The sequence below is a fragment of the Sporosarcina sp. NCCP-2331 genome (assembly GCF_023707945.1).
Lineage (GTDB): Bacteria > Bacillota > Bacilli > Bacillales_A > Planococcaceae > Sporosarcina > Sporosarcina cascadiensis.
Genome location: NZ_BRCD01000005.1, coordinates 1 through 115,343, shown reverse-complemented (window position 1 = coordinate 115,343; position 115,343 = coordinate 1). Strand labels below are relative to the sequence as shown.

The following is a 115,343-nucleotide window of genomic DNA, read 5'->3' as shown; positions in this document are numbered from 1 at the left end:
GAAGCTGGTTGATACCACCGCCAATTCAGGAACCGGACGCTGCAGTCTGTATGCAATACAGCGGTCTTTGGTTGCGAACAAAGCGAGCCCATCCCCTGCATGTGCCCAAAACGGCCGCTCTCCCTGCAATTTTTCCAGCGGTGCCAGCAGGCTTTTTATTTCATTGGCTGGATATTCTTTGGTTAATTCCTGTTGCACTTTTTGCAGCAAATTTTTAAAACGTATCGGATCTTGCTGATTTTCAGGTCTGTAGCGGTGGGTCGGCTGATAAATAGAGATGCAGGGTTCTGCCTGCTCCATTAAAAATTCATGTGGAAATTCGTTCACAATTTCTACGTTCATCCTAATCCCTCCAGTATAAATTTCCTGCTATGTAAAATCGCAGGCTCTAGTGTACAGCTTCCCTTTCTAAACAGTTGTAAACTTTCATTAGAAAGATTTGAAAAACAAATTGTTGACAATGTATACTTACAACTGTATACTAAGGAATTGAGATTGATAACTTATCTGGACACAACACATGGCGTTCTGCAGATGTTTTTCGGAACACTTATTCATCACTGGCGCGACTATAGGGTCGCAAGGACGCAAAAGTAGGCAGGGTTTGCGTTGCTTAAGTAAAACAACCAGTAGAACAACAACCGCGGCAAATACGGTTCATTCAGATTCTACATGACATATACTAACCAATATACTATAGTAGTTATCAAAAGTAAGGCCTGCCCGCAACATAGGCAGCCCTTCCACAATTTCACAAAGATTTTACATTAAAACGGACTGCGAATCTAATCGCAGTCCGTTTTTTCAAATTGCTTTAAATGCCTGCTCAAGATCAGCAATGATATCATCCATATGCTCTAACCCGACGGACAGCCGCAGCAGCGAATCAGTTACGCCCATTTTTTCACGCTCTGCTTTAGGCACTCCTGAATGCGTCATTGTCGCCGGATGCTGCATCAGTGTTTCTGCATCCCCGAGACTCACAGCCAGCTTGACGAGAGAAAGGTTATTCAGGAGCGTTTGCGCTTGCTCTTTACCTCCTTTAATCGTAAAGGAGATCAAGCCGCCACCCGTTTTCATCTGCTTCTTCGCAATTTCATATTGTGGATGCTGTTCATCGAAAGGATAGAACACTTCGTCAACTTTCGAATGTTTTTTTAAATAATCAGAGAGAATTTCTGCGTTCGCTGAGTGTCTATCCATCCGCACAGGCAGCGTTTTAATCCCCCGCAGCAGCAGCCATGCATCAAACGGGGAAATGACTCCTCCAAAATCTTTTTGTACGGTGCCGCGGATCTTCTCCATCTCCTCTTTATCTTTTCCTGCCAATAAACCTGCGATGACATCTCCATGTCCATTTAAATACTTAGTTGCGCTGTGCAGAACGAAGTCTGCGCCGAATGATAAAGGGGTCTGATTATAAGGCGAACAAAATGTGTTATCCACGATGACACGCAGCCCATGCCTTTTCGCTACATTGGACACTGCCTGCAAATCGACCAGCTCCATCGTCGGATTGATTGGAGTTTCTACATATATACAAGTCGTTTTATCAGTTACCGCTTTTTCAATCTCTTCTTCCGTTCGCATGGATGTCAGCGTATGCGTAATATTATATTTTTCTTCCATGATTTTCAGCAAACCGAATGTACAGCCATAAATTCCGCGGGAACAAACTACATGATCATTTGCTTTCGTAACATGAACTAGCACTGCACTGACAGCAGCCATCCCAGAAGCAAATGCCAATCCGCCGGCTCCTTCTTCCATTTCGGCAATTCTCGCTTCTAATACATTGACTGTCGGATTACCCAATCTGGAATAAATATTGCCGGATTCTTCCCCCGCAAATCTGCGCTCACCCTGTTCAGCTGAATCAAATACATAAGTTGCAGTTTGATATAAAGGAACCGCAAGACTTCCCTGATGTTCTTTGCTGTCGTACCCTTCATGGATCATCGCCGTCTCTTTATGCCAATTATGTTTTTTCTGCATATCTCTTCCTCCTCTTAATATATTATTCCTCTATCCATGAAAACGCTTTAATATAGCCTATTTTCAGTCTACCTCGATTCTCAGGAAAACGAAAGAATTTTGAAGCTACGGTTTGTCCCGATGATTATGCTTGACCTGAAACCAATAAATTGGTATGCTATTCTTTGTGTAAAATAGTTGCAGCAGTTATGTGTTCTATTTTGTCCAGTCTATTCCTTTACGAAGGTGCATCGCGTAACCTCGGGGCTGCGGAGGCGAAGTTGCAAGATTATAGAATGGCAGATGGATTGAACATATCTGGTCTTATTTTACAACAAAATAAAACCAACAGAGGAGGAGTCTCTCATGGCTCGATATACAGGTCCATCATGGAAACTGTCACGTCGTCTTGGTATCTCACTAAACGGCACAGGTAAAGAAATTGAAAAGCGTCCATACGCTCCAGGCCAACACGGTCCTAACCAACGTAAAAAACTTTCCGAATACGGAATGCAGTTACAGGAAAAACAAAAACTACGTTTCATGTACGGAGTAAACGAACGTCAATTCCGCACGCTTTTCAACAAAGCTGGTAAAATGCAGGGAATTCACGGTGAAAACTTCATGATCCTTCTTGAAGCTCGTTTAGACAACGTTGTCTACCGTATGGGTCTTGCTCGCACTCGTCGTGCAGCTCGCCAATTGGTAAACCACGGTCACGTACTAGTAGACGGCAAGCGCGTAGACATCCCATCTTTCGCTGTTAAGCCAGGTTCTGAAATCTCTCTTCGTGAGAAATCTCAAAACTTAACTGCTGTTGAAGAAGCGCTAGAAGTGAACAGCTTTGTTCCTGACTACGTTACTTTCGACAAAGACTCTAAAAAAGGTACATTCGTACGCCTTCCAGAGCGCGGCGAATTGGCTGCTGAAATCAACGAAGCACTTATCGTTGAATTCTACTCTCGTTAATAAGTACGTTGCATTTTTAAACCCCCGGAATTGCTTAATTGCAAATCCAGGGGTTTTTTATTCCTACAGTTTCTGAAATTAATCGAATGAATTTTATAAAATAATAACAATTACAACTTATACGAAAATACGTTCTATACAATGTTGTAGAAAGATGATATGATGTTGAAAATAGATAAATTATAAACCTGCGTAATATCACCTATTGTAAGTCACCCATAAAACTAAAATGTGTGAAAGGAGATAATTTATGACGGATCGTGAATTACTTCAATTTATTGCAGATAAATTAACAACAGTAGAGAAAGATGTTTCCTCTCTTAAAGATGATGTTTCCACTCTTAAAGATGATGTTTCCTCTCTAAAAGGCAACGTATCTTCACTTACAAAAAACATGACATCAGTCAAAAGTGACATATCCTCACTTAGAAACGAACAACTTTTCATAAAGCAAGCAATACTCGAAATTGATGCACGTACGATTTCCACTGATGAAAATGTTGCTGCATTAACTAAAAATGTCTCACTGAAAACTGAAAAGTTATCAAACATTGTTACAATGCAGCACTTAGTAAACGATCATGATACAGATATTCGCTTAGTCAAAAAAATGTTGATACAATAAACTCAAAAAGCCGTTGTCATTGATCAAACTCAATGACAGCGGCCTTTTTGTACTATGTTCCCTTTTTAAACAAACTTCACCATACTATACTTCTTCTTCCCGCGTCTCACAATCGTAAAGGCATCCTCTAACCGCTGCTCTGCCCCTACTGTGAAATCCGTCTCTGTAATGCGCTCTCCATTAAATGAAATCGCACCGTTTGTGACATCTTCCCGCGCCTGGCGTTTTGACGGTGACACACCCGCCTGTACGATGAAGTCGACGATATTCATGTCTTCTTTCGTCATCTCTACAGTCGGTACGTCTTTAAACGCATCCTTCATTTCAGAAGCTGTCAGTGCTTTCAAATCGCCGCTGAATAATGCAGCGGAGATACGGATCGCCTGTTCTAATGAAGCTTCTCCGTGAATCAGGCGTGTCATTTCTTCTGCCAGCGTTTTTTGTGCTTTGCGCAGATGCGGCTCTTCCTGAACGGAAGTTTCCAGTGCTTCAATTTCTTCACGGCTTAAGAATGTGAAGATCTTCAGGTATTTGACAACATCTGCATCGGCAGCGTTGATCCAGAATTGGTAGAACTCATACGGCGATGTTTTCTTTGCATCGAGCCATACCGCACCGCCTGCAGACTTACCGAATTTGGTGCCGTCTGCTTTTGTCACTAAAGGAATCGTGAAACCGTATGCTTTTACTTCTTCGTCATGCATCTTACGGATGACTTCCAGACCTGTTGTGATATTGCCCCACTGATCCGACCCGCCAATTTGCACACGGCAGTTATGGTGATCAAATAAATGATTGAAATCTGCACCCTGCATCAGCATGTAAGAGAATTCCGTGAAAGAAATCCCCTGATCCAAACGGGATGCGACATTATCTTTTGCCAGCATGTAATTGACGCTCAGCAATTTACCATAGTCACGTAAAAATTCGATCAATGACATGGAACCGATCCAGTCATTGTTGTTGACCAGCTTCGCTCCATTATCTGTTTCGAAATCAAAGATCATTTCCAGTTGTTTTTTGATGCCGCGCACATTATCTTCCACTTGTGCAGTTGTCTGCAGCTGTCGTTCTTCCGAGCGCCCTGAAGGATCCCCGATCATCCCTGTTGCACCGCCGATTAATAATATCGGCTTATGGCCGTGCAGCTGAAAACGGCGCAGTGTCAAGAGCGGCACGATATGTCCGATATGCATACTGTCCGCTGTCGGATCGACTCCGCAGTACAAAGAGATCTTTTCATCCGTCAGAAGTTTCTCCAGACCTTCTTCATTTGTCTGCTGGTACAGCAGGCCTCTCCATCTTAAATCATCCATTAATTCATTCGCCATTTTCCAATTCCTCCTAATTCAACACAAAAAGTCCCCACATAATCATAAAAAATGATCATGCAGGGACGCTAGTTGAATGTAATAAACATAACGCGGTACCACCCGGCTTGAGAGAAGCTAACTCTCCGGCTTTAAGGCACTGATATCGCTGTGCAGAGCGTACACTCCAAAACTGTAATTCATGCATAGCGCACCGAACAGCTTTCACCAACCGCTGTCTCTCTGGGACGGACATTCGCTACCATTACTTCGGTTTCTTCGACATGTAATTTAGTATGTCTTTCATTTTAACCAACTTCCAATGAAAGTCAACATTAAATGATTATTTACTCCGCAATCTATGATATAATGAGAAAGATTTTTAGGGGGAGAATGACTTGACTAAAGACAAAAACCAACGAATCCAGCAACTAGAAAATAAGTTTGAGCAGATGAAAAAAGAAACTTGGGCAAAGAAAGTTCGAATCGGTTCAGGAGTGATCTGGAATTTATTTATACTGCTTTTGATCTTCGGTGTGATCGGTGCCGTTTTTGCCACTTCTGTCGGAGCGGGATACTTTGCATCATTGGTTGCGAAAGAACCCCTTCGGACGAAAGAAGAACTGCGAAATGCGGTCTTTACATACGAAGAGACATCTGAAATGTTTTTTGCAAAAGACGTCTATCTGGGTAAGATCAACTCAGATATTGAACGCAGACAGATCACACTGGACAAAGTGTCACAATATGCACTGGATGCGGTGCTCGCAACAGAAGATGAATATTTCAACACACATACCGGCATCGTGCCAAAAGCAATTTTCCGCGGAGTTTTCCAGGACGTCACGAACTCTGACAGTCAGACAGGCGGTTCAACCCTGACACAGCAGCTCGTGAAAAACCAAATCTTGACGAATGAAGTTTCCTACGAACGAAAAGCGAAAGAAATACTGCTTGCTATGCGTTTGGAGCACTTCATGACAAAAGATGAAATTTTGGAAGCGTATCTGAATATCATTCCTTACGGCCGTGATGTTGTCGGCCAGAATATTGCAGGGATCGAGACTGCGGCAAGAGGCATTTTCGGTATTAAAGCGAGTGAACTGAACTTGGCACAGGCAGCGTATATTGCGGGAATTCCACAAGCTCCTTTCGCCTACACTCCTTTCTACAGTAAAAATCAGGGGTTAAAAGAACCGGAAAAACTTCAGCCGGGAATTAATAGGATGAAAACGGTATTATTTAGAATGCGAGATACCGGCTATATTACAGCTAAGGAATATCAAGAAGCGATTGCGTATGATATCACGAAAGATTTTAGACAGCCTACTCAACGGGCAACTGAACGCTATCCATATGTTACCCAGGAGATTCAAAACCGCACGATTAAAATCCTGGCAAAAGTACTGGCCGAAAAAGACGGTATTGATGCAGACCGTTTCGAAGAGGATTCGAACATGCAGGAAAAGTATACTATTATTGCTGACCGCTCCATGCGTACGGACGGTTACCGCATTTATTCTACAATTGATAAAGAACTTTATGACAAAATGAATGAAGTTGCAAAGAATTTTCAATACTACGGATTCACTTATACTTCTGAAACAACGGATAAAGAATCCGGCAAGAGTACAATTATCGAAAACCCCGTACAAGTCGGTGCAACGATGATTGAAAACCACAGCGGAAAGATTCTTTCATTCGTCGGCGGAAGAGATCATGAATTAGAAGCGACAAATCACTCGACACAGGCTTTCAGACAAAATGGTTCCTCAATGAAACCTCTGCTTGTCTACGCACCGGCAATTGAATATGGCGTTATTGGCGCCGGCAGTCCCGTTGTTGATGTGAAGTTCGTTTTACCTGGATGGAAACCTTCCAACTATTACGACAGAGAATTAGGAATTATTTCTGCACGTGAATCACTGGCTCGTTCTCAAAACTTATCGACAGCACGCCTGTATGATCAGATTATAGACAGACAGCCAATCAACTTCCTAAAAAAAATGAATTTCTCTAAACTAATTGAAGAGGACGGACATAATCGTTCTGCCTCACTTGGCGGATTAAAATATGGAGTTTCTGTTGAAGAGAATACTAATGCTTACGCGACATTTGCGAATGAAGGAAAATTTATTGAATCGTATATGATTGACCGTATTGAAGATATGAAAGGTAATATTGTTTATGAACATAAAGCAGAGCCAGTAGAAGTCTTCAGCCCGGAAACTGCGTACATCGTTACGGATATGATGCGTGATGTGCTGAAAACTGTAGGTACAGGTGCACGAGTGCCCGGATTCATGAACTTCCGTCCGGATCTGGCAGCCAAAACGGGTACATCCCAGCATTATGCAGATGCCTGGCTGATGGGATATACACCGAATGTTTCACTTGGTGTCTGGCTCGGTTATAAAGATCAGACGAAGACTTTGTATAACGGCAGCAGCAGTCAGATGCATCCTTCAGAGCGGACCGCGCGGTTATTCGGTCAGCTGATGAATACTGCAAACAGTATAATACCGGAAACAGTTAAAGCAGGAGATACATTCAAACGGCCGGCAGGTGTCGTGTATCGTTCGTTCTGTTCGATTTCAGGGCTGGCTCCCTCAGCCGCGTGTTCTGCTGCAGGACTGGTGAAATCGGATCTGTTTAATTCTAAAGTGATGGTACCTTCAAAGCCGGATGACAGCATCATTTCATCTGCAGGCGTACTGATCAACGGTAAAATGTATCAGGCACTGCCTTCTACACCGCGTGAATTTGTCACAGCAGGCGGCGTCGGTGTCAATTCAGAATTTATTAAGAGGATGCTTGGACGGCTTGGCGGAGACGGTTCGAAACTGTTTGCAGGAAAAGGCGGCTATTCCGCCAACGTGGTGTCCGGATCTGTATTCCCTGCGGATAACGTTCCTCCTGCTCCTGTGTCAGCGAGCCAGAACGGGTCTGTACTCACCTGGTCAGGATCTGCTTCCAATGACGTAGTTGGATATTATATATATCAAAACGGTGCACGTATTGGTGCTGTAGGATCTGGATCCCGTTCCTATTCAATTGGCGGCGGTTCTTACTATGTACGAGCCGTAGATATTACCGGCTTATTATCTGGTCCTTCTAATACAGTTACCACTGCAGCGGAGCCAGAACCTGAACCACAGCCGGAGCCAGATGCGCCTGCTCCAGAACCAGATACACCTGCTCCAGATGATAATAGCGGAGCAACTGAAGGCGGCACTAAACCAGACAAAGAAAACGGCGGCACAACTACTGATGAACAAAAAGATGAAGCGAAAAAACCGGACCCAGCAAAACCGGAGCCGCCTAAGAAAGATTAATTTTCTAAACCGAATTACAATCTTATGATTGTAGTTCGGTTTTTTGAAATATAATACCGACAATTTCATGATAAACTTGAAACAGCACACATTTTCATTGCAGAACTTGTATACTTAATAGAGAGAAGAACATTCAGAATAATCAACGATTACTCGCTGACAGACAGGGTAAATTAATTAGGAAGGAGTGAACTGTGTGGAACATCATAAAACCTATTTTTCAAAGGCATTTCTTCATGATGAAGGTGAATTAGTTATAGAAGGACCGGTTTCATCCGAGCAATTAGCTGCATTGAATTTCCATGATGGACTGAAAGCATTCCGTCCTCCTAAACAGCAGCAAGAGGCATTAGTGAAAATTTCCGCGTTTCCAGAAGGCAGAATTAATATTGCAAGAATCGGCACAACCATTGTGGGTTATGTAACGTTTCTTTATCCAGATCCTCTCGAGCGATGGTACGAGGCCAAGCTTCCCAATTTAATCGAACTCGGCGCAATTGAAGTAGCAAATGAATATAGAGGCGCGAGGATAGGTAAAAGATTATTAGAACTGTCGATGATTGATAATGCAATGGAAGATTATATCATTATTACTACTGAATATTACTGGCATTGGGATTTAAAGGGGACAGGTTTAACTGTGTGGGATTACCGGAAAGTCATGGAAAAAATGATGCGTGCAGGCGGCATGGAATTTTTCTCTACTGATGACCCCGAAGTTTGTTCTCATCCTGCAAACTGTCTAATGGCCAGAATCGGTAAACGTGTAGATCAAAGCTCCATCCAGCAATTTGACAGCGTACGTTTCAAAAATCGCGTAAACCACTGAAAGTGAGGAATGACGATGCTCGTACAAGATATTATGAAAACAGATGTTATTACATTGAACGCGGCACATACAATTGACAATGCCATTCAATTAATGCAAAAGAAAAAGATCAGACATATACCGATTATTGATAATGGACGCTTGATTGGTCTGGTGACGGACCGTGACGTCAAAGAAGCTTCTCCTTCGAGCATATCCGACCGGCTGGAGCTTTCACTTTATGAAACTCCTCTTTCTAAGATTATGAAAACTGATTTACTAATTGGGCATCCCAGAGATTTTGTAGAAGAGGCGGCCTTGCTCTTCTACGAGTATGAAATTGGTTGTCTGCCGATCGTTTCTAATTATGAACTGGTCGGTATTTTAACGAAAACGGATCTTCTCTATAATTATATTGAATTAACCGGGGCAAACCAGCCCAGTTCTCATATTCAAATTCGTGTTCCAAACAAGCCAGGCATACTTTACGAAGTATCTAAAGTCTTCCATGATCATAATACCAATGTACTCAGTGTCCTCGTACATCCCTATCAAGATGGGGAAGATTATAAAATTCTAGCTGTCCGAATTAAACGAATGAATCCCCTCTCGATTATTGAGGATTTAAAAGCGGAAGGGTTTCAGGTTCTTTGGCCAAGCGAACCGGAGATGGACTCATGAAAAAACAAGCAAGCTTTATATTTTCACCAGACCAATTAAACTATGAATTTTCGGATACGCATCCTTTTAATCAAAAGAGGATCATTTTAACGATAGATTTATTAAAAAATCTGCATGCGATTGACGATGATGATATCGTTACACCGCGTACAGCGACAGATGAAGAATTGCTTTTAGCGCATGATGCGAAGTATATCGAAATCGTGAAAAAGGCAAGCAAAGGCGAAGTAAGTGAAAATATAGGGAGTATTTATGGAATCGGGACGGAAGATACTCCTTTTTTTCCGGGTATGCATGATGCAAGCGCTTTATTAGTTGGAGGAACACTCACTGCAATCGAAGAAGTGATGGAAGGCCGTTCAAGATATGCATTGAATCTCGGCGGCGGTCTGCACCATGGGTTCCAAGGAAAAGCATCAGGCTTCTGTATTTATAATGACAGCTCTGTCGCGATAAAGTATTTACAGAAGAAATATGGGGCACGTGTATTGTATGTGGATACAGATGCCCATCATGGCGACGGAGTACAATGGACGTTTTATGATGATCCTGACGTCTGCACATTTTCCATCCATGAAACGGGGCGCTATTTATTTCCGGGGACAGGAAATGTAACAGAACGAGGCAACGGTAAAGGTTATGGAACATCTTTCAACTTCCCTATTGACGCGTTTACAGAAGATGAATCTTTCCTTCATATCTACCGGACAGCTTTGCGTGAAGTAGCAGAACACTTCAAACCTGATGTGATCTTAACGCAAAACGGTGCAGATGCACATTACTTTGATCCATTGACTCACCTTTACAGCACAATGAAAATTTATGAAGAAATACCGAAACTTGCGAAGGAAATTGCAGAAGATTATTGTGATGGACGATGGATTGCCATCGGCGGCGGCGGATATGATATATGGCGCGTCGTACCTCGCGCATGGTCACATTTATGGCTGACAATGAAATCAATTCCTATACCTGCCGGCCTTCTTCCTCAAGCCTGGCTGGAGAAATGGCAGCCGGAGTCACCGGTTACTCTCATAGATACATGGGAGGACCCTTCTGATTTGTACGAGCCTGTGCCGAGGAAAAATGATATTAATGAGAAGAATGAACAAATGCTGACGAGAGCCCTTCACATCATACGCAGAAATTGATGCGGAGTGCTATATACGAAAACAAGCAGCTTATCTTAATGACAAGATAAGCTGCTTGTTTTTATTTAACAGACTGACGTTCTTCTAAATGATAAGGCAAAACAACTTCTGTTTCTTCTACATCCTCTTCATTGATTAATTTTGTCAGCAAACGCATGGATACCGCACCTAAATCATATAAAGGCACAACAATCGCCGACAGCTGAGGACGGACAATCCGTGCAAGATTTGAATGCTGGAAGCAGATGATCTCCAAATCTTCCGGTATGCGAAGATTTTGATCACGCACGCCATTCATAATACCAACCGCCACTTCATCGCTGCTGGCCATGACTGCAGTAGGACGATTGTCCAAATTCTTCAGGATATTCCAACTTTCATACGCTTCATCGTACGTATTGTCGGTTTCCACGATTAATGACTCATCAATTGTCAAACCCGCTTCCTCTAACGCACGCACATAGCCTACTCGCTTACATACTCTGTTGATGTCACGCGTGAAAGGACCTGAGACAAAAGCAATTCGCTTATGTCCATTATCAATCAGCTTCTTCACTACATCATAAGCAGCCTGCTCATGATCGATATTGACGGAAGGCAAATTGGTTTCGAAATCTAATGTACCGGCTAATACAATCGGCACGTTCGCTGTTTTCATTTCGGTCCGTACTTCAGGAGAAATGGAATCACTCATAAAGATCAGCCCATCTACTTGTTTCCCTAAATGGTCTTCAAACAGCTCCACTTCACGAGATGCGCTCTTATCCGAATTGGAGATAATAATATTGTATTCATACATCGTGGCTACGTCTGCAATCCCTCTTGAGAGTTCCGCGTAGTAGCTCTTCGACATATCAGGTACAATAACACCAATGGTCGTTGTCCGCTTGCTTGCCAGACCCCTTGCCACCGCATTCGGTCTGTAACCTAATCTCTCAATACAATCCAATACTTTTTTGCGTGTAGCGGGTTTCACATTCTGATTACCGTTCACTACCCGTGAAACCGTTGCCATAGATACGTTTGCTTCTCTTGCTACATCGTAAATGGTGATGGCCATTTCTGATCCTCCCAACAATCCTTATTCAATACTAGTATACAGTGTTCCCCCGTTTTATAGGGTATTTTCTTTATTTAAAAAACTTTAATATGTAGAAGGCACCGACCCTCGTAAGTAAGGATCGGTGCCCGATTGTCAGATCGTTTGGTGCGTGTTCATGAAACGCTGCATCTGTTCGTAGAACTCATCGAACTGCTCGATGTTCATTTGCTGGGCTGAATCCGACAAAGCAACCGCCGGGTCCGGATGTACTTCCGCCATAACGCCGTCTGCGCCTACTGCGATCGCTGCTTTAGCAGTTGGAAGCAATAGATCCTTACGGCCTGTGGAGTGTGTTACATCAACAAATACAGGCAGATGAGTCTCCTGCTTCAGAATCGGAACAGCTGAAATATCTAATGTATTTCGTGTAGCTGTTTCATAAGTACGGATTCCGCGCTCACATAGCATGATTTCAGTATTCCCTTTAGAAATAATATATTCAGCTGCATTGACGAATTCGGAAATCGTAGCAGACATTCCGCGTTTCAGAAGCACTGGCTTGTCCACCATTCCTGCTTCTTTCAGCAATTCGAAGTTCTGCATGTTACGTGCACCGATTTGGATTACGTCGATATACTCAAGCGCTTCTTCCAAGTGTGCCGGTGTAATGATTTCCGTAACAATCGACAATCCTGTTTCATCTGCAACTCGTTTAAGAATTTTTAACCCTTCAAGACCTAATCCTTGGAAATCATATGGAGATGTGCGCGGCTTGTAAGCTCCTCCGCGAATCATCGTTAATCCCTTGGCCTTGATGGATTTTGCAACTGCCAATACTTGCTCGTATGATTCTACGGCACATGGTCCGAAAATAAATGTAGGTTCAGAACCTCCAATTTTCTGTCCGTTGACGTCTACGATTGTATCTTCAGCTTTCTTAGTACGCGACACAAGCAGTGCGTTCTTCTGCTCGTCCTGCTGTACCTCCAGCGCCGACATGAATATTGACTTGAATACCTGTTCCAAAATACCGTCAGGCAGCGGGCCGTTATTGGCATTTTTTAGAACATTCAACATCTCCCGTTCGCGGATCGGATCATATCTATTAACACCTTGCTTTTCTTTTACTTTTCCAATTTCCTGGACTATAGAAGTACGATTATTGATCAGTTCTAAAATCTCTACGTTCAACTGATCGATACGACCTCTCAACTCACCTAAATCTTGCTTGCTCATCATTCTGTCTCCTCCCCGCACATATCATCCTTTTCTAACTGTGGAATCTATGTTACATTTTTATATAATAGACCAAGTATAAAGAAACCTCTTTGAAAAGTCACGCAATTTCACTGAATTAAGACATTTACACTATTTTCACATAGAAACGGGGTTGAAAATCCTGGCTAATACTTTATTCGCACTCGACATCGGAACACGTTCTGTTGTCGGTATCGTGCTAAAAGAACAGGAAGATTCATTTCACATTGTTGATCTGATCTCAAAAGAACATAAAGAACGTTCCATGATTGATGGGCAAATACATAATATTTTAAGCGTGGCTTCTATTATTCAAGAAATTAAAATGGAACTCGAAGAGCAGCATGGCAAGTTAGAACGTGTCAGTGTTGCTGCTGCCGGCCGCTCTCTTAAGACAGCTGAAGGCTCCGTAACCATTGATATCTCGGAGCGCTCCTTGATCTCAACTGAAGATATTAACCGATTGGAATTATCAGCAGTGCAAAATGCCCAGCAAACGCTGCTTTCTTCTCAACATTCAAAAGAAGAAGATCATTATTACTGTGTAGGATATTCTGTCTTGCACTATAAATTGAACGGCGAAGACATCGGGAGTCTGATCGACCAGACCGGTACAGAAGCTACGATCGAAGTCATTGCTACGTTCCTGCCTCGTGTTGTAGTTGAATCGCTGCTCGCCGCTTTAAAACGTGCTGATCTGGAGATGGAAGCCCTTACGCTCGAACCGATCGCTGCTATCAACGTACTCATTCCGCCATCCATGAGAAGATTGAACATCGCGCTGGTTGATATCGGTGCGGGTACTTCCGATATTGCGATTGCCAATGAAAATACCGTAACAGCTTACGGGATGGTGCCGGTGGCAGGCGATGAAGTGACAGAAGCGTTAAGCAGTCATTACTTGCTCGACTTCCCGCCTGCCGAGCAAATGAAGCGCCAGATTTCTTCTGAAGATCCGCTGACCGTACAGGACATACTAGGCTTTGAACAGAAGATTCCTTCTGCGGAAGCCGTGAACGTCATTTCTCCTGCAGTAAAACGTCTGGCTGTTTCGATTGCAGACGAGATTAAGAGGCTTAACAATAACTCTTCACCACAGGCCGTCATGATTGTCGGAGGCGGAAGTCTAACGCCTGCTCTGCCAAAGGAATTGAGCGTACAGCTTGAACTGCCCGAAAACCGTGTAGCCATTAGAAGTCTGGACGCTTTAACGGGTGTTACTCTGGACGAGTCAATTGAAGCCTCTCCCGCTCTTGTAACGCCAATAGGTATTGCGATTGCAGCCAAAAGAGCGCCGATTCATTATATGTCGATCACAGTCAATGAACAAACGATCAGGCTCTTTGAACTGAAAGAAATGACAGTAGGAGACGCACTGCTTGCCGCCCATGTATCCGCCCGCCAATTATACGGCAAGCCCGGCCTCGCGTTGACAGTTAAGGTGAATGGCCAATGGGTTACGATTCCGGGCGAGCATGGCTCTTCTACAAGGATTTTATTAAACGGAGCCGAAACGAGCACGAAAGACCTGATTCGTAATCAAGATGTGATTGAGCTGGATTTCGGAAAAGACGGAAGTGATGCAGAAGCTGCTGTCAGCGACCTGGCAGACGGACCTGCGTCCATACACTTCTATCTTGATGGACTGCCCATCACACTTGAGAGCGAAATACTGTTGAACGGTCGTGTAACTTCGTTAGACACACAGCTTGCTGACCGTGATGAATTGACCGTGCGTCTGGCGAATACATTGGCTGCCGCTCTTGAAAGATTTCACGGCGCAGCGTATTTATTGGCTTCCGAACCTGTTACCGTGAAGTGGAACGGCGTAAACCATGTGTTAAAAACGCGCTCCAACAGCTTTCTGATAGACGGAAAAGAAGTTTCTCCGCAGCATATTGTGCAAGATGGAGATCGTATTGAAACAAAACAGCCGCCTTTGCTTCAGATTAAAGATATCGCTGATGAATTAGAGCTTATTTTGGAAGCACGTGCTGATGTGACTTTCAATAGTCAGCCGGTGACCATAAAAAAACAGCGAATCGCCGCGTATGTTAACGGCCAGCCCGCTGAACTTATGGATCAAGTGCATCCGAATGATCAAGTGGAATTTAAGACTATTTCCGATGCGCCTATTATATTTAGTGATATTTTCTCTTTTACCGACTTTTCACTTCCAGCCAATTCGGCTTCCGCTTATCGCTTATTGCGAAATGACGAATCGATTCGATTTAATGAACCTATTTTCGGAGGAGATCGTCTAGAAATCCGTTTTGAATAGAAGAAAGCCGTCATTCCTCGAATGACGGCTTTCTTTATTACGCAATCAGTTATTTTTTGTACTGACCGGCTGATTAGGATTCACGTTTTTATTGGGTTTCTGTTTTTCATTTTCATCCATCGGCTTGTCCGTTTTCTTAAGCTCTCCGGATTTTTCATTATTTTTGTTCATGCTTTTATAGTCCGTTGCTTCCTCGCCTTCAGAAGACGCAGTGCCATCATCCATTGGGATGTTTGTTTTTGAAGCAGCTGATTTCACTTTATCAACTAATTGACCGGACTGTTCCTGGATTGTCTGAGAAAGTTCTGATGTTTTATCTTTTGCTGCAGAAGTAAACGCTGCAGTTTTTTCTTTTGCCGTATCTGTCAGGCCGGCTGTTTTGTCTTTGGCTGCACTGGATAGCTCGACCGCTTTTTCTTTTGCAGTTGAACTTAATTCGATACTTTTATCTTTCAACTGTGAGGCTTGTGTTGTAAAATCCTCACGCATCTCACGTCCGGTTTTAGGCGCAAGAAACAATGCAGTGGCTGCACCGATGATGCCGCCTACAATTGCGCCTGCAAGGAAGCTTCCTGTGCCGCTGCTGTCATCTTCATACAGATCATTCGTAGAACGGTATGTGTAATTGGCAGGATATTGCGGCTGCCCGTACGTATTCGTATAAGTACCCTGGTTTTCATTGAAATTTGGTTTGTTTTCTGTCATTTTTCTTCCTCCTGTGAATTAAGTGTTTGGTATGCTGCTTAGGAAAATGCTTGTACTAGGAACGGGCTTTATACACTGTCCAGCCTGAAGACTTTGCGGGCTGTCGCTCTTTCACCTGATCGTACAGACCGGCTGCAACTGTTCCCCATTGCAGAACCTGCGCGATTTTTTCACTGTTTTGTTCAGCTTTCGAAGTAACAGAGCTGGAGATTTGATGAACGGATCGATTTAAGTTGGTAACCGATTCTCCTACCCCTTTTACAGCATCCACTACAGTGTTCAGCTTTTCCACTTTTCCTTGCAGATCTTCAGCCAGCTGATTGGTTTTATGAAGAAGCTGCGTGCTTTCTGTTGTGACTCCTTCTAGTTGTTTTGTCAAATCATCCATAGTGTGTGAAACACTGCTCAACGTAGTCTTTAAAGACCCGAGCGTCATGGCAAGACTGACACATAGAATAAGGAATGCGATTGCAGCCACAACTGCTGCAATGTAAAGTAAATTAACCACTGACCTTTTCCCCCTACAGCATATTCTATACGAAAACTTTACCCTTCTTACAGAGCTTTTAAACTTTTCGTCTTATTACTCCTCTTCGACATAACTAGGCGATATCCTTTAATAAATTCCAATTGTTTCATGGCTCTTCACCAAAACATGTGCTTGACAGTCTATTTCATGAGCAGTTTAAGATTTGCTGGGATTACGCAGTATAGGATAGTAAGTAGGTAGGAGACCGTTCCCCTGCGTTCCAGGCGGACGCGTGTCTTGCGGGCCCGCGGTGAGCCGACTTGGTCGCAAGCTCCCGCAAGTCGTCTCACCTGTCGGGCTGATCCTCCCAGAGTCGCCGCCTTCCACTCCGGTACACTGGCTGGTGTTTTAATACTTTTTGTTTGAGTGACAGTATGATCATACTATTTGAAATTATTACGATAAGTGTGGTGTTTCATGCAATACGTAATATCCCGCAAAGACTTAGATTCTTATGATCAATGCGTATACAAAGTCGAGAAACGAAAACCATACCAACTAAATTCGTACTCTGCAAAAAACAATATGATATACTTTCTACATACCAGCGAAGGCGCAACTGCGGGGTCGGCCGTTGCGAAGCGAACAGCGAAGGGTTCGCTTTGCCGTATTTCTGCTTTCTTTGCAGAAATTAAGGCAATGATGCACGCCCTTCGCCAGTAGGCTTATCGCGTAAGGCAATCCCCCAGCGCCGAAGCAAGTTTAAACTGCAGCATGATTTTCGCAATACATACATGACTAATTATCAAGAACTGATTTTGGTGCAGACCCTGTTTCATAATAAAAAAGAAGAAACAGCTGACACGATGGTCAGGCTGTTTCTTCTTTTGAAATACTGGACTTGAATTGCTGCAGATATTGTTGAATGTCGCCTGCACCCATAAATAGAATTACGGAGTTTTGATGCTGTGCAAGTTCGGACATGTCGTCCAGTTTCAGATGCTGCGAATTTGGAATTTTATTGACTAAATCAACAATCGTCAAGTTGCCGGCCTGTTCTCTTGCCGAACCAAAAATATCACAAAGATATACTTGATCTGCTTCTGAAAGACTTTCCGCAAATTGATCCATCAGCGCAGCGGTACGCGTAAATGTATGGGGTTGGAAGACAGCCACCACTTCGCGATTAGGATATTTTTGACGTGCCGAATCCATCGTCGCTCGTATTTCTGTAGGATGGTGCGCATAATCATCCACCAAAATTCTTCCTTCATATTCCATGACGGAAAATCTTCTTTTCACTCCGGTAAATGAAGCAAAACGTTCATTGATCACTTCTGCGGGGATATTCTCGTAGTGACACAGAGTAATGACGCCAAGTGCATTTTTAATCGCATGATCCCCTGTCTGCGGAATCGTGAACCGGTAGTAGAATTCATTGCGGATAAAGACATCAAAAGAACAGCCTATTTGGTCTTTCTGAATATTTGCTGCGCAGAAATCATTGGAAGATTCCAGCCCGTAATAGACAATCGGCACCTGCGTTTGCAGACGTTGGAGATTCTCATCATCACCGCACGCAATCAGAGCTTTTTTCACTTGGCCCGCCATCTCACTGAATGCATCCAGAATATCATCTAAACTGGTGAAGTAGTCAGGGTGATCAAAATCAATATTCGTCATGATTGCATAATCCGGATGATAGGCTAAAAAGTGACGTTTATATTCGCATGCTTCAAAAACAAAGTACTCCGTATTCTCGACGCCTTTTCCAGTACCGTCTCCTATAAGGTAGGAAGTCGGCGCATACCCGCCGAGCACATGTGACAGTAATCCGGTAGTAGACGTTTTGCCGTGTGTTCCCGTAACCCCGACTGACGTAAATTGCTCCATATAAGTACCCAGGAAATCATGATAGCGAATTACTTCAAGTCCCAGCTCTTTTGCGCGCATCAATTCTGGATGATCATCTTTAAAGGCATTCCCGGCGATGATTTTCATGCCGGGCTGAATATTATTTTCATCAAAGGGCAGTACTTTTATATTTCTTTCATGTAAAGGATCTTCTGTAAAAAAGTATTTTTCTACGTCTGAACCTTGGATTGTATATGCAGAATCATGCAGAAGCTGGGCAAGTGAACTCATTCCCGAACCTTTGATGCCTGTAAAATGAAACAATGTCATATTGAAACCTCCCGGGAATTCTTTCATCCCACTTTTTATCTTCAGCACAAACATAATGGGCTGAAGAATATATCTTTTCATAGTATAGCATGTGTTTGAACAAAAAATTAGTGACTAACTATGGAATCCATCAGCTAAGAAAGCTTTCTAGCGCCTGGTGAGTCAAAAACACATCCCGCGGCTTGCTTCCCCGCTGTTCCGATATGAATTGGTTCGATTCCATCCGGTCAATTAATTTTGCAGCACGATTATATCCGATGCTGAAATGACGCTGCAGCGAAGAGGTGGATGCACTCCCCTGCTCAATGACAAACGTACAGGCCTGCCGGAATAAAGGGTCAGTTTCCTCTTCTTGAACAGCCGCCGCCAGTAAGTCTTCCTGGCCGAATAAATAATCCGGTTCCGCTTCATTTCGAACATGTTCTATTATACGCTCAATTTCATCGTCCGTGACAAATGTCCCTTGCAGCCGGACGGGTGAGGATTGGCCATTTCCTAAGTAAAGCATATCTCCTTTACCCAGCAATCTTTCTGCGCCTACACCATCCAGTATTGTTCTGGAATCGACCTGTGAAGAAACAGCAAATGCGATGCGTGTCGGGATATTTGCTTTTATCGTGCCGGTAATGACATCTACTGAAGGACGCTGGGTAGCGATAATCAAATGAATACCGCAAGCACGTGCTTTTTGCGTAATCCGGCTGATGGAAATTTCTACATCTGCCGGCGCCATCATCATTAGATCTGCTAACTCATCGATGACAATCAGCATATAGGGCATTTTTAAAGAAAAACGGCGTGACTCCATGACCATTTCATTATAGCGTTCGATATTGCGCACGCCGGAATGGGCAAATAATTCATAGCGCCTTTCCATTTCTTCCACCGCCCATTTAAGAGCAGCGGTAGCAGCCTTGACATCCGTAATAACAGGACTCAGTAAATGCGGAATTCCGTTATACGGCGCAAGCTCCACCATCTTCGGATCAATCAGCAGTAACTTCAAATCATGATAAGACGCCTTATACAGCAGACTAATCAGAATGGAATTGATGCATACAGATTTACCGGAACCTGTAGCCCCGGCAATCATTCCATGCGGCATTTTACGTAAATCCAAAGTTTGCGGCTCTCCCGTCAAACTTAAACCTAAAACGGCTTCTAAAGGCGAGTCGGAAGAATTAAATGACGCACTCTCAATGACTTCTGAAATACGGACCGCTCTCGTCTGGCGATTCGGTATCTCTACTCCGATCATGCTCGTGCCTGGTATCGGTGCTTGAATTCGAATATCTCTCGCTGCCAAAGCCAGTTTCAGATCATCGGTCAGATTTCGTATCTTACTTACTTTTACTCCTTGCTCCACTGTCAATTCGAACATTGTGACAGCAGGTCCCTGCACAGCTGCCATAACGGTAGCCTGGATGGAGAAATAAGACAGAGCTTCTTCTAATTTAGCGGATTGATGTTGCAGCCACTCTTCATCTTTTATTTCTTCTTCCGGAGGCGCCAGATAGCGCATAGAAGGAAAAGCATAAGACGGTGGCGGTGTATCTTCAATTTCTTCAACTTCTTCTGTTTCAACCATTTCTTCAGGCGCTTGCTGTACCATTGGGGCTGTAGTTATTGCCGCCGGCTGAACAGGTACAGCTTCTTCAAACTGTGGCTGCACCGGCGCTTGCTCTATGAATGATGCCTTTGCATTGGCATTCTTCGCGAGCAGTTTTTGTTTATCAGATTGAAGCATCAATACATTAAAAGGCACGATCTTCTCTTTCTTTTCCGGAACATTCTCATCCAGCTGTCCATCATGGAGACTTTCCTGTTCCTCTGCTTCGATTTGTTCAGTAGAAAGAGAGGGCAATCGTTCTATTTCATTTGTTTGCTCTTCCTCTGACAACATTTTTTCTGATACTACCGGTGCTTGCAGCATGTTTCGTTCTTCTGGCTGTAATAAGTCTTCTTCTTGATTTGCTTCTACCGATTCTTCTATTGTCAGCGCTTCTTCAAGTTGTTCTTCCTCGGCAATTTCTTCTTGTTCATCTTCGATCAGTGTAGCGACGCCAGACGAAGACGGGCTGTCAAGAAGTTCTTCAGCTGCGGGAGATGAAGACTGGATATATTTCTGATCTGATGGAATTGCTATTTTTTCCGTTTCCTGCTCTTCTTTTTCTTTTGAGATCACTTCTAAATTATCTTGTTCATGTTCTATAATATTATGGATTTCAGGAAACTCTAAAGCCTCCGGAATAGACTCCGGGCTCGGCTGCTGCTCTTCCAGCTGAACAGTCTTTTCTAGTATTTCATCCTTTTTAAACATCTCAGCTGCGTAAGATTGTGTTATTTCCAGTTGTTCTGCTTCTTCCTGCTGCCTCTTTATTTTTGCTGCTTCCATTGCAGAAAGAATCGGTGAACTTTTACGGTAGCCATAAATAGGTGACGGCACTTCTGTCGGAGAAAACGGGCGGCGTGACGGTTTCGGCCGTTCTGCCAGAGGCGTCGGTGCCAGTGCTGCTTTAACTGCCGGTGAAGCCGGCTGACTGCTTGAATAAGATTGCGGTTTAACAGATTCAGGACGTGCTGCCGCCCTGTGGATCTTCCCCTCTTGTACATGCTGTCCGGGCCAGCGTTCATTTTGATGAAGCGGCACTCTCTCATACTCTTCTTCTGATTCTTGCTGCAGATAGTCTTTTATATATTCATTTTGAACGATTTCTTTCTCCCAGCCATAAATTTCATGATCGGAAACAATGGGAAATCTAAAATTTGTTTTTTTATTATTTTCTATATCGCCTGTTAAAGCATTTTCATATGGATCGATTGTATGTCCATCATCTTCTTTCATTTGCTGAAGACGTCTTTTCATGTTTCGTAACCAACTCAAATGTATCACTCTTTTCATGTCAATCAATCTATTTTAACAGGTTACTTGCATGGAAATCAAACAGATGCATATTCTTATTAATAAAAATGAAGATGAGATACTTATCAAAATACTTAGTTAAGTTTATTGCAGTAGAATTGCATCGCGGAAATCAAAAAAAGCTTTTGCTGCATGCTGAATTCAGCATGCGGCAAAAGCTTTTTGTATGGAATAATCAGATCAAATTACGAAAGCTTCCCCTGCTTCTCTTTGTTCATCAAGCACGAGGATCCCTTTTTCTTCCGGTGCATCTTTAAGTCCCAGCTCTTTAGCTGAACAGATCATGCCTGAAGAGGCTGCACCGCGGAGTTCCGCGTCTTTAATGATCATTCCTGAAGGCATGACAGCCCCCACTTTAGCAACAACCACTTTCTGTCCTGCTTCTACATTTGGTGCACCGCAAACGATTTGCAATGTCCCGTCTCCTACATCCACCTGACAGATATTGAGTTTATCAGCGTTGGGATGTTTTTCTTTCTCAGTCACATATCCTACGACGAATTTCGGACTGAAGTCCAAATCCAGCTTAATATCAGCTTCATTTTTCTGAAGGGCATCTATCAGCTGCTCTCCCAGTTCTTCAGTTAACTCTACCTGTCCAATTGCAGAGACGTCAAAATACGTGGACACGTCAAATAAATTGAAACCGATAACTTTTCCAGTTGTCTCATCTTTTAATATGGCTATATCATTTTTCCGTTCGCAAACCACCTGAGCCGGTGTGTCTGTCGTAAGCTGGACGAATAACACATCGCCTACTCCTTGTGCATTATAAAATACGTTCATTTTTTCTTTTCCCTTCTAGCTAATCTGTTTTTTGCCATAATGAAAATGGGTTCCAGCTTGCCGTCTTCATAAATAAAAGACAGTGATGTAACCGGCACTGCGCCGGTAGTGAAAAACTGCATAGCCATCTGTGCGATGACATCATAGCCAGTATCATTACGTACATCTGCGATAATCAGGACATCCTGATGCGGTACAGAAACAACCATATGTCCTTCTATCTTTTGTTCCATCTCTTTCAAAAACGGCTGATTTAGAATACGGCTGGCATCATAACCATCATTATTGTTGATGAAGTAAAATACATTATCGGAAACGGTATCTGTTTTCCATGCTGTTGGCAGCGTCTTCACTGTAAACATCGCCACCTCCTGCACTTCTTTTTCCGTCATGTTCAGATCTTTTAACATACTTTCATCAATCAGACGATAAGTCGTGCCCAAATCAAGTGCATAATATATCTGTGTCTCCGCTGTATGATCTTTCGTCAAGAACGGTATCCCTGCTGCACTTTCTTTTGGAAATGAAGTGGAGCGGATAACAGGATAAATATTCTTTTGATCAGAAAACCCTTTCGTCTGCTCTTGTTCCATTGCATCAAATGTTTCCTGGATGGTGTAAACGACTTCATCTATTGCACGTTCATTTTTGCTTTCATACTTAGCTAAAATTTCGGGCAATGAAATGTCCATCCCGTGATGAAGAGTGTGGTGAACGATTCGCAGCTTGTCTGCCCTGCGATCAAATTGCCATTCAAACTTCTCCGCGGGCAGCCGGCGTTTCAGTTCTTCCACTAAGTCCTTTGCTTCCATTACAGATTCTCTCCTTTCTTACTCGTTATCTTTCCAGTTTCTTGCTCTTCATGCTGAACTGAACGGGCAATTTGCATCATTTTTTCCAAATACGAGTTGATATTCTCTTCATTTGTCACAGTTTCCACTCTTGCTCCGCCGACACCGGCAATCAATTCGACCAGGTTTTCGCTTTTCTGAATGACTGCTATGAACCCGAATGCTTCATCTTTTGCAAAAGTCTGCGCTCCGATTAAGTTTTCCGGTTCCTCTGTCAGCAGTAAATCATAATAGACGCGGCTGTCTTTCTTTTCATTCGGATTGACTGTCAAATAAAATGAATCATTTCGTTTGGTTAGTACAACCGTTTGAGAAGTGGATTGCTTGTCCGCTTTCATCGTAGCCGGCTTATGAAACTTTATGTCGCCAATTGTCTCGTTTGCTCTTTTATCATTCGCTTCAAAGGCGTTCTTTGCTGCGATAAATGCATTATCTGTACGGCTTTCTACTTTCTGAGAACATCCTGCAAGGAAAACAGCAAGCAATAGCAGCAAGATCATCTTTCCATTTCGTAACATCCAGTTTCCCTCCTTCTCTGCACCCTGCATTTCTATCAGTCCTATTCTAATCGCATGCCGTTATTAATGCAATCTTCGTTTGGAGGCAGCCTGATCATAAAGAAACTGGCCGATCAGCAGCTGCATGATATGTTCAAATAATACATCCCGGGGCACCATCTGGGCAGTCAGCATTCCCATCGCCCCTTCAGACATTCGGATATCCTGCTTTTGAAAATATTGATCGGCGGCATCTCCTAATTCAATGCCTTTTCTAATTTCCGAGGCTAATGTTTCCGGTAAGGGAATCTGGGCGCCTGCAGCAGTAAACGTCTTGCCGTCCGGCGTGGTCAGTGCACCCCAATTGCACAGATACATACTGTCTCCGACCAACCGGACTCCACCTTCCAGTCCGATTCCATAAGCATCTTCATGCAAGCTGCACACTGCCTCCGCACGATTAATCGCACCCTGCCTGGTTTCCATATCACTCATAGGCTGCGCATTCACTCCCGACGGCACGGAAACAGAAGAAATATCACTGCCCGACAAATACTGTTCTACAATATTCGAAACAGCACGCAGTTTTGCTTGATTTTCTGAACCGAGTATAAATTTCATGCGGCGAACTCCCTTCTGCCTATATCAACAGTTCTGCTTAATCGTTTCCACAGTCGTTTTATCACACGCTTTCACTAAATGAACAAGCAGTTCTTTAGCTGCCGCATAGTCATCAGTATGGATAATGGAGGCAGCTGTATGAATATAGCGCGAGCAGATTCCAATGACTGCGCTAGGAACGCCTTCATTGGCAATATGAACCTGACCTGCATCCGTTCCGCCTTGAGAAACGAAATATTGGTATGGTATATGATGAGTTTCTGCAGTATCCAGAATAAATTCTCTCAATCCGCGGTGTGTCACCATTGTGCGGTCCAGAATTCTTAATAAAGTACCTTTTCCAAGCTGTCCGAACTCCGTCTTATTGCCGCTTGCGTCATTTGCAGGACTCGCATCCAGTCCAAAGAATAAATCTGGATCTATCATACGCGCCGCAGTCTGCGCACCGCGAAGACCGACCTCTTCCATTACAGTCGCACCTGAATAAAGCGTGTTGGGAAGCTCCTCATTCTTCACTTCCTGCAATAATTCAACCGCAAGACCGCAGCCATAACGATTATCCCAGGCTTTAGCCATAATTTTTTTAGGGTTGGACATCGGCGTAAACGGACAGACAGGCAGAATTTGTTGCCCCGGTTGAATACCAAAGCTTTCCGCATCGGCTTTATCATCGGCACCGACATCGATCAGCATGTTTTTAATATCCATCGGCTTACTTCTTTCAGCATCACTTAATAAATGTGGAGGGATTGAACCGATAACCCCCTGCACAGTATCTCTTTCCGTTATGATTTCCACTCGCTGTGCCAGAAGGACCTGGTTCCACCAGCCACCCAGCGGCTGAAAACGCAGCATCCCATTGTCTGTGATGCCTGTTACCATAAATCCAACTTCATCCATATGGCCGGCAACCATGATTCTCGGCTGGCCTTCTTTTCCATGACGAATTCCGAATACACCGCCGAGACCATCTTGAATCATTTCATCTGCATTTTTTTCAAGCTGTTCACGCATAAACGCCCGGACACGATACTCGTTCCCCGGTGCACCCGGAAGTTCCGTTAAGGTGCGAAATAATTCCAATGTATCTTTGTTCATACAGATCCCTCACTTTTTTATGTTCGTCTTTCATTATATAGAGACGGTAATCGGATGAAAACTATTTAGGTTCATTTCTAACTTTTACTGTCACGAGTTTGAGGAAAATGAACCGAAATGGCGACCGTATAAATCGCAATGTTCTTTTAATCTATGGTACACTATAAGAAATGATTTGCGAAGGAGGCTGCAATTAGCCATGAGAGTAAAAGAATTTTTAGCCGGAATTTTAACAGGGGTCGCTGCAGGAGTGGTAGTCAACGAAGCATTCAACAAATTAAACGAAGAGGTCCCTGCCGACAATGTACTTAAAAAAGTAAAAGACGCTTTTAAAGAAGAGGGCCCAATTGACGGTTCCTGGATCGTCATGAAACCAGAACCTTACACGAACCACGTCATCTCTATGGATGTATACCGCGGAGGCGTATCCCGCATGAAAGACGGCAAGCTTGAGCAATATGAATTTGCAGCAGATGCAAAAACAGGCACGGTCGTTGAATTAGTTCGTCAATAATTGTATTAAATGCAAAATTAGTAAAAGACACGTCCCGCTAAATTGGGCACGTGTCTTTTTAATTTATCTTGTTCGTGGAACATTTTCTGTGATCTTCTTGCCGTCTTCACTGAATCTGACCATTCGATAGACCGCATCATGATAGAAAATGAATCCATAATTATTTGGAAGCGCTTCCTTCATCAAGCGCTCTTTAGCAAATATAGATTCCATAGGATAGTCATCGTAAGCAAGCACCCACAGTGGATTGGAATGTGCGTGAGTTGGCATAATATCTGCCATATGGATCAGTGTTTCACCCGCCTGCTCAAGCTTAATGACACTGTGTCCATCGCTGTGCCCGCCCGTGTGAATCATTTTGATACCCGGCATAACATCCAGCTCATCTTCAAATGTGTACACTTGATCTTGAATCGGTTCCCAGTTTTCCGGCCAATACGTGTTGCGTGAACGGATATTCGGTTCTCTCATTTCATCCCATTCCACTTTAGAGGTGAAAATCTTGGCATTCGGGAACACCGAAACGAGATAGTCGCCTTTCCGTTGCGTTAAGCCGGCCGCATGATCGTTGTGCAGATGCGTCATGAGTACCATATCAATATCCTCTGGAGTCAGTCCAAGCTCTTTCAAGCTTTCCTCTACGCGTGTTTCAGCGCGTACTCCCAGATTGCGTTTTTTCTTTTCATCCAATTTCCCTTTTCCGATACCGGAGTCAATCAATAGATTCTTTCCCTCGTACTGTATCAAAATGGGATCGGTCCGCAGTTCAATCAAGTTATTTTCATCTGGTTCATACCGTCGTGACCACAATGCTTTCGGCACGACACCAAACATCGCGCCTCCGTCCAAGTAGTTCACGCCGCCGTCAAGCCATGTCAATTTCATATCATGAAAAGTTAATTGATCCAAATTAATTCCTCCCTGCATTCTAATTTGCATGATGTCCGCCAGCTTACTCATAGCCGGCGGACTACTCCGCATCGTCCACATGTTATTACTTTACGTTCTGATACTGGGCTTCCATCCGATAAATCGGCTGGCCCTTGCTTGAGAACTTCTCTTCGTACTCTGTCAACACATTGTCTTCCGGCATGTTTGCGTGCAAGTCCAGCGAAACTGACAGTAATTTCATACCGTAGTCTGTCATCGATACTAATGAATATTCGAAGAGAGAACGATTATCTGTCTTAAAGTGAATTTCTCCGCCAGGCTTCAAAATCCCTTCATATTTCTGTAAAAAGCTCTCATGGGTTAAACGGCGTTTTTCATGGCGTGTTTTCGGCCACGGATCTGAAAAGTTTAAATATACCCGGTCTATCTCTGCCATCTCAAAAATCGATTCCAAGTCTGCCCCATTTGCGCGCAGCAAACGAAGATTCTTCGGCTTGTCTTTTTCAATCGCTTTTTCTAAAGCTGATACAACTACATTATCAAAATGCTCAATGCCGATATAATTAGTTTCTGGATTTGCCAGCGCCATTCCGATGACGAACTGGCCTTTTCCCGTTCCTACTTCAATGTGGATGGGCGAGTCATTGCCAAACACTTCCGCCCATTTCCCTTTACTGCTTTCCGGTTCCATAATAAGCATGTCGGGATGCTCGGCCATAAAGTCTTTTGCCCATGGCTTGTTTCGTAAACGCATAATCAGTACACTCTCTCTTTACCTTTAAATTCTATTGTTCTTCTGAAATTTCATTCGCATCAAACAATCTGCTCAATGCCGTCGTCTGAGCGTGATCTAAAATAGCTTGTGCGGCCTTGAATTGGGTATGTTTCATCGGGCTCGGATTATTACTGAGCCGCTCAATCCACTGTTCATAGTTTTTGCGGTCAATGGTTGTGACTTCATAAGGTGTTCCCGGATAATCAATATAGCCGTTTCTGGATAAAATCAACTTCTTAATCGGTATTTCCACATTCGCTGCTTTAAAGAAGGAAGATGCCACTTTCTCCATCCGGTTCAAAGCGATGGTGGGATTCAGCACTTTAATCTCCTGCTCGCCAATTTTCTTCAGCCAGAACCGGTCACTGCTGCCGATATAAGCGGCCATCCGTTCGTCTTCCAGTACAGTAATACAGTAACAGGCAGTCGGCGTCAGCAAAATGACGTCCAGTTCCATGGGCGCTTTATTGACTTTGACGATTGGATAATAGAAGAGCAGGAAACTGTCCGGCAATCGCAGGGTAAGCTGCTTCAATAACGTGTCCGTAAAATATTTCGGATCCACTCGCGAACGGTCATACAGCGTAGAACTCGCCCATTTTAACTGGAATTGAAAGAGCTGGTCTTTATAAGAATTTTTCAGCTTTTCCATACTGTTGGGACGCTCATCTATGGCTGCTTGAAATGCCAAGTCCGTTTCCGCACCTTCGTCTTCCCCTCTCGTCGTTTCCTCTTCCTCCAGCTCTTCATCACGGTGCTTCCTCCACTTCTTGAACAGCTGGGAATACCATTTATTCTCTTCACGCACATCTTCTTGTTCTTCTGGTTGATTTTCGAATAAATCCACACCATGCTCCCATTGGTTTCTGATCCGATTCCATTGATAGCGTTTCAAACGAATGAACTGCGTAGGATAGCGGGACAAATCATTTTCATAACGGGAAACATAATCCACAAGTTTAACTAGCTGGGCCATTTGCATCTCTTTCTTGAGCCTGTCCAGCTGCAACCAGCACTGGAATTTGTGCTTCAAACATTTCCTGCAGCTGTTTTGTGATCATTCCTGGTACACCTTTTCCAACAGTCCGGCCGTCGATGGTTACCACCGGTGTAATCTCAGCATTTGTTGAGGTAAAAAAGAATTCATCCATCGAGCAGGCTTCTTCTAACGTAAATTCTTTTTCCACTGCCGGTAATGAAAGCTCCGAAGCGAGACGAAGAACGACACGGCGGGTAATCCCATTCAAGATGAAATGGTTTGCCGGGTGCGTGTACAGTACGCCTTCTTTTATCCCAAAAACATTCGATGCGGATCCTTCACGTACGATGCCGTCACGGACAAATAAAGCTTCCTGACATCCAGATTCCACCGCTTCCTGCTTTGCCAATACATTCCCTAGCAAATTTAAACTTTTGATATCGCAGCGGAGCCAGCGCATGTCCTCTACTGACTTCATTGCCGCACCTGCTGCGAGCTGTTCAACCGGTCTCGGATTTTCCACCGTATAACCTGTTACAACCGGCGGCATGTTCTGATCCGGGAACTGATGCGCACGAGGTGCAACTCCGCGAGTTACTTGCAAATAAATATGCCCTGTCGATAATTCATTTTTCTGCTGAAGCTCTTCCGTAATTTCAATTAGCTGTTCCAATGTATAAGGCAGGCTCATTTTAATTTTCGCGGCACTTTCAATCAGCCGCTCCAGATGTTCATTCGCCGTATAGAGCATGCCATCGTATACTTTTATCACTTCATAGACACCGTCACCAAATGCATAGCCGCGATCGTTTATGGAAAGATTCATTTGTTCTTCCTGCAGATATTCTCCGTCTTTAAAAAAGATCATACAACCGTCACCTCTTCTGTTATGAAAGCTCAACAGTAAAAAACTCTGTATTCATTCCGTCGATTGCAGAAGAAGATCCTTCTGCTGAATTCAGATGTACACACTGCCAGTTTCCTCTTTATCTATTTTCACATGTTTAGCTGATAAAATAAAGGAAAACTATCTTAAAATGCTCAGTCGGTAGAAAAGCAAAAATATGTGCGATTTATCCGAAAATACGTTATAATTATATTGTCAGAACATTTAACTTACTATTCTGGCATAACTAATGAAGAGGAGCAGGTCAGGGAGAGTAATCTCAGAGAATCACCCAAGCTTCTTAATTGAAGGATTGGCGTGAAAATATGAAGATGAAGGAGTGGTTTCTTTAATGAACCCAGCTACCGATCGCATGTTAATTCGTATCAAAGATGTCTATTTGTTCATTCGGGATAACGGAAAGGTTACTACAGAAGCCGTCGCGGAGGAATTTAATATTTCTCAGCGCACAGCTCAGCGTGATCTCAACGTTTTGGAGTACAACGAATTGATCAAGAACTCAGTCCGTGGCGAATGGACGACGACTTCCAAGAAAGTGAAATTACCTTCCTGACTCCGCATCCGATAGAAGCTTCAACAAAAGGCTGACGCAATCGCATCAGCCTTTTTGCTTGGAGCTATCCAGTTTCATTAGTTGCTGCAATTCTTCTTCTGTCAACTCCCTGAATTCTCCGAGCTTCAAGTTCTCATCAAGTTCAAGAGGTCCCATTGTCAGCCGTTTCAAATATACGACGGTCTTCCCTACTGCCTCGAACATCCTTTTTACCTGATGAAACTTTCCTTCCGTAATCGTCAGTTCAATTTCAGAAAACTCGTCCGAATGAATGATCTTCAATATTCCCGGCTTCGTTTCATACCCGTCATCCAGTGTGACGCCCTGCAGGAAAGCTTCTGTGTCTTCATCAGTGACCCGCCCGTCTATTTTTGCAAAATACGTTTTCGGCACCCCCTTTTTCGGCGACAATAAACTGTGTGCCAGCTGACCGTCATTTGTCAGCAGCAGCAAGCCTTCTGTATCTTTGTCCAGACGTCCAACCGGGAACGGTTCAAAGTGGCGCTCTTCATTTCCGAGAAGGTCCACTACCGTACGGTCACGATGATCTTCAGTAGCAGACAGCACGCTGGGCGGTTTATGCATCATTAAATAAATATGCTTTTTATAGATGACTTCTTCACCGAGCAATGAAACGGCATCTTTCTCAGGATCTACATGTTGCGCGGGATCTTTCACCGCCTCCCCGTTGACGCGGATCATGCCTTTTTTCAGTATCTGACGCACTTCTTTTCGGGAGCCGTATCCCATATTTGATAATAGTTTATCCAGTCTCATTCGTTACCCTCCCATTCCGAAGCGCTGCGCTATGCGTGTCAATCGTTCTCCGAATAATCTTTGCGCAAGTCCCGACTTGAATGCGAGGAATCCGTAGATTACCATGCCGACACCCGTGCCGATCAGAACATAGAGAAGCGCCTGCCAGCGACCGACCGGTACATGCAGAGCATTCAGTCCTTTGCTTGTCAGCCAGACGCCCGCAAACATAATCGCATTGAAAATCAAAATCAGAATCACACGTCTGATCACCATCTGGGATTTATAGTTCAGCACCTTTTTGATGACCAATAAATTGATGCCGACAGCTGTCGCATAACCAATCGCAGTAGCTAAAATCGCACCGTTCGTCTCGAATACTTTAATTAACGGGATGTTAATAATCATCTTGATAAATAATCCTAGCAATGCAGAGAAGACAATCCATTTATGATAGTCAATTCCCTGTAAAATCGCCGCTGTCACTGTAAACATGGCAAACAGGATCGCGACAGGTGCATAGGCTGCCAGTATATTAGCTCCTGAAACATCGAATTTGTACAAGAACTGATATATTTCCGTATTCAGAACGATGAGTCCTGTAACCATGGGAATCGTCAGGAATAACATAATCTGATAGGTCTGATCGAGCGAACGGGTAATTCCCTGCTGATCATTTTTCGCGTAATAGCTCGTAATAATAGAAATTAATGCCATTGAAAAACCTGTCGCAACCATGACTGGAATCATAACAACCTTATGCGTCAAGAAGTTCAATTTTCCTAAAAGCATGTCACTGACACTGGATAGTCCGATTGATTTCATCGCATCATTGAAAGTCACCATATCGACGAACTGATACAGCGGATTAATCGTACCGACTAAAACGAACGGCAGTGCATAGGTCAGAATTTCCTTATATATCTGTTTCAGCGGAAGTGATCCGGCCGGCGGACTATTCGTCAATAAATAATTGAATTCATCGCGGTATTTCTTCCAATAGTGATATAAGCTCCAGAGCCCTGCAATCGCACCGATGAATGCAGCAAACACGGCAAACTTCACAGCAATGTTCGGAGATAATCCGAGTACATTTACCACGACAAATGTCCCCGCCAAGACGAAGACGATCCGAATAATCTGTTCAATCAATTGCGAGACGGAAGTCGGTTCGAACTTTTGATACCCCTGCATGAATCCGCGGCTGATGCTGAGCAAAGGAACTGCAAGCAAGGCAAAACTGACCCAGCGGATGACCGATGCAATATCTTCCACTGTGAAAATTTGTTCCTCGTCTTTTATGACAAGTCCTGCAATCGGTCCTGCTAAAGCAAACAATGCAAAGAACGTCAGCAAACCGGTCAGAGACATGAGCAGCATGCCCGATTTCATTAATTTCCGTCCGGTCGCATAATCGCCGAGCGCATTATATTTTGAAACGAATTTTGAGATGGCAAGCGGCGCTCCCGAAACAGCGACAGCAAGTGCCAGATTATAAGGTATGTATGCATACTGATAGAGATTGACACTTTCATCCCCGACCATCGCATAAAACGGGATGACATAAAGCAATCCAAGTGCCTTCGACAAAAATAAGCCAATTGTTAATATGGCGGTGCCTTTAAGTAGATTCGATGCCATGTTTGATTCCTTCCATTTCTTAAGAGATACTTATACAGTTTACCCCTCGGCACGTCTTTGTACAATCTTTAACTGACAGCAACTTGGTGTATAATGAAAATCAAAACGAATGAAAGCGTGGTTCTACTATGTATGATGTAATCGTGATCGGCGGCGGGCCGTCCGGCTTAATGGCTTCCATTGCAGCTGCTGAACAGCATAAGCGGGTGCTGCTTCTTGAAAAAGGACGAAAGCTCGGCAATAAATTGGCAATTTCCGGCGGCGGACGATGTAATGTCACCAATCGGCTGTCCCAGGAAGAAATCATTAAGAATATCCCGGGAAACGGCAAATTTTTATTCGGACCATTCTCTGTATTCAATAACCAGGACATTATCCAGTATTTTGAGGGACTCGGTGTTCCGTTAAAAGAAGAAGATCACGGCCGGATGTTTCCTGTCTCCAATAAATCCAAAGATGTGGTCAATGCCTTATTGGATCAAATGGATTCACTCGGTGTGGAAGTCCGTCTGGAAAACCGTGTGCAAAAACTTTTGATGGATGATGAAAAAATTCTCGGCGTGCGATTGGAAAACGGCGAAGACGTGCGCGCCCGTGCAGTTGTGGTGGCAGTCGGCGGCAAAGCAGTACCCCAGACCGGCAGTACAGGTGACGGCTATCCATGGGCTGAGCGTGCCGGCCATACGGTGACGACACTTTATCCGACAGAAGTTCCTTTATTGTCCAGAGAGCCTTTTATCGTTTCGAAAGAACTGCAGGGCCTGGCGCTGCGCGATGTCAGTGTGTCTGTGCTGAATAAAAAAGGCAAAACACTCGTGACGCATCAAATGGACATGCTCTTCACTCATTTCGGCCTAAGCGGTCCGGCAATTCTCCGCTGCAGTCAATATGTCGTCAAGGAACAGATGAAAAATGGCAGACAGCCTGTTCTTCTGCAAATCGACTCTGTACCGGATCAGCATGAAGAGCAGCTTGTCCAGTCTATAGCCAAACTTGTAAAAGAAGAATCTAAAAAACAAGTGAAGACTTCATTAAAAGGACTCGTCCCTGAACGCTGGCTATTATTTTTACTTACTAAATCTGAAATTGGCGAAACGGAAATCGGAGCAGATATTTCTCGCGAAGCGATTCGAGGACTTGCCCGCCTGTTGAAAAACTTCCCTGTTCACATCACAGGCACACAGCCTATTGAAAAAGCATTCGTTACGGGCGGCGGTGTGTCCGTGAAAGAAATCGAGCCGAAAACAATGGCATCACGAAAAAAAACCGGTCTCTTCTTTTGCGGAGAGATTTTGGATATCCACGGCTACACAGGCGGCTACAATATAACAGCCGCACTCGTTACCGGCAGATTAGCCGGGATGAATGCCGGGAAGGCAGAATGAAATTTCGGGACCTATGATCACTTGAATGTGAGTTATGAGCGGCAACAGGGCTGCTATGATCACACAGCCGGCACCAATGATCTCCTGCCGGGACGATATGAGCGGCTGGACACAGAGTATGAGCGCCTGCCCGCAATTCATGATCATCTGCCCGCCATCCGCACAATAAAATAAGCCGTCCGGAGATTTCACATCTCCGGACGGCTATTATTTTATTTATCCAGCGACAATATTGACCAAACGTCCAGGAATCGCAATAATTTTCTTCAATTCCTTGCCGTCCATCCACTGCTTGACATCTTCATTTTCCAACGCAGCTTGTTCCAGCTCTTCCTTCGTGCTGTCTTTCGCTATCGTAATCTTCGCACGGATTTTACCGTTGATCTGAACTGCCACTTCAACTGTGTCATCCGTTAATTTCGTCTCATCATATGTTGGCCACTGTGCATAGACAGCAGTTTCTGTATGGCCAAGCTTCGCCCACAGTTCTTCTGATAAGTGGGGCGTGATTGGTGAAATCAGCAAAATAAATCCTTCGATATAGGATTTCGGCAATTTATCTGCTTTATAGCATTCATTGATGAAGACCATCATCTGAGAGATCGCTGTATTATTGCGCATCGATTCGAAGTCTTCCGTTACCTTCTTGACAGTCTGGTTATACACTTTTTCAAGCGGTCCACCAGTGTCATCTGTTAATTTGTCTGTCATCGTACCGTCTTCGTTAACCAATAAACGCCAGATGCGGTCCAGGAATCGGCGGGATCCGTCCAGACCATTTGTCGACCATTCTTTCGAAGCGTCAAGCGGCCCCATAAACATCTCATATAGGCGCAATGTATCTGCACCATGTGAATGAACGATATCATCCGGATTGATGACATTACCGAGGGACTTCGACATTTTCACATGTCCTTCCCCTAAGATCATTCCCTGGTTGAATAGTTTCTGGAACGGCTCTTTCGTCTGGACCACGCCGATATCATACAATACCTTATGCCAGAAACGTGCATATAATAAATGCAGCACCGCGTGCTCTGCTCCGCCTACATAGATATCGACCGGCAGCCAGCGTTTTGCCAGTTCCGGATCTACCAATGCTTCCTCATTATGAGGATCGATGTAGCGTAAGTAATACCAGCAGCTTCCTGCCCATTGCGGCATCGTATTCGTTTCGCGGCGGCCCTTCATTCCTGTTTTCGGGTCTACTACATTGATCCATTCCGTAATATTCGCAAGCGGTGATTCACCTGTTCCGCTCGGCTTAATATTATCCGTCACCGGCAGCATTAGCGGCAAATCAGATTCCTCTACCGTTGTCATTGTACCGTCTTCCCAATGAATGATTGGAATCGGCTCGCCCCAATAACGCTGGCGGGAGAACAGCCAGTCGCGCAGACGATACGTAATTTTACGTTCTCCGGTGCCCTGTTCTTCAAACCATTCAATTGATTGCTTGATTGCTTCTTCTTTATCCAGCCCGTTCAGGAATTCAGAATTCACATGCTCCCCTTCACCTGCATAAGCTTCCTCTTCAATATTGCCGCCTGAAACGACTTCAATAATTGGCAAGTCAAATGTTTTTGCAAATTCATAATCACGCTCGTCATGCGCAGGAACCGCCATGATTGCCCCAGTACCGTAAGATGCCAATACATAATCTGCAATCCAAATCGGCATTTTCACACCGCTTGCCGGGTTCACCGCATATGCCCCGGTAAATACGCCGGTTTTATTTTTTGCCAAGTCCGTACGTTCCAAATCACTCTTCGATTTCACTTGGTCTATATACTGTTCGACAGCTTCGCGCTGGTCGTCAGTCGTAATCTTCTGTACTAATTTATGCTCTGGCGCCAAAACTGCATACGTCGCGCCGAAAATGGTATCCGGACGTGTCGTGAACGCTTCAAATGAAAGATCAGTATCAGCAATCTCAAATTTGAGCTGTGCACCTTCCGAACGGCCGATCCAGTTGCGCTGCATGTCTTTTAAGCTTTCAGGCCAGTCCAGCTCATCTAAATCTTCGAGTAAACGATCAGCATATTCCGTAATACGCAATACCCACTGACGCATCGGGCGGCGTTCGACAGGATGATTCCCGCGTTCAGACAAACCATCAATTACTTCTTCATTTGCCAGAACCGTCCCTAACGCAGGACACCAGTTGACCGGCACTTCATCCACATACGCAAGTCCCTTATTATACAGCTGAATAAAAATCCACTGAGTCCACTTATAATAGCTTGGATCAGTCGTGTTGATTTCACGGTCCCAATCATAAGAAAAACCTAATTCCTGCATTTGACGCTTGAAAGTTGCAATGTTTTTCGCTGTAAATTCAGCCGGATCATTTCCTGTGTCGATTGCATACTGCTCTGCTGGAAGACCAAAGGCATCCCAGCCCATTGGATGCAGCACGTTATAGCCTTGCTTGCGTTTGAATGCACTTAGAATATCCGTTGCAATATAGCCCAGCGGATGACCCACGTGAAGACCCGCTCCAGACGGATACGGAAACATGTCCAATGCATAAAACTTCGGTTTTGACGGATCATCCGTCATTTTATACGTCTTATTTTCGTTCCAATACTTCTGCCACTTTTCTTCAATCTGTGCATGATTATAGCTCATCTGAAAATTCCTCCAATTCAAATAAAAAAGCCTCCGCCCCTGTCATAAGGGACGAAAGCCATATAGATTCCCGCGGTACCACCCAAATTGACGGTTGAATCCGTCCAACTTGAATCCTTAACGCGGAATACGGTATCAGTTACATCAATTCACCAATACAGGCTCCCAGGCGAGTTCGTTCTTCGTTTATACAGACTTGCACTGACCGTCTGCTCCCTGAAAATAAACGATAGAAGTACTATTCCTGATCCAAACCTTCATTATTTTCTTCAGTTTACCCGAAACATCGTTTGAATACAAGCCTTCCCTGTCGCTTTCTGACGTATACATGCGGATTGTTAAGATTGTCATATGATGCAGATGCTGATTCCATGGTACAATGTTTTTGGTAAAGGAGCTGGAAACAATGAACACATCAACATTTCCGTTCCCTAGTGAAGGGAAACGGTACCATACATGGTCACGTCATTTAAAAGATACATTCGGATGCAAAATTGCGAAAGTCGCGTTGGACGCCGGTTTTGACTGTCCAAACCGTGACGGTACGGTGGCGCATGGCGGCTGCACATTTTGCAGCGTCGCAGGTTCCGGCGATTTTGCTGGAGACCGCGTCGATCCAATCAGCGTACAATTTGCGGAAATCAAGGAACGTTCGCAGCGCAAATGGAAAGACGCGAAGTACATGGCATATTTCCAGGCCTACACTAATACACATGCCCCCCTTCCTGTACTGAAGGAAAAGTTCGAAGCGGCCCTGGCACAGGAAGGCGTCGTTGCACTTTCCATAGCAACCCGTCCGGACTGTCTTCCCGACGACGTTGTCGAATATTTGGCTGAGCTGAATGAACGTACTTATTTATGGGTGGAACTTGGATTGCAGACTGTCCATGAATCTACGGGCAAATTAATTAACCGCGCACATGACTTTGCCTGCTATCAAGAGGGTGTTGATAAGCTGCGAAAGCACGGTATCCGTATATGCAGCCATATCATCAACGGCCTGCCGGGCGAAACGGAAGAAATGATGATGGAAACCGCACAGGCTGTTGCAAAGCTGGACGTGCAGGGAATTAAAATTCATTTGCTTCATTTACTAAAAGGCACGCCAATGGTGAAACAGTATGAAAAAGGCAAGCTGGAATTCTTGACGAAAGAGGCATATATCAATTTGGTCGTTGATCAACTGGAGATCATGCCTCCTGAGATGATTGTGCATCGGATTACCGGAGACGGACCTATCGATATGTTGATCGGACCGATGTGGAGTGTAACGAAGTGGGAAGTTTTGAACGGTATTGATGCGGAGCTGGAAAGACGGAACAGCTGGCAGGGTAAACATTATCTTCAAGAGGTGACAATCGATTGACAGACATTATTTTGCACCGTGTCCTGCCTATTTCAAAGCGGCTCATATCTGAACGGGTGCAGTCAGGAGAAACGGTAGTCGATGCGACTGCGGGTAATGGAAACGATACATTATTTTTGGCCGAACTGGTAGGAGAAAACGGCCATGTGATCGCTTTTGATATTCAACAGAAGGCGCTTGATGCAACAAAGCAGCATCTTGGCGAGTTGGCAGGTCGCACCCGGCTGATTCTGGACAGTCATGCAATTGTCCGGGAATATGTGGATGGAGAAATTGGCGGAGCGATGTTCAATTTGGGATATTTGCCATACAGTGAAGACGAGAGCATCATTACCACTCCTTCTTCCACTATTGCTGCGCTCGATGCTCTGCTTGGCTTGCTGAAAAAATCCGGTATCATTACAATCACCGTGTATGACGGTCATGATGGCGGCAGTGAAGAGCGTGATGCGCTGCTTGCATATATCCGGACGCTGCATCAGGGAGATGTACATGCAATCCGCTATGAATTGCTGAATCAGCGCAGAAACCCTCCGTTTTTGATTGCTATGGAGAAAATGAGGGATTTTACGGAAGTGCGTAAAGTGGCTGATGAATAAATGAAAGCCCGTGAAACTGCTTAATTCAGCAATCACGGGCTTTTTGAGATTATTATGTCTGTCTGATATCTGAAATAGTTTTTGCTTCTAAGAAATTTGTTTCTTTCGTAAAGCGCAGTAATTGTCCGGCCGTTTCCTCAGCCGTACTTAGCTGACCCTGTTCTTTATAATTAACGAATTTCTCAAGATGTGGAAATTGTTCAGCTGATGAGGAACGGATAGTTTCCTGCATCCCCGTGTCAATAATCCCCGGAGCGATAGAGACAATACCCACTGGATTGGCGGCTTGTCTCTGTTCAAGAGCCACAACTGCGGAAAAGTGATCCAGCCCCGCTTTTGTTGCACAATAGATGCTCCAACCCTCATATGCAGATCTTCCGGCACCCGAAGAGATATTCAACACTTTCTTTGTCCCCGTAAACTCTTCCAGAGAAGCAATAAAAGTGTTGATTAATTGAATCGGTGCCGTCAAGTTCACTTGTACAGCCCGTTCGACTTCTTCAGCGGGCAACGCGCCGGTTAAGCTGATCGGATCGATGACTCCTGCGTTATTGATAAGAGTAAACGAATCCGCTTTGTCCAGATGACGCGTCACAATTGATTTCAGCAGTGCGGACGCTTTCTCTGTATCCGTTACATCAACCTCTTTTAGATGTTCAAGCTGATCCGGATTTGAGCGGGCCAAGCCATATACTGCTGCGCCATCGTCACCGAATTGCTTGTACAGTTCCTTGCCGATCCCTTTCGAAGCCCCTGTAATAATCACTATATCCATTTCGAATCACTCCCCTATCATAACAAGCTGCTCATTGCTGCTATGTATTCATCCGCTGTTTTGTCCGGCAGCTCAAAAAAAAGAATCCAGCAATAGATCAAAATAGCGACCACGATAATAATCAGCAGTATCCTCTGACGTCTGTTCAAAAAGTCACGTCCCTTACTAATTCTATACTGTTATAACTATAGCATAACAGGTCTGCAGCATTATGAGGACAAGCAAAAAAACCTGCATGTAAGATGGAATGAATGCAGGCTGGAAGTTTAAACTAGATTTGAGAAGCAAACTTATACGCCCCGCCATTTTTGATTCGAAGCAAATCTGCTAGTGTTTTAATGCCCTGCCGTTCAAGTTTCTTTAACAGCTCCGTAAATACATGTGCAGTAGTCAAAGCGTCCCCCAACGCACGATGCCGCTCAAAAACTTCTGTTCCAAACATTTTCGCGTAGTCTTCAAGATCCTGCTGCTCGCCCGAAGGATCTAAATAGCGTATCAAGTGCATCGTATCAAAAGAAGTCGGCATTTGGAATGTATATTTCTGCCTTCCTAATTCTTTCTTAATGACCATTTCATCAAAATTGACATGATGCCCCACCCAGCCGCCGCTTTTGTTTTTTTCAATAAACGCAAAATACTCTTCTATTGCGGTCAGCGGCATAGGCGCCTCGTCTACTTGTTCCTGCTTTATATTAGTTAATTTTTGGATTAAAGGCGGAATCTCTCTTGAGGGATTTACAAATGTCTGAAATACCCGGTCTGTGACTTGAAACCCTTCCACTTGCACCGCACCGATCTCAATCATACGGTCACTCGCTCCAATGGCGAAGCCTGTTGTTTCCGTATCAAATACAGTAAAACTCATATCTTGCAGCGGGGTATTCAGCTGAAGTGATTGCTGCAGCTCGTAGGTTAATTTTTTCTTCTTCCAAAACATGGTTTTGCTCCCTTTCTCTTTATATAGTACATTACGCACAAGGTGCACAAGGATTTTCATTCAAATTATATGAACTCGATATTTATAATTTAGACAGCAAATGAGATTGCAGCGCTCTGACTGTCTCTAATGTCGACCGCAGTTCATTTAATTCCCAGCGCCGAAGTTTCCGCAAATCGATTTCTGTTGAAATCTTTTCGTTACGCAAATGCTTTTCCCATGACATTGAAATACGTATACTCAAAGATATTTCGTAAGCATGCCGTATTTCTTCTGCAAAGTCTTTTGTGAATTTCTTTTTTTTCTGCAGCGCAGAGATGATCTCTAATGGAGTCGCATTAATTATTCCATTGCTCACACCCAAAATTTGCAGGCAATGATGCAGTGGGAATAGAGCATGCTTCTTTATATCAATGACGTCTGCTTTACTGCGACCACGGAAAATGGTCAAGAAATTCTGCTGCAGCTGCGGTATCGGCTTTTCTCTCTCTTGCTGAGCCATATAATAAATAAATGTTGAAGACTTTCTCAATTGAGTATTCACCATCTGCACAAACCGGTCATTTACTGACGGATCTCCGTAAAGGAACCGGAACGACAAAAAGTTATAGCCGAGCAATATCTGTTCAGGTGTCGACTGCAAAGCCCACTGACGAAGGCGCTGCTGCCATTCTCCCATCGTGCCGCGCCACTGTGATTCACTGGCCATCATGAACCCTTTACATCTAGTATACCCGGCTTGCTCCAAATGAACGACAATTTCATTGCCTAGAAGCTCAAAATACTTTTCAACCAGTTGTGATTTATTTTCCGCTGCGTCTTCATAAACAAGAAAGTGATCCTGATCTGTAAGCATAAATTGTTCACCGCGAGCACCGCTTCCCATTTGATACCAGGCAAACGGTACCGGAGGCGTGCCGGCTCCTTTACTTTCCAGCGATTCTAACGCGAGAAGAACACAGTGCTTCGCCAGACGATCATAAAATTTCGTGATGATTTCCAAAGTGTGAATAGTAGAGATTTCATCTTGAATCAAATTGGAAAGCACATCATAAATTGCTGCTTTGACGACAGGAAGGTTTTCGAACGATGATTCTTCAATCGTCTTTAAGATATTCATTGAATTTCGGTCACGTTTTGTAATAAGTGTGGCAAACGTGACGATCCCGATAGGTTTGCCTGCTTTGATGACCGGCAGATGTTTAATCCCGTGTTTGTAGAACTTGGAAAGTGCCTCATAATAGTAATCTGTCAATCTTACGGTATGCGGATTTTTTGTCATGACGTCTTTTGCCAATAAACCTATTGATGAGCCTCTTCCCGCTATAACCCGTTCCACAAGGTCTTTTTCTGTGACAATGCCGTTCAATTTACCTGCCTGGTCGGTGACAATAATGGAACTGATCGAATGCTTGATCATCAGCTCTGCAATTTCTTGAACTTCTGCTTCTGCATGAATTGTCACCACCGGGCTGCTCATAAAATCCTGCACACGGCGCACATATGGTTCACTTTCTCCGTATTCATCTGCCAGACGGACCTGCTCACCTAAAGATGTATACACGTTTGCGAGACGCATTGACATTTTGCGTAAAACATAATCGCGTACATTCTGGTCGTCCATTCTCTTCTTGATTACTTCATACGGCACCTGAAGGCAGATTGAGTTTTTCGCCACTTCCATATCAATATGATGCTTATCGAGAGGTCGTGCCATTTCGCCCAGGTAATAGGCAAAATTAGAGAATCCAATGATTTCGTTCTCCTGGACTATTTCCAGCATGACAGAGCTTCCATCCTGTCCTTCAATCTGCACTTCTGCAGAACCTTGAAGGATAATTAGCAGACCCTCCTGCGGTGTTTTGAAGTAATTGGACTTCTCAGCACGTTCATACAATTTTAACCTGCAGTCTATCAGCAGCCGGTCGAACTCCTCTTCGTCAGTATCCGCAAATAAAGGATTGTTATGGATCCTTTCATACAATGCACGATCTTTAATTGTCTGCAGCACATCAAAACCCCCTTTTGATCACATACACTTTATTTTACTAGTCGGCTGACAGATTCAGTACATAAAAAAGCTCCTCCCTCTGTGTGACAATCAGAAGGGGGAGCATTTCATGATGATACGACTGTTAATTAATTATCAAGCTCTTTGTATCCAGTTTCAGCTTTGAAACGCACTTCTGCATACGAAATTTCGAGCTCTTCGTGCTTCTTCGCGCTTAGAACTGTTCCAAGCCATGCTCCGAGGAACCCTGCAGGAACAGAGAAAATCGTAGGAAGCGAATACGGGAAAATCGGATTCCCTGTAAACAAGGCAGCTCCTGGAACCGGATTCCATACGCTCGGACTCATTGCTACAAGCACAAGTGCCACAATTAGCCCTGATAGCATCGATACCAACGCGCCTGTTGTATTGAATTTTTTCCAATAGATCGTCAATAGTATAGTTGGCACGTTTGCAGAGGCTGCAACACAGAATGCTAAAGACACTAGGAATGCTACGTTTAATTTTTCAGCGCCTAAGGCAAGAATAATAGAGAACACGCCAATTGCAATAGAAGCCCAGCGTGCAGCGTTAACCTGCTGTTTCTCAGTTACATTACCATTTTTGATAACTTGACCGTAAAGGTCGTGAGCAATTGCAGAAGCTCCAGATAGTACAAGTCCTGCTACGACAGCAAGGATTGTTGCGAATGCAACCGCTGCTACGAAGGATTCAAGTGCATTTCCACCGAGTACTCCTGCTAGCATTGGCGCAGCCATGTTTCCGGCAGCATTTTCCGCAATAATTGCATCTGCTCCAACAAATTTTGCAGCTCCAAAACCAAGGAAGATTGTTAGTACATAGAAAAGACCGATAATCCAAACAGAATAAATTACAGAAGAACGCGCCGTTTTTGCATCTTTCACTGTAAAGAAGCGCATTAAGATATGTGGAAGACCCGCAGTACCCAAAACAAGTGCCAGTAATACGGATATCAGGCCGATGGTATCTTTATACACGACCCCTGAATGAAGGAAAGCTTCTCCATGAGGAGTTGCTGTTCTCATTGCATCGAACATACCAATGAAATTAAAGTTGAACTTCATGAGCACCAAGAATGAGATAATGATTGTACCCGCCATTAAAAGCATAGCCTTAACAATCTGCACCCAACTCGTTGCAGTCATCCCGCCAAATAAAACATAAATCAACATCATCGTTCCTACGATTAAAACTGACATGTTATATGGTATACCAAATAGTAATTTAATTAGCGCGCCTGCACCTACCAGCTGGGCAAGCATATAGAACATAACTATTGTAATAGTGTTTAATGCAGCCGCTCCGCGAACTTTCTTCGCACCAAATCGCGCACCAATCATATCAGCCATTGTAAACTTACCTAAGTTTCGAAGCGGTTCTGCGATTAGGAACAATACCACTAAGTAAGCTGTCAGCCAACCAATACTATAATAGAAGCCATCGAAACCATTTAGTGAAATCGCACCGGCGATACCCAAGAATGAAGCTGCTGATAAATAGTCACCCGCGATGGCCAAACCATTTTGCCAGCCGGTCAATGATCCGCCAGCTGTGTAAAAGTCGCTCGCAGTAGTTGTTTGCTTAGCAGCCCACCATGTAATATAAAGTGTCAGCGCAATAACTGAGAAGAATATAAGTATTGAAATAAAATCCATCTGCATTTGCAGGACCCCCCTTTTTTAAGACATTTATTTTAGAACATTTTTTTCTATAATCTTGTCTACATCATTATCAAAATGCTTTGCTTTATTCATATAGATAGAGGTAAATACCCAAACCATAATAAACATGGAAAATGCATAGACCCAGGTCCATGTCATATAGCCGATCGCCCGAGTTTCAAGAATCTTCGTATATCCTGTTAAAAGTGGAAGTATAAAGTACGCTGCGAAGAAAAAGATTACGTAAGGTCTTGAAAATGTCTGTTTGCGTTTGACTAAGGCTTTAAAGTCCTCTGTTGCAACGATTTTCTCATAGTCTAATGTGGATTTCCCACGAGTCGTTTGATTGCTCATTTGTTAATCCCCTTTCTATTTTATATACTTACTGAAAAAGTTGCCAAATCCCTCCACTTTCTCTGAAAACGCTTTCATCATAAAGCCAACTAGACAATATGTACCAGCGAAACAGTATTTTTATTTGTTATAGTACACATGTAAACAATACCAAATATTTACTTGATTTGCAATACCTTTTTTTGAAGATTTGTAAAATTTGATATACTAAGGTAAAGCAAGATTGGTATAGACATTAATCTAACAAAAGCCCGTGAAAGTTACAAGGACAATTTTAATTTTTCTTATTTTTAATTTTAAAAATGTAATAAAAACTCTATTTGAATTTCCATTTTTTGAACGAAAATAAATTGATACTGTTAAAGCACAGCAAAAAGATGTAGTATATTGTATATCGTTAGCATTTAGAAAATGCTCATTTAATGTACTTATTATAGAGAAAGATGGTGTGAGAAATTGCCTATACCTACTAATCACGCACAGCCGGTCCGTAAAACAGCCAAGGAAAACGCCTTCGGTCAACTGCAGAAATGGATTATTGACGGCACGCTTCAACCTGGCGAGAAATTAAATGATGTGGAACTTGCCGAAGCACTTGGCGTCAGCCGGACACCAATACGTGAATCCCTTCAGCTGTTGGAAGTGCAGGGTTTTGTCCAGATGTTCCCCGGCAAAGCTACTCAAGTAACAGAGGTCCAGCGGGAATCTATCTCTGAACTTCTGCCTCCGCTTGCCGCACTGCAGGCGCTGTCTGCGGAACTCGCCATACCCAATTTAACAGACAGTGTCATTAAAAAATTACGCGATACAAATAAACGATTTGCCTTGGCAGTTGAGAAAGAAGATTATTTTCAGGCGTTGAAGATAGATGAAAAATTCCACCAGATTATTGTCGATACTGCAGCCAACACTTATATATCTTCCATGCTTGTGTCTCTGCAGGCTCATGTCCGCAGATTATTTTTTCATAATTCCATTATACTCACTTCCCAATCCATTTCGGAACACGAACAAATTATTGATTTAATGAGTGAGCGTGATGGAGAGCGAGTAACTAAAGTTATGAGGGAAAATTGGCTGCGTGCAATCGAGGAATTTCATTCAGTCGAGAAATTCAATTCCTAAAAAGAGGATCCGGCGTCAAGCCCGGATCCTCTTTTTATGACTGTTTTTATTGGACAGAACAACTGACAGCCCAAAGACAGCAGTTACAATCAGCACAGGTACCAGCCAGCCGATACCTTCTGCATAATATGGAATATAATCAGTGTACATTTTGTTTATCCAAGAAATCCATGCAGGCAGCTGATGATCGACCAATTTATAAAATTTCACGAGCGCTTCCACTGAACTGATCAAGAAGGCAGCAGCTGTTGCCGTTTGGTATACAAGCTTTGACTGATGAAACAACGGACCGGTGAAAGTCAATATAATCAGCACCATAGCGAGCGGATACAGCAAAACGAGTACCGGAAGTGAGAAATTGATAATATTTGCCAGGCCAAAGTTAGCGACTGTCAGACAAAACGTAGAAAATATCACGACAAACCACTTATAGCTGATTATGGGAATGATTGAATGAAAATATTCACCGCAAGCCGTCAACAGTCCTATAGCTGTCGTGAGGCATGCCAGCATAATGACAATTCCCAGCAGCACAAAACCGATAGAACCGAAGTAATACGAAGCCGTCTCACTTAATACCGCTCCCCCCGAGTTTACGTAGCCAATTGAATCAACTGAGGCTGCTCCGAGATAAGCGATCCCGAGGTAGATAATTGCGAGAAACCCTGCCGCCACAAATCCTGTTTTAGCAGTCGAAGTCAGTATTTGTTTTTTATCTGTGATTCCCATTGCCTGTACAGCTTTGATGACAATTATACCGAATACTAGTGATGCTAACGCATCCATCGTATTATAACCTTCCAGGAAACCTGTAAAGAAGGCGCCTTCAGTATATGGAATTTGCGCCGGCTGAACTATGCCCATCGGTTTGAATACTGTCATAGCGATGAGTCCGATTAACAGGATAATGATCAGCGGAGACAGCAGCTTGCCGACACGGTCCACAATTTTTGCCGGATTTAAAGAAAGCCACATGCTGATTCCAAAAAACAGCAGGGTAAATAAAAACCGGGCAAGAGCGACTGGGAAATCATTCAGAAATGGCGCAATCCCAATGTCAAATGCCACTGCCCCTGTTCTGGGCGCCGCAAAAAACGGGCCGATGGTTAAATAAAGGACAGAGGTAAAAATCAGCGCGTACAGAGGGTGAATCCGGCTCGCCAGTTCTTGAAGATCTCTGCTGCCGGAATATCCGATCGCAAGGATTCCGAGGAACGGCAGTCCGACGCCAGTGAATAAAAACCCGAGCATTGCTTTCCATGTATTTGTTCCCGCGAGCTGACCAAGCTCTGCCGGGAATATCAGGTTACCCGCCCCGAAAAATAATGCGAACAGCATGACCCCGATTACGAGGCTGGACGAGAATGATAATTTTTTCTCCATTTGCTAAAAATCCTCCTGTAGACAACAGTAAATTCGTGTATGCAATATATTACATTTCCCCATCTTACGCTTTGTAAATCGGAAAATCAACTGCCTGCCGAATCATTTAATTTTTGGCTTTATTGCTAACTTACTGATTACTTTTCCGGAAATATTACTGTTGTTTTTTCGGGTATGCACAAATTCAATTCTTGACAAGTTGTTATGACCGTATTGCGAAAACATGCTGCTGTTTGACATGGTGTGAGTTTGCGGTTTAAACCCGCTTCGGCGCTGGGGGATTGCCTTACGCTGTGAGTCTACTGGCGAAAAGGCGTACATCACTGCCCTAATTTCTGAAAAAACGTAGAAATACGGCAAAGCGAACCCTGCGCTGTTCGCTTTGCTCATGATATAAACTGTCAAGCACATATTTTGGTGAGGTGCTATTTGTTCAACGAGAAAAAGTAAAAACCGGCTGCACGTATGCCGCCGGTTCGAATCATTTATTTTATAACAAACTTCGTCTTGCTGTACCCTTCTTTCATTTTAGTTACTTGAAGAGTGGCGGGAATCGCTTCTTTCATTTCATCAATATGCGAAATGATCCCAATCATTCGTCCTGACTGCTGCAGCGCGATCAATGTGTCGATGGCTTTTTGAATCGCTTCCTCGTCTAAAGCGCCGAACCCTTCATCAATAAACATTGTCTCTATGCGGACAGCCCCCTGAAAGCTCTGAATGACGTCCGCCATGCCTAGCGCGAGACAAAGAGAAGCATTGAATTTTTCTCCGCCGGAAAGTGTCTTCACATCACGCGTCTGACCGGTATAAGCATCATGCACATCAATGCCGAGACCGCTCTGCTTGCCTCTTGTTTCCTGACGGTCGCTCCTGATCAGCTCATACTGGCCATTCGATACATCGCGCAGCCGGATATTAGCCGCCTGAATAATCCGCTCTAAATATTCAATTTGTATATATCTTTCAAAAGAAATTTTCAAACGGTTTTGGCCACGGACAATATCGTATAAATTTGTGATCTTGCCATGATTTTTTTCCAATTCTGCCTCTCGTTTTTTGCTCGTTTCCAGATCGACATGCAGTTCCTCTGCAGATTTTTTCCAGCCTTCAAACTGATTGAACAGCGCAAATGCCTGTTCATATTGATTTTTCAGCAACTCCACATGCTGCTTCAGCGTATGCAGATCGATTGGTCGTTTATCTTTCACAGACTCTTTCAATTCATCTAAAGCAGCCTTCAGTGTATGCAGGGTCTGTGTATACGTCTGCAGACGCTGGTAAATATTCTGCCGCTCTTGTATTGGCAGCTTCACCCGAAGATAGCTCTCCTGAGAATCAAAGCCCTCTTCCATGAGACGTTTTTCAAATCCGGCTCGGCTCACCTGAAACTTTATTTTCATTTCTGATGCCGCCTGTTTTTCCATTTGCTCGCGGGAGTCCATTTTCGTTTGTAATGTATGCACATCCTGAAGCTTCTGCTGAATAGCATTCCAGGCATTCTCAAGCGCTGTGCTGACTGCTTCTTTTGTTTGAATCTTCTGCTGCAATGCCGGCAGTTCCTGAATTTCTTCAGGTATTTTTGAAATCGAGTGGTTGTATACGGCCAGTTTAGTTTTCCATTCACTTTTCGTTTCAGTATAGAGCAGTTCTAATTTTTTCATCGCAGCAATCAATTCGTTAATCGCAGTTTCTTCTTTTTCACTTGCTTCTTTCTTCTTCTTTACGGTTTCTCTGTTTTTTCGCAGTTGCCCGACTTTCATTTCAAGAGCCGCTGCATCCGCTTTATAATCGCGGCCCATTACAATTTGCTGCTCTTTCAGCTCATGATCCAAGGCCTCCAGCTGATTCAGAACTTGCTGCAGTTCTGCATGCTTCGAATGAAATTGCTGTTCTTTCGCAAGCCGCATTTGTTTCGCCTGATCCAGCTGCTGCTTTGTTACATGCTCATTTTCTCCGCCGGCAGCTTTATTCGGGTGATGGCTGCTGCCGCATACCGGACAGTCCTCCCCTTCTTGTAGTGAAGCTGCAAGCAACATCGCCTGACTGCCGATCCACTGACTTTCAAGCGCTTGGTAATCTGCTGCAAAATGTTCATTTTCCGCTTTAGCTTCAGTGAATTGCTGCTCTATTTCCTTGACCTTATGACTTTGCTGTTCAAAGATTTGCAGTTGCTTTGCATAGGCTTTCACTGTTGCCAATTCATCTACATACGATTCATAATCTTCCAGCCCGGCTTCCAGCTGTTTAATTTCTTTTTTCTGCAACTCTAATGAAGCCGTGCGCTGTTCAAGCTTTTGCTGCTCCTGATTTATTTGTAAAGATGCTTGATTAGCTTTTTTCTCTAGCTGTTCCAGATAACGGCGCTCATTGGCAAGGCCCGAAACCGCAGGCAGCAAACGGTTCAAGTCAGACAGCTCTTCCTTCAAAGCATTTCGTTCGCCTTCACGCGCTTGCTCTGTATCGTATGATTCTTTGGCAGCAGCCAGTTGCCGGTTGGCATCTGCGAGAAGTGCAGCCGCTTCTTCATAACTCTTATTTTTCTTGAATAACTCAGTTTCATTCGATTTTACTTGCAGCTCTAAATCCTCCAGGCGGGCCGCCCGTTCGGCTGCAAGCCAGCGTCTCTCAAGCTCTGCCATGGTTTCTTTCTGCGCATGTAGCTGCTGTAATTCTGTTTCACGCTTTTTAAGCTTCTCAAATTGTTCATTGACAGAACTGGCCGCATGAAGTTCTTTTTGTTTTTCATCATGCTGGATGTAAAACTTTGTATACTCTTCATGTTTCGCTACAGACTGTTCCAGATAATAGGCTTGTTCTTCCTGCAATCCGGTAATCAGCTGATGGTAATTCGGATATTCTGCTTTCAGCTCTGTAAATAAAAGGGTCTGCCGCTCCGGCAGCTTGGCGGGAATCTGGTGAAGAACTGCGCCGCTCATCTGTTTTTCATGAAGATATTCCGCATTTGCCTCTTCTTTTTTCACTTTCAGCCGATCGGCAAGCTTCTGATAGGGCTCAGTCTTGAAAATTTTCCGCATGATGGCTTCCTTATTGGCTGTATCTGATGTAAGAAATTTTCGGAATTCACCTTGCGGAAGCATCATGATCTGACTGAATTGTGCATGCGTGAAGCCTAACAGCTCTTCTATTTTTTCATTCACTTCAGTAACTATTTGCCGGTCAGTTACCGGTATGGATTGCGTGCCGCTCTCTTCAAATAATTCACAGCAACCGAGTGTCTCTGATTTATTCCCTTTCTTGCGGTAAGGAATCTGTCGCAGAACACGATATCTTCGCTGGTGAATATCAAATGTCAATTCCACAGTCGTCTGCACATCGTCATCTGCAAACTGGCTGCGAAGCGCTCTCGTATCCGTCCGATCTTCTCCGCTTGCCTGTCCGTACAGCGCAAAGCAAATCCCGTCAAAGATCGTTGTCTTGCCTGCACCTGTCTTTCCAGAGATGACAAATAAACGATGCTCTTTCAAATCGTTGAAATCGACCGTTTCCTTATCTTTGTACGGACCGAAAGCTGTCATCGTTAACGTGATCGGCTTCATGCTTTGTCCTCCTCATTCATGACATCCCAAAGCACTTCTGCAAATAACTGTTCTGTTTCAGGATCTGCTGGTTCGCCTTGCAGTTCTTTATAAAAGGATGCAAACAGCGACCTGTCGTCTTCTCGCTTCTCTGTGTTTACAGCAAAACCAAGTCCTTCACCGGAAGCCGGCAGGAGTTTGCGCTCAACATGCATCGCATTCGGATATACTGAGCGAACTTTTTCCATCGGCTGAATAATCGGTACTGTATCAAGCAGCTTAACGAATACATAATCTTCATTCGGCGGCTGCTGCAACAAATCGTCCATCGCCCCTTCTACCGTACGCATGTCATGCAGCGGATCAAGCAGTCTCTTCTCTATCTCCACCTCTCCGTCTTCATGCAGATGGACAATTAGATAGCCTTTTTGATGATTTTCTTCAGATATAGAGTACTTTAAAGGAGATCCCGAGTAGCGGATTGTTTCAGATCCGACCCAGTGCGCTCTATGTAAGTGGCCGAGAGCAGTATAATGAAACGGCGCAAAGAGGTCGGAGGATACATATTCTGCACCCCCGATCGACAGCGGTCTTTCCGCATCGCTTGTGTTCTCTTCTTTTTCTCCGTGCGGTGTGATGAAAGCATGCCCGACAAAGACGTGCCTGGCATCTTCATCCATCGTTTCCTTTATTCTTCCGATGATTTTTTCCATCGCCTGCTGATGGCTTGAGATGGCATCGTCCTGGAATAAATGACGCACTTTGGAAGGATCCGCATAAGGAATCAGATGGAAATGAACTTCACCGAATTCATCTTGTAAAATGACAGGCGGCAGTTCTGCTGACAGCTCACCTGTAATATGCAGCCCCTGCTCTTTCATAAACGTGCTGCCGAAGTGAAGCCGGCTCGGACTATCATGATTTCCTGCAATCGCAATAACGGGAATTTGCAGATCAATGACGATTTCCTGCAGTATATCATTGAGCAAATTGACCGCTTCAGTCGGCGGAATTGCCCGGTCGTACAGGTCGCCTGCAATAATCACCGCATCCGGCTGTTCTATCTTTATTTCTTCAATTAACGCGCTTAGGATATAGCGCTGGTCTTCCGTCATATAGACACCTTGGACTAGTTTTCCAAGATGCCAGTCTGCTGTATGGAATAATTTCAAATAGATTCTCCTCTCTTGGTACAGCTTTCTAAACTTTAATGATGATTACGAAAGTTCCCGGTCTGCTTCGCGTAAAACTTCACCGATCTTGCGTTCATTGATAACGAGATCTGCCAGGTAATCCATGGAAGTCGGTTCCATATTGATTATGACAAGCTTAGCTCCATTTTCTTTTGCCAGCATTGGAAACTGGTTGGCTGGTGATACAGTCAAGGATGAACCAAGCACGATAAACAGGTCGGCCTTTTCACTTTCAAAAACGGATTGCAGAAAAGCTTCTTCCGGCAGCATTTCACCAAATAAAACGACAGACGGACGCAGTTTCCCGCCGCATTCACAATAGAATTCATCTTGTTCATAGCGTTCATTGCCATATACTTTTCCGCAGCTCTCGCAATGAACTTCGCGAAGCGTGCCGTGCAGTTCCATGACATTTTCCGATCCCGTCATTGTATGGAATCCATCAACATTTTGCGTAATGATGCCGGAAATCAATCCTTGTTCTTCCCATTTGGAAAGAATTCGATGCCCTTCATGCGGACCCGCTTCCTTGGCTGCCAGCACGCGCTGTTTATAGAACTGAAAAAATTGTTCGAATTGCTGATTGAGCGCATCAACACTAGCCACCTTCGCAGGATCTTCCATTTCCCACATACCAGTCTTGGCAGATCGAAAATCAGGCAGCCCGCTTTCAGTAGACATTCCCGCTCCTGTGTAAACGATTGTGTGCTTTGATTCCTTCAGTAAATCAGCCAGCATAGACACTCATCCTTTCATAATAGCGAAATTACGTTCTATTCTTATAGTAGCACAAAATCTTTTCAGCAAGATTGACAAAACGTTTACGAAATAAAAAACAGGCATCCAAGTTTGGATACCCGCCGCTGTTTATTTAGATGTGATTGCTTTGATAACTTGAAGATCAATTAGACCGTCGATTTCATTCGTCTTGATGTAATCTGCTTCCAGACTGATGTCTGCCATTTCCTGCAGAACGTCTTCATTCACTTCTGTTGTGACTTCAATTCTGCTGAACGCAGCTTCGAGTTCTTCTTTCCCCAGCTCTTTGCCTGTCAATCCCTTAATATGCTTGACAACTAGAGCCTGTGCTTCTTCCGGCTCATCACGCACGAATTGTACTGCTCTTGCATGCGCTGTTAAATAGGCTTTCACTAACTCATCATGCTGCAGGAATTGATCACTTGTCGCAACTACTGTATTTGTGGATTCCTTGCCCCATGCAAAGTCTTCCCAGTCCAGCAGTAGTTTACCGTCTGCCTGATTCTGCAGAATATAGCCCCATGGTTCTTGTGTCGCTGCTGCGTCCACTGATTTCTGAATGAACAGTGTCGCTGTATCTGCCGGCGCCGCTGCGAAGAAGTCTACCGTACCGCCGTTCGCTTTTGCCTTCAGGTTCACATCTTTCAACGCTTTACGCAACATTACGTCTTGCGTGCTTCCGATAACGGGAATTGCTACTTGTTTACCGTCTAAGTCCGCCAGCTCATTAATACCGCTGTGGCCCGCTGATACCAATACCGCACCGCCATTTACTGCACCGGAAACGATATGGTATTTCGGATCCTTAACAAAGTAGTTGATCACCGGACCCGGCCCGACCGTTCCGATATCGATTGAATTCGTAGCCATCGCTTCCATGAATAACCCGCCGTTGCTGACTGTCTTCGTGGAAATCTTGACATCCTCTCCAAATTCTTCAGCGAAGTAGTTATTTTCCAGCCCGATAATGGTTGCAATATGCGTTAGATTTGGGAAATAACCGATCTTCACTTCATTTTTATCTGATTCAGCTGCATCTTTCTTGCCGCAGCCTGATAAAATCCCCACGATTGCCAGCACTGATAATAATACACCCGTTACTTTTCTGTTCATCTTCTTCTCCCCTTTTCATCATGAGCGCGTTATGCCCTAATTCCCCATTTACGTTCCACATTCCGTTCCAGCCGCAGGAATAAAACATTATCCATAATCGTTCCGATCACACCGATAATGATCATTACCGAAATGACTAAATCCATCTGGCCGAGCGCACGGCCTGCTTCCAAAAGCTGCCCGAGTCCAACTCCGGCACCGAGCAATTCCCCCGCCATGAGAGCCCGCCACGAGAAAGCCCAGGCAATGCGCAGACCAGAAATCAGCTGCGGAACAGATGCAGGAAGAATCACAGTCCGCAAAAAGTGAAACCCTCCTGAACCAAGAGATTTAGCAACTTGCTGATACAGCAGCGGTACATTTTTGAATCCGCTTGTCGCGTTGACGATCATCGTCCAGGTTGCACCCAATGTCACAATGAATAAAATAGCAAAATCGTTCAGGCCAAACCAAATGATTGCCAGTGGAAACCAGACAATACTAGGAATCGACTGCAATGCTGTTACGAGAAAACCGAGTGTATCTTCCACCAGTTTATAGCGCCAAATTAAATAACCAAGTATAAGGCCGAGTATCGATGCAATGGTAAATCCGATAAGCAGCCGGGTAAGGCTTGCGCCGATTGCGATCAAAATTTGACCGGAGATGAGACCCGATACTAATGTCGTCATCACTTGTGTGAAGCTCGGAAACATGAAATCGGGCAATTCCGACAGTCTAGATGTGATTTCCCATATCGCCACTAGTATCCCGAGAAACACTATTCGTCTTAAAGCTGTAGTCATCACCCATCTCCTCCTTCAGCACCTTCTCTATTTCATCCTGCAGCTCTGCCAGAATCTGTTTCTCCAGCTGCAGCGTCACATCGCTTGGCATCACACCGTCTTTTGAATCTTTTGAAGTGAAAACTGCCTTTATTTTTCCCGGGCGTGTAGCAAAGACTATAATCTTCTGCGACAGCAGCACAGCTTCCCGGATATTATGTGTGATAAAGAAAATTGTCACTTTCGTTTTTCTCCAGATATCCAGCAGTTCTTTATGCAAGACCATCCGCGTCTGTTCATCCAGCGCTGCAAAAGGTTCATCCATCAATAAAATATCCGGCTCCATCACTAACGCCCTTGCAATCGAAACCCGCTGTTTCATGCCGCCTGACAGCTGATGCGGATAGGCATTAACGTAATTCCCCAAGTGCACCATTTTCAGCATCTCGATTGCTTTCTCCTCTGCTTCCTTCTTGGGTATCTTTTTCAGCAGCAGGCCGTACGTGACATTATCCAGAACAGTAAGCCACGGAAACAACCCGGCTTCCTGAAACACGACGACACGATCTGATCCTGAACCTTTCACTTCGTTTCCATTAATTTGAATCGACCCGCTATCCGCTTTTTCCAGCCCGGCAATTAAGTAGAGCATCGTCGATTTGCCACAGCCTGAAGGCCCGACGATCGAAACAAATTGTCCTTTTTCAACTTCTAAATTGATATTGTCGAGTACCTTTACAGTCCCTTTTTCTTTATGGGGAAAGCTCTTTTCGATCCCATTAATTGATAAGTACATGCCAACTCCCCCAGTCCTCGTTTTGTGCTTTCTTAATTCCTACTAATTCTATTTGTTTAACATATGTATATAATCTACCATTCATATAGGTTTTGTCAACACTATTTTTAATATTCTTTTTTATTGGCTCCTCACCGAAACATGTGCTTGACAGTCTATTTCATGGATTTGAATGTAATTGCGCAGTATAGGATGGTAAGTGGTGGATATCGTTTCCCTGCGTTCCAGGCGGACGCGTTCCGGAGGGCCCTCGGTGAGCCAAGCGAACAGCGAAGGGTTCGCTTGGCCGTGTTTTTGCGCTCTTTGCAAAAATTAAGGCAAACTGTGCTCATAACGCTACGCTTTTATTCGCAAAAGCCTTTCTTCGTAAAGGCTTTCGCTCCCTTTAGTTGTCTCATCCTATCGGGCTGATCCTCCCGGAGTCGCCTAAAACCAGTGCTCCTAACGCTACGCTTTTACTCGCAAAAGCCGTTCTTTGTGACGGCTTTCACTCCGGTACACTGGCTGGTTTTTCAATACTTCTTATGTGAGTAGGCAGTATGAGCATAATATCTGAGACCATTACGATAGGTAAGGCGTTTCATGCATTACTTAGCATTCTGTGAAGGCTTAGATCCTTATGATCAAAGTGTTTACAAAGTCGAGAAACGAAACCACGCCAACTCAATTCACACTCTGCCAAAAAGCAACATGACATACATCCTCTAGCAAAAGCGAAGGCGCAACTGCGGGGTCGGCCGTTGCTAAGCGAACAGCATAGAGTTCGCTTTGCCGTATTTCTGCGTTTTTTGCAGAAATTAAGGCAGTGATGCATGCTCTTTGCCAGTAGGCTCATAGCGTAAGGCAATCCCCCAGCGCCGAAGCGGGTTTAAACAGCAGCATGATTTTCGCAATTCATACATGACAAGTTGTCAAAAACCGATTTTGGTGCAGACCCTTTTTATTACCTAAAAAAACCTCTCCCGCAGTGCAGGAGAGGTTCGTAAATAAATATTTTATCAGGTGAATAAATCGCTGGATAAATAACGTTCGCCCGAATCAGGCGCGATACAGACAACTGTATCTTCTGTGGTTAAACGCTTGGCTACCTGTAAGGCTGCAAAAAGAGAAGCACCTCCGGACGGGCCGAGAAGCACACCTTCCTGTCTCGCAAAATCCCTAACCGTTTGATACGCTTCGTCGTCTTCAATCCGGAAGATTTCATCATAAACATCTGTATTTAGAACAGGAGGGATAAAGCCGGGACTGGTGCCGACAAGTTTATGCTTACCCGGCTGTCCGCCGGATAATACAGGCGATCCTGCAGGCTCTACAACATGAACAGTAATATCGGGATCATGCTGTCTCAGCGATTCCCCGGTTCCCGTCACTGTTCCTCCTGTCCCTGATGTACAGACGAATGCTGTCAGTTTACGATGAATGGATTGGATTGATTCAATAATTTCTACAGCTGTCGTATGCCGGTGACTGTCGGGATTCGCTTCATTTTCAAACTGCATCGGGATAAAACTATTATCAATTGAAGCTGCGATTTCATTTGCTTTAGCGATGGCACCCGGCATGCGCTCCTTACTTGGCGTTAATACCACTTCTGCACCATATGCTCTCATCAGTCGGATCCGCTCAATCGTTGAATTGTCCGGCATAACGAAAATCGCAGGATAGCCTTTGGCTGCCGCGTTCATTGCGAGTCCAATGCCTGTATTACCTGAAGTGGGCTCTATAATTGTCGCGCCGGGTTTCAGTTCGCCGCTTTTCTCCGCTTCTGCAAGCATTTGATAGGCAGCCCGGTCTTTGACACTGCGGCTCGGATTGAAATATTCTAGTTTCACATAGACTGCCGCCCCGTTTGGATCGCCGAGCGTTCGGACTTTCACTAACGGCGTGTCTCCTATTAATTCTGCCACACTATTTACAACTTTCATGCCGCACACCTTCTTTTTCAGTAATGAAAACAGTATAGCAAAGTCCATCATATAATTCCTGGTTAATCAATCAGCTTTATAAGTTTAAGTAGATGATTTAATTTGCTGATCACGCGGCAGTGCCAGACCGACAAGGCCGATAAACGGCAGGAATGAAGTGATAATCATCGTTTGATAGACACCGATTACATCCATTAACGAACCGATGGCAACTGCCCCGACAGCTCCCATGCCGAACGCCAGGCCTACAGTTAACCCCGCCATCGTGCCAATTTTCGACGGCACCAGTTCCTGAGCGTAAATAACGGTGACAGAGAAACTGAGCATGATGAAAAATCCAATGACAAGCAGCAGCAAAATGATTGCCCATAACGGAGCGTACGGCAGCAGCAGACAAAGCGGAAGCGGCACAATCAATGACAGCACGATGACTTTCTTGCGACCGATTTTATCCGCCATCGGCCCCCCAAAGAATGTACCGGCGGCGCCTAATGCCAGGAATAAGAAAATATACAACTGGCCGTGTTTAATCGAAAGGCCGTAATTCTCCATCAAATGAAAGATATAAAAGCTGGTAATATTCGTGACATAGAATGAACGGGCAAAAATGATGACCATTAATAGAATGAGTGCTGTTACCACTTGATTCTTTGTCAGGTTTTCCATCGTCGTCAACAAAACTTTCTTTCTCTTGCCTGAACGCTCCTCATCGAGCTGTCTTTTATACCATAAGGAAATTCTGGTTAAGAGCGCGATTCCTGCTGCAGCGACTAATACGAAGACAGCGGCACCGATTTGTCCGAGCGGCACAAGTACAAATGCACTAATGAGCGGTGCCAATGCCTGTCCGGAATTTCCGCCTACTTGATAAATAGACTGCGACAGACCACGTTTATTCCCTGCTGCTAAAAATGACACTCGGGAACCTTCAGGATGGAATACGGCGGAACCGAATCCAAGCAGCATCACAGAAATAATAATAAGCCAATAATTCGGTGCTAACGCGAGTCCCGCCATGCCAACCAATGAAAATGTCATACCGATAGGCAAAGCGAATGGTTTCGGCTTGCGGTCACTGAAATAACCGATCACAGGCTGCAGTAAACAAGCCACAATATTTAATGCAAATGCAATGAATCCTAATTGTCTAAAGGAAAAATCATGCGCTTCCTTTAGGATAGGCAGCATTGCCGGGATGACTGCTTGCAGCGTGTCATTAAATAAATGACAGATCCCGATTGCAATCATAATCGGGAATACCGGATTGTCAGCCGCCGCAGACGTTTGAGAGTTTTTCATAAAGATTATTCACACCTTATCTACTTATCAATTTCCGGTGAAAGTGGCAGGCATGACAACCCCAAACACTTCACCGGCCGCACATAATTCCTCGCCTGCATATATTTCTACATCCACTTTCCACTTCTTCGGATGAATTTCTGTGACGCGTCCGACGGCTTTTAACAGTTGTCCCTGCGGAGTCGGTTTGCTATATGTAATCTGAAGAGATGCCGTAACAAACCTTGGCGGAACTGCTTCATCCTCGGGCTCATGGCCATTTTTACGATGCAGTGCCAATGCACAGGAACCGGTACCGTGACAATCCATGAAGGAAGCGAGAAACCCGCCATATACAAATCCCGGAATCGCTGTATACTTTTCAGCGGGCAGTGTATAGGTCACTGTTTGTTCCCCTTCCCAGCCAGTCCGAAATTGATTTCCTTTTTCATTTAAACGTCCGCATCCATAGCACCACGAAAAATCATCCGGATATTTATCCTGAATTGCGTATGTTACCATCTCTTTCATTAAAAGCCCTCCCTTTCACTGAATTATCTCTATTATACATTTCGAAAATTGAAATATCGAGTAGAACAAAGGAATCTTCCTCTTTTCACTAGAAAGCCGTGCGTATTGGGGCACATGCATTCATATACTATGACGAAACACAGAATATGCAAAAGGAGGTATTCCCCATGAAAATTCGCGCTGCTTTACTGACGATATTGGTGGCAGCCGGCTTCTATGTAATGATTCAAACCGTCAACGAATCTAACATCCACCCGATGGATTTGCTTAACTCCGAAACAGACGGAAGTGCTTTTTCTTCCATTACAATTCGCCAGCCGGGACTGCATGATCAGCCGCCGGTTACATGGAAAGTTGATCAAACGCATGAGATCGACAGGCTGCTGCAGTTTTTAGAAGCATATGATTATGAGCGGATCGATCCGGATACTCTGCAGTTATTTGATGACCAGCCGCATTTTACGATTGATCTACATGATGATGCCGGAAACCGCATGACGATTTTAATTGAAGAAGGCATTCTTATCCATAACGACCAGTTGTACTATGAGGTCGTCAACGGACCGCTTCAAGTCGATTGGCTAATGGAATTCATTTTGACTAATAAACCATAATTTTGTACTGCAGGCCGCTTCTGTATTATACTATTTATTAATTCGGCAACCGAATAATCGAACTGTGGGAGTGGTCTTTTTGGTGAAAAGCTTACCTGAACGCGCGCAAGTAAACGAGCAGGAAACATGGAATCTGCAATCATTATTTAAAGATGAACCTGCCTATGAGCTGGCAGTGAAAGAAGCGGAAACAGAAGCGGATGCAATTGCAAAGAACTATAAAGGAACGATTACGGACATTTCTACAGCAGTCAGTGCGCTGGACGCCTATCGAAGTCTGCAAGAAAAATTGGTCAAAATCGGCAGCTATGCTGAATTGGCTGCCAGTGTGGATTTAATGAATGACGATGCACAGATGCGGGAAAGCAAATTCAGTTCAATTGCTGCGAAAATCGGCAGTCAGACTTCGTTCGTCATGAGTGAACTGTCCGGCCTGCCGGTGGAAACACTGCAGCAGGCAAGCGAACAGTCAGCGGAATATGCCGTATTGTTCAAGAAAATTATACAAGAAAAACCGCATCAGCTGCATCCCGAAGTAGAAAAGACACTGGCTGCTTTCTCGTCTGCATTCCAGGCACCGTACGCTTTATATAACACAACCAAGATGGCGGATATTCATTTCCCGAATTTCACAGCCAACGGAAATGAGTACCCCCTCAGCTATGTTTCATTTGAAGGAGTATGGGAATCAGAGCCTGATACGGTAAAGAGACGTGCCGCTTTTCAGGCGTTCTCCAGCAAATTACGCGAGTATCAGCATACGACCGCTAAAACGTACGACATGCATGTGCAGATAGAGAAAACGACAGCTGATCTTCGGGGCCACGATTCTGTCATTGATTATTTATTAATGAATCAAGATGCAGACCGGGCGATGTATAACCGTCAAATCGATGTGATCACGGAAGAACTGGCTCCTCATATGCGCAGATATGCGAAACTTCTTCAGAAGATATATGGTCTTGAAGAAATGACGTTTGCAGATTTGAAAATGCCGGTAGATCCTCTGTATGAACCATCGATTACAGTGGAAGAATCCAAGCAGTATATGAATGATGCGCTCGCGGTGATGGGAGAAGAATATCTTGATATGGTGAACCGCGCCTACTCAGACCGCTGGATTGATTTCGCGCAGAACGAAGGAAAATCCACCGGTGCATTTTGTGCGAGTCCGTACGGCTGTGATTCGTTCATTTTGATTTCATGGACGGGCAGTATGGAAGACGTGTTTGTACTAGCTCACGAACTGGGTCACGCAGGACACTTCTATCATGCCAACCGTGAACAGAATTTATTTAATTCCGAGTCGTCACTGTATTTCATTGAAGCTCCTTCTACAATGAATGAAATGCTGATGGCCAATCATCTGCTGAAAAATTCAGATGATCCTAAATTCAAACGGTGGGTACTGGCATCCATCGTTTCCCGGACGTATTACCATAACTTCGTGACACATTTATTGGAGGCGGCTTTTCAGCGTGAAGTTTATGAGCTCGTGGACACGGGAGGTAATGTCAATGCAACGATTTTGAATCAGCTGAAACGCAAGGTGTTGGAGAAGTTCTGGGGTGACACGGTTACGCTCAATGAAGGGGCAGAACTGACATGGATGCGCCAGCCGCATTATTACATGGGTCTCTATCCTTACACATACAGTGCTGGTTTAACGATTTCAACCGAAATGGCCAAGCGCGTGTTAAATGAAGGGGAGCCAGCCGTAAAGGAATGGCTGAATGTCTTAAAAGCAGGCGGTTCCAAAAAGCCCGCTGAATTAGCAAAAATGGCCGGTATTGATATTACGACTGACAAACCTTTACGCGACACAATTTCCTATATTGGCAGTTTGATTGATCAGATTGAACAGCTGACAGAAGAAATAGACGCACAATAAAAGGAAAACGCATCTGCACAAATTTGGCAGATGCGTTTTTTTATTTCATTAGATTACTGACAATTTCATACGAACGAAGACGATCTTCATGATTGAAGATGCCGGAACTGATGATTAATTCATCAGCTTTTGTCATCTCGACAAATTCCTCCAGTTTGCGTTTCACAGTATCCGGACCACCGATAATGACAGACGGCGCTTCACTTTGCTGCGCGACAGCCGCTTGTTCATACTGAGACCATACCGCATCAATATTTTCAATCGGCGGTGAGAACTGGGCCATTTTATTTTGACGGATATTCAGGAACTGCTGCTGCATCGATGTTGCCAAATATGCGGCTTTTTCGTCAGTCTCAGCCGCAATCAAATTGATTCCCATCATGGCATGCGGTTGTTGCAAATCTTTTGAAGGACGGAAATTTTGGTGATACAGCTGAAGAGCCTGCATCATATAAGCCGGCGCAAAATGACTGGCGAATGAAAATGGCAGACCCAGCTGTGCGGAAAGCTGTGCACTGAAACCACTGGAACCAAGGAGCCAGATTGGAATATTCTGGCCGGCACCCGGGAATGCTCTTACGCGATCAGTTGGATTCCCTGCAAAATAAGTACGCAGTTCTTCCAGCTGCTGAGGGAAATCTTCCCCGTTGCTCTGTAATGTGCGGCGCAGTGCGTAAGCTGTCGCCTGGTCACTGCCCGGTGCACGACCTAATCCAAGGTCAATTCGTCCTGGATACATTGCATCCAGTGTACCGAACTGTTCAGCGATAACGAGCGGTGCGTGGTTTGGCAGCATGATACCGCCTGATCCTACACGAATCTTCTTCGTTGCTCCCGCTACATGTCCGATGATTACGGATGTTGCTGAACTGGCAACCCCCGGCATATTATGATGCTCTGCCAGCCAATAGCGGTTATAACCCCAATCCTCTGCATGCCGGGCAAGATCTGCACTATTTTTAAATGATTGACCTGCATCACTGCCTTCATTGATCATCGCCAGATCCAAAATGGACAGAGGGATGCCGTTGTATTTCTTTGCTTGTTCCCTAATCATTTCCTTCACTCCTCATGACAGCAGCCATTTCATAAAAATGGCTCGATTTTATTTGAATTATTTTTATTGGACTAGATTTTGCAAGACCAGTTTTCTTAAGAACTAATGATCTTCAGCAAACTTACTATTTGTAAGCTTATCAATTTACTTTCTTTAAGTAAAATCTTTTGTTTCAGTGTAAATATAAAAGCACCATCTGCCCCATATCAGGAAAATGGTGCCGACTATCATTCTTCTGTTACTGTCACGCCGGTCTCATCATATTTGCCGTAAGCCGCATGATAAGTCGGTCCGACACCCGCTTTACATGTCAATGAATGCCGGATCCCCGCCGTGATGAACTTCTTCGCCTCCATCACTGCCTCCAAAACAGACTCTCCTTTAGCCAGGCCGGCTGCAATTGCAGCCGAGTAACTGCACCCCGCACCATTTGTATGAATGGTATCGATACGCGGAGCGGCAAGCAAATAATACTTCATTCCGTCATACAGTACATCTACTGCCGGGCCTTCCAGCCGTCCGCCTTTTACCAATACATATTCAGGACCTAATTTTTTCAGTCTGCACGCTGCCTCTTTTAGGTCTTCAACAGAATTCAGTTTCATTCCATCCAGTAAATAAGAGGCTTCCGGCATATTGGGTGTAATGATTGTGGCTAGCGGGATTAAAAGGTTCTTCATCGATTCCATGGCATCTTCCTTCAATAAAGCAGAACCCATCTTGCCGATCATCACAGGATCCACTACTATATTCTCTATCTCCGAATTCCCGATCCATTCAGCCATATGGTCAATGATCTCTTTTGTAAACAGCATTCCGGTCTTCAGGGCATCAGCGCCTATGTCTTCTTCAATAGTTACCAGCTGTGCTTCAATCGCGTCCCAGCCCAGAGGGAAAATCCCTTGGCCTGTCCGGGGATTTCTCGCCACAATAGCAGTCACCGCCGTAGTGCCAAAAACATCGAACTCTTGAAATGTCTTCAGGTCTGCCTGGATGCCCGCTCCTCCGCGGGCAGCAGAACCGGCGATTGTCAATGCACGTTTAATATTCATTTGTACCTCTCCTTAATTTAAAACAGGTACCCCTCTGTAACGGGATACCTGCCTCTCCATTATATTCTGAACTGTTGAATCATTTCTTGCAAATCAATTGCTTTTTTGCTGAGATCATTCGCTACCGCATTTATTTCCTGAACAGTTGCCATTTGTTCTTCCATTGCCGCTGACGTCTGCTCTGTTTGTTCTGATGCAGAAACAGAACGTAAGGCGATGTCTGATACAGAAGCAGATACTTCTTCTGCACTCGCGGAAATTTCTTCTGTCGCTGCTGAAATCTCTTCAATCTCCTCATTCATTTTCCGAATTGCCATGACAATCGTCTGGAAAGCCCGTTCTGCATCATCGATTACATCTACGCCTTGAGATGCATTGCCCAGACTTTCTTGTACGGATACTTCTACCTCCTGTGTATCTTTCTGTATAGCCGATGTTAATCCGACGATCTGACTTGCAGATTTTTTTGATTCCTCGGCAAGCTTACGAACCTCGTCTGCCACTACCGCAAACCCTTTTCCATGTTCTCCGGCACGCGCTGCTTCGATTGCCGCATTCAATGCCAATAAATTGGTCTGTTCTGTAATGCCCGTAATGACATTCGTGATTTTCTCGATTTCTGCAGATTGCCGGCTCAGCCGCTTAATCATTTCATTCGTTTTGGAAGAAGAACTGTGGATGAGCGCCATCTGATTCTTTGCGGTCTGCATCGTTTTTTCGCTTTCGCTGCCTAGCTTCATCGCGTCCTCGGCACTGTCATGCAAATTAACCGTAGATTCTGCGATTCGCTGCAAGCCTTTAGCGGTTCCTTCCATTGCAAGGGAACTTTCACGAGCGGAAACTGATGACACTTGGGCTCCTGTAGAGATAGTTTCCACAGCACGCGAAACTTCTTCAGAAGAATCCGACACTTCATTCGTACTTGCCGAAAGCTCTTCAGCAGAGGCAGTCAAATGGTGTGCATTATCATGAACATCCCCTATTACTGTCCGAAGATTATGCCTCATTCGGTTAAATGACTCAGATAAATCATGTAGCTCATCTTTCGTTTCAACAATGATATCCTGTCCCGTTAAATCACCAGAGGCAATAACTGCCGATGCATCCGTAACGCGTCGCAGCGGTCGGGTAATCATGCGTGTAATGTAAACGGAAATCGCTGCCCCTGCCAGCAATACAATCGTGCTTACCAGGATTAATCCAAGCTTAGCAGAATTTGAAGTTTGAGCTGTCTCCTTCATCTCTTCTTTCAGACTTGTATATTGTAGATTGATCATCTGATCCATTGCGTCAAGGATTTGAGTAGTCAACGGCCGCATAGTTTCTTCCAATACAATCGTTGCCTGTCCAGTCTGTCCCGCTTTTTTTAAATCAATTACTCGAACTGCCGCATCCGTAAAGTCTTTTGATAACAATGCAAGTTCATCAATAAACTCTTTTGACCCGTCCGCTGGCATCAAAGCCTGAAGATCTGTGATAGAACGTTCAACTACTTCGTTATGTTCAATAAAAGAAGTTGCATCTTCTTCTTTCCCTCGCAAAATGAATGAACGGATGTAAGTTCCAGACATCCCGATTTCTGTTTTGACTACTTGAGCCTTCATCGTTTGAGCTACACTGCCATTCATCATCTTATTAAAACTGCTTTCTATTTTACTCAGCTCATAATGACTCCAGCCAGAAGATGCTAAGACTATTAACAGAATGATACCAAAGCCCATATAAAGTTTTTTACCGATCGACATTGCTCTTTCCTCCATTTAATCGAATGAGTTACGCAGTGATTACCTACATAATTCATTCGTGAAATCGTACCGTCCATCTATTCTATTTCCAAGTACATTATCGTCAAAAGAAGCAGATTTATAATAGTAAGGAATAAAGTTCATTTTTTCTAAATTAACAAACAAAACACCTGCCTCCTAATATATCTTATTTTAACGATTAGTCATTTAGGACTAAAATGACTTTCTTTTATTTCAGGTAAATTGCTCATATAAGAGGTCACCCGATTTTTTCCTGAAAATGTTTAGTTTTCTAGAAGAAAGGAAGGAAAAGAGTAGAGTATCAATAGGTAAGGAGGAAGAAATACATGGATAATCTGCAAGGTGAAAATCGGTCTTATTGGAAAGCGAGCACGCATGCTGTGAGTTATTCAAAGCTTGCAAAAGATGAAGTTGCTGACGTGGCAGTGATTGGCGGTGGAATCTCGGGTATTTTGACAGCCTATTACCTGGCAAAAGAGGGACTGTCTGTTGTGCTGCTAGAAGCAAAAGAACTGATAGGAGGGACAACTGGCGGAACAACAGCCAAGCTAACTTCGCAGCACCAAACTATTTACCACGATATGATTCAGCGGGATGGCAAAGATATTGCCAAACAATACTATCAAGCGAATCAGGATGGCAGGAAGCTGATTGAATCAATTGTGAATACACATAATATCAGATGTGACTTCAGAAAAATGGATGCTTATGTTTTTTCTCAGAGCGGCAGCCAAACGAAAAACTTGAAAAATGAAGAAACAGCCTATAAAGAGCTTGATATAGACGGGGAGCTGACTGACAGCACGCCGCTTGATTTAAAAGTAGCATGTGCTCTCGTCATGAGAGATCAAGCGGAATTTCATCCGATAAAGTTTTTGCATGGCGTGTTACGTGAATTCGAGACAATGGGCGGAAAAGTATATCAGCACACACGCTATATGGATGCTGAGCAAAATGGAGAACAATTAACTATAACAACAGATACCCCTTTTACAGTAAGCTGTCAGAAAGTTGTCCTGGCCACACTCTTTCCTGTTGAGGATCCACATTCCTTTTATTCGAATACGTTAAAGCCCTTCACTTCGCATCTTACTGCATTTGAGAGTGAGCACGCTTTTGATAAAGGCATGTATATTAGCGATGATGATCCGAAACGGACGTTCCGAGGAGCCGAAGATAGTGAGAAACATATGTTGATTGTCGGCGGGGAGACCCATCCGACAGGCGATGGAAGTTCGACTTATGAACATTATGAATCTATCCGCCAATTTGCAGAGAATGAATTCGGGCTGACGAAGATGCTTGGGTACTGGTCAGAACATGATCTAGTTTCACCGGACCGCCGCCCTTTCATCGGCAGGATAGAAAAAGATGATGAGCAGATGTACGTCATGACAGGCTACAGCAAATGGGGGCTTGCGATTGCCGCCACTGGAGCCAGGCTGATCACTGATCTGATTTTAGGGAAAGATAACCCGTATGAACAGCTTCTCTGCCCGCAGCGAGAACTGTCTGAAAGCGAAAAAGAAAAGGCTGAACAATCAGCCAGCTCGATCTCTATACAAGCAAAGACCTTAAAGCCCGGGCAGGCAAAACGGTTTGAGCTGGACGGAAATCCTGCAGGAATGTATAAAGACAGAAATGAAACTACCCATTATCTCGATTTAACCTGTACGCATCTCGGCTGTGAAGTAGCTTGGAATGATGGAGATGAAACATGGGACTGTCCATGTCACGGTTCGATTTTTGATGCTAAAGGCAGCGTCCTTGCAGGTCCTGCAAAACTGCCTTTAAACAATGTGAATCCGTACTGAATAAACGGGACTGTATTAGAAATCATGAGAGATGATTTCTTGGTCAGTCCTTTTTGCTTGGAAGAACGAGAAAGGTGCGGTCTGCGGCTGGTATGGCTCGTTTAGAGCACAGTTTGGTGCGGCATAGCATGCATATGGTGCGGTGCCGAGCTTTTTTGGCTCGCTTCTTGCAGACTTTGGTGCGGTGCGACGTCACTTTGGCGGTTTCGTCAAGCTGCCGATTTTATCGCGCACTAAAAGAGGCTGGGACATAACATGAAAAAAGCGTAAAGGAGTTCAATTCCTTACGCTTTTTGTGTCTCTTTTCAGTAAACACTTTGCGAATCATTAGAGTGGACCGGAGCGGAAAAAGGCCGACTCCTGCGGGATTTAGCGCGAATGTTGAGACTCCGCAGGAGCGCCAGCGACGAGGAGGCTCAAGCGCGCCCCGCGGAAAGCGTGCCTTTTGGAGCGCAGGGGAACGGACTTTATTTTTAGTTTTGTCCCAGCCCCTTGCACATTTCATTATTTAAATTTCACGTTCGGACGCTTGTCTTTATGCAGCGCATTCTGAATAAATTCATCGCTCAGCGGCAAATGTTCTTTCAGCAATTCCGGCGGCGTTTGTGACATCCACTGATTCAATGAAACATCCGAGAAATGCTCACTGCGGAACATTTCCAAGAATTTCAAAGTGGTGTCGCCTGTATTTTGAACATAATGTCCCATCGCAAATGGCACATACCCTACGTCGCCGCCTTGGAAATCGTATGTCCTTGATTTGCCTCCTGAAGCAAATACTGTCATGCGTCCCTGACCTTCCAAATAATATTGCCATTCATCTTCGTTCGGATGCCAATGCATTTCCCTAATACCGCCTGGTTCGAGTTCGACCAACGCAGCTGCCACTGTTTTTGAAACGAGGAAGTTAGTTGAGTCGGCAATACGCACAACCCCTCCTGAAGTTTTCACTGGCTCCACGTCAAATAGTTTAAAACTGAAGGGCTGTTCCACAAATTCATTCGTATCTTTAGGCAAGCCTTGAGCGATCGGACCCGGCACCGCTCCTTGATACATATACAATTCACCGTCAGGAATATGATCAAACTCTTCTTCGGATACGCCAAAATTTGCAGCCAGCACATCTTTTGGCGTACTGGAAAACCAATCTGTTATCGAAAATGTACTATTCTCCGAAAATGCACCGTCATCAAAAGCTAAAATAAATTCCGCCCCTTCGCTCAGCCCTTTGATAGAATGTGGGATGCCAGAGGGAAAATACCAAAGATCTCCTTCTTCCACATCATCGACAAATTCCTTGCCATCCGGTGAAATGGCGGTAATACGAGCTTTTCCTTTGATCATATATGACCACTCTGCTTCTTTATGCCAATGGAGTTCTCGCACTCCGCCAGGTTCCAAATGCATATTTACTCCGGCAATCGTTTTGGCTGCCGGCATTTCCCGAATGGTCACTTCGCGCGACCAGCCGCCACGCTCTACTCTCATATGGGATAATGCATAAGGAAATTTCAAGTTAGGCATCGTTCCGCTGTCTGTCTCAGGAGGCACTAGGATATCAGGATTCTGTCTTGCAATCTCTAGATTTTCAGCACCCCAAATTTCCCCTCCTTTATCATCTTTCATCGGCTGCGGATTTGGCCTTTTTTCCATACTCTCATTATTCATTAATAAATTCTCCTTTCTTTTTCATCAGCGAAAAATGATATCTGTGAAAAGTAATCTCCTATTCTCGTTGTCTTCCATTATTCGCAAATATTGTATCTCACTCTATCTTTCATTACCCTGTTATCTGCACACAAAACTAGAATATTCTGTTTCCTAACTTACCAGAAGGGTAAGAGGTAGATAGGAGATTGATCTAAGACCGTTGTAATCAAAGGCCGGAAAGGAGTGCTTGATGTCATGACATCTAAACCGATGAATCCGATCTATCTCAGTACAGGGCTCACTGCCATTGCCACTTTTCTAATGGGCTTTATCGATGCTTATACTTTTTCTCAACATAACGGTTCTTTCGCAAGCGCTCAGACAGGAAATTTAGTCACATTAAGCGCCAAGTTGTTTTCTGGTGACTTCAAGGAAGCTATGAGTCATGTATGGGTATTCGCCGGTTTCGCGATAGGGGCTTTCATTGGAGAAGCCGTAATTGAGCGATCTAAACATAAAGGTTTGAAAAAGTATATGTACTATTTACTGATCCAAGCGATTTTGCTGTTTATCCTGGCGGTTTTCCAAGGTGTATTCAATGGATCTGTTATGCTGCTGATTTTAGGTCTGCTGGCAGGCTATGAACTGACCGTTTTACGAAAATTCCGTCATACGACTATCAATAACGGAATTATGACGGGCAATACAAAAAATCTAATGAATAATCTCTATCAAGCACTATTTAATAAGGATCGCGATGCAAAAAATGATTGCTATCATCTAGCTTCTATTATTATTATTTTCATGTTGGGGGCAGGAGCCGGAACTTTGATTATCCAATATAATGAAACGCTGAATTTGTGGGTTGCATTTAGCATTGTGTTAATTTCATTCGCTTGGACGACAGTGAGTTTGAAAGCAAAGAAATAGCAACAGCAAAAAACAGGCGCCTTTTTTCTGGCGCCTGCAAGTTCACACCATATAGCCAATATCCGATGCAGCAGTGGGATAAGCAAATGGCAGTTCTTTTAACTCTTGAAGAGACAGCTGAAAACGAATTGCCATCGAGAAATAGTTGATAAGTTCATCTGCTTCCCCTCCCAAAAAATGGGCTCCGAGCACGATATCATTCTCTTCATCGATAATTATCTTATACGCAGCAACTCCTTCATTTGTACGTCTATACGTAAACCACTCTGTCATATTGTCATGGTTAATAACTACTTTCTTCCCCGACTTCTTCGCCTCTTGCTCACTCATACCGACTGATGCCAGCTTGGGAACGGTGAAAACGACTGAAGGGACGACAGGATATTCAGCTTTTTCATGGTTGCCATCGACTAGATTGGTGGCAACAGCATGAGCTTCTTTTACGGCAATAGGTGTTAAAGGCGGCCCATCAGTCGATGATGCATCTCCTGCTGCATATACATGCGGATTGCTTATGCTCTGCATATATTCATTTACACAAACTCCTTGTTTGTCTCGTTCTACATTTCCTTTTTCAAGGTTCATATCAAGCGCAGCCGTGCGCCCTGCTCCGTGGACGACTAAATCAGCAAGCCACTGAGATTCCCTGTCATCCTTCTCCCCTTTTACGATATAGGAACCTCCATCTTTCTCGATCCCGTTCACACCGACTTCCAAATGAACATGCACACCCACTTCTTTCGAATAGTGAATCAGTTGATCGACCAAATCCTGATCAAAGTGCTTCAATGCCTGATCACTTCGATGGAGAATATGCACATCTGAACCAGCTCGTGCTGCAATATGCGCAAATTCGAATGAAATAAAGCCGCCGCCTACAAAAACGATATGTTTTGGCAGCTGATCAAGTTCAAGGAATTCGTCACTAGTCATCATATATTCTTCTCCGTCAAATCCCATCTTCACAGGTTCTGCTCCGGTAGCGATTACGATTTTCTTACCTTTCAGCATATCCGGACCTACTCTCAATTCCGTCTCACTTTCAAAATAGGCTTTCCCATGATAACGATCTATTCCCAGTTTCTTGAACTTTTCCTCTGTATCATCAGGAATCGATTCAGTAAAGGTACGTTTGAAATTCATCAGTTCCGGCCAGTCTATTTTCGAATCTCCTTGAATTCCTTTCCCGTTCATACGTCTATTCCAATCCATTATTTCAGCTGCACCGACCAGTACTTTTTTCGGGTCGCATCCCCGCTGCGAGCATGTACCACCAAACGGGCGGTCGTCTATAATCGCCACACTCCAGCCGGCTTCCCTGCATTTAGCTGCTGGTATGGAGCCAGCCGTCCCTGTTCCGACTACCAGTAAATCATATTCTTTCACCATCTTCTCTCTCCTCCATTCACGCATTTGAAAAATTTCTATTCATTACTGATTTACCCTCTATTCCATCCATCACACTTCGTCAGATCAGGTAATAGTACACGTAACGTATGAGAGGACCATGACATAAACTATAAAGGTAATAATCAATTATATGAAAGAAGGGTTGAGTAAACTGATATCTTCCAATCAACAACACGGAACAGACGCCCAATATGCGGCGGATGTAAATAAAAGTCCATTTTTCAAGAAAGACGACCAAAATTTCATCAATATTCTAAGCACACAACAAATAAATACGCTACAAAATACATCCATGCTGGACATCTTCCTCAGCAAAGACCGCATCATCGAACCTCATTACCATCCGAATGCTTCAGAACTGACTTATTGTGTATCTGGTTCCGTCACAATTTCTATGATGAATCTGCAGACAAAAAAGTTTCAGCACTATCGAATTACATCCGGGCAGGCAGTAAATATCCCGCAAGGATGGTGGCATTACCAAATCGCCCACGCTGAAGACACCCATCTGCAAGGCATTTTTAATGCAGATATACCTGAAGTCGTATTAGGATCTGATATCTTAACCGCCACGCCGGCTGATGTCTTCGCTTATAGTTACGGACTGAATGAAGAGTTATGGAAAAACGCAACGGAAAATATACAGCCTTCCACTATAATCGGCCCTCCGGCAAATCGGAAGACGTAAAAAAGCGGCGGAATATTTTTCCGCCGCTTAAAAATTCTTGTTGATTTCTTCTTCTCATGTAGACAGATACTCAGAGACCTTTTCCAGCATACCGCTTATTCACTTCCATTATATTAGACTTCTCCTCTCTCACACTTTATCCTAATAGATACCAACCTGTTCTTGAAAATAAAAACCCCTGCCCTCAGTTGAGGAATACATGACAAGATCATCCAAGGAGGAATCGATGATGAAAATAGGAATTATTGGAGCAAACGGAAAAGCGGGAAGTCTCATCATGAACGAAGCGCTGGAACGCGGTCATGAAGTGACGGCCATTGTGAGAAACCCGGAGAAATTGCAAAATGACAACGTAACGATCATCCAAAAAGATATCTTTGATTTGAAAACAGATGACTTGGACAGTTTCGATGTCGTGGTCAATGCTTTTAATGCCAAATTCGGCGAGGAATATTTACATACGACATCTGGTGAGGTCTTGATTCGCGAATTAAGAGGCTTGCCGAATACGCGGCTCGTTGTTGTGGGCAGCGGCGGCAGTCTGTTCTCTGACGAAAAACGCGATGAACGCATTTATGAAACAGCGGGCTTCCCGCAGCAGTTCATAGATACGGCTCTGCAGATGCAGAAAAACTTAGAGGACTTGGAGAATACAGATGATGTAAATTGGGTATATATCAGCCCTTCCGGTTTATTTGATGCAGAAGGAAAACGAACTCAGAAATATGAAACAGGCACCGACATTGTGCTGACCAATTCGACGGGAGAATCCTACACGAGCTACGCAGACTTTGCAGTTGCTCTGATGGATGAAGTGGAATATCCCAAACATCATAATGAAAGGTTTGCAGTTATTTCTGAATCGGAGTAGGTAAAAAAAGTTACTATATGCTCCATGTATACTAATGGTTTCAGCACATGGGGAGAAAACGTTAAAAGTATAGCCCATGGGGAAGCAATTCGCACATAAATTTATGCCCCTTGCTAATTATGTTGTGGAAACGCTTGTTAATTGGTAGCTGAAATATTTACCTTAAAAAGAATATTGAAGGAGAAAAGGCGCTTTATGCAAAATAGGCGATAAGAGGACGGCTTGTTCAACCAAATGGAGGCAGATTGTTGAATAACATGTTTTACAAGGTAGAGCAACATCCACTAATAAAACTTGGAGGTGTAAAAAATATGAAACAACTGGGGACGCTATACTTCTTCTGTGGAAAAATGGGCGCAGGAAAATCAACTAAATCAAAACAAATGGCAATAGATAAACATGCGGTACTATTATCTGAGGACGAATGGCTTTCATCTCTTTATCCTAATCAAATCGAATCATTTGATGACTATCTGAAATTTTCAGCGCAGATTAAGCCGCTGGTGAGAAAGCATATACAAAATATATTAAGCGTTGGTACAGACGTAGTGATGGATTTTCCAGCTAACACTCAAAAGCAGCGAAAGTGGTTTTTGGATATGGTGTCAGATGTCAATGCAAGCCATCAACTAATTTTCCTTAATCTAACTAACGAGCAATGCTTACGTCAAATTGCACAAAGGCGTAATGAACAACCCGAAAGAGCAGATTTTGATACGGAAGCAGTGTTTACCCATGTCACTAACTTTTTTGAAGTACCAGAAGCATCCGAGGGTTTAAATATGTTAGAGTTTAGTGAAAAAGAATAACGTGGAGTTCAACACAACATTGTGATACCTTTCAACAAAAGGGCGCAGTTAATGAATAAGTTTAAAGTAGACGCTTAGTTGTTTGGAGCGGAAGACGGCCGATTCCGGGAGGATCAAGCGAAACAAGTGAAACACCCAGCGAGCGAAGCGAGGGCTGTTGTTCACCGCACGCCTATCGGAACGCGTGCCGTCTGGAGCGCAAATCAACGAGTTTTATACACTATACCAGATTCGGGTACGAAGCTAATTTATAATAGGAAACATGGTATGTAAAACAACGTACAGACGTAATAATCTGTGCGTTGTTTCTTGCTTTTTCTACCGTAAATCTTGGATAAAACATATGTTTAATCAATTGTTATTTGACTTGCTACTGATGATTTTCTCTCTATCAACCGAACCCATTACTTGCATACACACCATTTTTATTTTCGCTTTAAAAACCAGTTGGCCAATTCGCTAAACGCCGCTCGCTCCTGCCACCGTTTTTCGCACAGGCAAAGTCCAATGACTGACAGATGAATTTTCGAGTGTCCTTCGGATCAATAACATCATCGAGATAATGACTCGCCGCTGCTTTATAAGGCGAACTGTCAAATGCCCAATTCTCCAGCAGCTTTTTTCTCTCTTCTTTCGGATCATCTGCTTTTTCCAACTGTCTGCCATAGACCACATTGATTCCGACTTCCGGACCCGTGAAGTTAATCTCCGCTGTCGGCCACGCCACCACAAAATCCGCACCCATCGTCGGACCGCACATATTACCGTAGGCTGCCCCGATACTCTTTCGTATGATAACAGAAATTTTAGGCACAGTCGATTGTGCCAGCGCTTGATTCCACACCATGATCTTCGTTGGAATTTTTTCTTTTTCAGCTTGTGTACTGATTCGGAATCCGGGCGTATCATGCAGGAATATGAGAGGAATATGGAAAGAATCACAGAGGCAAATGAAATCGGTTGCCTTCTCGCATTCATCGGGACCTGCAGCCCCGGCAAATTTATTCGGCTGATTGGCTATGATGCCAACAGCTCGACCATTCATATGCGTCAGAACGGTAATCAGCGCCTGCCCATAGCCTGCCTTATATTCCATATATTCTCCATCATCCACTAGATCCTGAATGATTTGCTTCATGTCATAGACCCGGTTCGACAGCTGCGGAAGAATGGACAGCACACGATCTGCCATACGTTCTGGACTGTCTTCTGTTTCTTTAAGCGGTGGCAGTTCGGAACTGTTTGAAGGCATATACCCGAAAAATCTCTTCATCTGCTCGATGCACTCGTCCGCGGACTCAGCTGCCGCATCTGTTTGACCAGTTTGGCGGGTATGTACTTCCGTTCCGCCAAGTTCTTCCTTAGAAACGGTCTGCCCATTGGCAATTTCCAACATACGCGGACCTGCAACCGCCAGACACGTTCCTTTTACTTGCGTCACAAAATCGGATGATACCGCAATCCATGTAGGGCCTCCAAAACTATCTCCTAAGATTCCTGTTATCATCGGGACTTCACGGCCAAGCGTAAGAAGTTCTTGAGGAAATAGCTTGGTGCTGATTCCGTCTGAGCCCATCCCGTCCGGCATCCTCAATCCGCCGCCTTCATTCAAATTGAACATAGGCAGACCGCGCTTAATCGCATACTCCATCAACGCTTTAGACTTTCGGAGATGAACCGTCCCTTCCGTCCCTGCAAACACTGTTTGATCCCCGGCTTGAATCACCGCATGCCGGCCATTAATTTTCCCTAAGCCGCCGATCAACCCGTCGCCTGCACTTTTACCTTCAGACCCCATTTGATCGGAATGATTCAGCATGCCTAATTCCATGAATGTGCCTTCGTCAACAAGCAGATCGACACGCTCTCTTGCAGTATAGCGTCCTGCCTGCCGCTGCATTTCCAGCTTATCTACCCCTCCGCTGTTCAAAGCCTGTTGTTTTCTTCGTTTCAGATCTTCAACAGACTGAAGCACTTCGTTTTCAACTGGTTTTTGCGTCATTGCCGATCACCTTCCTCTTTCAGCAGCCTTCGTAAGATTTTTCCTGAGCTTGTGGTTGGCAGTTCCTCGATAAATTCCACTTCTCGTGGATATTTATAGGCAGCCATATTTTCTTTAGCCCAGTCAATTATTTCTTGGGGTTCGATTTTACCTTTAAATTCCTGTTTCAATATAATGAATGCTTTCACATTTTCTCCTCTTTTTGTGTCCGGTACACCTATTGCAACTGACTGCGAGACTGCAGAATGATTGCTGAGCAAAGCTTCCACATCATCAGGGAAAACGCTGTAGCCAGAACACTTGATGAGCTCTTTAATGCGCCCCAAATAATATAAATATCCTTCTTCATCCAATTTTCCGAAGTCACCCGTGTGCAGCCATCCTTCTCGCAATGTTTCTTCCGTTGCTTCCGGCCTGTTGAGATAACCTGTAAAAACACCAGGTCCCCTTATGATCACTTCACCTTCTTTGCCTGCAGGCATCTCTTCTCCAGTAGCTGGGTCGATAATCTTAATTTCTGTTTCATTGACTGCGATTCCGCAGCTTCCATACTTGACGTTCTCCTGCGGCATAAATGTATCTCCAGTATGGGTTTCACTCAATCCATAAGCGGCTTCGTACATCGGACAGCCTTTTGTCACGGCTTTCCACTGATCTGCCAGCTCTTTTGTCACTTGCAGACCAAAACTGGTCGACAGATTTTTCTTCAAGGAGGAAAAATCCCGTTTTTCTACACCTGGCAGTTGCATGATGGCCCAGTTCATGATCGCAATGCTGTACCAAGTGGTTACTCTATATTTTTCAATCGCCAAGACGGTTGCTGCTGGATCGAATCTCGTCATTAAAATCGTCTGGCATGCATGGTAAACAGGGATATTGACGCCCATCAGCATACCGGCAATATGACTGAGCGGCGCAATCGACAGCAATGTCTCCTCTTGCATCATTTCATTACCTGCAACTGCAGCCGCAGTTTTGTATAAAGCATTTCCATGAGTAAGCATGGCACCTTTTGGCCTGCCCGTCGTACCCGATGTGAAGACCAGCAGAGCCACATCTTCCCAAATATTCGTCGGCGGATAACTCGCAAGCGGTTCATTCTCCTGAATGATGGAAATAAAATCAAACGTTCCATCAGCGCGTTCTTTCGGCAGATTGTATTCTTGCGGGAATGGCAGGTCAGGCTGCGCAGGAACATAATCGATATAGTTCGTCGTAATTTTGCAATGGAGACCCGGCACCTCATCCGCTATCTTTTCAATGCGGCTGTAAATTTCCTGTCCAGCAATAATCCCTTTAATATCCGCCTCCTGAATCAAATAAACCAGCTCTGCTTCCCGATACATCGGATTTAAAGGGACTACGATACCGCCCATTCGCTGAATCGCGTAATGGCCGATAATATATTGTGGACAATTTTGCATAAACAGCGCAATGCGTTCTCCCTTAACGAAATTTTGAGTAACAAAGAACTGAGCCAGTCGGTCTATTTGATCATCGAGCTCTTGCCAGCTGATCGCATTGCCGTAAAACTGAAAGGCTGTTTTTTCTGACTGCTCCTGCGCGTTGTGCTTCACATATTCATGGAGTGGAATCTCTCCAAGACGATAGGTTAATTTTTCGGGTACCGTGGATGGCCAATAAGGTCGCACTGTTTTCTGCATAGAATTCTCCCCTTTATTCATTAACTAGTCAGTGTAAAATTCTTCAGTTTCTATTCCACTTGATGATCGCGTCATTTCACCGCTTCCTGCCGATAGTCATAAAATCCAACACCGGTTTTCCTGCCAAGTTCCCCTTTATCAACTTTCTCTTTTATACAGGCAGGCGGCCGTTCTCTCTCATCCCCACTTTCCTCATATTGATGAGTCATAGCTGCATAGACGACATCTGCGCCGGACAAATCGATCAATTCGAATGGCCCAAGCTTATGGCCAAGTGATTTTTTCACGATCAAATCAATATCCTCGAAATTTGCAATTCCTTCTTCATACAAGGATGTTGCTTCGCGATGAATGGCCCCGAGTATACGATTTGCCACAAAACCGGGAATTTCTTTTCTCAGCAGGATGGCTGTCCGGTTGATCTTCCGACAAACTTCCATTACCGTCTCGGCTGTCACTTCAGAAGTTTCTTCACTCATCACGACTTCCACACTGTCCATTACAAGCGGCGGAAAAAAGAAATGCATATTGCATACGTTCTCTGGGCGTCCTGTCACACTTGCAATCAATGAGTTCATAATCGTCGAGCTGTTGGTAGCCAAAATCGTGTGAGAAGGAGTAATTCTATCCAGTTTCTTGAACAACTCCTGTTTTACTTCAAGCACCTCGACAATCGCCTCTATTACAAGATCAGCATCTTTTGCTGCTTCTTCTAATTGTTGCGTATAAGTCAGCAACGAAAATGCTTTCTCTTTCGCTGACTCCTCAAGTTTTCCTTTTTTCACCCAATCACTCATCAGACGCTCTAAATTACTTTCTGCTTTCTGCAATGCCTCTTGATTGATATCCTGCAATGTGGTTTGATATCCTCCTAACGCACAAAGCATTGCAATTTGGTGTCCCATCTGTCCTGCACCGACTACTGTAATACGTTTTACATCGTTTGTTTTCATATTATTTCTCCTCCCGTTCTCTATACTAACCAGTGGGTATGTTCTGAATACTATAATAACTCTTACTCTTTTCATTAGCAAGGAGAAAAGAGAATATAAAAAAGCGGCTGCTTTTTACATCAATTGCCGAGCAGCCACTTTTTCATATATCAATATTTCTCTATCCGATAGTTAATAGTCAAAAAACGCAGAGAAAAAATCCACATCGTATGCTCTGCCTGTAAACCTTCTTCCCCGTTCTCTGTAATTAAAAAGTTCTCCTGCAACGGCAGCTTAAACAGCCCGTCTTTACCGATGGATAAATAAATACCTGCATCCGAATCACCATCTGTCCGTTGGCTTGTAAGCTGCAGCGCACCTTTTGCGTCATGCAGTTCCAGAACGCCTGTCATCGTCGTAAACGGCAAAGGCAGAGCAATATTCATATACCACTTTTCATTGGAATGATGCTGGGAATAAAGGGCTGTAAAAACTGTTTCCTTCCCTATTTTCCTTTCCCAGATCCGGACATGTTCCCTGCCGTCCAATCCTTCATGCAGCGTAAATATATCACCTGTCATCTCTTTCTCCCTATTATGAAATGGCAGATTGATTTGCTGCGTCCTCCTGCTGATAAATGAATAACAATAGGCAAACGGTTTGAACCAGGTATGCCAGTGAACTGTTGCTTTCAAACGATAATTCACTGTATTTTCATAGAAATCAATAATGTTCGCAGAAGGTATCACACCATATGTACGCAAATCATCCGATAGCCCTCGAATTTCTCCGATCTCCCCGATTTGATCTGCTGACTGCCTGCCCCGTATCTTGCTGACCGGAAACGTCGGAGGCTGAAACCGAGATGGCGGGACAGCGAGCATCCAGCCGATGAGGCCTACTAATGCGAAGACAATGCAGTTCAGTATCCCATGAAAACGCAGCATAAAATCAATCGTCGTAGAAAATAGTCCAAATCCATTACTCAGTACGTAAAGCATGGAAAACGAAATGGTCACCGCAAGTGCAGTAAGAGAAATTCTCACAAACCACTTTTGTAATGGATGTAAAAAAAACAGACGCCACGTAATCCAAATCATCACACCCAGCCCGTAAAAATAAAATAATACTGAAATGACTTCAATCCACCTAGAAAATGTGATTCCGACCGCCACCGCCATTGGAGCAGCAAGCAGCAACACAGCCGCACTTCTATAGTAACGAGAAGAATACAGACGGCCGATCAATCCTACGAAAATCGGCAGAATAAACGCCGAATAATGAAAATGTATGGCCGTCAACCATGTAAGAAGCGGGCTGAATCCGAGATCGATACCGACAATGAAAGCAAAATACCAGCCGCCTCCCATCGCCAGATAGATGAGCCCCATATCAATTGAAAACTCCTCCACATTGGTAAACCCTCTATGTAAAAATCTATATAAACCATAACCTGCGACAAACACAGTGAACAGAAGATAGATTGCTGCTAGCAGCCATCCCCAATCGGGCGAAGCAATTTGTTCAACCATCACCGATACATAGGCGGGAATCGCAAAATAAGGATACACTTTCCAAAACCAGTCCTGCTCTTTACAAACCAACTTTAAAAGTATAGGGATATACAAAAGCTGCGCAGCAGTCAACAACAAATACGGCCAAAGCACCATGCTGAAGAGAACAGTAATAACAAACAGTGAGACATGCAGCAAGACAAAATTACGCATCTGCAGTAAACACCCCTTCGTAAGAAAACACTGTTCCAATGAGCTGATTTTTCACCTCAACACTTATTCGATAGACAGCATACTCTTCATCATAGCTTTCATTGATGACAGCTAAGCCCTGAAGTAATCGCGGCAAAGGGATTTCAAATTTTCCGAGCACAAGACGCTGATCCAATGAATTGATTTTCAGAGAGCCATTATCTAATACGGAAAATTTCAAATCTGAGTAAAGCAGCGGAGGTTCACCTAAATAATCCTTGACTACCATTCGCTGCTCATCCAAACTCATTAAAGCGTTGAAATAACGTGTATTCTCTGGAAAATTAAACTTGCGTTCCCAGTGGATCTGCTGTTCTCCTTTTGAATTGACAAAAGCAGAATTAATGATTGTAAATGGTATATCTTGTCCGCTTTCCGGAAAAACCAACTTCCATCTCACACCTAATTTAAAAAGTGGATAGAGCCATTTAGGTCCGCCTTTAATACGTTTCATTTTCCCGGTTGCTCTGAAGGCAGCACCTTCCTTACAATCATATCTTTTCTGAAGCATAGGATGAAGACAGAAAAAATCTTCCTGCAATACTTTACGATAAATGGACATCTACCATCACTTCTTTCTTTTACAAGATGCAGCAGTCGGAATATCCCGGCTAACCAGCAGACCGATTGCCGTAATCAAAATCAGCGACAAATTAAATGTTACCGGATTAAATGGATGGATTGCAGTTTCAGGAGAAGCGATCAATGCCGCGAATGTCAGTAGAGGAAATACGATAATCTGCAACAGCAAAAGATGCCGTTTATTGCGGTAAAAAAGCCAAATGAAGCCGAATACTATTTCAGCCGCTCCGATTGCAAAGACAACTTTCAAAGCTTGCTCATCTGTTATTGACAGTCCGCCTGCGACCATTGACTTTTCCTGAGGATGCATCGCGATGAGCTTTGGTACAAGCCCTTGATAAATCCAAATAAACGAGAAAAATAGAATGAGAAGCTGCATAGAGAAATAGCGAAAATATTGAGAAGCGGGTGTTTCCCCTTTCTCCAGCCACCTTTTCAACACGTCAAAGCTGAGTGCAGTTGCGTATCCGATGATCGGCCTGAAAAATAAATCAAACAAATTACCTGCTTTACCGAAACTCGATGTATAGTCATATTGCGTCAAAAATTTCGTTCCATTTTCAATCGGTTCATATTTCCAAAAGCCGCGTCCTTCACGGATCGGAGAAATTTTCTGATCTGTCCCAAAATGAAGAGAGGAACTGCGCGAACCATTTGCTAATTGTACAGAACCGCTGCTCTTCCCCCACCCTTCTACCGTTAAAAAAGGGCCTACATTGCGTGTATAGGTAAACAGCTGCGGTTCTTCCTCCTTTTTCGGCAGATAGCTGATCGTAGAAAATCGCAAATCCCATTGGGCGTGCATTTCCGGATTCTGCGAAGCATCCCATACCTGCTGAATGGGTACATGAATTGGAATCTCAACGTAAATTGGTTTTGTCTTCATTCTAATTCTCTCCAATCAAATAGACTGAGCCCGTTTACTTTCAATACCAATATCTAACTTTTCGTTTTTCTGCATACAACCTATTAAACATTACTTTTCGGCCGATATAATAGATAAAAATAAAAAGAAGAGGTGTACAGTTGGACCATTCTTTTTTCATCATGTTTTTTCAGCATAATCCTTATTTAATGATGCTCTCCTATATAATTGCTGCAATTTCAGCCTACGCTTCTATCGACTTAGCCAGGAGAGTCATTTTTTCCTCCGGTACAGACAAGCTGATCTGGCTGCTTTCCGGCGGCGCAACACTGGGGATTGGTATTTGGTCCATGCATTTTATTGCAATGCTCGCTCATGATTTTACTATCCCTGTATATTATAATACGTCATTAGTTGTACTTTCGGTCGTGGTTTCTGCGATTGCTTGTATTTTAGGCTATTTTCTAATTTCCCGCAACATCGGAAACCGAATGAATTATTGGTCAGCGGGCATCTTGATGGGGCTTGGAATTGTGTCGATGCATTATATAGGTACAGAAGCTATTCAGCCGTTAGTAATCTCCTACAATATACCGCTTGTACTGGTTTCGGCTTTCATTGCTATTTCAGCTTCCCTGGCTGCCTTGTGGCTTGGCTTTCTCTATGCAAAAAATGAAATGTCCTGGAGAGTAAAGGTTTCAGCATCTCTCATTATGGCTGTTGCGATTGCAGGCATGCATTACACCGGTATGGCGGCTTCTCAGTTTACAGAAATCACCGGAAATAAAAGAATATTTGAATCTGGTATTGACGCGAACGTACTCGCATGGGTTGTCGCGGTTGTCACCCTGCTGATCTTTACTTTATTTTTCTTCTCTATTATCTTTGATCGTTTTTTTAGAAAGCAGGCAATTGTTCAAAATACCATTCTCGATGCTGCAGCAGAAGGTATCATTCTGACAGATAGAACAAACCGTATTCTTCATGCAAATCCAGCGTTTTATCTTTTGATGAATCAGGCGGGTATACAGCAGAAATTCTATAAACTGCATGACTATCATTTGCTGCTGACTGAAGACGTCGAAAGTGGAGATGAATTTCATTTGGAAATGAAAGACAGCACTCTGGAAGCAAAAAGACATTCCGTGAAGATAGAATCTATGAATAATTCTCTTTGGATGATCCGCGATATAACGGAATCCATTCATTCCAAACGCCGCATTGAGCATTTGGCCTACCATGATCAGCTTACAAATCTGCCAAACCGCTACCAGCTCGATGCAATTTTGCAAGATTGGCTGCAGGATGGAAATGAAATCGGATGTATTTTATTTAATGCAGACAGATTGAAATTCATTAATGATACACTTGGACTTCCAGCCGGAGATGCCACCCTTCAGTACATTTCAAAAAAGTTGAGGGAAATTGCGAATGATGGTAACTTTCTGGCCAGAACCGGCGGCGATGAATTCGTTATGTTGGTTACCGGCGAACAAGTGAAAAATCTTCAATCAATTGCCGCACAATGTATTGAAGTAACCCGCTGTCCGTTCATATTTGAAGAAGTGTCTATAGAAACTACTTTGAGTGCAGGCTACTGCAAATTTCCGAGAGAGGCAGATTCTGCACATGAGCTTCTGCAATATGCAGACTTAGCCATGTCCGAATCAAAACGTAGTGGAAAAAACCAGGCTACTGCTTTCAATGTCGCAATTAAAGACCAGCATAAACGATTTCTTCAACTGGAAGATGCATTATCGACTGCACTGGAGCAAAATCAATTTCATTTGCTCTATCAGCCCAAAGTTTCGTTGGACAGCAATAGAATAGTCGGTGCGGAGGCTTTACTGCGTTGGGTTCATCCGATCCTTGGATTTGTGTCTCCAGTAGATTTCATTCCTATCGCTGAGGGAAAAGGCATGATTCATGCAATCGGCGAGTGGGTACTGCGTGAAGCTTGCAGACAATGGAAAGAGTGGGCTGAAGAAATGCAGGAACCGCCGATCATTGCTGTCAATATCTCCCCTCTGCAATTAACGAGAGATGACTTTGTCGAACACCTCATGCGAATAATTGATGAGACGCGGATGGATCCAAGATATCTTGAATTGGAAATTACCGAATCAGCTTCACTTGCCTATGAAACTCAGTCGATATTAACAGAAATTGCTGAGGCCGGAATCCAAATTTCATTGGATGATTTCGGCACAGGCTATTCTTCTTTCAGTCAATTAAAAGAACTGCCGATCCACGTACTGAAAATTGATAAATCGTTTCTGGACGATCTTCTCGGCAATGCTGGACAGGAAGCAATCGTCCGCTCCATCATCCAACTTGGCCATAACTTGAATCTGCGGGTAGTCATGGAAGGTGTGGAGGAGAAAGAAGAAGTCGTTTGGCTGCGAAAAGCACATTGCGATTTTGTGCAAGGATATTATTTTTATAGACCTATGAAGCCCGATCTCTTATTGGAAACATTAAAAGAAGAATTTGCACAAAACCAATAAATAAAAGTGCCAAGATTATGAGACTAATCTTGGCACTTTGCTGCGAGTGGTTCCTTTGGGTCAAATAGTAGAATCTTTTGAAAAGTCGTTGCTAGCAGAACCTGGTTTAGCTTATGATAATCGAAAGGGAGTGACATGCTTAGTGATGAATGATAATGAGGATTTGATGAATAAGAACAAGCAAAATGATTCGAAATTGAAAACACAGCGAAGGGACGGCGAACCTACTTCCGCTTTTAAAGGTGCTTCATATGCAGCGCTGATCATCGGAGTGGCTGCTTATCTTTTAGGTTTGTATAATGCAGCAATGGAACTGAATGAGAAAGGCTATTACTTTGCCATTTTAATATTCGGACTCTATTCAGCTGTCTCTTTACAGAAAGCAGTTCGGGATAAAGAGGAGGGAATCCCTGTAACCAATATTTATTATGGACTCAGCTGGTTTGCACTGCTTACATCTATCTTATTAATGGCCATCGGTTTGTTCAATGCAGGAAGTATTATTTTAAGTGAGAAAGGTTTTTACGGAATGGCTTTTGTTCTAAGTATTTTTGCCGCAATCACTGTTCAGAAAAATGTTCGGGATACACAGAAAGCAAGAAATACTGATTGAGTTTTATCCTTCATCTTGATAATACACTGGTTAAAGGAAGCTTCAAAAAGGACTCAAACGAGTCCTTTTTCTAGTTATTTTTTCGATAATATATTTGTGTCGGCACTTATTCAAAAGTGCGCTGGATATAATAATAGGATTCTTTCAGTCGTTCTTCATGAAGCGGCTCAACCCCCTTATTTCATGTTAAAAACCTAATATTCCCAAGTGCTCTTTCCCTTTTTCTGTGAAAGATAGAAGCAGGCCTGCATCTATTACGTGCTGACCCTGGACATTGCTGATTAATGTGTCTATAACAGTCAGGAATTTCTATTACCTTTCTTTTTATAAAAAATCTGTTTCATGTTAACATAAAAGAAGTACTATTCATGAGGAGTGAGCGAAATGGATGAAAAACAATTTGAAAAAATTAAGAATGGTAAAGGTTTCATTGCAGCATTGGATCAGAGTGGCGGCAGTACACCAAAAGCATTGGCAGCCTACGGAGTGAATGAGGATAGCTACTCAAGTGAAGACGAAATGTTCACATTAGTACATGACATGCGGACACGAATCATCACATCCCCCGCTTTTGACGCGGAACATATTCTCGGTGCTATTTTATTCGAACAGACAATGGATCGTGAAATACAAGGTATGTATACTGCAGATTACCTGGCAGACAAAAAAGGTATCGTACCTTTCCTGAAAATCGATAAAGGTCTTGCAGAAGAAGAAAATGGCGTTCAATTAATGAAGCCGATCACTGATTTGGAGGACTTATTGAAGCGAGCGAATGAACGCCATATTTTCGGTACTAAAATGCGTTCTGTCATTAAAGAGCCGAATGAAGCTGGTATCAAAGCTGTTGTTGATCAGCAATTTGAAGTTGGCAAGCAAATTCTTGCTGCGGGTCTAATTCCCATTATTGAACCGGAAGTGGATATTCACAGTGCTGATAAAAAAGCATGTGAGTCATTACTGAAAACGGAAATCCATCAGCATTTAGATCAGCTTCAGGATCACGAAAACGTCATGTTGAAATTAACGATTCCAACAGAAACAAACTTGTATAAAGAATTGATCGATCATCCTCGCGTTGTTCGTGCAGTTGCCCTTTCAGGTGGCTATTCAACAGATATTGCGAATGAAAAGCTGAAAGAAAACGATGGACTTATCGCAAGTTTCTCACGCGCATTGAGCCAGGACCTGAATGCAGATCAATCAGAAGAAGAATTTAACAGTAAGCTAGGCAAAGCAGTAAAATCCATTTATGAAGCTTCGATTTAATTGAAGATAGCCAGTGCCGACAACGTATCGGCACTGGCTTTTTTGAGAAACAGAATACTCAATCACTATTTGAATCATTCTGAAGTATTGTATCCGTCATTTCCGCTATGTCAGCATTGGTCTGTATGGAACTGAGCGATTCAAGAGTAAAATAATAGGTACCTTTACAGTCCTTGGTTATTGCTATGTAAAGCTATGTAATCACTAAGAGAAATCAGTTAGAGCTTGGTATTCACACTATGAATAGACAAAAACAATGTCGCATAAAAAGATTCTATAGATTTTACCTCTATTCCAGATTGTTGAATAAGCAATAAGGTATTGCGATTAAGATTACAACCATCGCATACTCTTTTCCAGAGTGGATTAAGAAAATCCTGTGCTTTTCTTAGAACGGGCTGTTTCATTTGTACATGCTCAAAAAACAGAATCTCAGCTCCCGGTTTACTGACGCGGCGAATTTCCGCTAATGCTTTCACTGGATCTGGAATCGTGCAAAATACAAGTGTTGCGATAACTGTATCAAATGTATTATCGGCAAACGGTAATGATTCAGCAGTTGTTTCATGTACTTCGACTGGTACGCTTGTGTCTTTTATTCGCTTGAATGCACGTTTGTTCATCAAAGGATTTGGTTCGATTGCCGTGACTCTTTCAGCATTGGAATAGTAAGGGAAATTGACACCGGTTCCCGATCCGATCTCCAGTACATGTCCGCTTGCTGACCACACTAATTCTGTTCGCACTCGCTTAAAACGGGTTTTTTCCAGCGGCGTCATCGCCAGATCATATAGCTTTGGAAACCAGCTTCCCATGTACTTATACACCATCCAATCATTTTCTATTTTCTGCCCATCGAATTATTTATTGATGGATTAAACATAGGTTTCAATGGCATCCTTCACTATCGATTCTCTAATCTGATAATGTGTTGCTTGCCAAATTCCTCTTTTACCTTTTATGATCAGCAACTGTGGGGTTTCATGCTTAACGCCTAAATCCGATTCAATCGCATTGGAGACTTTCTTGCTCATTTGCACAATCACAACATAAATCGGCAATTCCGTCTGAAGCTTCTGCATTTCTTTTTTAGCTGCGATACTCGCAAAACTTGTCATGCTTAATTTGAATAACAGAAATGGCTGTACATCAGATTTATCCACAAGCGCTCGCCATGCCTCTATAGATCGAATTCGATTCACAATAAACTCTCCCTTTTTTATATGATACTCAGTACTATTATATATTGTATACAGCGCGATGGGCGAAACGCTTGTTTTTTGCCTATAAAAAGCCTGTGCAAAAAAACTCGAAAGTTTCTCGCACAGACTAGATTCTGGAGTGTTATATATAACCATTAATCCTCGATTTGTCTTCTTCTTGGATTTCATTTTTCAAATCCTCAATACTCTCCGCTCTTCGTTCATTCTTCTCTTTGATACTGGCTCGTTCTTTGCCTTTTGCGAACTCCATTGCTTCTTCTGCCGCTTCCATATTGCTGATTGTTTTGTTCAACCTTTCTTTATCATCAGCCGGATCATTCGGTTTAGGATAATGTTTGGCCATTGCTAATCCTCCTTTGCCTATTTTCACTTCACAAGGATAGCATGCGCATATTTGATTGAAGTATTTATTGAAAATGAAAAATTAGTGGCGGAGTAAGCATTTTAATTTTCATTGTAATAGGGCTAAACTTCCTGCTACTTTAAATATCGAAAATTAATGTTAATCAAAGGCAGTTTGTTTAATGGATATTTTTTCTAATAGTCCTATAGAGCAAATAGCTGCCAAAGACAAAGCACGCAAAAACAGCTATGAATTGCAGGGCAAACGCATCCATCCCAATCACTTGTTTAACTAGCTGAATCGGGTCAGCAAGAATATCCCAGCTATTGAAGCGCAAAAACCTTCCAATGTATACACCCAAACCTGTAAGTAAGGCAAGCACGATCAGTCCTGCAGATGAGATCCACGCTGAGAACTTTTTTCTGCTTATCCGTTCTAAAATATAAACGGATTCAAGCCCCGCCAATAGAGCAAAAAAGAAGCCTGCTCCAATGACAAACAACTTTGACCACAGCATAATGTCATGACTATATGCAACCCTTGAATCCCCAGAATAGGGCTCAACTTCTACAAGCCACAAGAATTTATCGTTTGTTATGTGAATGAAGTCAGTTATCACATAAACTGAATTGGGAAAGAAGAACAACCAGAGAATGATCCAAAAAGCTGGCCAACCAACCTTCCTCTGCCTGATCGCCATTTCTGCTTTCATAATAAAAACCAAAGGCAATAGCGCTAAAAAGGTATTCCAAGGCAGCATGAAATAAAGGAAATTTGATTCCTTATATAACATGATAAAACAGACAATCCAATAAAAAAACATGAAAAGCAGTAACCCTTTATAGTTCTCGATTAATTTCCTCATAGCTGCCTCCACGGATTAGCCACTTGGCTACTCGTTCTGTTTTTTTCGTATAAAGCTGTTTAAAATATCTTATAACATAAACGCACCCCGTTAACAGAACGTCTGAAAGTATTTTGAAACTGATTTATTCTGCTTTCTCTTTTTAGTCATTGTCTTTTTTAAAATTCTTTTTCAAGGTTGTGTTGATATTGATTAAAGCTATTAATATAAAACCAAGCATTATGAAAGTGACAATTTCACCTGTAAAAATAGATACAATACCCAATATCATTGCATATAGCCCGTACCACTTGTTATTCATATGTGAAACCTCTCTTTTAGCACAGGTTTTATTGTAGCAGGTACTGCTTAGTTTTTTATAAGCAGAGATTCCATTGCCAAATCGCTATATCGTTCCATTCGGCATCAAAAAATATGTTATTTGTTAAGTGCCGCTCATGACCGGTCTCTTTTATATGATCACTATATGGATTCATCAATCATGACGGTGAATCCCCTGCTTGTTTTTCAACAATCGCTTGCATCACTCCACAAAATCTCCTTGGATAATGGGTTCTTCTCTATCAAACGTAATGTTGATGCTCTCTGAAGTCTTGGGCTTCGCAGAGTCGGCTACATGGAAATGGATATGCGGTTCGCTGGAGTTTCCGGAATTACCGACCAGTCCCAGCGGGTCGCCCTGTTTGACCTTGTCTCCTTCTTTCACTGTAATCGACTGACTTTTAAAGTGGGCCAGGTAACTGAATTCTTTATTGCCATGGTCCAGAATAACATGATTCCCGAGAGGCTGCTCCGTGTTCATATCGCCGACCGGTTCGTTATCTTTCACGTCATTTTCGACTTTCACCACCGTGCCATCAGCCGGTGCGAGATAGTCCTCGCCGAATGCATGGTAGCTTTCATTCATGGTTGGATCGCCCTCGTACGTGCTGCCGTTCTTCATCTTCACGAAATCATAGGCGTAGCGCTGGTTTTCATATTCGTAATGGTAGTTTACCAGGCTGTTCGTGCCTCCCCAGAACACATACCACTGATCATGAAAAGGAAAATTAAATACGGTTTTTGTGTATTGATTGTCCTCTTTTGGATGTGTCTCGAGCGGCATAATCTGCAGCCCCTGGATGATATCTTTTTCGTCAAATACCGCTGTTATCCCTTTTGTGCCGGTTTCATCTGTCCATACATAGCGCTTTCCACCATCTAACGAAAGTTCGGACTGCAAGATGTATTCGGTCACACCCTGATTGAAATCATCGCCCAGCTTCTGCAGCTGATTCAGCGACACTTCATCCCGGAACGCTTTGCTCATCTGGCTGTAGACTTTCTCATAATCTCCTTGCAGGAATGTAGTAGAAAGCATCTCCGGCTCCATTACTTTTTCCACTCCTTCTTCCTCCTCTTTACCGCAAGCGGCCAAAAAAGCCGCCAGAAAAACAACCAGCAGTACAGAATGTTTCAAATTCCTCATGCTTGCCCTCCTCCTTAACAATTATGGCTGTCGCTCGCCCGGCATATAACCGATCACCTCATAGAGCTCCCGATCCACCAGTATCAGCGAAGTTCCCGTAACAGCATTCTCCGCATCTTCTAATGAAACCACGAGGGCTTCTCTTCCTTCTTCTGCTTCGTCGAACATCACATACCGATCATCCGTCATCGTCTCATAAATTTCCCCGTTTTGCCATCCGATCGCCTGGTCATCCCAGCCTTTCTCCCGGATGAAATCTCAGGCAGCTTCTTACACTTTTTAATGATTATAGTCTTCTCGTCACGCTTCTCCGCGCAGTTCTGCATTCGTTCGCCGGTCGGCTTCCGGCTCCCGCATGAACCACGAAATATGGGTGCACTTCTGACAGACGAGGATGGCGGCTTCCTTGTTCGCCCAGTCGAAATTGAAAAGTGTCGCCGCCTTCGTGTTCAGCTGCCGGTAGTCCAAGTCGAATGTATCGTTCTGGCAGCACGGACAGACAATCCTGTGGTCTCCTGTTCTATATCGCATGTTTTTTTCCTCCTTCAGTTTGATGGCTCAGTTACCATACGCAGCAGCCCATAAAAGGTTTCATTCGCGGTGTTATTCTAAGAATACGCAAACAAAGGCCAGTGAGGACAATTGCCTCAAAGACCTTTTCTTACACGCTCGCCGTATCAAGCCCATCTCCGTTGTTCTTCCTGATCGGAACCCAATTTCCGTAAGTCCCGCAGCGCCATAGCCATTCCAGCGGACCATAACGGAAAAAACGAAGCCACAGTGAGGAGAAGAGGATCTGCACGCCCACTGTCAGGAAACATACAATGGCTGCTGTCTTATAAGAAACGAATGGCTCAACCGGAATAAACGCCGCCAGACTCACCAGTATAATCGATTGGCCAATATAATTTGTCAGCGCCATTCGTCCAAACGCACGCAGCGGTGACAGCCATTTCCCTGCTTTAAGTCCCAGCAGAACCAAAACACTGACGTAGAAAATAGAGTAAATCGGCGCCACCATCATAGACCTATCAGCGAAATCATAAAAAGCACGGTTGGATTCGGCCTGCATATCAGTCAGATCATAGGCAGCCCCCTCCACATAGGAATACAAGCCGGCATCAGGCGCCTTCTGCCAAAGAAAGAACGTCAGGACACCGATTGCGAAAAATGAAACAGCTGCTGCCGCAATCCAGATTTTTTTATATTTCGCAATCTTCGTGAAGACTTGATACTGCCCTAACGCCAATCCCAAAACGATGAGAGGAAGCGGTAAAAGCACCTTCACTGTTAATACACTGCCTGCCACTATACCGACTATCCCTAAGATCAGGTTGACTTGTTTAGGAGCCCTGTAAAATAAAAGAACAAGCAGGCCGAAAATTGCATAAACCGCTAGGGCCTCACCTGGATTTATTAAACTGTGCAGCAAACCGGCTCCCAGCAAAATCACCATACGCCGTATAAACAGGACATACGGACGATCGTCTTTCTCCTCGGCTCTTGAAAGAAAAATCCAAAACCCCACTCCAAACAGCAATGAAAAAATGGCGTAAAAACGCCCTTCAACGAAAATATATAAGAAACGCTGAATCCAAATATCCGCTTGCGCCCCAGTTAGATTGACGTTATGCCAAAGCATCAGCACATTCACGAATGGAAGCCCGATCAAGGCAAACCCCCGGATGAGGTCGAGTATATGTATTCGCTCCGCGGTTATTATTGGTTTCATTTTACCTTCCCCTTAAAAATGCATTCATTCCCAAGCAGCCTGGAACATTTCAAGTATAGTAGCGAATTCTTAATAAAGAAGCAGTAGATTTCTTAAGTTTTTCTTAAGTAACGGGAAGGCCGGAACTGATGACAGGCGGCCTTTTAATTAAGCGTTTCGAGAAGCTTACGGTCACTTTCGTTTCCAAACTGTCAATAACCCTAAAATACCGCCGAAGATCACGCCTAATCCTGTAAGCTTTTTCCTGTCCAGTGTAGACTGGAAGATTACTTCGTCGGGCGTGATAATGTAAACGCCTGCCGGTTTGATGCTGAAACTGCCTCCTCCTCCATCACCACCCCTGCCGTCTCCGCCACCGCCGACTGCGTATTTCACTTTAGCCACAGGAATCACCTTCTGCAAGCCATGGTCAATCGGCTCGCCATATACAAGTGACACATCTTTGTGGTTCGCGAATTTATTGAAAATCGTTTTCACGGGCGTTTCAATATACATATGCTTCAAATCTTCCTGCTTAATCTGCTCTTGTCCGTTACTCATGATCATTCCTCCTTCTCTTACTCTTTCGCTCTGCGTTTGAAATCCCCTCTAATTCATACGTAAATGAAAGGTAAAAAAGACACCATGCATTTTCGCATGATGTCCTGCATTTAAATCATATGATAGCCCCACAACATTGTAAACAATGTCCCAAAAATTGTAACCAGTCCTACAAATAATGCATAGCCGATATTCGTCAGCAGAGCAGACTTGTTTTCATTCTCGCCGACATGCATAAACAGAAATAACTGCAGGCACGCCTGAATCAAGGCAGTGATTCCCAAAATTGTCATGCCCATGCCAAATGACAAATGAAACTTGATGACGACGAGCGCGATGAGTGAAAGGAGTAAGGAAGAAACAAAGCCGATCACATGCGGAACGGGAAATAATTGTTTCATTTTACATCATCCCTTTCAGATAGACAAAGCTAAAAATGAAAATCCAGACCACGTCTAGGAAATGCCAATATAATGAGAAGATGAAAGATTTATTTGCTGTTTCTGGTGTAAGCCCGCGTTTTTTCACTTGCAGCAATATCGCGCTTCCCCATAGCAGCCCGAATGTCACGTGCGCTCCGTGGGTTCCGAGCAATGTGAACAATGCGGATAGGAAGGCGCTCGTCTGCATGGTCGCACCTTCATGCACATAGGTGACGAATTCCGTGATCTCTACGCCCAGGAACCCGAGTCCGAAGAGCAATGTAATACCAAAGAACGCCATCATCGCTTTTTTATTGCCAAGCCGCATGGCATGAATTCCAAGTCCAATGGTAAAACTGCTCGACAGCAATACGATCGTCTCGATCATTACAGGTGTGAGTTCGAATAACTGACTGCCGCCCGGTCCATTTCCCACATTATGCTGAAGTGTGAAATAAACGGCAAACAAAGTGGAGAACAACACGATTTCTGCGCCAAGGAAAATCCAGAAGCCGAGTACTTTCAGCTTGTTTTCCTCCGTACTGTATTCTAATGGCAAAGAGTGATCTACTTTCATTCTTTTTCACCTCTTAATGCGTTTTCTGTCCGTTCAATTTCTTCAACTGAAATATAGTGACCATGATCTTGTTCAAATGTGCGGTACGCCATCGTTCCAAGAATCAATAGACCCGCGACAATCGCTGGAATCCACCAGCTGAAGACCATGAAGAATCCAAAGAAGAAGAACAGAACACCCATGATGAACGGCTGCCCATTATTATTCGGCATATGGATCGGTTCATAGCCGCCTTCCTGCGTCAAAGATCTGCCCTCTTTTTTCGCGAACCAAAAAGCATCCAATTGATCCACTTCAGGTACTTTCGCAAAATTATATTCAGGAACGGGACTGTGCGTACTCCATTCTAAAGAACGTCCGTCCCAAGGATCGCCAGTCACTTCGCGCGGTTCATGACGCGTACTCCAATAAATATTATAGACAAGCAGGATGAAACCGATCGTTAATCCGACGGCACCTACCATTGACAGCATGTTCAAAGGTCCATAACCTGTACTTTCCGAATAGGTGTACATTCTGCGAGTCATACCGTTCAATCCAAGAATGAACAGCGGGAAAAACGTCACGTTAAATGAAATGGCGATGAACCAGAACGACCATTTACCCAGTCTTTCATTCAATTTAAATCCAAATACTTTCGGGAACCAATAATGGAACCCTGCAATGACCCCGAAAACCGTACCTGGAATCAGTACATAATGGAAGTGGGCGACCAAGAACATCGTATTATGATATTGATAGTCGGCACTTGCCATAGCGAGCATGACACCTGTGACACCGCCGATGGTAAATATCGGAATGAACGCCAGTGCGTACAGCATGGGCGTGGTAAAGCTGATTTTCCCGCGCCTCAGCGTAAAGAGCCAGTTGAATATTTTAACACCTGTCGGAATGGCAATGGCCATCGTCGTAATAGAGAAAACACTGTTGACCATGACGCCATGTCCCATCGTATAGAAATGGTGGGCCCAGACAAGGAAGGACAGCAAGGAAATAGCCACCATACTATAGACCATTGATTTATAGCCATATAAATTTTTCCTGGCAAATGTCGCAATGATCTCACTGTAAATACCGAAAGCCGGTAAAATGACGATATATACTTCCGGATGGCCCCAGACCCAGAACAAGTTCGCCCACAGCATGTCCATACCGCCGTTTTGCATCGTAAAGAACTGTGTGCCGAATTGACGGTCAAGCATCATAAGCGCAAGTGCCACGGTCAATACAGGGAACGCGAACACAATAATGACGCTGGTGATCAAAATAGACCACGTGAACATCGGCATTTTCATTAACTTCATTCCAGGTGCACGCATTTTTAATATCGTCACGAGGAAGTTGATCCCCGTCATCAGCGTACCGATTCCCGCAATTTGCAACGCCAGTGAATAGTAGTTATTCCCGACCGTCGGACTGAATTCCAAACTGGCTAACGGGAAATATGCAGACCATCCCGCGTCAGGTGATCCCCCAATGACGAATGAAATATTCAATAGCATGGCGCCAAAGAAGAACAGCCAGAAACTTACTGCATTCAAGCGTGGAAATGCTACATCCCGTGCGCCGATCTGAAGCGGAATCACGACGTTCATCAAACCGATAATGAACGGCATCGCCATGAATAGAATCATAATGATTCCGTGAGTGGTAAAGATTTCATTGTAATGCTGTCCGTCGAGCAAACCGTTATTCGGGACAGCTGTCTGTGCTCTCATTAATAATGCATCGACGCCGCCGCGGAACAACATCAGCAGCGCAGCAATGATATACATGACACCAATTTTTTTATGGTCCACTGTAGTCAGCCATTCGCGCCACAAGTAGCCCCATTTTTTAAAGTAGGTAAGACCTGCTGGAATCGCGATGGATACGAGTACAATACTGACCATCGCCGCGTAAATCATCGGCTCACCGGTGACAAAAAATTCATCCCATTTCATAGATGTTGACTCCTTTCGAGTGTTGGGTTGAAATTAGTTGTGATGATCTTCACCTTGCATATCTGATTCGGATTCATGTGTCATATCCATTTCCATTTCCATATCTCCTCCATGCTGATGACCGGCATGTTTGCCTTCAGGAGCTGGACTGAATTCTAAATGTGTAGATTTGTACGTTTTACGGCCCAATACCCCAGGCTCCAGCAAGTGATTAAACTCTTGTTCCGTTAGCGCAGGAGCAGTCTCTTTTACATCTTGGACCCACTCATCAAAATCTTTTTCAGTTAGCACTTGTGCTTCGAATTCCATATGGGCGAAGTCCTTGCCGCTGAAGTTGGAGTTTTTCCCCATATAAGATCCCGGTGTATCTGCTGCTAGGTGAATCTTGGTCACCATATCACTCATGGCGTATTTTTGACCCGCCAGCTGCGGTATCCAAAAACTTGATATCGGACCATATGAATAGAGTCGGAACTCAATAGGACGATCCTCTGGAATATTGACATAGTTTACGGTCTCAATCCCTTCTTCCGGATAGCTAAAGTGCCATTTCCAGTTGGACGAAGAGGCATAGACGATGAGCGGCGTTTCATTTGCATAAGCTTTCGGAGTACTTTCGACATCCGTTGTGGAGCGCACTGTTACGACAGACAAAATCACTACGATGATGACCGGGATAGCAATCCATGTAATTTCAAGCCACTTACTTCCTTCCTCATGCGGCGGTTCGTATTTCTCATCCATCTTGGAAGCTCGATATTTTACTAACATGAAAGTAAAGAGAACATATACAACGAATAAAATTCCTGCCATCATCAAAATGGAGAAAAGAATTGTATCCGAAATTGTTTTTGCCTGCGGTCCCTTTGGGTCAAATATTAGTAATGGATTATCGCAACCGGATAAAACCAATATGAGAAAACTCGAAAACAGCAACCATTTTTTCTTCACTGGGGGCTCCCCTCTTTCTACTGTAGATAAAGTATTCATCCACTAATAACTATTTTTAAATAATTATTATTTTTAGATTTTTTACATTTAAAGTAAATGAACACTTTTGTAAAACCTATATTATTCCTTTGTAATTTAAAGAGCAACACATTACAATCGTTGTCACAAAAGGTTCTTAAATTAACTATTTCTATTTACATCTAATAAAAATACTAGAACAAAATCCAAATTTAAGTAGAAATGGATTGTGAAATTATCGTGAAAAACTATACTATACAATACAGATCGTTTGACTTTTAAACATAAAAGGTATTTGACTTTGAGGGCGAATAATAGAGAGAGAATGTTCGAAGAGTTATTTTCATCTGATTTTTTTGCGGGGCTTTTATTTGGGTACATTCTGTTTTGCCATTTTCGTCAAATCTGCCCTTTCCTTTGAAATGCACTTGTTCAATCTCCAATTTATAGATCAAAAAAAGCACACTCGCAACCAGCGAATGTGCTCTCCTTTATTTGGAAAAATCTATTTTTTTATGTAACGCGTAGATAATCATTCCACCAACTGTCATCGACAGCAATTCGCCAATCCCCATAGACAGCCATGTTGCCCAAAATGGAAAGCCCAGTAAGATCGTGAATTGAGCTGCAATCGTACACATGGATAATGCGAAAATAACAGCGGTAATGACCATTTTCACAATATTGTTCGTAATTTTCTTCGTCAGCTGACGACAGATCAGTAACGCAATTAATGTAGCTGCAGAGCCGACTGGAACATCGAGAACCCAAGTCGGTGACATGAAGTTTGCGAGCACAACGCCAAGTGTAACGGCAATCACATAGCGCTTATTAAACAGTGCCAGATAGTTGAACATTTCCGATAGCCGAAGCTGTACGGGACCAAAACTAATGACGGAAAATACCACAGTGACCGTAAAATATAAAGCCGCCACAAGCGCTACTTTTGTCAGCTCACTCACTGCACTCTTCGGTGAATCTTTGACATAAGACATACTCATTTTATTTTCTCCTTTGTGAAATAGCCTATGCGCTATTCCAGTAATAACTGCGACCAAAGGAAGAATGAGCCTATCGCTCAATCAAAAGTGCCGCAGTGCAAACAATATTTGCTTGCTTGCGTAGTATAGCAGAAAATCACTCAATTAAACAAGTTTATTTCGCAATCCATCCTCCGTCGATTGGGATGACCGCACCATGAATATAATCAGCGGCTTGGCTGGCTATATATAATGTTAAGTTCGCGACTTCGCTTGGCTGCGCCCAGCGTCCGGCCGGTGTCTCATCTGCCACCCATTTCGCCATTTCTCCGTCCCCTTCAAAATCTGCTTGATTCATCGGCGTTTGAATCGCCCCCGGCGCAATGGCATTGACCCGGATCCCTTCCCGGCAGTAATCCATGTCCACTTGCTTCGTATAACCGACAATCGCATGCTTTGAAGCAGTATACGCCGCTCCGCCGCCGCCCGCCACAAGCCCTGCAATGGATGCCATATTGACAATGACACCCGATTTGCGAGCAATCATATGAGGCAAAATCGCATTTGTCATCAAATAGGTGCCTTTTACATTTGTATCCATGATTCGGTCCCAAAGCGCTTCATCCGTATCAAGTGTTTTGGCAAAACCATCCAAAACACCGGCCGTATTTAATAAAATGTCAATCTGACCAAATGCCGCAAGTGACTCAGCAACCGCTCGCTCCACATCTTCTTTCGAACACACGCTGCCAATTGAATACGCAAATCTCTCAGCATATGTCTGCTTCATCTTCGGCAGTCCTTCTTCGTTGACGTCTAACGCAAACACATTTGCTCCATTCTCCAAAAACGCCAGAGCCTGCGCCTGTGCAATACCCGACGCAGCACCTGTCACCACAACGGTCTTGCCAGCATATTCCTCAAATTTCATAATACCCTCCTGCAATAAAAAAGCTCATGATCGCTCATGAGCCCAGATTCATCCATCTTATTCAACAAGCACCCAGTCTTCCGCCAACAAATCACAAACGGTAGGCGTAAACATGGTATAGCCTTCGCCCGTCACATTAATCAGGAAATACGGATTTAGCTTTTTGCCATCATACGCACTTTCCCCTACTAACTTCACATATAATTCCGCTCCGCCCCAGCCGCTGCGGATCACTTTCTCGCCGGCTTTCAAACGCGGCAATACCTCTTCAAATGTCATGTATATCCATCCTTTATCGCTGTAATAAGCAGTGCTGATTATCGGGAAAAGTATACTTGATTAAAGTAGAATTTACAACTGAGAGTGATTTACAATATGGAGATATCTTTCTCACACAAATACTTTTTACAATTGTTACTGAATGTATTTACGCACCTCACCAAGCTCTTTGAATTTGCTTGCATTTACAATCAAAAGTGTCAAAGCGGCTGCATTTGCATGTAAAATACCGGCTTCTATATCTTTTGGAATCGCGCCAAATCGTTCGGTCAGTTGTAAAATTGCAACTGCTGATAAAGCTTCAGCTTTGCCTTTCTCTATGCCTTTTTCTATACCTTTTTCTATACCTTTTTCTATACCCTGTTGAAATCCTTCTTCTCTCCACATATCAGCTAACGTCATGGCGATGTCACTCCCTTCTGGATACGTTGTTTCGAGCTGTTCAATAAGTTGATTTATATCTTCCTCTGACAGAACTGTATCTACACCGGATATATACCGCATCATTGTTTCTAAGTATTCTATTCCCGCTTGTTTATCATCCAGTTCATGCAAGTAATTAATAGAACGAAGGATGGATTGCTGTAATTCCCTTGAGTTTTCTTTATAAATATCACGAAAAAGTGTCAATATGATTCGAGTTTGGGCGATTCCTTTTATTTCCTCATCTGTGTAATTCGATATATCGTAAAGGAGATAATTGAAATTCGGTATATAGGTTTTTAGTTCCTCCGAAAGCATTTCATACCCGCCTATCATTTCTCCTAAACTAGACGGTATACGCCAATTCGACTTCCCGTGATACCAAACAAGAGGAATAATGATGGGCAATTCCTTCGCCGCTTCTTTGTTTACTTTCGCCTCCCAAATCTCAACCATGTATTTTAATAGTTGAAAAGCGATTCCTTTGTCCGGATAGCTTTTATGTTCAAATAAAAAATACAGATATCCTTCGCTGCCTGAAACATCCACTTTGAACAGCAAATCAGAGAAGCTTTCATTCAGTTCTTGCGTAATAAAACTATCTTTTTGCGGCTCCAATGTTTGTATGTCAATTGCCTGCCCAACAGCTTCGGGCAAATAATGGATGAGGAAATCCTTTGCAACCGCCACATTTCCTAAAGATTCTTTAAAGAACTTATCATGAGGGTTTTGTATCTTCATGTACTAGCTTTCCTCCATCCATTATAGTCTCATTCGGATTACTTCTTATTCTATATTATACAATCGAACCTTTTTCTTTACCAATTTTAGTGGTTCAGTTTTACGTACTTCCTATTTTGAAAACAGTATCCCAACCTTGCCAAAGAACAAAATCCATGATAGATTGAAGAATAGAAAATTTGATTATGAAATCAACATGTATAACCTCGATAATATGGTTCGAGGGTTTCTACCAGGAACCGTTAAATCCTGACTACAATTTTTTGTAGTCGGGGTTTTTTTATTTTCAAAAATAGGCATAAGTGATGTTAGCAGGAGGAATTATTTTGGATTTCAGAGTATTATTATTAGCGGTTTCTGCCATTACCGTCGGATTGGTGGAACTGGTAGTCGGCGGAATTTTGCCGGTTATTGCCGACGATTTACAGGTTTCAATTGCGACAGCGGGGCAATTGATTACGGTTTTTGCGCTGGTATATGCGGTGGCAGGACCTGTTCTTTTATCGCTGACAGCGAAATTTGAACGTAAGAAACTTTATTTACTTACGCTTTGCGTGTTTTTCATTGGGAACGTACTGACGTATTTCAGTCCTACTTTCAGTCTGATGATGGCTGCACGGATATTAACTGCTGCGAGTGCCGCACTGGTCATTGTGCTATCACTTACGATTACTGCGCGTATCGTGGAACCAAGAGTACGTGCGAAGGCGCTAGGCTATATTTATATGGGTATCAGTTCTTCATTGGTGCTCGGTGTGCCAATCGGTATTGTCATTACCAATGCTTTTGGCTGGCGGACAGTATTCTTATTAATATCGGTAATGACAGTGGGCTCCATCTTGTTGATTGCGAAGTTTCTTGAAACGATACCAACCGGTGAAGTACAGCCGCTTTCTGAGCAAATAAAAGCCCTGGCGAATAAAAAGATATTTTTCGCACACTTAGCGACAATGTTCATGCTCGCCGGACACTATACGGTCTATGCCTACTTCACGCCGTTCCTTGAAACAACGATGAACTTGAGTCCTTACTGGATCAGTATATTTTACTTCTTGTTTGGAATAGCTGCTGTTGCAGGCGGCGCGTTCGGCGGTGGGCTTGCTACCCGCCTTGGTTCTAAGAAAAGTATCCTAATTATCTTAGGAGCGTTCGCCGTCAGTTTGTTCGCGCTTCCCTACTCGACATTTTCAATTCCGCTCTTTATTGTCTTCATGATGATCTGGGGCGGACTCAGCTGGGCGCTTGCACCAGCACAGCAGGATTATATTATTCAAAGTGACCCGGTATCTTCTGATATTCACCAAAGCTTCAACAACTCTGCCCTGCAAGTCGGAATCGCCATCGGTTCAGGGGTTGGCGGGTTGGCGTTCAGCCAGACAGGAAGTGTGACGATCATGCCGGCGGTAGGCGGAAGTATCGTTATTATTGCGTTCATCTGTGCGGCTATTTCCCTTTCGATGTCCGCAGCGAGAAAAATTCATAATCAGGAACAAACTGACTTATAATTTGATACAATGAAGTCGGCTCTATCCTATAGAGCCGGCTTTTTATACTATGGTATTAGCAAGAAATGAGTGGTTTTCCATGACTGGAGCTATTGTAAATTTTATCGTGTTCATTCCTTTCGTAGTTTTCGCTTACTATCTCTCACAGGGTAAAGGTGCCTTTCTATTGTCAGGCTATAACACCATGTCTGCTGAAAAGAAAGCGAAAATCGATGAAATGGCTTTATGCAGATTCATGTCAAAAATTATGTATGGTTTGAGTTTCTGTATCGGATTATTTGCGGTCAGTGAATTACTGAATCAGCCAATTTTATTTATCGTTGGATTGGTTTCATTCATTCTGCTGGTGATTTTTGCGGTGGTCTATTCAAATACGGGAAATCGTTTCATCAAATAAGTGAGGTGTTTTAATTTGGTCAGAAGACGTGGATTATATGAAGTTAACATTATCGGTAAACAACTGTGCTGCACGCTATGCGGCGGTGTAACTTTTCGGCACCGTGAAGTGTACTTAGAACTGGACAGCATTTCAGAAGATATTCCTGATCCGTTGACACTGCAATCGCTGACCTGTGAACACTGCAGTACGACACAGCTCGTGCAGCAACAAGTGAACAGTGACAGAGCGAACATTGAGTATATCGAGGTGGGACCGTAATGGTAGAAGACTTAAGCTGCAAAAAAAAGCAAGATCACTATATTAGGCCGGCCTCTTATCTGCAGGTTTTGTATGCATAATGTTTTTATACCATACAGCACGTACGTCAATGTCGAAGATCCCGGGATTAAAGTTTATTACTTGAATTACTCTGCGGTGTGCATGCAATGTGGCTGTGTGACACAGTTTGGGGATCCAAGCGGACCGAGCATAGATGGAACAGATTATATATGGGCATTGGAACAAGCAGTCCTGCTTTCTTCTGAAGAGTAAAATACTTTCAGGATTCAACTTATATCGAGTCGGTTTATTAAGGCCGGCATAGGGAGATTTATTGTAAAATCAACAAATAACCATACTCTGCCGGTTCTTCTTGTTTTGAAAAATCATTACTTGCAGTTGTCGCCTATGAGCCGAATCATTTCGAGAACATTCTTAAGAAACTCGTTGATCTCACCCATATGCTCCTCTGTTAATTTAGGTTTGAAATCAATATCGATTGTGTTCAAATATACTCTTTTCTTTTGATCAAAATGAAAACTCAATGTCTGCAAGAAAAATATATCATCTTCCCATACCTTACCAAGAATCTGTTCAATCTCCCTGCATTCTGTCTCCACGTCCCTGACTTGATGACGCACACGCAATGTTAGAAGACAGCCAGGTTCTGTATCGCCGACTTCGAGGATTTCATTTGCCAGTTCTTGCGTAGATGCATGCAAGGCCAGCTCACAAGTAACGGCGTGGCAGCCTTTTAATGAAAATCGAATAGTAAACTTTCGAGACATGACAGCGAGATCCAGCTGATCGGAACGGTTATGAATATAGATCAAACGCTCCAGATTATCTAAGTCATAGATATGATTTTCAAACGCGACTTTTAGATTTTCAAAAACGGTCGGATCGTACATAATGCCACCTCCTATATTTTTTCTTCATGTGTATAATCAACCCTCATTCAGCCATCTTATATTCAAATCAGGAAAGGAAGATGGTTAGATGGCACAGATGGAATCACCAATTGCAAAACTAAGCGAAGAGGAACTTCACGCCCTAAATCGGTTGGAGAAGGAATTAAACGTGGCCCTCGTCGCCTATGAGAATACTTCTACAAGTTCGACATGACATGATTGAACGGAAGATGCTTTCTATTATGGAAGGCATCTTTTTTATTTTTTGAAAATTCTTCTTGCAGGTTACGCAACGTCACCTCATACACTAAAATTAACACCGTATGAGGAGGAAACACAATGTTAAAAACATCACCTTGGGGCAAAAAAGAATTGCTTCAACTTTTATTTCTTGTGTTAGTGCTCGTTCCGATCTTTATTGAATACCTTTTAATGAACTATCTAACCGATCTATTTCAAAACGATTTATACTCTGGTACATTGATCGGTTTCATAATGTCTATTATTTTCATGACAGGGCTTTATGTACTGGCATTGCGTCCAAAGCGACTCGGATGGACAGAAGTCGGATTAAATCGTTTTTCACGTTCCTATTGGGGACCGATTGTTGGGTGGACCATTCTTTTACTTATTGCCAGTGTCCTATTGGTTATCTTAATGTCATTTTTCGGCATCGGCGTGGAAAACAGTAAAACGGAGAGCGTTCAAACCCATCTTTCGCCGCTTGCATTCCTTATAGCATTCGTTTCGGCTTGCATCATTTCACCCGTTTACGAGGAAATCTTTTATCGCGGCTTCCTGTATCGCTGGTTTAGAGGTCGGTACGGTATTGCACTTGGGATGGCAGCAAGCTCTTTGATCTTTATGTTGGTCCATATCCCCAATTATAATGTACTGCCTGCTACATTCGTTTCAGGCCTCGTCTTTTCTTGGACTTATGAAAAAACTGGTTCCGTTGTTCCGGGCATGATCATTCACGGTACCTTTAATGCAATCGCACTGTTTCTGACAGCTTTTGCTTAATCAAACTTGCTGGACTGCCAATGCTTGCTCAATGAATGAAATAATTTCTTCACGAATCGGATACAGTCGAAGGTCAGCAGAAGCCCTTTCGGATTTTCTTACTTCCCAAAACTTTTCCATAAGCTCTTGATCCCCATGAAATGTCTCTTCGGAAAGAATATTTAGATCATCCACAATAATTTGCGCTTCTTCGGATTCCGGGGAAGCTCCTTTTTCCATACATAGCTCGATTCGTTTGATCAGATTCATCCACTTTTTTGTTGAGGTATCTTGATTTTCCAAAGAAGGAAGCTTAGTTTCTAATAGTTGCTGCTCTTCATCTGTAAAATAAAATGCCCAGTTCTTTTCCTCTTTGTAATCTACCACCAATCTTAATACATCTTGCCAGTTTATTTTCCCTTCCAGCTCGAGCGCATGGATGAGCGAGGTAGTATGCCGAATGGATTCATTTAACGTTTCCACTTTTTCAGTTAAAGAGGCTCTATGTGCGGACAAGATCGTCGCCATCGATTGTTCCTGGATGACTTTTTTGCTGTCTTCCAGAGACAAGGACAAGTCTTTCAACAGCAAGATCTTCTCTAACATGAAAATATCATCTTCTGAATATAAACGCTTCCCGCCATTCCCTCTTTCGGTTGGTTGAACCAAACCAATCTGATCATAGTAACGCAATGTTCGGACAGATACGTCCAGACGTTTCGCTAGTTCTCCAGTAGATAAATAGGTCAATCGAACTTCCCCCTATAGTTTTTCAGTTTACCTATTCAGTAGCGTATCATTTCAGTGACTAATTGTATATTCAGAGTTTTACATATTAGTCGCCTGGATAGAAATTGCATGTCAACTAAGCATCCGTTTGGTACACTAGACTATGTCGCAATTTTATAAAGGAAGTGTTTGTATGGTCGGACGAAATGATCCATGCCCATGTGGCAGCGGTAAAAAATACAAGAAATGCTGCGAATCAAAGCAAGCAGTTTCTATTGAAGATGTTCAAACTGAAGAAATGGAACGACTGCTTCAGACATTTTATGATATCTATCCGGAACGAAATGATATTCCCGTGTTCTCAGAATTTGCAGAGACCTGGAAATCTTCTTTAGGCTCTTATTTACCTGAAGAAATGATTGAAGCGATTGCGCTGGATGAGTTTTTCTTTCACGAACGTCCAGATATATGGACAAGTTATTTGAATAAGCAAAAGAAAAAACAAGCACGTCCTTCCATAATCGGACTGCTCGATCAATGGGCGCAACCCCGTGTCTTTATTGGGGAAGTGACTGCTGTCGGAGAAACGTACTTGACTGCCGTAAGCATTACAGGCGAAGAAACCATTGAATTGTGGAAGGAAAGCGAAAAACCGGTTCCCGCTGGCGTTCATTTCTATTGCTTCCTGCTGCCTGATGGAACAGAGGACAATCACTGCTTAGCTGTATCCAGTTTAATCTTCTTTCCCACCGATCATTCTCATACCATTAAACAGTTTGCAGGGATTATCGCTTCTGTGAAGGAACACACGATGGATTTCTGGAAAACTCTTGGAGAAAACGGCTATGCCGGAGATGAGTTCACTGAATTTGAATCTGGTGTCTTAGAAGCAGCATCGGCGTTCTTGGAAAAGCATGAGCGCCAGTCGGATAAACTGCTTGAACTCATTGAAGATTTTTTAGTGGAACAGCAGCCAAATGCACGTAAGGAAGTAGCGATTGCTGCAGGTGCCATTCGTTATGGACAGGACAATCAGTTATTCAAACCACTTGCGATGACACTGAAGGACATCGCAGAGCATTTTGATGTCTCTCCTTCCTCCATGAACAAATACGCAAAAGAGATGGATCAGTACGTTCTTCAACAAGACTAAAAGTTAGGAGCCAAAAAGATGGTTTTATCTACAAAAGATGCCTGGGAAGCCTATCTGGATGTAGACACTCACGGCAAGCAAGTATTATCCAGTATAGAATTCACTACGACTTATTTATGCAATATGCGTTGCGAACACTGTGCAGTCGGTTATATGCTGCAGCCAAAGGACCCAGACGCACTGCCCATCGAACTGCTGCTCAAAAGATTGGATGAAATCCCGCATTTACGGACGATCAGCTTAACTGGCGGTGAGCCGATGTTTTCAAAGAGATCTGTCGAGCAGTATGTTGTGCCTTTATTGAAATACGCACATTCACGTCAAATTAAAACACAGGTTAATTCAAACTTGACGATGCCTATTGATCGTTATCAAATGATTGCACCCTATTTGGACGTGCTGCATATTTCGCATAACTGGGGCACCGTGGATGACTTCATTGACGGCGGTTTTGCCAGAATGGAACGGCAGCCGACCCGCGAACGCCGGTCAGCTCAGTTTGCACGCATGATTGAAAACAGTAAAGCTTTATCAGAAATGGGCGTTATGGTATCAGCAGAAACAATGCTCAACCGGCGCACACTGCCGCATTTGAAAACTATCCATGAACAGATTGTCAATGAAATGAAGTGCGGCCGCCACGAAATTCATCCTATGTACCCAAGCGACTTTGCCTCTTCGCTTGACGTGCTGTCATTAGATGAAACCCGGCAGGCGATCCATGAACTGCTTTCCTACCGTTATGAAGATACATGGATGCTGTTCGGGACACTGCCATTTTACAACTGCAGTCAGGACCCGCGTGATCAAGAGCTATTTGCGAAGCTTAGAGCGGGCAAAAATGTGACGGTTCGAAATGATCCGGACGGCCGCTCAAGATTGAACGTCAACATTTTCACGGGAGATGTCATTGTCACTGATTTTGGTGATGTACCGCCGCTCGGTAATATACAAACGGATCAGCTGCCCGAATTGTATGACCGCTGGCAGCAGCACCCTCTCGCGAAAAGCGTGAGCTGTCACTGCCCCGCTGTCCGCTGTCTCGGACCGAACTTACTGGTGAAAGATGCATATTATCAAGATGTCGACTTCCGAAAACGGCAGCTCGTCCGATAACTAAAAAATGTACGGCTCCATTACCAGATGGATGCCGTACATTTTTATATTCCAAGAAAATATTTATTAAAACGCATATACATTAGTAGAGCTCTTGGATTTAGTTTATTCACCAAACCCCTGAAATTCGTCTTGAATGGCTTTTTTAAATTTATCAGACTGAATGGCTTTCTTCAGTGCCTTGGCGAAATCCTCATCCATATCAGTATCTTTCACTGCAATTATATATTCCAGCTCATTATTCAGCTGTTCTTCAGCCAGCGCGTCTTGCAGCTCCATTTCATTCGCCAGAATATAATTATCCGGAATAACTGCCGCATCTCCGCTCGCCAGTGATGCGATCAGCTGAGATGTAATAACAGGCTGTATTTTTATTTTTTTAGGATTGTCCACGATTTGCTGTTCGCTGACACTGTATGGAGATGCATCCGGATCCACCGTCAGCATGCCCAGCTGCTCAAGAAACCGCAATGCTCTTGCTGTGCCCAGTTCATCGTTCGGGATCGTGATCAGTGAACCGGTAGGAATATCATCAAGTGAAGTGATGGAATTGGAATATAATCCAAGGCCGACGCTCGGCACTTCTGTCAGCGCTGAAAGTTCCAAGTTATATTCTTCTTTGAACTGTTCCAAATAAATTGATTGCTGAAATAAATTCGCATCAATTTCTCCTTCCGCAAGCTTAGTATTCGGCTCAATTAAGTCGCTGTATTTGATGACTTCTGTTTTATAGCCCTGCTCTTTTAATGCCGGTACAAGCGCTTTATCTACTACTTGCGCATAAATCCCTTCTGTTGTACCAACTTTTATGGTTTGACCGTTTTGATTGCCGCTGCAGCCTGTCAGCAGAAGACCCGCAATTATCAGCAGTCCAAGTATTTTCATTTTCATAATGTTCCAATCGTCCCCTTTGCAAAAGCTACTAATTTCTATCTTATTCGCTGCGTTTTTCACTGTCAAACAGTATCTTCCGCAAAAAAAGATGTGCAGCTTTGTACACATCTTTTCATTCGTTATGTAATTTTACCAGATCGAAGGTTTTTGTACCATCAGCCAAAGCATGATCAGCAGTAAACCGATATAGATCCACGAGGTGCGCTGCAGTTTATCAAGAGTCGATTGTCTGTCGTTTCCGGATTCATGGAATTTCTTCAAGACTGATGAAAAACCGGTCGCCAGAAAGACAGCTGACAGCAGCATAACCGCTAACGTGAGAATCACCCATGAACTGTGCCACGGCCAAGGACCAAATAAAATGAGCAAGACGCCTGTCACCACCAGGGCATGTCCCGAGTGCATGACAAGCCGGATCACCACCCGAATGATAGCCAGATAGATGTCTTCCGCTTCTCTCTTAGCAGTACGCAGCCTGCGAATCAATGGCAGCAGCAGGAATAAGGGTCCTACTGAAATGACAGCCGATACTACGTGGGCAAAAACAACTGCTCCGTAATAGAGACTCATAAATTACATCATTTCTGAAGAGGGCTGTATTCGTGCACCCATACTTTCATTTGAGGGAGCCAAGGCATTTTTTCGTGGATAGAAAGCATGGCCTGCTTGTACTCTTCCACCGTACTGTGGCCTTCTGATTTAGCATCTTCGTCAGTCAGTTCGCCAAGCGTCTGTTGATACAGTTTTTCAATTTTATACTCTTTACCTTCAAGATCCATAGTTTCGCCGGGATATGCGTAGACACCATTTCGTCTCGTTGCCCATTTTTCTCCGTTCAGAACTTTTTGTACATCTTCCGGGATTGTAACCAATCGTTCAATCGAACATGTTTTTTCTGGATAGTTTGTCATACTGATACTCCTCTGTAATTTATAATTTATCACTACACTCAGTGTACAGCTTTTCTGCAATAATTTCGAGTTTTAAAATTAAAAACCCGCCACACGGAAGATTGGCGGGCGCAATAAATATTATTTCACTTCAATTACATGTTCTTCGTGCTCATGAAGCGCATCATCTTTAATGTGAATTATAACATTATATTTTCCTGCTTTAGGAAATTGATAGTTCGCTGTGTATTCTCCGGGTTTTGATTCCTCTGTTTCCACCCATTTGATTTCATTATCAGGATCAGCAATTTCATAGCGTACGTGCGTGTCTTCCAATGGTGCTCCTTCAAGGGCAACATGCGTCATCAATTCTGTATCCACTTCTGCCTTAGTATCTTCAGGCTGCATAAAGTGAATCGAAAGACCTTCAGTCTGTCCGTGTTCATGATGGTCGCTGTCGGAATCTTGATGATCACTTTCATCATCAAGATGTTCCTGTACTTCGCCGATCTGAATCTGCTTTTCAGGCATAATATGCATTTCACGTGCAGTCACGTGCACCTGAACAGTATACAATCCATCATCAGGAAACGTAGTGACAGCTGTGTACGTACCATCTTTCTCATTTGTCGCTTCCACATGGATACTGTTCTCTTTTTCTCCGTCCTTCCAAGTTTCATAGGACACTTCAGAAGCATCAGCGACTTTTTCATCACCCTGGGTTACAAGTGCAGACAGTTCAACAGAATCTCCAGCATTGGCCTGTTCAGGCACTATCAGTTCCACTTCCAGTATTTCTGGAAGTTCTGCATCTGTCGGCACATCTTCTTCCTGACTGCAGGCAGCAAGTGCACCGGTCAGCATGACACTCATTAATAAAATTCCGAAACGTTTCATGTTTTTCATTCTCCTTCAATTGTTTTAGCTGTTATGATTATATGATATGATTGAGAAATTTTAATGAAGTTTCCCCAATATCTTAAAACTTCATACAGAGTTCACAAGTTTTTTGGAAAATTACACTATCGATATATGGAATGAGGAGAAATACAATGAGTTACCACATATTAGTAATTGATGATGAGCCGCAGATGCGTGATCTGATTCGGATGATCCTGGAAGAGGCCGGTTATCTAGTGGAAGAGGCAGGTGATGGAATTCAAGCTTTGGCAGCCGTAAAACAGCATGATATCGATTTGTGTATCGTGGATGTCATGATGCCTTATATGGATGGTTTTACGTTTGCGGAAGAAGTGAAACGGCTATCTGAAATGCCGCTGATTTTCCTTTCTGCCAGAGGTGAAGAATGGGATAAGGTTCAGGGACTGAAATTGGGCGGAGATGATTATATCGTCAAGCCTTTCATGCCCGGTGAACTTGTAGCACGCATTGAAGCAGTGTTGCGGCGGACCTTCCGGCAAAATCCGGAACCGTTTGTTTTGCAGGCCGGCCCTTTAACAATCAATGAAGATTCTTATACAGCTCAGCTTGACAGCAGGCTGCTTAATTTAACTTTGAAAGAATTCAACTTATTGCTGTTACTGACAAAGAATAAAGGGCGGGCTTACTCCCGTGAGCAGCTGCTCGAATTAATTTGGGGAAACGACCATCAGAGCAGTGAACGGACCATCGATACCCATATTAAGACGCTTCGCCTGAAACTTGGCGACGCCGGAAAAATGATTGAAACGGTGTGGGGCATCGGCTATAAATTTGAGGATCCTCAATGAATAACTTGAATCTCAGCAAAAAGATGTTGCTGGTCTTTATAGGAAGCATCGCCTGCACAATCCTTTTCTCGTTTTTCTTCATTCATTATCTGTACACAGATCTTTATAAAGAACGTATTAAAGAATCCATTATTTATCAAGGTAACCGGACCGCTTCGCACTATCATTACGGCGAATTAAGCGACACCATCATTGAGAAAATCCAATGGTATAATATCGTCTCAGAATATGAAATCATCGTTGTCGATCGGCTGGATGATCTGACTTCATTCTTCCCTTATGAGCTGGATTACCAGTCACTGGTCAATGAAAGCGATGAAAAAACACTGGAAACAGGCCAGCCTGTTATGAAGGAGGGCTATGTTGAGGAATTGAACCGGGAAATCTTTGGCGGCATTTTTCCGATTAAAGGTGAAAACGGACTTATTGGATTCATTTATATTTATGTCCCGCTTGCCGCCATCCAAGATGTTTTTCGGGACAGCCTGCCGATTATGACGGTTGTCGGCGCCATTTTTTTCCTTCTGCTTTTCTTACTATTGAAGCGCGTCTGGAGTTCACTGTTCGAGCCTTTACAGACATTGCAGACATACTCTGAAAGCGTATCAAAAGGCGATTATTCCAACCGGCTGGAGACTGGACGAACGGATGAAATCGGTAAATTGTCAATGGCGTTTAATTCAATGAGCCGCTCATTAGAAGAGCAGGATCAGCGAAAAAAAGATTTCACATCGAATGTCGTACATGAACTGCGGACCCCCCTGACTTATATCAGCGGCTACGCACAGTTATCGAGAGATAAAATTGACCGGTCCCCTGAAGACGTTAAACAGTATCTATCGACGATTGAGAAGGAAACGGAACGACTGAAGAAACTCATCCACGATTTAGTCGAGCTGAATCATCTCGAGCAGGATTTATATACTCTCGAAAATGAACCGATTGCGATTGCACAGCTGCTGCTCGATACGCTGGAACTGTTTGAAATCCGAATGAAAGAAAAAAACATCCATTTACAGGCATCAATCGACGAAGAATTAATTCTGCAAGGTGATCCGAAACGTTTACAGCAAGTCTTCTATAATACGATTGACAATGCAGTCAAATACGCTCAGCAGGAAATCATCATTCGTTTAGCAGCAAGCGTGACAGGCGTGAAATATCAGATTACCAATGACGGTGTGACAATCGGTGATGAGGATGTAGCTCGCATCGGTGAACGCTTTTTCCGCACCGACAAAGCTCGCAGCCGCACAACCGGCGGATCAGGGCTGGGGCTGTCAATCGTCAAAGAAATTATCAGATTACATCAAGGGACATTGGACGTGTCGAATGAATCAACACATACTGCCGTCACGATTGAGCTGCCTCTTTCTGCTGGACTAGAGCAAAGGAGTGATGAATAAATGAAACGTCTCTTCTCTTTTCTATTGCTGACAATCCTAATTTTGACGGGCTGCAGTGAACCGCTTGAACGCGGAAAACAAGTTCGTCCCTTTACTTTCATAGATCAAGATGGCGCTCCATTTGGCACTGAACAGCTCAACGGCACGCCTTGGATTGCTGATTTCGCCTTCACTTCCTGTACAACGATTTGTCCGACATTGACGAGCGAAATGGCCAATCTTCAGAAACTGCTAAAAGAAGAAGGCTTAGACGTTGAATTCGTTTCCTTCTCGGTCGATTCAGAAGTGGATAACCCCGCGGTTTTGAAGAAGTACATTGCCAATTTCACTGATGATGAATCCAACTGGCATCTGCTGACCGGCTATTCCCAGCAAGAGCTGGAAGCCTTTGCGCGCGAAGAGTTCCAGACGTTCGTACTGAAGCATAAGGCTTCGACACAAGTGGTGCACGGCACTAATTTTTATTTGATGGATTCAGAAGGCTATATTATGAAAGAGTATAATTTCTCGAATGAAACGTACCGCGATGAATTGCTGAAGGATATGAAGCGGATAAAATGATCGGCAGCCGGCAACGAAAGACATGACGGCCGGCGCTGATTCCGCTATACTAGGAAGGGAAAGCAGGTGTACTTGTTGGATTCTCGTTATTGGAAAGTCGGTTTTTTTACAGGATTGATATCGTTCGTTCTGCTTATTTTGGGCGTACGGACTGTTCTCGGTCACGATTTGGTCGTCAACAACTATTTATCATTTGCGGTGTTTGGACTGATTGTCGGTATCGTCAGTTCCCTTTTACTATTTTATCAATTACATATTGCCTTCAAGATGTTTATGGTTGTACTGGTACTCGCATTCGCTGAAATGTTTCGAAGCTTCCTCATGATGGATAATGAATTTTCAGAAGCGATCGGTATCTTGTCCCTGTTCATCATTTCTTCATTTGGACTGGCGGTTTCTGTCATTGTCCAATTTCTTATCAAATTACTGAAGAAATAAGAAAAGCCGGCTGGAGATGATTATTCTCCGACCGGCTGTTTTTTTGCTGTTTTAATTTGTTTACTTCGCAGTTGACCGCATGCGGCATCAATATCTGTACCGTTTTCCAGACGAACACCGCAGTTAATGCCTTTACGTTTCAGTGCTTCGTAAAATGATTTAATAGCTTGCGGTTCGCTTCGCTGGTATTGACCGTGTTCGTCAACAGGATTATACGGAATCAAGTTGACGTACGCCAAATGCCGCTTATCCGCTAATAATCTGCCGAGTTCTTCTGCTTCTTTCACATGATCATTGACATCGCGCAGTAAAATATATTCAAACGTAATCCGGCGATTTGTCGTTTCCAAATAATAATTGATCGCGTCCATCAATTTCTCAATCGGGAATGCTTTGTTAATTTTCATGATCTTTGAACGCAGCTCATTATTTGGCGCATGCAATGAAACAGCTAAGTTGATCTGGATATTCTCTTCTGCGAATTCTTTGATCTTTTCTGTCAGGCCGCTCGTGGATACAGTGATGTGACGCGCTCCGATTGACAGACCTTTTTGATCGTTGACGATGTGAAGAAAGTTCATGAGATTTTTATAGTTGTCGAATGGTTCGCCAATTCCCATAACGACGATATGGCTGACACGCTCGTCTTCCCCTTTTCCATCGAGATGTTCCTGCACTTTCATGATCTGGCCGACGATCTCGCCTGCATCCAAGTCACGATTTTTACGCAGCAGACCGCTTGCGCAGAAACTGCAGCCGATATTACAGCCGACCTGCGTCGTCACACAGACAGAATAGCCGTAAGGGAATTTCATCAAAACAGTTTCAATTAAGTTGCCATCTGTCATTTTGAAGAGAAACTTCACTGTGCCGTCCTGTGACACTTGCTTGACGTTCTGCTCAAGCGTTTGGATGGTGAAATGTTCGTCCAGCAGGTCACGTGTCTCTTTACTGATGTTTTTCATTTCATCAAATGACAGCACACGCTTTTTATACAGCCAGTCCCACACTTGCGCAGCTCGGAACTTCTGCTGCTTGTTTTCTATAAAGAAGTTTGTCAATTCTTCGATTGTCAAACCGTATATGGATTTTTTCATTTAGATTCCAGCCTCATTTCAAAAATTGCAATCCCGTTATTATACTACAGGATTGCCGAAAAAGGAACAACCGATTCGTTTTATCTTAATTCAGACTCAGTCCCGAGGTGTTGTGATGGAATGTTTCTCACGAAGTTCTTTGTCGGTTTTAAGCTTTATAAAGAACGCCAGCAGGTTCAGCGCAGCCAATACGATGAAGAAGATTCCCATTCCCGTAGAGCCTGCAGCAATCCGATCATAGGCAAAGTAAACCATGACAAGCCCGATGACGAGATCGATTATTTTTGATTTAAACATTGCAGTTCCCCCTTATTTACCTTTAAGTATAGCAGAAAAACGCACCAGCGGCCGATGTTTAATCCGGCACTGGTGCGTGATTTTTTTATTTTATACATTTGTTGCAGCTAAATTATGTTTCACGATAAATTCGCCGAGCACTGTCTCGAGGTTCGGACTTCCCACTTCTTCCAGGTCATAATAAACACGCGTGCAAGGCTTATCAATGTTGATCACACGTGACAGATCCATCGGTGTTCCGATAATAACGGCGTCGCAGTCAGTTGCATTGATCGTTGCTTCCAAATCTTTCAGCTGCTGCTCGCCATAGCCCATTGCCGGCAAAATACTGTCAATATGTGTGTATTTTTCGAATGTCGTGATCAGACTGCCGACTGCAAACGGACGCGGATCAACAATTTCGGATGCACCCAAACGCTGTGCTGCAATTACGCCTGCACCCAATTTCATCTCGCCGTGTGTCAGCGTCGGGCCGTCTTCTACGATCAGAACACGTTTACCTTTAATAATTTCCGGATTATCCACTGTGATCTTAGACTCCGCTTTAATAATTGTACTGTTCGGAGCTGCAAATTTAATATTTTTTTCAACTGTTTGAACAGCTTCTTCAGGTGCGCTGTCAATTTTATTGATGATGGATACATCTGTAGTACGCAAGCATACTTCTCCCGGGTAATATTTCAATTCATGCCCCGGACGGTGCGGGTCAAGAACGGTAATCGCCAAATCCGGCTCATAGAATGAAAAGTCGTTGTTTCCGCCATCCCATAGAATTACGTCACAGCCGTCTGGATCATTTTCCGCAGCATTCAAGATATCCTGGTAATCCACACCTGCATAAATGATATTTCCACGGTCCACATGTGGCTCGTATTCTTCCATTTCTTCAATTGTACAGTTGTGCTTTTCAAAATCTGCAACTGTTGCATAACGCTGGACACGCTGTGCAGCCAGATCGCCGTAAGGCATAGGGTGACGGATTGCCACTACTTTCAAGTCATGCTCTAAAAGAGTCTCGATAACTTTTCGTGATGTCTGGCTTTTCCCTGTTCCTGTTCTGACAGCACAAACCGAAATGACCGGCTTATTACTTTTAATCATCGTTGCCTTTGAGCCGAGCAATGTGAAATTAGCACCTGCCGCGTTCACAATTGCACCGATTCCCATTACTTTCTCGTAGCTGAGATCACTATAAGAGAAGACACATTCATCAGCATTCAGTTCTTTAATCAGTTCAGGTAATTGATCCTGTGAATAAATTGGAATGCCTTCCGGATACAGGTCACCGGCTAATTCTGCCGGGTATTTACGTCCGTCAATATCAGGAATCTGTGTCGCTGTGAATGCGACTACATTATATTCCTCCTTATTACGGTAGTATGTATTAAAGTTATGGAAATCTCTTCCTGCTGCGCCAATAATAATTATATTTTTAGTTTTCATAAATGATTCTCTCCAATCGTTCTTTGTTTTTATTATTATAAGTCATTATGTATAATAATACAATAGGCAACGTGAAGAAAATACATTTTTCCGTATACATATACATTTATACAGCCTGCTTTACACACTTGAAATGCTGTTTACTCAACGTTCACTGTTTTTTTATATATAATGCATAAATAAATAACCATCCAATAATGAATGGTTATTTATTTAGTTTATTCATTTAAGCTGTTCATCAAACTTGCGCCTGGCAGTCTATTTCATGAGAAGTTTGGGATTTGGCTTTGATTATGCAGTATAGTTTGAGTTTTAGGATGCCGTTTCCCTGCGTTCCAGGCGGACGCGTTCCGGAGGGCCCTCGGTGAGCCAAGCGAACAGCGAAGGGTTCGCTTTGCCGTATTTTTGCGCTCTTTGCAAAAAATAAGGCAATACAGAGTTTCTTCTACAAGCTATTGTCGCTTCGCTCCCTTTAGTTGTCTCATCCTATCGGGCTGATCCTCCCGGAGTGGTTTTGCCGCGGGCTCACACGAAGTGAGTCATGCAGCCGTTGCCGCAGGACGCGGCGAACTTAGGCTGCCTTCCACTCCGGTACA

Annotated in this window: 109 protein-coding genes, 1 riboswitch and 1 other annotated feature (1 of these 111 running past the window's edge); of the genes, 35 read left to right on the top strand and 74 right to left on the bottom strand. The window is 43.6% G+C overall.

Annotated elements, in window-relative coordinates; translation table 11 throughout:
• Together NCCP2331_RS04635 and megL are read right to left on the bottom strand one after the other, a co-directional pair.
• On the bottom strand, nt 1-342 hold the 5' end (the start) of the coding sequence (locus NCCP2331_RS04635; RefSeq protein WP_251668873.1) for a baeRF3 domain-containing protein. 807 nt of this gene lie to the left of the window's left edge; 342 of the gene's 1,149 nt are visible here — the first part of the coding sequence; its start codon is at nt 340-342; its stop codon lies beyond the left edge, outside the window.
• Nucleotides 343-804: 462 nt separating this feature from the next.
• On the bottom strand, nt 805-1,995 hold the full coding sequence (gene megL / locus NCCP2331_RS04630) for a methionine gamma-lyase (RefSeq protein ID WP_251668872.1): 1,191 nt from the start codon (nt 1,993-1,995) through the stop codon (nt 805-807).
• A gap of 345 nt (nt 1,996-2,340) precedes the next feature.
• Here megL and rpsD point away from each other — a divergent pair, with 345 nt between their 5' ends.
• Nucleotides 2,341-2,943, top strand: a complete 603-nt coding sequence (gene rpsD, locus NCCP2331_RS04625) for a 30S ribosomal protein S4 (RefSeq protein ID WP_153722932.1) — start codon at nt 2,341-2,343, stop codon at nt 2,941-2,943.
• A 250-nt stretch (nt 2,944-3,193) separates the two neighbouring features.
• Complete coding sequence (locus tag NCCP2331_RS04620) at nt 3,194-3,568, top strand: hypothetical protein (RefSeq protein WP_251668871.1); 375 nt, start codon at nt 3,194-3,196, stop codon at nt 3,566-3,568.
• 65 nt (nt 3,569-3,633) lie between these two features.
• Here the strand turns inward: NCCP2331_RS04620 and tyrS are convergent, their stop codons facing one another.
• Entirely contained in the window at nt 3,634-4,899 is a 1,266-nt protein-coding gene (gene tyrS / locus NCCP2331_RS04615; RefSeq protein WP_251668870.1) for a tyrosine--tRNA ligase, read from the bottom strand.
• 431 nt (nt 4,900-5,330) lie between these two features.
• On the opposite strand from tyrS, the gene NCCP2331_RS04610 reads away from it, so the two are divergent.
• The 4 genes from NCCP2331_RS04610 to NCCP2331_RS04595 all read left to right on the top strand — a co-directional run bounded on the left by NCCP2331_RS04610 (nt 5,331) and on the right by NCCP2331_RS04595 (nt 10,853).
• The gene (locus NCCP2331_RS04610) at nt 5,331-8,213 is read left to right on the top strand and encodes a transglycosylase domain-containing protein (protein ID WP_251668924.1); all 2,883 of its coding nucleotides are present in this window, start codon (nt 5,331-5,333) and stop codon (nt 8,211-8,213) included.
• 196 nt (nt 8,214-8,409) lie between these two features.
• Nucleotides 8,410-9,042, top strand: a complete 633-nt coding sequence (locus NCCP2331_RS04605) for a GNAT family N-acetyltransferase (RefSeq protein WP_251668869.1) — start codon at nt 8,410-8,412, stop codon at nt 9,040-9,042.
• 15 nt (nt 9,043-9,057) lie between these two features.
• Nucleotides 9,058-9,702, top strand: a complete 645-nt coding sequence (locus NCCP2331_RS04600) for an acetoin utilization AcuB family protein (protein ID WP_251668868.1) — start codon at nt 9,058-9,060, stop codon at nt 9,700-9,702.
• Nucleotides 9,699-10,853, top strand: coding sequence for an acetoin utilization protein AcuC (locus tag NCCP2331_RS04595; RefSeq protein ID WP_251668867.1), 1,155 nt, complete (start codon nt 9,699-9,701; stop codon nt 10,851-10,853). Before NCCP2331_RS04600 ends, NCCP2331_RS04595 begins: the two co-directional genes overlap by 4 nt.
• 61 nt (nt 10,854-10,914) lie before the next feature.
• Here the strand turns inward: NCCP2331_RS04595 and ccpA are convergent, their stop codons facing one another.
• Nucleotides 10,915-11,913, bottom strand: a complete 999-nt coding sequence (gene ccpA, locus NCCP2331_RS04590; protein ID WP_153722938.1) for a catabolite control protein A — start codon at nt 11,911-11,913, stop codon at nt 10,915-10,917.
• Between the two features lie 135 nt (nt 11,914-12,048).
• A complete protein-coding gene (locus tag NCCP2331_RS04585) occupies nt 12,049-13,131 on the bottom strand; it encodes a bifunctional 3-deoxy-7-phosphoheptulonate synthase/chorismate mutase (protein WP_251668922.1) in 1,083 nt (360 codons plus the stop codon).
• A 154-nt stretch (nt 13,132-13,285) separates the two neighbouring features.
• Here NCCP2331_RS04585 and NCCP2331_RS04580 point away from each other — a divergent pair, with 154 nt between their 5' ends.
• Nucleotides 13,286-15,433 (top strand): cell division protein FtsA, encoded by a 2,148-nt coding sequence (locus NCCP2331_RS04580; RefSeq protein WP_309296357.1) that lies wholly within the window; start codon nt 13,286-13,288, stop codon nt 15,431-15,433.
• Between the two features lie 45 nt (nt 15,434-15,478).
• Here NCCP2331_RS04580 and NCCP2331_RS04575 read toward each other — a convergent pair whose 3' ends face one another.
• The 9 genes from NCCP2331_RS04575 to NCCP2331_RS04535 form a co-directional block, all read right to left on the bottom strand.
• Nucleotides 15,479-16,138 (bottom strand): YtxH domain-containing protein, encoded by a 660-nt coding sequence (locus NCCP2331_RS04575; protein WP_153722939.1) that lies wholly within the window; start codon nt 16,136-16,138, stop codon nt 15,479-15,481.
• Nucleotides 16,139-16,193: 55 nt separating this feature from the next.
• On the bottom strand, nt 16,194-16,646 hold the full coding sequence (locus NCCP2331_RS04570; protein ID WP_153722940.1) for a DUF948 domain-containing protein: 453 nt from the start codon (nt 16,644-16,646) through the stop codon (nt 16,194-16,196).
• 831 nt (nt 16,647-17,477) lie between these two features.
• Entirely contained in the window at nt 17,478-18,791 is a 1,314-nt protein-coding gene (gene murC, locus NCCP2331_RS04565) for a UDP-N-acetylmuramate--L-alanine ligase (protein ID WP_153722941.1), read from the bottom strand.
• A 130-nt stretch (nt 18,792-18,921) separates the two neighbouring features.
• On the bottom strand, nt 18,922-21,675 hold the full coding sequence (locus NCCP2331_RS04560; protein WP_251668866.1) for a DNA translocase FtsK: 2,754 nt from the start codon (nt 21,673-21,675) through the stop codon (nt 18,922-18,924).
• A 219-nt stretch (nt 21,676-21,894) separates the two neighbouring features.
• Nucleotides 21,895-22,500 (bottom strand): YtpR family tRNA-binding protein, encoded by a 606-nt coding sequence (gene ytpR, locus NCCP2331_RS04555; protein WP_251668864.1) that lies wholly within the window; start codon nt 22,498-22,500, stop codon nt 21,895-21,897.
• Nucleotides 22,497-23,312 carry a DUF1444 domain-containing protein gene (locus NCCP2331_RS04550; protein ID WP_251668862.1) on the bottom strand — a complete coding sequence of 272 codons (816 nt, stop codon included), beginning with the start codon at nt 23,310-23,312 and terminating at the stop codon, nt 22,497-22,499. The genes ytpR and NCCP2331_RS04550 overlap by 4 nt, the downstream gene beginning before the upstream one ends.
• Nucleotides 23,312-23,869: a hypothetical protein gene (locus NCCP2331_RS04545; RefSeq protein ID WP_251668860.1), complete on the bottom strand. Its 558-nt coding sequence runs from the start codon at nt 23,867-23,869 to the stop codon at nt 23,312-23,314. Before NCCP2331_RS04545 ends, NCCP2331_RS04550 begins: the two co-directional genes overlap by 1 nt.
• 63 nt (nt 23,870-23,932) lie before the next feature.
• A complete protein-coding gene (locus NCCP2331_RS04540; RefSeq protein ID WP_251668857.1) occupies nt 23,933-24,469 on the bottom strand; it encodes a DUF84 family protein in 537 nt (178 codons plus the stop codon).
• A gap of 24 nt (nt 24,470-24,493) precedes the next feature.
• Complete coding sequence (locus NCCP2331_RS04535; protein ID WP_251668855.1) at nt 24,494-25,567, bottom strand: M42 family metallopeptidase; 1,074 nt, start codon at nt 25,565-25,567, stop codon at nt 24,494-24,496.
• A 199-nt stretch (nt 25,568-25,766) separates the two neighbouring features.
• Here NCCP2331_RS04535 and NCCP2331_RS04530 point away from each other — a divergent pair, with 199 nt between their 5' ends.
• Nucleotides 25,767-26,081 carry a hypothetical protein gene (locus NCCP2331_RS04530; protein WP_153722947.1) on the top strand — a complete coding sequence of 105 codons (315 nt, stop codon included), beginning with the start codon at nt 25,767-25,769 and terminating at the stop codon, nt 26,079-26,081.
• A 63-nt stretch (nt 26,082-26,144) separates the two neighbouring features.
• Here the strand turns inward: NCCP2331_RS04530 and NCCP2331_RS04525 are convergent, their stop codons facing one another.
• From NCCP2331_RS04525 to dat, 4 genes are all read right to left on the bottom strand, one after another.
• Nucleotides 26,145-26,990 (bottom strand): YtnP family quorum-quenching lactonase, encoded by an 846-nt coding sequence (locus NCCP2331_RS04525; RefSeq protein WP_251668853.1) that lies wholly within the window; start codon nt 26,988-26,990, stop codon nt 26,145-26,147.
• An 85-nt stretch (nt 26,991-27,075) separates the two neighbouring features.
• The gene (trmB, locus tag NCCP2331_RS04520) at nt 27,076-27,726 is read right to left on the bottom strand and encodes a tRNA (guanosine(46)-N7)-methyltransferase TrmB (protein ID WP_251668851.1); all 651 of its coding nucleotides are present in this window, start codon (nt 27,724-27,726) and stop codon (nt 27,076-27,078) included.
• Nucleotides 27,727-27,757: 31 nt separating this feature from the next.
• Nucleotides 27,758-28,723 (bottom strand): nuclease-related domain-containing protein, encoded by a 966-nt coding sequence (locus tag NCCP2331_RS04515; protein WP_251668849.1) that lies wholly within the window; start codon nt 28,721-28,723, stop codon nt 27,758-27,760.
• Entirely contained in the window at nt 28,707-29,594 is an 888-nt protein-coding gene (gene dat / locus NCCP2331_RS04510; RefSeq protein WP_251668847.1) for a D-amino-acid transaminase, read from the bottom strand. Before dat ends, NCCP2331_RS04515 begins: the two co-directional genes overlap by 17 nt.
• A gap of 370 nt (nt 29,595-29,964) precedes the next feature.
• Here dat and NCCP2331_RS04505 point away from each other — a divergent pair, with 370 nt between their 5' ends.
• Nucleotides 29,965-30,186 (top strand): DeoR family transcriptional regulator, encoded by a 222-nt coding sequence (locus NCCP2331_RS04505; RefSeq protein ID WP_153722952.1) that lies wholly within the window; start codon nt 29,965-29,967, stop codon nt 30,184-30,186.
• A 45-nt stretch (nt 30,187-30,231) separates the two neighbouring features.
• Here the strand turns inward: NCCP2331_RS04505 and NCCP2331_RS04500 are convergent, their stop codons facing one another.
• Nucleotides 30,232-30,963, bottom strand: coding sequence for a pseudouridine synthase (locus NCCP2331_RS04500; RefSeq protein WP_251668845.1), 732 nt, complete (start codon nt 30,961-30,963; stop codon nt 30,232-30,234).
• A gap of 3 nt (nt 30,964-30,966) precedes the next feature.
• The gene (locus tag NCCP2331_RS04495) at nt 30,967-32,583 is read right to left on the bottom strand and encodes a putative polysaccharide biosynthesis protein (protein ID WP_251668843.1); all 1,617 of its coding nucleotides are present in this window, start codon (nt 32,581-32,583) and stop codon (nt 30,967-30,969) included.
• A 128-nt stretch (nt 32,584-32,711) separates the two neighbouring features.
• On the opposite strand from NCCP2331_RS04495, the gene NCCP2331_RS04490 reads away from it, so the two are divergent.
• Nucleotides 32,712-33,968: a BaiN/RdsA family NAD(P)/FAD-dependent oxidoreductase gene (locus NCCP2331_RS04490; RefSeq protein ID WP_251668841.1), complete on the top strand. Its 1,257-nt coding sequence runs from the start codon at nt 32,712-32,714 to the stop codon at nt 33,966-33,968.
• Between the two features lie 21 nt (nt 33,969-33,989).
• Nucleotides 33,990-34,142: a hypothetical protein gene (locus NCCP2331_RS04485; protein ID WP_251668839.1), complete on the top strand. Its 153-nt coding sequence runs from the start codon at nt 33,990-33,992 to the stop codon at nt 34,140-34,142.
• A gap of 42 nt (nt 34,143-34,184) precedes the next feature.
• Here the strand turns inward: NCCP2331_RS04485 and leuS are convergent, their stop codons facing one another.
• Nucleotides 34,185-36,599, bottom strand: a complete 2,415-nt coding sequence (gene leuS, locus NCCP2331_RS04480; RefSeq protein ID WP_251668837.1) for a leucine--tRNA ligase — start codon at nt 36,597-36,599, stop codon at nt 34,185-34,187.
• A gap of 44 nt (nt 36,600-36,643) precedes the next feature.
• Nucleotides 36,644-36,860: a binding site (T-box leader), on the bottom strand.
• A 145-nt stretch (nt 36,861-37,005) separates the two neighbouring features.
• Between leuS and mnmL the strand changes: the two genes are divergently transcribed.
• Together mnmL and mnmM are read left to right on the top strand one after the other, a co-directional pair.
• Nucleotides 37,006-37,965, top strand: coding sequence for a tRNA modification radical SAM protein MnmL/YtqA (gene mnmL, locus NCCP2331_RS04475; RefSeq protein WP_153722957.1), 960 nt, complete (start codon nt 37,006-37,008; stop codon nt 37,963-37,965).
• Nucleotides 37,962-38,564, top strand: a complete 603-nt coding sequence (gene mnmM / locus NCCP2331_RS04470) for a tRNA 5-(aminomethyl)-2-thiouridylate-methyltransferase MnmM (RefSeq protein WP_251668835.1) — start codon at nt 37,962-37,964, stop codon at nt 38,562-38,564. Before mnmL ends, mnmM begins: the two co-directional genes overlap by 4 nt.
• A gap of 52 nt (nt 38,565-38,616) precedes the next feature.
• On the opposite strand, the gene NCCP2331_RS04465 is transcribed toward mnmM, so the two are convergent.
• From NCCP2331_RS04465 to NCCP2331_RS04445, 6 genes are all read right to left on the bottom strand, one after another.
• Nucleotides 38,617-39,339 carry an SDR family NAD(P)-dependent oxidoreductase gene (locus NCCP2331_RS04465; protein WP_251668833.1) on the bottom strand — a complete coding sequence of 241 codons (723 nt, stop codon included), beginning with the start codon at nt 39,337-39,339 and terminating at the stop codon, nt 38,617-38,619.
• A 17-nt stretch (nt 39,340-39,356) separates the two neighbouring features.
• On the bottom strand, nt 39,357-39,488 hold the full coding sequence (locus NCCP2331_RS18380) for a hypothetical protein (RefSeq protein WP_264879196.1): 132 nt from the start codon (nt 39,486-39,488) through the stop codon (nt 39,357-39,359).
• A 122-nt stretch (nt 39,489-39,610) separates the two neighbouring features.
• The gene (locus NCCP2331_RS04460) at nt 39,611-40,276 is read right to left on the bottom strand and encodes a 3'-5' exonuclease (RefSeq protein WP_194841177.1); all 666 of its coding nucleotides are present in this window, start codon (nt 40,274-40,276) and stop codon (nt 39,611-39,613) included.
• An 82-nt stretch (nt 40,277-40,358) separates the two neighbouring features.
• Entirely contained in the window at nt 40,359-42,287 is a 1,929-nt protein-coding gene (locus NCCP2331_RS04455) for a DUF294 nucleotidyltransferase-like domain-containing protein (protein ID WP_251668831.1), read from the bottom strand.
• A gap of 128 nt (nt 42,288-42,415) precedes the next feature.
• Nucleotides 42,416-43,963 carry a solute symporter family protein gene (locus NCCP2331_RS04450; RefSeq protein ID WP_153722972.1) on the bottom strand — a complete coding sequence of 516 codons (1,548 nt, stop codon included), beginning with the start codon at nt 43,961-43,963 and terminating at the stop codon, nt 42,416-42,418.
• Between the two features lie 33 nt (nt 43,964-43,996).
• Nucleotides 43,997-44,323, bottom strand: a complete 327-nt coding sequence (locus NCCP2331_RS04445) for a DUF485 domain-containing protein (RefSeq protein ID WP_153722962.1) — start codon at nt 44,321-44,323, stop codon at nt 43,997-43,999.
• Between the two features lie 456 nt (nt 44,324-44,779).
• Between NCCP2331_RS04445 and NCCP2331_RS04440 the strand changes: the two genes are divergently transcribed.
• Nucleotides 44,780-45,448, top strand: coding sequence for a GntR family transcriptional regulator (locus tag NCCP2331_RS04440; RefSeq protein WP_251668829.1), 669 nt, complete (start codon nt 44,780-44,782; stop codon nt 45,446-45,448).
• Between the two features lie 15 nt (nt 45,449-45,463).
• Here NCCP2331_RS04440 and brnQ read toward each other — a convergent pair whose 3' ends face one another.
• The 10 genes from brnQ to NCCP2331_RS04390 all read right to left on the bottom strand — a co-directional run bounded on the left by brnQ (nt 45,464) and on the right by NCCP2331_RS04390 (nt 58,729).
• Nucleotides 45,464-46,831 carry a branched-chain amino acid transport system II carrier protein gene (gene brnQ, locus NCCP2331_RS04435; protein WP_251668827.1) on the bottom strand — a complete coding sequence of 456 codons (1,368 nt, stop codon included), beginning with the start codon at nt 46,829-46,831 and terminating at the stop codon, nt 45,464-45,466.
• Nucleotides 46,832-47,316: 485 nt separating this feature from the next.
• Entirely contained in the window at nt 47,317-50,391 is a 3,075-nt protein-coding gene (locus NCCP2331_RS04430; RefSeq protein ID WP_251668825.1) for an SbcC/MukB-like Walker B domain-containing protein, read from the bottom strand.
• Nucleotides 50,388-51,542, bottom strand: coding sequence for an exonuclease SbcCD subunit D (locus NCCP2331_RS04425; RefSeq protein WP_251668824.1), 1,155 nt, complete (start codon nt 51,540-51,542; stop codon nt 50,388-50,390). The genes NCCP2331_RS04430 and NCCP2331_RS04425 overlap by 4 nt, the downstream gene beginning before the upstream one ends.
• 45 nt (nt 51,543-51,587) lie before the next feature.
• Nucleotides 51,588-52,301, bottom strand: coding sequence for an NAD-dependent deacylase (locus tag NCCP2331_RS04420; protein ID WP_251668822.1), 714 nt, complete (start codon nt 52,299-52,301; stop codon nt 51,588-51,590).
• Between the two features lie 129 nt (nt 52,302-52,430).
• The gene (locus NCCP2331_RS04415; RefSeq protein WP_251668820.1) at nt 52,431-53,435 is read right to left on the bottom strand and encodes an aliphatic sulfonate ABC transporter substrate-binding protein; all 1,005 of its coding nucleotides are present in this window, start codon (nt 53,433-53,435) and stop codon (nt 52,431-52,433) included.
• 29 nt (nt 53,436-53,464) lie between these two features.
• The gene (locus NCCP2331_RS04410; RefSeq protein ID WP_153721926.1) at nt 53,465-54,220 is read right to left on the bottom strand and encodes an ABC transporter permease; all 756 of its coding nucleotides are present in this window, start codon (nt 54,218-54,220) and stop codon (nt 53,465-53,467) included.
• Nucleotides 54,153-54,995 (bottom strand): ABC transporter ATP-binding protein, encoded by an 843-nt coding sequence (locus NCCP2331_RS04405; protein ID WP_251668817.1) that lies wholly within the window; start codon nt 54,993-54,995, stop codon nt 54,153-54,155. Before NCCP2331_RS04405 ends, NCCP2331_RS04410 begins: the two co-directional genes overlap by 68 nt.
• 998 nt (nt 54,996-55,993) lie before the next feature.
• Nucleotides 55,994-56,920, bottom strand: a complete 927-nt coding sequence (gene cysK, locus NCCP2331_RS04400; protein ID WP_153721924.1) for a cysteine synthase A — start codon at nt 56,918-56,920, stop codon at nt 55,994-55,996.
• Between the two features lie 84 nt (nt 56,921-57,004).
• Nucleotides 57,005-58,219 (bottom strand): MFS transporter, encoded by a 1,215-nt coding sequence (locus NCCP2331_RS04395; protein WP_251668815.1) that lies wholly within the window; start codon nt 58,217-58,219, stop codon nt 57,005-57,007.
• Between the two features lie 27 nt (nt 58,220-58,246).
• Nucleotides 58,247-58,729 carry a PaaI family thioesterase gene (locus NCCP2331_RS04390; protein ID WP_251668813.1) on the bottom strand — a complete coding sequence of 161 codons (483 nt, stop codon included), beginning with the start codon at nt 58,727-58,729 and terminating at the stop codon, nt 58,247-58,249.
• Between the two features lie 167 nt (nt 58,730-58,896).
• On the opposite strand from NCCP2331_RS04390, the gene NCCP2331_RS04385 reads away from it, so the two are divergent.
• Entirely contained in the window at nt 58,897-59,343 is a 447-nt protein-coding gene (locus NCCP2331_RS04385; RefSeq protein WP_153721921.1) for a hypothetical protein, read from the top strand.
• 79 nt (nt 59,344-59,422) lie between these two features.
• A complete protein-coding gene (gene pepF / locus NCCP2331_RS04380; RefSeq protein WP_251668811.1) occupies nt 59,423-61,234 on the top strand; it encodes an oligoendopeptidase F in 1,812 nt (603 codons plus the stop codon).
• A gap of 40 nt (nt 61,235-61,274) precedes the next feature.
• Here pepF and NCCP2331_RS04375 read toward each other — a convergent pair whose 3' ends face one another.
• The 3 genes from NCCP2331_RS04375 to NCCP2331_RS04365 all read right to left on the bottom strand — a co-directional run bounded on the left by NCCP2331_RS04375 (nt 61,275) and on the right by NCCP2331_RS04365 (nt 65,088).
• Nucleotides 61,275-62,291 carry an LLM class flavin-dependent oxidoreductase gene (locus tag NCCP2331_RS04375; RefSeq protein ID WP_251668809.1) on the bottom strand — a complete coding sequence of 339 codons (1,017 nt, stop codon included), beginning with the start codon at nt 62,289-62,291 and terminating at the stop codon, nt 61,275-61,277.
• A 227-nt stretch (nt 62,292-62,518) separates the two neighbouring features.
• Complete coding sequence (gene thiD, locus NCCP2331_RS04370) at nt 62,519-63,343, bottom strand: bifunctional hydroxymethylpyrimidine kinase/phosphomethylpyrimidine kinase (protein ID WP_251668807.1); 825 nt, start codon at nt 63,341-63,343, stop codon at nt 62,519-62,521.
• Nucleotides 63,344-63,402: 59 nt separating this feature from the next.
• Nucleotides 63,403-65,088, bottom strand: a complete 1,686-nt coding sequence (locus tag NCCP2331_RS04365; protein ID WP_251668805.1) for a methyl-accepting chemotaxis protein — start codon at nt 65,086-65,088, stop codon at nt 63,403-63,405.
• Between the two features lie 347 nt (nt 65,089-65,435).
• On the opposite strand from NCCP2331_RS04365, the gene NCCP2331_RS04360 reads away from it, so the two are divergent.
• Nucleotides 65,436-66,923, top strand: coding sequence for an FAD-dependent oxidoreductase (locus NCCP2331_RS04360; protein ID WP_251668803.1), 1,488 nt, complete (start codon nt 65,436-65,438; stop codon nt 66,921-66,923).
• 504 nt (nt 66,924-67,427) lie between these two features.
• On the opposite strand, the gene NCCP2331_RS04355 is transcribed toward NCCP2331_RS04360, so the two are convergent.
• Nucleotides 67,428-68,576, bottom strand: a complete 1,149-nt coding sequence (locus NCCP2331_RS04355) for an oxalate decarboxylase family bicupin (protein ID WP_251668918.1) — start codon at nt 68,574-68,576, stop codon at nt 67,428-67,430.
• 252 nt (nt 68,577-68,828) lie between these two features.
• Between NCCP2331_RS04355 and NCCP2331_RS04350 the strand changes: the two genes are divergently transcribed.
• Nucleotides 68,829-69,503, top strand: coding sequence for a YoaK family protein (locus NCCP2331_RS04350; protein ID WP_251668801.1), 675 nt, complete (start codon nt 68,829-68,831; stop codon nt 69,501-69,503).
• A gap of 42 nt (nt 69,504-69,545) precedes the next feature.
• Here the strand turns inward: NCCP2331_RS04350 and NCCP2331_RS04345 are convergent, their stop codons facing one another.
• Entirely contained in the window at nt 69,546-70,892 is a 1,347-nt protein-coding gene (locus tag NCCP2331_RS04345; RefSeq protein ID WP_251668799.1) for a dihydrolipoyl dehydrogenase family protein, read from the bottom strand.
• Nucleotides 70,893-71,055: 163 nt separating this feature from the next.
• Between NCCP2331_RS04345 and NCCP2331_RS04340 the strand changes: the two genes are divergently transcribed.
• The 3 genes from NCCP2331_RS04340 (at nt 71,056) to NCCP2331_RS04330 (ending at nt 73,281) form a co-directional block, all read left to right on the top strand.
• On the top strand, nt 71,056-71,601 hold the full coding sequence (locus NCCP2331_RS04340) for a cupin domain-containing protein (protein WP_251668797.1): 546 nt from the start codon (nt 71,056-71,058) through the stop codon (nt 71,599-71,601).
• 229 nt (nt 71,602-71,830) lie between these two features.
• Complete coding sequence (locus NCCP2331_RS04335; RefSeq protein WP_251668916.1) at nt 71,831-72,472, top strand: NAD(P)-dependent oxidoreductase; 642 nt, start codon at nt 71,831-71,833, stop codon at nt 72,470-72,472.
• A 311-nt stretch (nt 72,473-72,783) separates the two neighbouring features.
• A complete protein-coding gene (locus NCCP2331_RS04330; protein ID WP_251668914.1) occupies nt 72,784-73,281 on the top strand; it encodes a P-loop nucleotide/nucleoside kinase family protein in 498 nt (165 codons plus the stop codon).
• Nucleotides 73,282-73,717: 436 nt separating this feature from the next.
• On the opposite strand, the gene NCCP2331_RS04325 is transcribed toward NCCP2331_RS04330, so the two are convergent.
• From NCCP2331_RS04325 to NCCP2331_RS04300, 6 genes are all read right to left on the bottom strand, one after another.
• Nucleotides 73,718-75,283, bottom strand: a complete 1,566-nt coding sequence (locus NCCP2331_RS04325) for an acyl-CoA carboxylase subunit beta (RefSeq protein ID WP_251668795.1) — start codon at nt 75,281-75,283, stop codon at nt 73,718-73,720.
• Nucleotides 75,280-76,947 carry an AMP-binding protein gene (locus NCCP2331_RS04320; RefSeq protein ID WP_251668793.1) on the bottom strand — a complete coding sequence of 556 codons (1,668 nt, stop codon included), beginning with the start codon at nt 76,945-76,947 and terminating at the stop codon, nt 75,280-75,282. The genes NCCP2331_RS04325 and NCCP2331_RS04320 overlap by 4 nt, the downstream gene beginning before the upstream one ends.
• Nucleotides 76,948-77,018: 71 nt before the next feature.
• Nucleotides 77,019-77,900 carry a 3-hydroxyacyl-CoA dehydrogenase family protein gene (locus tag NCCP2331_RS04315; protein WP_251668791.1) on the bottom strand — a complete coding sequence of 294 codons (882 nt, stop codon included), beginning with the start codon at nt 77,898-77,900 and terminating at the stop codon, nt 77,019-77,021.
• Nucleotides 77,901-78,049: 149 nt separating this feature from the next.
• Nucleotides 78,050-79,606 carry a YndJ family protein gene (locus NCCP2331_RS04310; protein ID WP_251668789.1) on the bottom strand — a complete coding sequence of 519 codons (1,557 nt, stop codon included), beginning with the start codon at nt 79,604-79,606 and terminating at the stop codon, nt 78,050-78,052.
• On the bottom strand, nt 79,599-80,207 hold the full coding sequence (locus tag NCCP2331_RS04305; protein ID WP_251668787.1) for a DUF4166 domain-containing protein: 609 nt from the start codon (nt 80,205-80,207) through the stop codon (nt 79,599-79,601). The genes NCCP2331_RS04310 and NCCP2331_RS04305 overlap by 8 nt, the downstream gene beginning before the upstream one ends.
• Nucleotides 80,208-80,213: 6 nt before the next feature.
• On the bottom strand, nt 80,214-81,113 hold the full coding sequence (locus tag NCCP2331_RS04300; RefSeq protein WP_251668785.1) for a DoxX-like family protein: 900 nt from the start codon (nt 81,111-81,113) through the stop codon (nt 80,214-80,216).
• Between the two features lie 140 nt (nt 81,114-81,253).
• Between NCCP2331_RS04300 and NCCP2331_RS04295 the strand changes: the two genes are divergently transcribed.
• From NCCP2331_RS04295 to NCCP2331_RS04285, 3 genes are all read left to right on the top strand, one after another.
• On the top strand, nt 81,254-83,599 hold the full coding sequence (locus tag NCCP2331_RS04295) for an EAL domain-containing protein (protein WP_251668783.1): 2,346 nt from the start codon (nt 81,254-81,256) through the stop codon (nt 83,597-83,599).
• A 166-nt stretch (nt 83,600-83,765) separates the two neighbouring features.
• Nucleotides 83,766-84,212 (top strand): inner membrane protein YiaA, encoded by a 447-nt coding sequence (gene yiaA / locus NCCP2331_RS04290; RefSeq protein WP_376776797.1) that lies wholly within the window; start codon nt 83,766-83,768, stop codon nt 84,210-84,212.
• Between the two features lie 384 nt (nt 84,213-84,596).
• A complete protein-coding gene (locus tag NCCP2331_RS04285; RefSeq protein ID WP_251668779.1) occupies nt 84,597-85,481 on the top strand; it encodes a fructose bisphosphate aldolase in 885 nt (294 codons plus the stop codon).
• Nucleotides 85,482-85,699: 218 nt separating this feature from the next.
• On the opposite strand, the gene NCCP2331_RS04280 is transcribed toward NCCP2331_RS04285, so the two are convergent.
• From NCCP2331_RS04280 to NCCP2331_RS04200, 17 genes are all read right to left on the bottom strand, one after another.
• Nucleotides 85,700-86,296 (bottom strand): class I SAM-dependent methyltransferase, encoded by a 597-nt coding sequence (locus NCCP2331_RS04280; RefSeq protein ID WP_251668777.1) that lies wholly within the window; start codon nt 86,294-86,296, stop codon nt 85,700-85,702.
• A gap of 60 nt (nt 86,297-86,356) precedes the next feature.
• A complete protein-coding gene (locus NCCP2331_RS04275) occupies nt 86,357-86,683 on the bottom strand; it encodes a monothiol bacilliredoxin BrxC family protein (protein WP_251668775.1) in 327 nt (108 codons plus the stop codon).
• A gap of 142 nt (nt 86,684-86,825) precedes the next feature.
• Complete coding sequence (locus tag NCCP2331_RS04270) at nt 86,826-87,047, bottom strand: small, acid-soluble spore protein tlp (RefSeq protein WP_251668773.1); 222 nt, start codon at nt 87,045-87,047, stop codon at nt 86,826-86,828.
• A 178-nt stretch (nt 87,048-87,225) separates the two neighbouring features.
• A complete protein-coding gene (locus NCCP2331_RS04265; protein WP_251668771.1) occupies nt 87,226-87,912 on the bottom strand; it encodes a DUF1361 domain-containing protein in 687 nt (228 codons plus the stop codon).
• Nucleotides 87,913-88,435: 523 nt separating this feature from the next.
• Nucleotides 88,436-89,380, bottom strand: coding sequence for a M23 family metallopeptidase (locus NCCP2331_RS04260; protein ID WP_251668768.1), 945 nt, complete (start codon nt 89,378-89,380; stop codon nt 88,436-88,438).
• 21 nt (nt 89,381-89,401) lie between these two features.
• On the bottom strand, nt 89,402-89,569 hold the full coding sequence (locus NCCP2331_RS04255) for a hypothetical protein (protein ID WP_251668767.1): 168 nt from the start codon (nt 89,567-89,569) through the stop codon (nt 89,402-89,404).
• A gap of 111 nt (nt 89,570-89,680) precedes the next feature.
• Entirely contained in the window at nt 89,681-89,911 is a 231-nt protein-coding gene (locus NCCP2331_RS04250; protein WP_251668765.1) for a hypothetical protein, read from the bottom strand.
• 130 nt (nt 89,912-90,041) lie between these two features.
• Complete coding sequence (locus NCCP2331_RS04245) at nt 90,042-91,112, bottom strand: DUF418 domain-containing protein (RefSeq protein ID WP_251668763.1); 1,071 nt, start codon at nt 91,110-91,112, stop codon at nt 90,042-90,044.
• A 171-nt stretch (nt 91,113-91,283) separates the two neighbouring features.
• Entirely contained in the window at nt 91,284-91,652 is a 369-nt protein-coding gene (locus NCCP2331_RS04240; RefSeq protein WP_251668761.1) for a hypothetical protein, read from the bottom strand.
• Nucleotides 91,653-91,762: 110 nt separating this feature from the next.
• Nucleotides 91,763-92,053 (bottom strand): cytochrome aa3 quinol oxidase subunit IV, encoded by a 291-nt coding sequence (gene qoxD / locus NCCP2331_RS04235; protein ID WP_153721895.1) that lies wholly within the window; start codon nt 92,051-92,053, stop codon nt 91,763-91,765.
• A gap of 1 nt (nt 92,054) precedes the next feature.
• On the bottom strand, nt 92,055-92,651 hold the full coding sequence (gene qoxC, locus NCCP2331_RS04230; protein ID WP_153721894.1) for a cytochrome aa3 quinol oxidase subunit III: 597 nt from the start codon (nt 92,649-92,651) through the stop codon (nt 92,055-92,057).
• Nucleotides 92,648-94,594 (bottom strand): cytochrome aa3 quinol oxidase subunit I, encoded by a 1,947-nt coding sequence (gene qoxB, locus NCCP2331_RS04225; RefSeq protein WP_251668759.1) that lies wholly within the window; start codon nt 94,592-94,594, stop codon nt 92,648-92,650. The genes qoxC and qoxB overlap by 4 nt, the downstream gene beginning before the upstream one ends.
• Before the next feature lie 33 nt (nt 94,595-94,627).
• Nucleotides 94,628-95,545 carry a cytochrome aa3 quinol oxidase subunit II gene (gene qoxA, locus NCCP2331_RS04220; RefSeq protein ID WP_251668756.1) on the bottom strand — a complete coding sequence of 306 codons (918 nt, stop codon included), beginning with the start codon at nt 95,543-95,545 and terminating at the stop codon, nt 94,628-94,630.
• 509 nt (nt 95,546-96,054) lie between these two features.
• On the bottom strand, nt 96,055-96,564 hold the full coding sequence (locus tag NCCP2331_RS04215; RefSeq protein ID WP_153721891.1) for a QueT transporter family protein: 510 nt from the start codon (nt 96,562-96,564) through the stop codon (nt 96,055-96,057).
• Between the two features lie 154 nt (nt 96,565-96,718).
• On the bottom strand, nt 96,719-97,474 hold the full coding sequence (locus NCCP2331_RS04210) for a 3-oxoacyl-ACP reductase (RefSeq protein ID WP_251668754.1): 756 nt from the start codon (nt 97,472-97,474) through the stop codon (nt 96,719-96,721).
• A 57-nt stretch (nt 97,475-97,531) separates the two neighbouring features.
• Nucleotides 97,532-97,753 (bottom strand): DUF2829 domain-containing protein, encoded by a 222-nt coding sequence (locus NCCP2331_RS04205; protein WP_251668752.1) that lies wholly within the window; start codon nt 97,751-97,753, stop codon nt 97,532-97,534.
• A gap of 135 nt (nt 97,754-97,888) precedes the next feature.
• Nucleotides 97,889-98,917 carry an Rpn family recombination-promoting nuclease/putative transposase gene (locus NCCP2331_RS04200; protein ID WP_251668750.1) on the bottom strand — a complete coding sequence of 343 codons (1,029 nt, stop codon included), beginning with the start codon at nt 98,915-98,917 and terminating at the stop codon, nt 97,889-97,891.
• Between the two features lie 176 nt (nt 98,918-99,093).
• A riboswitch (purine riboswitch) is annotated at nt 99,094-99,193 on the top strand.
• Nucleotides 99,194-99,243: 50 nt separating this feature from the next.
• On the opposite strand from NCCP2331_RS04200, the gene NCCP2331_RS04195 reads away from it, so the two are divergent.
• From NCCP2331_RS04195 to NCCP2331_RS04180, 4 genes are all read left to right on the top strand, one after another.
• Nucleotides 99,244-100,422, top strand: coding sequence for an MFS transporter (locus tag NCCP2331_RS04195; RefSeq protein ID WP_251668748.1), 1,179 nt, complete (start codon nt 99,244-99,246; stop codon nt 100,420-100,422).
• A 79-nt stretch (nt 100,423-100,501) separates the two neighbouring features.
• On the top strand, nt 100,502-100,819 hold the full coding sequence (locus tag NCCP2331_RS04190; RefSeq protein ID WP_251668746.1) for a DUF3784 domain-containing protein: 318 nt from the start codon (nt 100,502-100,504) through the stop codon (nt 100,817-100,819).
• A gap of 15 nt (nt 100,820-100,834) precedes the next feature.
• Nucleotides 100,835-101,080 (top strand): hypothetical protein, encoded by a 246-nt coding sequence (locus NCCP2331_RS04185; RefSeq protein WP_153721886.1) that lies wholly within the window; start codon nt 100,835-100,837, stop codon nt 101,078-101,080.
• A 72-nt stretch (nt 101,081-101,152) separates the two neighbouring features.
• Nucleotides 101,153-101,353: a hypothetical protein gene (locus NCCP2331_RS04180; protein WP_153721885.1), complete on the top strand. Its 201-nt coding sequence runs from the start codon at nt 101,153-101,155 to the stop codon at nt 101,351-101,353.
• 116 nt (nt 101,354-101,469) lie between these two features.
• On the opposite strand, the gene NCCP2331_RS04175 is transcribed toward NCCP2331_RS04180, so the two are convergent.
• On the bottom strand, nt 101,470-101,991 hold the full coding sequence (locus tag NCCP2331_RS04175; protein ID WP_251668744.1) for a hypothetical protein: 522 nt from the start codon (nt 101,989-101,991) through the stop codon (nt 101,470-101,472).
• Between the two features lie 339 nt (nt 101,992-102,330).
• On the opposite strand from NCCP2331_RS04175, the gene NCCP2331_RS04170 reads away from it, so the two are divergent.
• On the top strand, nt 102,331-103,014 hold the full coding sequence (locus tag NCCP2331_RS04170) for a CPBP family intramembrane glutamic endopeptidase (RefSeq protein ID WP_153721883.1): 684 nt from the start codon (nt 102,331-102,333) through the stop codon (nt 103,012-103,014).
• Here NCCP2331_RS04170 and NCCP2331_RS04165 read toward each other — a convergent pair whose 3' ends face one another.
• Nucleotides 103,015-103,743, bottom strand: coding sequence for a MerR family transcriptional regulator (locus NCCP2331_RS04165; RefSeq protein WP_251668742.1), 729 nt, complete (start codon nt 103,741-103,743; stop codon nt 103,015-103,017).
• Nucleotides 103,744-103,915: 172 nt separating this feature from the next.
• Here NCCP2331_RS04165 and NCCP2331_RS04160 point away from each other — a divergent pair, with 172 nt between their 5' ends.
• Both NCCP2331_RS04160 and yfkAB read left to right on the top strand, forming a co-directional pair.
• On the top strand, nt 103,916-104,875 hold the full coding sequence (locus NCCP2331_RS04160) for a YecA family protein (RefSeq protein WP_251668740.1): 960 nt from the start codon (nt 103,916-103,918) through the stop codon (nt 104,873-104,875).
• 18 nt (nt 104,876-104,893) lie between these two features.
• The gene (gene yfkAB / locus NCCP2331_RS04155) at nt 104,894-105,991 is read left to right on the top strand and encodes a radical SAM/CxCxxxxC motif protein YfkAB (protein WP_251668738.1); all 1,098 of its coding nucleotides are present in this window, start codon (nt 104,894-104,896) and stop codon (nt 105,989-105,991) included.
• Nucleotides 105,992-106,096: 105 nt separating this feature from the next.
• Here the strand turns inward: yfkAB and NCCP2331_RS04150 are convergent, their stop codons facing one another.
• From NCCP2331_RS04150 to NCCP2331_RS04135, 4 genes are all read right to left on the bottom strand, one after another.
• Nucleotides 106,097-106,882, bottom strand: a complete 786-nt coding sequence (locus NCCP2331_RS04150) for a MetQ/NlpA family ABC transporter substrate-binding protein (protein WP_251668736.1) — start codon at nt 106,880-106,882, stop codon at nt 106,097-106,099.
• Between the two features lie 132 nt (nt 106,883-107,014).
• Nucleotides 107,015-107,455: a DUF2269 family protein gene (locus NCCP2331_RS04145; protein WP_153721878.1), complete on the bottom strand. Its 441-nt coding sequence runs from the start codon at nt 107,453-107,455 to the stop codon at nt 107,015-107,017.
• An 8-nt stretch (nt 107,456-107,463) separates the two neighbouring features.
• Complete coding sequence (locus NCCP2331_RS04140; protein WP_251668734.1) at nt 107,464-107,796, bottom strand: ASCH domain-containing protein; 333 nt, start codon at nt 107,794-107,796, stop codon at nt 107,464-107,466.
• Nucleotides 107,797-107,916: 120 nt separating this feature from the next.
• A complete protein-coding gene (locus NCCP2331_RS04135) occupies nt 107,917-108,672 on the bottom strand; it encodes a FixH family protein (RefSeq protein ID WP_251668732.1) in 756 nt (251 codons plus the stop codon).
• Between the two features lie 155 nt (nt 108,673-108,827).
• Between NCCP2331_RS04135 and NCCP2331_RS04130 the strand changes: the two genes are divergently transcribed.
• From NCCP2331_RS04130 to NCCP2331_RS04115, 4 genes are all read left to right on the top strand, one after another.
• Nucleotides 108,828-109,505 (top strand): response regulator transcription factor, encoded by a 678-nt coding sequence (locus NCCP2331_RS04130; protein ID WP_251668730.1) that lies wholly within the window; start codon nt 108,828-108,830, stop codon nt 109,503-109,505.
• Nucleotides 109,502-110,911: a sensor histidine kinase gene (locus NCCP2331_RS04125; RefSeq protein WP_251668728.1), complete on the top strand. Its 1,410-nt coding sequence runs from the start codon at nt 109,502-109,504 to the stop codon at nt 110,909-110,911. Before NCCP2331_RS04130 ends, NCCP2331_RS04125 begins: the two co-directional genes overlap by 4 nt.
• The gene (locus NCCP2331_RS04120) at nt 110,912-111,472 is read left to right on the top strand and encodes an SCO family protein (RefSeq protein ID WP_153721873.1); all 561 of its coding nucleotides are present in this window, start codon (nt 110,912-110,914) and stop codon (nt 111,470-111,472) included.
• 75 nt (nt 111,473-111,547) lie between these two features.
• Nucleotides 111,548-111,910: a hypothetical protein gene (locus tag NCCP2331_RS04115; RefSeq protein WP_153721872.1), complete on the top strand. Its 363-nt coding sequence runs from the start codon at nt 111,548-111,550 to the stop codon at nt 111,908-111,910.
• A gap of 20 nt (nt 111,911-111,930) precedes the next feature.
• Here the strand turns inward: NCCP2331_RS04115 and rlmN are convergent, their stop codons facing one another.
• The 3 genes from rlmN to NCCP2331_RS04100 form a co-directional block, all read right to left on the bottom strand.
• A complete protein-coding gene (gene rlmN / locus NCCP2331_RS04110) occupies nt 111,931-113,007 on the bottom strand; it encodes a dual-specificity RNA methyltransferase RlmN (protein ID WP_251668726.1) in 1,077 nt (358 codons plus the stop codon).
• 96 nt (nt 113,008-113,103) lie between these two features.
• Entirely contained in the window at nt 113,104-113,304 is a 201-nt protein-coding gene (locus NCCP2331_RS04105) for a hypothetical protein (RefSeq protein WP_251668720.1), read from the bottom strand.
• A gap of 90 nt (nt 113,305-113,394) precedes the next feature.
• Nucleotides 113,395-114,747 carry a cyclic 2,3-diphosphoglycerate synthase gene (locus tag NCCP2331_RS04100; RefSeq protein ID WP_251668718.1) on the bottom strand — a complete coding sequence of 451 codons (1,353 nt, stop codon included), beginning with the start codon at nt 114,745-114,747 and terminating at the stop codon, nt 113,395-113,397.
• Nucleotides 114,748-115,343: the final 596 nt, after the last annotated feature.

Coding starts and splice junctions, on each gene's coding strand:
- megL (WP_251668872.1), bottom strand. CDS start 1,995: ATGCAGAAAAAACATAATTGGCATAAAGAGACGGCGATGATCCATGAA.
- rpsD (WP_153722932.1), top strand. CDS start 2,341: ATGGCTCGATATACAGGTCCATCATGGAAACTGTCACGTCGTCTTGGT.
- NCCP2331_RS04620 (WP_251668871.1), top strand. CDS start 3,194: ATGACGGATCGTGAATTACTTCAATTTATTGCAGATAAATTAACAACA.
- tyrS (WP_251668870.1), bottom strand. CDS start 4,899: ATGGCGAATGAATTAATGGATGATTTAAGATGGAGAGGCCTGCTGTAC.
- NCCP2331_RS04610 (WP_251668924.1), top strand. CDS start 5,331: ATGAAAAAAGAAACTTGGGCAAAGAAAGTTCGAATCGGTTCAGGAGTG.
- NCCP2331_RS04600 (WP_251668868.1), top strand. CDS start 9,058: ATGCTCGTACAAGATATTATGAAAACAGATGTTATTACATTGAACGCG.
- NCCP2331_RS04595 (WP_251668867.1), top strand. CDS start 9,699: ATGAAAAAACAAGCAAGCTTTATATTTTCACCAGACCAATTAAACTAT.
- ccpA (WP_153722938.1), bottom strand. CDS start 11,913: ATGGCCATCACCATTTACGATGTAGCAAGAGAAGCAAACGTATCTATG.
- NCCP2331_RS04585 (WP_251668922.1), bottom strand. CDS start 13,131: ATGAGCAAGCAAGATTTAGGTGAGTTGAGAGGTCGTATCGATCAGTTG.
- NCCP2331_RS04575 (WP_153722939.1), bottom strand. CDS start 16,138: ATGACAGAAAACAAACCAAATTTCAATGAAAACCAGGGTACTTATACG.
- murC (WP_153722941.1), bottom strand. CDS start 18,791: ATGACATTGTTTCATTTTACAGGCATCAAAGGTTCGGGAATGAGTTCA.
- ytpR (WP_251668864.1), bottom strand. CDS start 22,500: ATGAACGTATTTTATAATGCACAAGGAGTAGGCGATGTGTTATTCGTC.
- NCCP2331_RS04550 (WP_251668862.1), bottom strand. CDS start 23,312: ATGGAAGCAAAGGACTTAGTGGAAGAACTGAAACGCCGGCTGCCCGCG.
- NCCP2331_RS04545 (WP_251668860.1), bottom strand. CDS start 23,869: ATGTTACGAAATGGAAAGATGATCTTGCTGCTATTGCTTGCTGTTTTC.
- NCCP2331_RS04540 (WP_251668857.1), bottom strand. CDS start 24,469: ATGAAATTTATACTCGGTTCAGAAAATCAAGCAAAACTGCGTGCTGTT.
- NCCP2331_RS04535 (WP_251668855.1), bottom strand. CDS start 25,567: ATGAACAAAGATACATTGGAATTATTTCGCACCTTAACGGAACTTCCG.
- NCCP2331_RS04530 (WP_153722947.1), top strand. CDS start 25,767: ATGAGAGTAAAAGAATTTTTAGCCGGAATTTTAACAGGGGTCGCTGCA.
- trmB (WP_251668851.1), bottom strand. CDS start 27,726: ATGCGTTTACGAAACAAGCCATGGGCAAAAGACTTTATGGCCGAGCAT.
- NCCP2331_RS04515 (WP_251668849.1), bottom strand. CDS start 28,723: ATGGCCCAGCTAGTTAAACTTGTGGATTATGTTTCCCGTTATGAAAAT.
- dat (WP_251668847.1), bottom strand. CDS start 29,594: ATGATCTTTTTTAAAGACGGAGAATATCTGCAGGAAGAACAAATGAAT.
- NCCP2331_RS04505 (WP_153722952.1), top strand. CDS start 29,965: ATGAACCCAGCTACCGATCGCATGTTAATTCGTATCAAAGATGTCTAT.
- NCCP2331_RS04500 (WP_251668845.1), bottom strand. CDS start 30,963: ATGAGACTGGATAAACTATTATCAAATATGGGATACGGCTCCCGAAAA.
- NCCP2331_RS04495 (WP_251668843.1), bottom strand. CDS start 32,583: ATGGCATCGAATCTACTTAAAGGCACCGCCATATTAACAATTGGCTTA.
- NCCP2331_RS04490 (WP_251668841.1), top strand. CDS start 32,712: ATGTATGATGTAATCGTGATCGGCGGCGGGCCGTCCGGCTTAATGGCT.
- leuS (WP_251668837.1), bottom strand. CDS start 36,599: ATGAGCTATAATCATGCACAGATTGAAGAAAAGTGGCAGAAGTATTGG.
- mnmL (WP_153722957.1), top strand. CDS start 37,006: ATGAACACATCAACATTTCCGTTCCCTAGTGAAGGGAAACGGTACCAT.
- NCCP2331_RS04465 (WP_251668833.1), bottom strand. CDS start 39,339: ATGGATATAGTGATTATTACAGGGGCTTCGAAAGGGATCGGCAAGGAA.
- NCCP2331_RS04460 (WP_194841177.1), bottom strand. CDS start 40,276: ATGTTTTGGAAGAAGAAAAAATTAACCTACGAGCTGCAGCAATCACTT.
- NCCP2331_RS04450 (WP_153722972.1), bottom strand. CDS start 43,963: ATGGATTTTATTTCAATACTTATATTCTTCTCAGTTATTGCGCTGACA.
- NCCP2331_RS04445 (WP_153722962.1), bottom strand. CDS start 44,323: ATGAGCAATCAAACGACTCGTGGGAAATCCACATTAGACTATGAGAAA.
- brnQ (WP_251668827.1), bottom strand. CDS start 46,831: ATGGAGAAAAAATTATCATTCTCGTCCAGCCTCGTAATCGGGGTCATG.
- NCCP2331_RS04430 (WP_251668825.1), bottom strand. CDS start 50,391: ATGAAGCCGATCACGTTAACGATGACAGCTTTCGGTCCGTACAAAGAT.
- NCCP2331_RS04420 (WP_251668822.1), bottom strand. CDS start 52,301: ATGCTGGCTGATTTACTGAAGGAATCAAAGCACACAATCGTTTACACA.
- NCCP2331_RS04415 (WP_251668820.1), bottom strand. CDS start 53,435: ATGAACAGAAAAGTAACGGGTGTATTATTATCAGTGCTGGCAATCGTG.
- NCCP2331_RS04410 (WP_153721926.1), bottom strand. CDS start 54,220: ATGACTACAGCTTTAAGACGAATAGTGTTTCTCGGGATACTAGTGGCG.
- NCCP2331_RS04405 (WP_251668817.1), bottom strand. CDS start 54,995: ATGTACTTATCAATTAATGGGATCGAAAAGAGCTTTCCCCATAAAGAA.
- cysK (WP_153721924.1), bottom strand. CDS start 56,920: ATGAAAGTTGTAAATAGTGTGGCAGAATTAATAGGAGACACGCCGTTA.
- NCCP2331_RS04395 (WP_251668815.1), bottom strand. CDS start 58,219: ATGAAAAACTCTCAAACGTCTGCGGCGGCTGACAATCCGGTATTCCCG.
- NCCP2331_RS04390 (WP_251668813.1), bottom strand. CDS start 58,729: ATGAAAGAGATGGTAACATACGCAATTCAGGATAAATATCCGGATGAT.
- NCCP2331_RS04385 (WP_153721921.1), top strand. CDS start 58,897: ATGAAAATTCGCGCTGCTTTACTGACGATATTGGTGGCAGCCGGCTTC.
- NCCP2331_RS04375 (WP_251668809.1), bottom strand. CDS start 62,291: ATGATTAGGGAACAAGCAAAGAAATACAACGGCATCCCTCTGTCCATT.
- thiD (WP_251668807.1), bottom strand. CDS start 63,343: ATGAATATTAAACGTGCATTGACAATCGCCGGTTCTGCTGCCCGCGGA.
- NCCP2331_RS04365 (WP_251668805.1), bottom strand. CDS start 65,088: ATGTCGATCGGTAAAAAACTTTATATGGGCTTTGGTATCATTCTGTTA.
- NCCP2331_RS04360 (WP_251668803.1), top strand. CDS start 65,436: ATGGATAATCTGCAAGGTGAAAATCGGTCTTATTGGAAAGCGAGCACG.
- NCCP2331_RS04355 (WP_251668918.1), bottom strand. CDS start 68,576: ATGGAAAAAAGGCCAAATCCGCAGCCGATGAAAGATGATAAAGGAGGG.
- NCCP2331_RS04350 (WP_251668801.1), top strand. CDS start 68,829: ATGACATCTAAACCGATGAATCCGATCTATCTCAGTACAGGGCTCACT.
- NCCP2331_RS04345 (WP_251668799.1), bottom strand. CDS start 70,892: ATGGTGAAAGAATATGATTTACTGGTAGTCGGAACAGGGACGGCTGGC.
- NCCP2331_RS04335 (WP_251668916.1), top strand. CDS start 71,831: ATGAAAATAGGAATTATTGGAGCAAACGGAAAAGCGGGAAGTCTCATC.
- NCCP2331_RS04330 (WP_251668914.1), top strand. CDS start 72,784: ATGAAACAACTGGGGACGCTATACTTCTTCTGTGGAAAAATGGGCGCA.
- NCCP2331_RS04325 (WP_251668795.1), bottom strand. CDS start 75,283: ATGACGCAAAAACCAGTTGAAAACGAAGTGCTTCAGTCTGTTGAAGAT.
- NCCP2331_RS04320 (WP_251668793.1), bottom strand. CDS start 76,947: ATGCAGAAAACAGTGCGACCTTATTGGCCATCCACGGTACCCGAAAAA.
- NCCP2331_RS04315 (WP_251668791.1), bottom strand. CDS start 77,900: ATGAAAACAAACGATGTAAAACGTATTACAGTAGTCGGTGCAGGACAG.
- NCCP2331_RS04310 (WP_251668789.1), bottom strand. CDS start 79,606: ATGCGTAATTTTGTCTTGCTGCATGTCTCACTGTTTGTTATTACTGTT.
- NCCP2331_RS04305 (WP_251668787.1), bottom strand. CDS start 80,207: ATGTCCATTTATCGTAAAGTATTGCAGGAAGATTTTTTCTGTCTTCAT.
- NCCP2331_RS04300 (WP_251668785.1), bottom strand. CDS start 81,113: ATGAAGACAAAACCAATTTACGTTGAGATTCCAATTCATGTACCCATT.
- yiaA (WP_376776797.1), top strand. CDS start 83,766: ATGAATAAGAACAAGCAAAATGATTCGAAATTGAAAACACAGCGAAGG.
- NCCP2331_RS04285 (WP_251668779.1), top strand. CDS start 84,597: ATGGATGAAAAACAATTTGAAAAAATTAAGAATGGTAAAGGTTTCATT.
- NCCP2331_RS04280 (WP_251668777.1), bottom strand. CDS start 86,296: ATGGGAAGCTGGTTTCCAAAGCTATATGATCTGGCGATGACGCCGCTG.
- NCCP2331_RS04270 (WP_251668773.1), bottom strand. CDS start 87,047: ATGGCCAAACATTATCCTAAACCGAATGATCCGGCTGATGATAAAGAA.
- NCCP2331_RS04265 (WP_251668771.1), bottom strand. CDS start 87,912: ATGAGGAAATTAATCGAGAACTATAAAGGGTTACTGCTTTTCATGTTT.
- NCCP2331_RS04260 (WP_251668768.1), bottom strand. CDS start 89,380: ATGAGGAATTTGAAACATTCTGTACTGCTGGTTGTTTTTCTGGCGGCT.
- NCCP2331_RS04255 (WP_251668767.1), bottom strand. CDS start 89,569: ATGACGGATGATCGGTATGTGATGTTCGACGAAGCAGAAGAAGGAAGA.
- NCCP2331_RS04250 (WP_251668765.1), bottom strand. CDS start 89,911: ATGCGATATAGAACAGGAGACCACAGGATTGTCTGTCCGTGCTGCCAG.
- NCCP2331_RS04245 (WP_251668763.1), bottom strand. CDS start 91,112: ATGAAACCAATAATAACCGCGGAGCGAATACATATACTCGACCTCATC.
- NCCP2331_RS04240 (WP_251668761.1), bottom strand. CDS start 91,652: ATGAGTAACGGACAAGAGCAGATTAAGCAGGAAGATTTGAAGCATATG.
- qoxD (WP_153721895.1), bottom strand. CDS start 92,053: ATGAAACAATTATTTCCCGTTCCGCATGTGATCGGCTTTGTTTCTTCC.
- qoxC (WP_153721894.1), bottom strand. CDS start 92,651: ATGAAAGTAGATCACTCTTTGCCATTAGAATACAGTACGGAGGAAAAC.
- qoxB (WP_251668759.1), bottom strand. CDS start 94,594: ATGAAATGGGATGAATTTTTTGTCACCGGTGAGCCGATGATTTACGCG.
- NCCP2331_RS04215 (WP_153721891.1), bottom strand. CDS start 96,564: ATGAGTATGTCTTATGTCAAAGATTCACCGAAGAGTGCAGTGAGTGAG.
- NCCP2331_RS04210 (WP_251668754.1), bottom strand. CDS start 97,474: ATGAAATTTGAGGAATATGCTGGCAAGACCGTTGTGGTGACAGGTGCT.
- NCCP2331_RS04205 (WP_251668752.1), bottom strand. CDS start 97,753: ATGACATTTGAAGAGGTATTGCCGCGTTTGAAAGCCGGCGAGAAAGTG.
- NCCP2331_RS04200 (WP_251668750.1), bottom strand. CDS start 98,917: ATGAAGATACAAAACCCTCATGATAAGTTCTTTAAAGAATCTTTAGGA.
- NCCP2331_RS04190 (WP_251668746.1), top strand. CDS start 100,502: ATGACTGGAGCTATTGTAAATTTTATCGTGTTCATTCCTTTCGTAGTT.
- NCCP2331_RS04180 (WP_153721885.1), top strand. CDS start 101,153: ATGCATAATGTTTTTATACCATACAGCACGTACGTCAATGTCGAAGAT.
- NCCP2331_RS04175 (WP_251668744.1), bottom strand. CDS start 101,991: ATGTACGATCCGACCGTTTTTGAAAATCTAAAAGTCGCGTTTGAAAAT.
- NCCP2331_RS04170 (WP_153721883.1), top strand. CDS start 102,331: ATGTTAAAAACATCACCTTGGGGCAAAAAAGAATTGCTTCAACTTTTA.
- NCCP2331_RS04160 (WP_251668740.1), top strand. CDS start 103,916: ATGGTCGGACGAAATGATCCATGCCCATGTGGCAGCGGTAAAAAATAC.
- yfkAB (WP_251668738.1), top strand. CDS start 104,894: ATGGTTTTATCTACAAAAGATGCCTGGGAAGCCTATCTGGATGTAGAC.
- NCCP2331_RS04150 (WP_251668736.1), bottom strand. CDS start 106,882: ATGAAAATGAAAATACTTGGACTGCTGATAATTGCGGGTCTTCTGCTG.
- NCCP2331_RS04145 (WP_153721878.1), bottom strand. CDS start 107,455: ATGAGTCTCTATTACGGAGCAGTTGTTTTTGCCCACGTAGTATCGGCT.
- NCCP2331_RS04140 (WP_251668734.1), bottom strand. CDS start 107,796: ATGACAAACTATCCAGAAAAAACATGTTCGATTGAACGATTGGTTACA.
- NCCP2331_RS04135 (WP_251668732.1), bottom strand. CDS start 108,672: ATGAAACGTTTCGGAATTTTATTAATGAGTGTCATGCTGACCGGTGCA.
- NCCP2331_RS04130 (WP_251668730.1), top strand. CDS start 108,828: ATGAGTTACCACATATTAGTAATTGATGATGAGCCGCAGATGCGTGAT.
- NCCP2331_RS04125 (WP_251668728.1), top strand. CDS start 109,502: ATGAATAACTTGAATCTCAGCAAAAAGATGTTGCTGGTCTTTATAGGA.
- NCCP2331_RS04120 (WP_153721873.1), top strand. CDS start 110,912: ATGAAACGTCTCTTCTCTTTTCTATTGCTGACAATCCTAATTTTGACG.
- rlmN (WP_251668726.1), bottom strand. CDS start 113,007: ATGAAAAAATCCATATACGGTTTGACAATCGAAGAATTGACAAACTTC.
- NCCP2331_RS04105 (WP_251668720.1), bottom strand. CDS start 113,304: ATGTTTAAATCAAAAATAATCGATCTCGTCATCGGGCTTGTCATGGTT.
- NCCP2331_RS04100 (WP_251668718.1), bottom strand. CDS start 114,747: ATGAAAACTAAAAATATAATTATTATTGGCGCAGCAGGAAGAGATTTC.